The sequence below is a fragment of the Leptotrichia sp. SK-5 genome (assembly GCF_055387215.1).
Genome location: NZ_AP028931.1, coordinates 288,358 through 403,700, shown reverse-complemented (window position 1 = coordinate 403,700; position 115,343 = coordinate 288,358). Strand labels below are relative to the sequence as shown.

The 115,343-nt window shown below is 30.9% G+C and carries 108 protein-coding genes, 9 tRNA genes and 3 rRNA genes (1 of these 120 running past the window's edge); 29 read left to right on the top strand and 91 right to left on the bottom strand.

Features of this window, described 5'->3' with window-relative positions; translation table 11 throughout:
- Positions 1–131 precede the first annotated feature (131 nt).
- Positions 132–926 (top strand): precorrin-6A reductase, encoded by a 795-nt coding sequence (gene cobK, locus ACZ5B9_RS02030; protein WP_021769351.1) that lies wholly within the window; start codon positions 132–134, stop codon positions 924–926.
- Positions 927–1,075: 149 nt separating this feature from the next.
- Here cobK and smpB read toward each other — a convergent pair whose 3' ends face one another.
- From smpB to recG, 17 genes are all read right to left on the bottom strand, one after another.
- Positions 1,076–1,525 carry an SsrA-binding protein SmpB gene (gene smpB, locus ACZ5B9_RS02025; protein ID WP_218975091.1) on the bottom strand — a complete coding sequence of 150 codons (450 nt, stop codon included), beginning with the start codon at positions 1,523–1,525 and terminating at the stop codon, positions 1,076–1,078.
- Positions 1,526–1,560: 35 nt separating this feature from the next.
- The gene (gene rnr, locus ACZ5B9_RS02020; RefSeq protein WP_464423137.1) at positions 1,561–3,846 is read right to left on the bottom strand and encodes a ribonuclease R; all 2,286 of its coding nucleotides are present in this window, start codon (positions 3,844–3,846) and stop codon (positions 1,561–1,563) included.
- Positions 3,847–4,114: 268 nt separating this feature from the next.
- Positions 4,115–4,693 (bottom strand): bis(5'-nucleosyl)-tetraphosphatase (symmetrical) YqeK, encoded by a 579-nt coding sequence (gene yqeK / locus ACZ5B9_RS02015; protein ID WP_464423136.1) that lies wholly within the window; start codon positions 4,691–4,693, stop codon positions 4,115–4,117.
- 432 nt (positions 4,694–5,125) lie between these two features.
- Positions 5,126–5,202 (bottom strand) — tRNA-Asn (locus ACZ5B9_RS02010).
- A gap of 15 nt (positions 5,203–5,217) precedes the next feature.
- A 5S ribosomal RNA gene (rrf, locus tag ACZ5B9_RS02005) occupies positions 5,218–5,330 on the bottom strand.
- 62 nt (positions 5,331–5,392) lie between these two features.
- A 23S ribosomal RNA gene (locus ACZ5B9_RS02000) occupies positions 5,393–8,298 on the bottom strand.
- Between the two features lie 115 nt (positions 8,299–8,413).
- Positions 8,414–9,925: ribosomal RNA gene (locus ACZ5B9_RS01995) — 16S ribosomal RNA — on the bottom strand.
- Together the 16S, 23S and 5S rRNA genes with 1 tRNA gene alongside form the textbook arrangement of a ribosomal RNA operon.
- Positions 9,926–10,607: 682 nt before the next feature.
- Positions 10,608–11,138, bottom strand: a complete 531-nt coding sequence (locus ACZ5B9_RS01990; protein WP_036070020.1) for an adenine phosphoribosyltransferase — start codon at positions 11,136–11,138, stop codon at positions 10,608–10,610.
- Between the two features lie 176 nt (positions 11,139–11,314).
- Positions 11,315–11,767 (bottom strand): NUDIX domain-containing protein, encoded by a 453-nt coding sequence (locus ACZ5B9_RS01985; RefSeq protein WP_021768489.1) that lies wholly within the window; start codon positions 11,765–11,767, stop codon positions 11,315–11,317.
- Positions 11,768–11,776: 9 nt separating this feature from the next.
- Positions 11,777–13,066: a hemolysin family protein gene (locus ACZ5B9_RS01980; RefSeq protein WP_464423135.1), complete on the bottom strand. Its 1,290-nt coding sequence runs from the start codon at positions 13,064–13,066 to the stop codon at positions 11,777–11,779.
- Between the two features lie 54 nt (positions 13,067–13,120).
- Positions 13,121–13,594 (bottom strand): acetyl-CoA carboxylase biotin carboxyl carrier protein, encoded by a 474-nt coding sequence (accB, locus tag ACZ5B9_RS01975; protein WP_021768487.1) that lies wholly within the window; start codon positions 13,592–13,594, stop codon positions 13,121–13,123.
- A gap of 36 nt (positions 13,595–13,630) precedes the next feature.
- Positions 13,631–14,524, bottom strand: a complete 894-nt coding sequence (gene folD / locus ACZ5B9_RS01970) for a bifunctional methylenetetrahydrofolate dehydrogenase/methenyltetrahydrofolate cyclohydrolase FolD (protein ID WP_464423134.1) — start codon at positions 14,522–14,524, stop codon at positions 13,631–13,633.
- Positions 14,525–14,535: 11 nt separating this feature from the next.
- Positions 14,536–15,192 (bottom strand): redox-sensing transcriptional repressor Rex, encoded by a 657-nt coding sequence (locus ACZ5B9_RS01965; protein WP_071123790.1) that lies wholly within the window; start codon positions 15,190–15,192, stop codon positions 14,536–14,538.
- 46 nt (positions 15,193–15,238) lie between these two features.
- A complete protein-coding gene (fmt, locus tag ACZ5B9_RS01960; RefSeq protein ID WP_464423133.1) occupies positions 15,239–16,198 on the bottom strand; it encodes a methionyl-tRNA formyltransferase in 960 nt (319 codons plus the stop codon).
- Between the two features lie 25 nt (positions 16,199–16,223).
- Positions 16,224–16,739 (bottom strand): peptide deformylase, encoded by a 516-nt coding sequence (gene def / locus ACZ5B9_RS01955; protein ID WP_464423132.1) that lies wholly within the window; start codon positions 16,737–16,739, stop codon positions 16,224–16,226.
- A gap of 100 nt (positions 16,740–16,839) precedes the next feature.
- Complete coding sequence (locus ACZ5B9_RS01950) at positions 16,840–17,724, bottom strand: DMT family transporter (RefSeq protein ID WP_464423131.1); 885 nt, start codon at positions 17,722–17,724, stop codon at positions 16,840–16,842.
- Between the two features lie 21 nt (positions 17,725–17,745).
- The gene (gene recG, locus ACZ5B9_RS01945) at positions 17,746–19,812 is read right to left on the bottom strand and encodes an ATP-dependent DNA helicase RecG (RefSeq protein ID WP_464423130.1); all 2,067 of its coding nucleotides are present in this window, start codon (positions 19,810–19,812) and stop codon (positions 17,746–17,748) included.
- A gap of 336 nt (positions 19,813–20,148) precedes the next feature.
- Here recG and ACZ5B9_RS01940 point away from each other — a divergent pair, with 336 nt between their 5' ends.
- From ACZ5B9_RS01940 to ACZ5B9_RS01930, 3 genes are all read left to right on the top strand, one after another.
- Positions 20,149–21,039: an alpha/beta fold hydrolase gene (locus tag ACZ5B9_RS01940; RefSeq protein WP_464423129.1), complete on the top strand. Its 891-nt coding sequence runs from the start codon at positions 20,149–20,151 to the stop codon at positions 21,037–21,039.
- A 95-nt stretch (positions 21,040–21,134) separates the two neighbouring features.
- Positions 21,135–22,166: a rod shape-determining protein gene (gene mreB, locus ACZ5B9_RS01935; protein ID WP_021768479.1), complete on the top strand. Its 1,032-nt coding sequence runs from the start codon at positions 21,135–21,137 to the stop codon at positions 22,164–22,166.
- A 38-nt stretch (positions 22,167–22,204) separates the two neighbouring features.
- Positions 22,205–23,158, top strand: a complete 954-nt coding sequence (locus ACZ5B9_RS01930) for an ATPase (protein WP_464423128.1) — start codon at positions 22,205–22,207, stop codon at positions 23,156–23,158.
- A gap of 70 nt (positions 23,159–23,228) precedes the next feature.
- Here ACZ5B9_RS01930 and ACZ5B9_RS01925 read toward each other — a convergent pair whose 3' ends face one another.
- Both ACZ5B9_RS01925 and ACZ5B9_RS01920 read right to left on the bottom strand, forming a co-directional pair.
- Entirely contained in the window at positions 23,229–24,095 is an 867-nt protein-coding gene (locus tag ACZ5B9_RS01925; protein ID WP_464423127.1) for an AraC family transcriptional regulator, read from the bottom strand.
- A 79-nt stretch (positions 24,096–24,174) separates the two neighbouring features.
- Positions 24,175–24,993 carry a Cof-type HAD-IIB family hydrolase gene (locus ACZ5B9_RS01920; protein ID WP_464423126.1) on the bottom strand — a complete coding sequence of 273 codons (819 nt, stop codon included), beginning with the start codon at positions 24,991–24,993 and terminating at the stop codon, positions 24,175–24,177.
- Positions 24,994–25,670: 677 nt separating this feature from the next.
- On the opposite strand from ACZ5B9_RS01920, the gene ACZ5B9_RS01915 reads away from it, so the two are divergent.
- Positions 25,671–25,859 (top strand): hypothetical protein, encoded by a 189-nt coding sequence (locus ACZ5B9_RS01915; RefSeq protein WP_021769780.1) that lies wholly within the window; start codon positions 25,671–25,673, stop codon positions 25,857–25,859.
- Positions 25,860–26,053: 194 nt separating this feature from the next.
- Here the strand turns inward: ACZ5B9_RS01915 and ACZ5B9_RS01910 are convergent, their stop codons facing one another.
- The 8 genes from ACZ5B9_RS01910 to ACZ5B9_RS01875 form a co-directional block, all read right to left on the bottom strand.
- Positions 26,054–26,767 (bottom strand): ABC transporter ATP-binding protein, encoded by a 714-nt coding sequence (locus ACZ5B9_RS01910; protein WP_021769782.1) that lies wholly within the window; start codon positions 26,765–26,767, stop codon positions 26,054–26,056.
- 43 nt (positions 26,768–26,810) lie between these two features.
- Entirely contained in the window at positions 26,811–27,569 is a 759-nt protein-coding gene (locus tag ACZ5B9_RS01905; RefSeq protein WP_021769783.1) for an ABC transporter ATP-binding protein, read from the bottom strand.
- Between the two features lie 46 nt (positions 27,570–27,615).
- Positions 27,616–28,746 (bottom strand): branched-chain amino acid ABC transporter permease, encoded by a 1,131-nt coding sequence (locus tag ACZ5B9_RS01900; protein WP_464423906.1) that lies wholly within the window; start codon positions 28,744–28,746, stop codon positions 27,616–27,618.
- Between the two features lie 24 nt (positions 28,747–28,770).
- A complete protein-coding gene (locus ACZ5B9_RS01895; protein ID WP_021769785.1) occupies positions 28,771–29,667 on the bottom strand; it encodes a branched-chain amino acid ABC transporter permease in 897 nt (298 codons plus the stop codon).
- A 251-nt stretch (positions 29,668–29,918) separates the two neighbouring features.
- On the bottom strand, positions 29,919–31,034 hold the full coding sequence (locus ACZ5B9_RS01890; protein ID WP_026745742.1) for an ABC transporter substrate-binding protein: 1,116 nt from the start codon (positions 31,032–31,034) through the stop codon (positions 29,919–29,921).
- Positions 31,035–31,090: 56 nt separating this feature from the next.
- Complete coding sequence (locus ACZ5B9_RS01885; RefSeq protein ID WP_464423125.1) at positions 31,091–32,203, bottom strand: ABC transporter substrate-binding protein; 1,113 nt, start codon at positions 32,201–32,203, stop codon at positions 31,091–31,093.
- A gap of 234 nt (positions 32,204–32,437) precedes the next feature.
- The gene (locus ACZ5B9_RS01880; RefSeq protein WP_464423124.1) at positions 32,438–33,034 is read right to left on the bottom strand and encodes an outer membrane beta-barrel protein; all 597 of its coding nucleotides are present in this window, start codon (positions 33,032–33,034) and stop codon (positions 32,438–32,440) included.
- Positions 33,035–33,431: 397 nt separating this feature from the next.
- The gene (locus tag ACZ5B9_RS01875; protein ID WP_464423123.1) at positions 33,432–33,563 is read right to left on the bottom strand and encodes a DUF6290 family protein; all 132 of its coding nucleotides are present in this window, start codon (positions 33,561–33,563) and stop codon (positions 33,432–33,434) included.
- Between the two features lie 220 nt (positions 33,564–33,783).
- On the opposite strand from ACZ5B9_RS01875, the gene ACZ5B9_RS01870 reads away from it, so the two are divergent.
- The 3 genes from ACZ5B9_RS01870 to ACZ5B9_RS01860 all read left to right on the top strand — a co-directional run bounded on the left by ACZ5B9_RS01870 (position 33,784) and on the right by ACZ5B9_RS01860 (position 36,687).
- Positions 33,784–33,990 carry a transposase gene (locus tag ACZ5B9_RS01870; protein WP_464423904.1) on the top strand — a complete coding sequence of 69 codons (207 nt, stop codon included), beginning with the start codon at positions 33,784–33,786 and terminating at the stop codon, positions 33,988–33,990.
- Between the two features lie 182 nt (positions 33,991–34,172).
- Positions 34,173–34,991, top strand: a complete 819-nt coding sequence (locus ACZ5B9_RS01865; RefSeq protein ID WP_464423122.1) for a hypothetical protein — start codon at positions 34,173–34,175, stop codon at positions 34,989–34,991.
- 1 nt (position 34,992) lies between these two features.
- A complete protein-coding gene (locus ACZ5B9_RS01860; protein ID WP_464423121.1) occupies positions 34,993–36,687 on the top strand; it encodes a peptide ABC transporter substrate-binding protein in 1,695 nt (564 codons plus the stop codon).
- Positions 36,688–37,015: 328 nt separating this feature from the next.
- Here the strand turns inward: ACZ5B9_RS01860 and ACZ5B9_RS01855 are convergent, their stop codons facing one another.
- From ACZ5B9_RS01855 to ACZ5B9_RS01775, 17 genes are all read right to left on the bottom strand, one after another.
- Positions 37,016–37,468, bottom strand: coding sequence for a DDE-type integrase/transposase/recombinase (locus ACZ5B9_RS01855; protein WP_464423120.1), 453 nt, complete (start codon positions 37,466–37,468; stop codon positions 37,016–37,018).
- A gap of 152 nt (positions 37,469–37,620) precedes the next feature.
- Positions 37,621–37,938 carry a transposase gene (locus ACZ5B9_RS01850; RefSeq protein WP_464423119.1) on the bottom strand — a complete coding sequence of 106 codons (318 nt, stop codon included), beginning with the start codon at positions 37,936–37,938 and terminating at the stop codon, positions 37,621–37,623.
- Between the two features lie 103 nt (positions 37,939–38,041).
- Positions 38,042–38,935 carry a hypothetical protein gene (locus ACZ5B9_RS01845; protein ID WP_464423118.1) on the bottom strand — a complete coding sequence of 298 codons (894 nt, stop codon included), beginning with the start codon at positions 38,933–38,935 and terminating at the stop codon, positions 38,042–38,044.
- Positions 38,936–39,209: 274 nt separating this feature from the next.
- A tRNA-Phe gene (locus ACZ5B9_RS01840) sits at positions 39,210–39,285 on the bottom strand.
- A gap of 10 nt (positions 39,286–39,295) precedes the next feature.
- Positions 39,296–39,382: transfer RNA gene (locus ACZ5B9_RS01835), tRNA-Ser, on the bottom strand.
- 77 nt (positions 39,383–39,459) lie between these two features.
- Positions 39,460–39,534 (bottom strand) — tRNA-Glu (locus ACZ5B9_RS01830).
- A 13-nt stretch (positions 39,535–39,547) separates the two neighbouring features.
- Positions 39,548–39,624, bottom strand: a tRNA-Ile gene (locus ACZ5B9_RS01825).
- Positions 39,625–39,627: 3 nt separating this feature from the next.
- Positions 39,628–39,704, bottom strand: a tRNA-Arg gene (locus ACZ5B9_RS01820).
- A gap of 16 nt (positions 39,705–39,720) precedes the next feature.
- A tRNA-Lys gene (locus ACZ5B9_RS01815) sits at positions 39,721–39,796 on the bottom strand.
- 6 nt (positions 39,797–39,802) lie between these two features.
- Positions 39,803–39,878: transfer RNA gene (locus ACZ5B9_RS01810), tRNA-Gly, on the bottom strand.
- A gap of 13 nt (positions 39,879–39,891) precedes the next feature.
- A tRNA-Leu gene (locus ACZ5B9_RS01805) sits at positions 39,892–39,979 on the bottom strand.
- Positions 39,980–40,311: 332 nt separating this feature from the next.
- On the bottom strand, positions 40,312–42,792 hold the full coding sequence (locus ACZ5B9_RS01800) for an AMP-binding protein (RefSeq protein ID WP_464423117.1): 2,481 nt from the start codon (positions 42,790–42,792) through the stop codon (positions 40,312–40,314).
- A 269-nt stretch (positions 42,793–43,061) separates the two neighbouring features.
- Entirely contained in the window at positions 43,062–43,358 is a 297-nt protein-coding gene (locus ACZ5B9_RS01795) for a YciI family protein (protein ID WP_464423116.1), read from the bottom strand.
- A 183-nt stretch (positions 43,359–43,541) separates the two neighbouring features.
- A complete protein-coding gene (locus ACZ5B9_RS01790; RefSeq protein ID WP_464423115.1) occupies positions 43,542–44,795 on the bottom strand; it encodes a Glu/Leu/Phe/Val family dehydrogenase in 1,254 nt (417 codons plus the stop codon).
- A gap of 234 nt (positions 44,796–45,029) precedes the next feature.
- Positions 45,030–46,619 carry a prolyl oligopeptidase family serine peptidase gene (locus ACZ5B9_RS01785; RefSeq protein ID WP_464423114.1) on the bottom strand — a complete coding sequence of 530 codons (1,590 nt, stop codon included), beginning with the start codon at positions 46,617–46,619 and terminating at the stop codon, positions 45,030–45,032.
- Positions 46,620–46,947: 328 nt separating this feature from the next.
- Entirely contained in the window at positions 46,948–48,009 is a 1,062-nt protein-coding gene (locus ACZ5B9_RS01780; RefSeq protein ID WP_464423113.1) for an SIMPL domain-containing protein, read from the bottom strand.
- 100 nt (positions 48,010–48,109) lie between these two features.
- The gene (locus tag ACZ5B9_RS01775) at positions 48,110–49,249 is read right to left on the bottom strand and encodes an SIMPL domain-containing protein (RefSeq protein WP_464423112.1); all 1,140 of its coding nucleotides are present in this window, start codon (positions 49,247–49,249) and stop codon (positions 48,110–48,112) included.
- Between the two features lie 735 nt (positions 49,250–49,984).
- Here ACZ5B9_RS01775 and ACZ5B9_RS01770 point away from each other — a divergent pair.
- From ACZ5B9_RS01770 to ACZ5B9_RS01725, 10 genes are all read left to right on the top strand, one after another.
- Complete coding sequence (locus ACZ5B9_RS01770; protein ID WP_464423111.1) at positions 49,985–50,143, top strand: hypothetical protein; 159 nt, start codon at positions 49,985–49,987, stop codon at positions 50,141–50,143.
- An 882-nt stretch (positions 50,144–51,025) separates the two neighbouring features.
- A complete protein-coding gene (locus ACZ5B9_RS01765; RefSeq protein ID WP_464422173.1) occupies positions 51,026–51,946 on the top strand; it encodes a DDE-type integrase/transposase/recombinase in 921 nt (306 codons plus the stop codon).
- Between the two features lie 169 nt (positions 51,947–52,115).
- The gene (locus tag ACZ5B9_RS01760; protein WP_314293857.1) at positions 52,116–53,069 is read left to right on the top strand and encodes a PASTA domain-containing protein; all 954 of its coding nucleotides are present in this window, start codon (positions 52,116–52,118) and stop codon (positions 53,067–53,069) included.
- Between the two features lie 57 nt (positions 53,070–53,126).
- A complete protein-coding gene (gene rsgA / locus ACZ5B9_RS01755; RefSeq protein ID WP_464423902.1) occupies positions 53,127–54,038 on the top strand; it encodes a ribosome small subunit-dependent GTPase A in 912 nt (303 codons plus the stop codon).
- Between the two features lie 32 nt (positions 54,039–54,070).
- The gene (gene rpe / locus ACZ5B9_RS01750; RefSeq protein WP_464423110.1) at positions 54,071–54,709 is read left to right on the top strand and encodes a ribulose-phosphate 3-epimerase; all 639 of its coding nucleotides are present in this window, start codon (positions 54,071–54,073) and stop codon (positions 54,707–54,709) included.
- 64 nt (positions 54,710–54,773) lie between these two features.
- Positions 54,774–55,436 (top strand): MarR family winged helix-turn-helix transcriptional regulator, encoded by a 663-nt coding sequence (locus tag ACZ5B9_RS01745; RefSeq protein WP_464423109.1) that lies wholly within the window; start codon positions 54,774–54,776, stop codon positions 55,434–55,436.
- 217 nt (positions 55,437–55,653) lie between these two features.
- A complete protein-coding gene (locus tag ACZ5B9_RS01740) occupies positions 55,654–55,797 on the top strand; it encodes a hypothetical protein (protein ID WP_464423108.1) in 144 nt (47 codons plus the stop codon).
- Complete coding sequence (locus ACZ5B9_RS01735; RefSeq protein ID WP_464423900.1) at positions 55,752–56,147, top strand: Abi family protein; 396 nt, start codon at positions 55,752–55,754, stop codon at positions 56,145–56,147. The genes ACZ5B9_RS01740 and ACZ5B9_RS01735 overlap by 46 nt, the downstream gene beginning before the upstream one ends.
- Before the next feature lie 61 nt (positions 56,148–56,208).
- Positions 56,209–57,840 carry an Rqc2 family fibronectin-binding protein gene (locus tag ACZ5B9_RS01730; protein ID WP_464423107.1) on the top strand — a complete coding sequence of 544 codons (1,632 nt, stop codon included), beginning with the start codon at positions 56,209–56,211 and terminating at the stop codon, positions 57,838–57,840.
- Between the two features lie 123 nt (positions 57,841–57,963).
- Complete coding sequence (locus ACZ5B9_RS01725; RefSeq protein WP_006805017.1) at positions 57,964–58,224, top strand: HPr family phosphocarrier protein; 261 nt, start codon at positions 57,964–57,966, stop codon at positions 58,222–58,224.
- A gap of 625 nt (positions 58,225–58,849) precedes the next feature.
- Here ACZ5B9_RS01725 and ACZ5B9_RS01720 read toward each other — a convergent pair.
- The 10 genes from ACZ5B9_RS01720 to acpS all read right to left on the bottom strand — a co-directional run bounded on the left by ACZ5B9_RS01720 (position 58,850) and on the right by acpS (position 70,008).
- Positions 58,850–60,463 (bottom strand): CTP synthase, encoded by a 1,614-nt coding sequence (locus ACZ5B9_RS01720; protein ID WP_464423106.1) that lies wholly within the window; start codon positions 60,461–60,463, stop codon positions 58,850–58,852.
- A 489-nt stretch (positions 60,464–60,952) separates the two neighbouring features.
- Positions 60,953–61,936 carry a class II fructose-bisphosphate aldolase gene (locus ACZ5B9_RS01715; RefSeq protein ID WP_006805020.1) on the bottom strand — a complete coding sequence of 328 codons (984 nt, stop codon included), beginning with the start codon at positions 61,934–61,936 and terminating at the stop codon, positions 60,953–60,955.
- 218 nt (positions 61,937–62,154) lie between these two features.
- Positions 62,155–62,874 (bottom strand): glycoside hydrolase family 25 protein, encoded by a 720-nt coding sequence (locus ACZ5B9_RS01710; RefSeq protein ID WP_006805021.1) that lies wholly within the window; start codon positions 62,872–62,874, stop codon positions 62,155–62,157.
- A gap of 154 nt (positions 62,875–63,028) precedes the next feature.
- Complete coding sequence (gene serS, locus ACZ5B9_RS01705; protein ID WP_464423105.1) at positions 63,029–64,300, bottom strand: serine--tRNA ligase; 1,272 nt, start codon at positions 64,298–64,300, stop codon at positions 63,029–63,031.
- A 199-nt stretch (positions 64,301–64,499) separates the two neighbouring features.
- Complete coding sequence (locus ACZ5B9_RS01700; RefSeq protein WP_464423104.1) at positions 64,500–65,279, bottom strand: hypothetical protein; 780 nt, start codon at positions 65,277–65,279, stop codon at positions 64,500–64,502.
- 138 nt (positions 65,280–65,417) lie between these two features.
- Entirely contained in the window at positions 65,418–66,431 is a 1,014-nt protein-coding gene (lpxK, locus tag ACZ5B9_RS01695; protein WP_464423103.1) for a tetraacyldisaccharide 4'-kinase, read from the bottom strand.
- 28 nt (positions 66,432–66,459) lie between these two features.
- Positions 66,460–67,362, bottom strand: coding sequence for a DNA-binding protein WhiA (gene whiA / locus ACZ5B9_RS01690; protein ID WP_464423102.1), 903 nt, complete (start codon positions 67,360–67,362; stop codon positions 66,460–66,462).
- A gap of 31 nt (positions 67,363–67,393) precedes the next feature.
- Positions 67,394–68,209 carry a toxin-antitoxin system YwqK family antitoxin gene (locus ACZ5B9_RS01685; protein ID WP_464423101.1) on the bottom strand — a complete coding sequence of 272 codons (816 nt, stop codon included), beginning with the start codon at positions 68,207–68,209 and terminating at the stop codon, positions 67,394–67,396.
- A 118-nt stretch (positions 68,210–68,327) separates the two neighbouring features.
- Positions 68,328–69,617 (bottom strand): glutaredoxin family protein, encoded by a 1,290-nt coding sequence (locus tag ACZ5B9_RS01680; RefSeq protein ID WP_464423100.1) that lies wholly within the window; start codon positions 69,615–69,617, stop codon positions 68,328–68,330.
- Between the two features lie 22 nt (positions 69,618–69,639).
- Positions 69,640–70,008: a holo-ACP synthase gene (acpS, locus tag ACZ5B9_RS01675; RefSeq protein ID WP_464423099.1), complete on the bottom strand. Its 369-nt coding sequence runs from the start codon at positions 70,006–70,008 to the stop codon at positions 69,640–69,642.
- A gap of 317 nt (positions 70,009–70,325) precedes the next feature.
- Between acpS and ACZ5B9_RS01670 the strand changes: the two genes are divergently transcribed.
- Positions 70,326–70,925, top strand: coding sequence for a hypothetical protein (locus ACZ5B9_RS01670; protein ID WP_464423098.1), 600 nt, complete (start codon positions 70,326–70,328; stop codon positions 70,923–70,925).
- 82 nt (positions 70,926–71,007) lie between these two features.
- Here ACZ5B9_RS01670 and tyrS read toward each other — a convergent pair whose 3' ends face one another.
- The 25 genes from tyrS to tsaE form a co-directional block, all read right to left on the bottom strand.
- The gene (tyrS, locus tag ACZ5B9_RS01665) at positions 71,008–72,246 is read right to left on the bottom strand and encodes a tyrosine--tRNA ligase (protein ID WP_464423097.1); all 1,239 of its coding nucleotides are present in this window, start codon (positions 72,244–72,246) and stop codon (positions 71,008–71,010) included.
- A gap of 220 nt (positions 72,247–72,466) precedes the next feature.
- Complete coding sequence (locus tag ACZ5B9_RS01660; protein ID WP_021768777.1) at positions 72,467–73,393, bottom strand: phosphatidate cytidylyltransferase; 927 nt, start codon at positions 73,391–73,393, stop codon at positions 72,467–72,469.
- On the bottom strand, positions 73,383–74,192 hold the full coding sequence (gene uppS / locus ACZ5B9_RS01655) for a polyprenyl diphosphate synthase (protein WP_464423096.1): 810 nt from the start codon (positions 74,190–74,192) through the stop codon (positions 73,383–73,385). Before uppS ends, ACZ5B9_RS01660 begins: the two co-directional genes overlap by 11 nt.
- Positions 74,193–74,585: 393 nt before the next feature.
- Positions 74,586–75,638: a glycosyltransferase family 4 protein gene (locus ACZ5B9_RS01650; RefSeq protein WP_464423095.1), complete on the bottom strand. Its 1,053-nt coding sequence runs from the start codon at positions 75,636–75,638 to the stop codon at positions 74,586–74,588.
- Positions 75,532–76,788, bottom strand: a complete 1,257-nt coding sequence (locus tag ACZ5B9_RS01645) for a glycosyltransferase family 4 protein (RefSeq protein ID WP_464423094.1) — start codon at positions 76,786–76,788, stop codon at positions 75,532–75,534. Before ACZ5B9_RS01645 ends, ACZ5B9_RS01650 begins: the two co-directional genes overlap by 107 nt.
- A gap of 76 nt (positions 76,789–76,864) precedes the next feature.
- Entirely contained in the window at positions 76,865–77,740 is an 876-nt protein-coding gene (gene ylqF, locus ACZ5B9_RS01640) for a ribosome biogenesis GTPase YlqF (RefSeq protein ID WP_464423093.1), read from the bottom strand.
- Positions 77,741–78,624: 884 nt separating this feature from the next.
- Positions 78,625–79,311 carry a 16S rRNA (cytidine(1402)-2'-O)-methyltransferase gene (gene rsmI / locus ACZ5B9_RS01635; protein ID WP_464423092.1) on the bottom strand — a complete coding sequence of 229 codons (687 nt, stop codon included), beginning with the start codon at positions 79,309–79,311 and terminating at the stop codon, positions 78,625–78,627.
- 44 nt (positions 79,312–79,355) lie between these two features.
- Positions 79,356–80,672, bottom strand: coding sequence for a S41 family peptidase (locus ACZ5B9_RS01630; RefSeq protein ID WP_464423091.1), 1,317 nt, complete (start codon positions 80,670–80,672; stop codon positions 79,356–79,358).
- Between the two features lie 253 nt (positions 80,673–80,925).
- Positions 80,926–81,663 (bottom strand): TlyA family RNA methyltransferase, encoded by a 738-nt coding sequence (locus tag ACZ5B9_RS01625; RefSeq protein ID WP_464423090.1) that lies wholly within the window; start codon positions 81,661–81,663, stop codon positions 80,926–80,928.
- 217 nt (positions 81,664–81,880) lie between these two features.
- Complete coding sequence (locus ACZ5B9_RS01620) at positions 81,881–82,342, bottom strand: divergent PAP2 family protein (protein WP_021768768.1); 462 nt, start codon at positions 82,340–82,342, stop codon at positions 81,881–81,883.
- Positions 82,343–82,374: 32 nt separating this feature from the next.
- Positions 82,375–82,713, bottom strand: a complete 339-nt coding sequence (gene yhbY, locus ACZ5B9_RS01615; RefSeq protein ID WP_026745188.1) for a ribosome assembly RNA-binding protein YhbY — start codon at positions 82,711–82,713, stop codon at positions 82,375–82,377.
- A 1-nt stretch (position 82,714) separates the two neighbouring features.
- Positions 82,715–84,592: a ribonuclease J gene (locus ACZ5B9_RS01610; RefSeq protein ID WP_464423089.1), complete on the bottom strand. Its 1,878-nt coding sequence runs from the start codon at positions 84,590–84,592 to the stop codon at positions 82,715–82,717.
- Positions 84,593–84,636: 44 nt separating this feature from the next.
- Positions 84,637–86,607 (bottom strand): penicillin-binding protein 2, encoded by a 1,971-nt coding sequence (gene mrdA / locus ACZ5B9_RS01605; protein WP_464423088.1) that lies wholly within the window; start codon positions 86,605–86,607, stop codon positions 84,637–84,639.
- Positions 86,608–86,632: 25 nt separating this feature from the next.
- Positions 86,633–86,980: a ribosome silencing factor gene (rsfS, locus tag ACZ5B9_RS01600; protein WP_464423087.1), complete on the bottom strand. Its 348-nt coding sequence runs from the start codon at positions 86,978–86,980 to the stop codon at positions 86,633–86,635.
- A 188-nt stretch (positions 86,981–87,168) separates the two neighbouring features.
- The gene (locus tag ACZ5B9_RS01595) at positions 87,169–87,882 is read right to left on the bottom strand and encodes an RsmE family RNA methyltransferase (protein ID WP_464423086.1); all 714 of its coding nucleotides are present in this window, start codon (positions 87,880–87,882) and stop codon (positions 87,169–87,171) included.
- 141 nt (positions 87,883–88,023) lie between these two features.
- Complete coding sequence (ruvB, locus tag ACZ5B9_RS01590) at positions 88,024–89,034, bottom strand: Holliday junction branch migration DNA helicase RuvB (RefSeq protein ID WP_464423085.1); 1,011 nt, start codon at positions 89,032–89,034, stop codon at positions 88,024–88,026.
- A 30-nt stretch (positions 89,035–89,064) separates the two neighbouring features.
- Entirely contained in the window at positions 89,065–89,565 is a 501-nt protein-coding gene (locus ACZ5B9_RS01585) for a hypothetical protein (protein WP_464423084.1), read from the bottom strand.
- A complete protein-coding gene (locus ACZ5B9_RS01580; RefSeq protein ID WP_464423083.1) occupies positions 89,558–90,490 on the bottom strand; it encodes a hypothetical protein in 933 nt (310 codons plus the stop codon). The genes ACZ5B9_RS01585 and ACZ5B9_RS01580 overlap by 8 nt, the downstream gene beginning before the upstream one ends.
- A 40-nt stretch (positions 90,491–90,530) precedes the next feature.
- The gene (locus tag ACZ5B9_RS01575) at positions 90,531–91,157 is read right to left on the bottom strand and encodes a DUF445 domain-containing protein (protein WP_464423082.1); all 627 of its coding nucleotides are present in this window, start codon (positions 91,155–91,157) and stop codon (positions 90,531–90,533) included.
- 78 nt (positions 91,158–91,235) lie between these two features.
- Entirely contained in the window at positions 91,236–91,658 is a 423-nt protein-coding gene (locus tag ACZ5B9_RS01570; protein ID WP_464423081.1) for a flavodoxin domain-containing protein, read from the bottom strand.
- A gap of 67 nt (positions 91,659–91,725) precedes the next feature.
- Positions 91,726–92,922: an acetate/propionate family kinase gene (locus tag ACZ5B9_RS01565; RefSeq protein WP_464423080.1), complete on the bottom strand. Its 1,197-nt coding sequence runs from the start codon at positions 92,920–92,922 to the stop codon at positions 91,726–91,728.
- A gap of 36 nt (positions 92,923–92,958) precedes the next feature.
- Positions 92,959–93,963, bottom strand: coding sequence for a phosphate acetyltransferase (pta, locus tag ACZ5B9_RS01560; protein ID WP_464423079.1), 1,005 nt, complete (start codon positions 93,961–93,963; stop codon positions 92,959–92,961).
- A gap of 27 nt (positions 93,964–93,990) precedes the next feature.
- The gene (ftsY, locus tag ACZ5B9_RS01555) at positions 93,991–95,181 is read right to left on the bottom strand and encodes a signal recognition particle-docking protein FtsY (RefSeq protein ID WP_464423078.1); all 1,191 of its coding nucleotides are present in this window, start codon (positions 95,179–95,181) and stop codon (positions 93,991–93,993) included.
- Entirely contained in the window at positions 95,181–95,933 is a 753-nt protein-coding gene (gene tsaB / locus ACZ5B9_RS01550) for a tRNA (adenosine(37)-N6)-threonylcarbamoyltransferase complex dimerization subunit type 1 TsaB (protein WP_464423077.1), read from the bottom strand. The genes ftsY and tsaB overlap by 1 nt, the downstream gene beginning before the upstream one ends.
- Positions 95,934–96,063: 130 nt before the next feature.
- A complete protein-coding gene (gene tsaE / locus ACZ5B9_RS01545) occupies positions 96,064–96,516 on the bottom strand; it encodes a tRNA (adenosine(37)-N6)-threonylcarbamoyltransferase complex ATPase subunit type 1 TsaE (protein ID WP_464423076.1) in 453 nt (150 codons plus the stop codon).
- 182 nt (positions 96,517–96,698) lie between these two features.
- Here tsaE and ACZ5B9_RS01540 point away from each other — a divergent pair, with 182 nt between their 5' ends.
- Complete coding sequence (locus tag ACZ5B9_RS01540; protein WP_464423075.1) at positions 96,699–96,824, top strand: hypothetical protein; 126 nt, start codon at positions 96,699–96,701, stop codon at positions 96,822–96,824.
- Positions 96,825–97,012: 188 nt separating this feature from the next.
- Here ACZ5B9_RS01540 and rfaE2 read toward each other — a convergent pair whose 3' ends face one another.
- The 5 genes from rfaE2 to ACZ5B9_RS01515 form a co-directional block, all read right to left on the bottom strand.
- On the bottom strand, positions 97,013–97,465 hold the full coding sequence (gene rfaE2, locus ACZ5B9_RS01535) for a D-glycero-beta-D-manno-heptose 1-phosphate adenylyltransferase (RefSeq protein ID WP_464423898.1): 453 nt from the start codon (positions 97,463–97,465) through the stop codon (positions 97,013–97,015).
- Positions 97,466–97,811: 346 nt separating this feature from the next.
- Positions 97,812–98,282 carry a GNAT family N-acetyltransferase gene (locus ACZ5B9_RS01530; protein ID WP_464423074.1) on the bottom strand — a complete coding sequence of 157 codons (471 nt, stop codon included), beginning with the start codon at positions 98,280–98,282 and terminating at the stop codon, positions 97,812–97,814.
- A gap of 45 nt (positions 98,283–98,327) precedes the next feature.
- Positions 98,328–99,176 carry an FtsZ/tubulin family protein gene (locus ACZ5B9_RS01525; RefSeq protein WP_464423073.1) on the bottom strand — a complete coding sequence of 283 codons (849 nt, stop codon included), beginning with the start codon at positions 99,174–99,176 and terminating at the stop codon, positions 98,328–98,330.
- 273 nt (positions 99,177–99,449) lie between these two features.
- A complete protein-coding gene (locus ACZ5B9_RS01520; RefSeq protein ID WP_464423072.1) occupies positions 99,450–99,902 on the bottom strand; it encodes an FtsZ/tubulin family protein in 453 nt (150 codons plus the stop codon).
- Positions 99,903–99,970: 68 nt separating this feature from the next.
- A complete protein-coding gene (locus ACZ5B9_RS01515) occupies positions 99,971–100,432 on the bottom strand; it encodes a hypothetical protein (protein WP_464423071.1) in 462 nt (153 codons plus the stop codon).
- A 401-nt stretch (positions 100,433–100,833) separates the two neighbouring features.
- Between ACZ5B9_RS01515 and ACZ5B9_RS01510 the strand changes: the two genes are divergently transcribed.
- The 9 genes from ACZ5B9_RS01510 (at position 100,834) to upp (ending at position 112,837) form a co-directional block, all read left to right on the top strand.
- On the top strand, positions 100,834–102,666 hold the full coding sequence (locus ACZ5B9_RS01510) for a DNA methyltransferase (RefSeq protein WP_464423070.1): 1,833 nt from the start codon (positions 100,834–100,836) through the stop codon (positions 102,664–102,666).
- 18 nt (positions 102,667–102,684) lie between these two features.
- Positions 102,685–103,374, top strand: a complete 690-nt coding sequence (locus tag ACZ5B9_RS01505) for a hypothetical protein (RefSeq protein WP_464423069.1) — start codon at positions 102,685–102,687, stop codon at positions 103,372–103,374.
- Entirely contained in the window at positions 103,375–105,393 is a 2,019-nt protein-coding gene (locus tag ACZ5B9_RS01500; RefSeq protein WP_464423068.1) for a DEAD/DEAH box helicase family protein, read from the top strand.
- Positions 105,394–105,555: 162 nt separating this feature from the next.
- Entirely contained in the window at positions 105,556–106,182 is a 627-nt protein-coding gene (locus ACZ5B9_RS01495) for a TetR/AcrR family transcriptional regulator (RefSeq protein WP_464423067.1), read from the top strand.
- Between the two features lie 22 nt (positions 106,183–106,204).
- The gene (locus ACZ5B9_RS01490; protein ID WP_464423066.1) at positions 106,205–107,479 is read left to right on the top strand and encodes a TolC family protein; all 1,275 of its coding nucleotides are present in this window, start codon (positions 106,205–106,207) and stop codon (positions 107,477–107,479) included.
- 36 nt (positions 107,480–107,515) lie between these two features.
- Positions 107,516–108,631 carry an efflux RND transporter periplasmic adaptor subunit gene (locus ACZ5B9_RS01485; RefSeq protein WP_464423065.1) on the top strand — a complete coding sequence of 372 codons (1,116 nt, stop codon included), beginning with the start codon at positions 107,516–107,518 and terminating at the stop codon, positions 108,629–108,631.
- Positions 108,632–108,765: 134 nt separating this feature from the next.
- Positions 108,766–111,831 carry an efflux RND transporter permease subunit gene (locus ACZ5B9_RS01480; protein ID WP_464423064.1) on the top strand — a complete coding sequence of 1,022 codons (3,066 nt, stop codon included), beginning with the start codon at positions 108,766–108,768 and terminating at the stop codon, positions 111,829–111,831.
- A gap of 31 nt (positions 111,832–111,862) precedes the next feature.
- Positions 111,863–112,159 carry a PG0541 family transporter-associated protein gene (locus ACZ5B9_RS01475; RefSeq protein ID WP_039888995.1) on the top strand — a complete coding sequence of 99 codons (297 nt, stop codon included), beginning with the start codon at positions 111,863–111,865 and terminating at the stop codon, positions 112,157–112,159.
- Positions 112,160–112,213: 54 nt separating this feature from the next.
- A complete protein-coding gene (gene upp, locus ACZ5B9_RS01470) occupies positions 112,214–112,837 on the top strand; it encodes a uracil phosphoribosyltransferase (protein WP_464423063.1) in 624 nt (207 codons plus the stop codon).
- Positions 112,838–112,924: 87 nt separating this feature from the next.
- On the opposite strand, the gene ACZ5B9_RS01465 is transcribed toward upp, so the two are convergent.
- The 7 genes from ACZ5B9_RS01465 to ACZ5B9_RS01435 form a co-directional block, all read right to left on the bottom strand.
- A complete protein-coding gene (locus ACZ5B9_RS01465; protein WP_464423062.1) occupies positions 112,925–113,050 on the bottom strand; it encodes a hypothetical protein in 126 nt (41 codons plus the stop codon).
- 201 nt (positions 113,051–113,251) lie between these two features.
- Positions 113,252–113,425 (bottom strand): hypothetical protein, encoded by a 174-nt coding sequence (locus ACZ5B9_RS01460; protein ID WP_464423061.1) that lies wholly within the window; start codon positions 113,423–113,425, stop codon positions 113,252–113,254.
- 33 nt (positions 113,426–113,458) lie between these two features.
- The gene (locus tag ACZ5B9_RS01455) at positions 113,459–113,632 is read right to left on the bottom strand and encodes a hypothetical protein (protein WP_464423060.1); all 174 of its coding nucleotides are present in this window, start codon (positions 113,630–113,632) and stop codon (positions 113,459–113,461) included.
- Between the two features lie 32 nt (positions 113,633–113,664).
- Positions 113,665–113,844, bottom strand: coding sequence for a hypothetical protein (locus ACZ5B9_RS01450; protein WP_464423059.1), 180 nt, complete (start codon positions 113,842–113,844; stop codon positions 113,665–113,667).
- 27 nt (positions 113,845–113,871) lie between these two features.
- Positions 113,872–114,051 (bottom strand): hypothetical protein, encoded by a 180-nt coding sequence (locus ACZ5B9_RS01445; RefSeq protein WP_464423058.1) that lies wholly within the window; start codon positions 114,049–114,051, stop codon positions 113,872–113,874.
- 27 nt (positions 114,052–114,078) lie between these two features.
- Positions 114,079–114,252, bottom strand: coding sequence for a hypothetical protein (locus tag ACZ5B9_RS01440; protein WP_464423057.1), 174 nt, complete (start codon positions 114,250–114,252; stop codon positions 114,079–114,081).
- Positions 114,253–114,729: 477 nt separating this feature from the next.
- Positions 114,730–115,343 carry the 3' portion of a cache domain-containing sensor histidine kinase gene (locus ACZ5B9_RS01435; RefSeq protein WP_464423056.1) on the bottom strand. 1,057 nt of this gene lie beyond the right edge of the window, so only the last 614 of its 1,671 coding nucleotides appear in the window; the start codon falls outside the window, past its right edge; it ends in the stop codon at positions 114,730–114,732.

The following is a 115,343-nucleotide window of genomic DNA, read 5'->3' as shown; positions in this document are numbered from 1 at the left end:
ATAAAAAATATCCTCAAATCCTAATAATATTTGATTTTAATAATCTGATATTAAAGAGTTTGTAAAATAATTTTATAGTATTAAATAAATTCCAAACATACATAAAAAAATTAAGGAGAGAAAATAATACAATGAGAATTTGGATAATTGGTGGAACAAAAGATTCTAGAAATATTTTAGATGAGATTTTAAAAATGAAAGATAAAAAGATTATTATTAGCACTGCAACTGAATATGGAGGAAAACTGCTTGAAGATGTAGCTAAAAATGAGAATGTGGAAGTAATTTCAGAAAGATTGAATGTATTGCAAATTGAAGATATGATTTTGGAAAAAAATATTGATTTAATTGTTGATGCGAGTCATCCATACGCACAAAATATTAGTCGTACAGTCATCTCAATGGTAAGTTACTTAAATGAAAGAGCTAATCAAGAGAAAAAAGTAAAATATATCAGATTTGAACGAAAAATGGTTGATTATGGAAACGAGAATGTATTCAAATTTCAAAATTTACAGGAAGTAATCAAATACTTACAACAATTTGAAAATAAAAATGTACTTAGTACGCTGGGTTCTAATACTTTAGCCGAAATAAACGAAATTAGTGATAAAAATAATTTATTTGTGCGAATTTTACCAACAACTTCTTCGATAAAAAGTGCAGAAGAACTTGGATATTTACCTAAAAATATCATTGCTATGCAAGGACCATTTTCAAAAAATATGAACATTGTAATGTTGCAAGACCTGAAAATAGATTACTTAATTACAAAGGAAAGTGGCGAAACTGGAGGAGAACTGCAAAAAGTAGAAGCTTGTCAGGAATGTGGTGTTACAATTTTGGCAATTAAACGTCCTGTTTTAGATTACGGTACAGTTTTTAACACAATTGAGGAATTAACTGAATACTTGGTTAAGCTTTAAAAATTTTAATAGAATTAAAAATTTAGGGATAATTTGAATAAGTAGTTTTTTTTAATATTTAAAAATAAAAAAGAAAGACAAATCTTATGATAGTCCCTCTTTTTTTATTTTTATAAACTTATTATTTCTTTTACTATTTATCTAAATATTTATCTAGTAAAATTCTTTTGAATTTTCTTCATATCCCTGTCAATATCTTTTCTTTTCAGCGATTCCCTCTTATCGTGCATCTTTTTACCTTTTGCAAGCCCTATTTCCATTTTTACAAGCCTTTGCTTTGTATAAACTGAAATTGGAACAATGGTATAACCCTGCTCTTTAATTTTTTCACTCCATTTTTTTATTTCACGTCTATTCAAAAGTAATTTTCTCACCCGAGATTCTGCTACATTGTTGATATTTCCAAATTCATAAGGTGTAATATGCATATTCATTACAAAAACTTCATCACGTATGATTCTTATAAAGCTTTCTTTTATACTCACTTTTCCAGCTTTTACCGATTTTACTTCTGTTCCCACAAGCTCAATTCCTGCTTCAAGCTTATCCTCTATGAAATAATCATGAAAAGCCTTTTTATTCCTAGCTAATACTGGCATCTTCCCTCCTTTTGCTACTTTGTTTTTTATTCTTCTTAGGTTTCGTCAACTTCTTCGATTTCGTCAATTTTTACTTTTTCTTCCACATAAGGTATAACCTCAATTTCCATTTTTGCATAACTTGCACTTACAATACTCACTTTCATTGTACTTCCCATAGTATAGGACTCATTATTTCTTTTATCTATGATTTTAAAGTTTTCCTCATCATAAATAAAATTATCACGCGTTGTTGTAACATTGTAAACCACTTCTATGTGATTTTCTAGTTCCATAAATATCTTATTTTTATTCATCCCGCTAAGTCTAGCAATATAAACTTGCCCAATTTTATCTTGCATATACTCAATCAACTTGATTTTTACACTATCTTCTTCCAGTTTATCCGCTACTCTTTCAGTTCTTGAAATACTTGAGGCAATTGCTTCAAAATTAGCTCCATATTTAGCCTTTTCTTTTTCGCTCATAAATTTTTCAATCGAACGTCCAAGCATTCTATGAACAATTAAGTCTGAATAACGACGTATCGGTGATGTAAAGTGCAAATAATATTTAGAAGCCAGACCAAAATGTCCCAGATTTTTGTTGGCATATCTTGCACGCTGCATTGCCCGTAAAATTAATTTGTGAATCAAATACCCTTCTGGCAGTCCTGTTGTCCTTTCTATTATGTTTTGGAATTTGCCAGGATGCATTTCTTCCAATCCTTTTAAGGAATATCCAAATTTTATCAGCGTTTCATTCAATGCCTGAACTTTTGCCTTGTCAGGATCTTCGTGGACTCTGTAAATTGCTGGAATTTCTTCCCAGAAAAGTTTTTCGGCCACAGTTTCATTTGCAATAACCATAAAATCTTCAATAATTCTTTCTGCTTCCCCTCTAGAACGCAATACGATGTCCTTTACGGCTTTATTCTCATCTAAGACTACCTTTATCTCAGGTAATTCAAAATCAATGCTCCCACGTCTCTTTTTGTTGTTTCTGATGATTTTAGATAATTCCAGCATATTTTTAAGCATTTCATCAATTTTTCTATATTTGTCATAAAGAACTTTGTATTCTTCAGACTCTTCATTTTTTTCCAAAATTGTATTCACATTTTCATAAGTCATTCTATATTTTGATTTTATAACCGATTTGTAAAAATCATTTCTTACAACTTTACCTTTTTTATCTAAATCCATTTCTACAGTAAAAGTCAGTTTATCCTCATTTGGATTAAGCGAACATAAATTATTTGACAATTTTCTTGGCAACATAGGAATTACCCTGTCTACAAGATAAATTGAGTTTCCCCGCTTCAATGCTTCTGTATCAAGCTCGGTATTTTCCCTTACATAGTAAGAAACATCGGCAATACTTACAAAAAGTTTATACCCATCTTCTGTTTTTTCCACATAAACTGCATCATCCAAATCTTTCGCATCAGAGCCGTCAATTGTAATAATCTCAAGGTGCCGCAAATCTTTTCGATTTTTCAGTTCATCTGAAATATCTTCATCAATTTTGTCCAGTTCCCTCAAGACTTCATTTGGAAATTTCTCCTCAATTCCTTCATTCAAAAGCAATGATGAAATTAGTGCCTCTGTATCCTTAGGACTTCCCAGAACACTTACAATCTCTCCTTCAGGCTTCCTTTCCTCATCTCCCCAAAAATCAACCTTTACAGCCACTAAATCTCCAGTTTTTGCACCTTTTATCAATTTTTTCGGAATATAAATATCCTTTGGAGAATTTCTTGGACGCACAAAGCCAAAACTTAAATTATGCTCAAAAACCCCAACAATAACATCCCGATTTCTTTTCACAACTTTGTAAACTTCGCCTTCACGCTTCTTTCCATCTGAACTTTCCTTCAAAATACGTACTAAAACTGTATCTCCATTCATAGCTGTATTCAAATAAGATCCAGGAATAAAGACGCTAGCCTCTCCATTAATATCAAGAAATCCAAAATTTCCACTGGAAATAGAAATTTCCCCTTTCACAAACCCTTCCTTCTCAGGCAAGGTATATCTTCCATTTCTTTTCAAATAAATATCTCCACTTTCTTCCCATGCATTCAAAAGCTGCTTATACATTTTCCGCTTTTTCTGGCTCCATTCCAGCAGCTGCAATATTTCCTGAAAAGTAAACTCATACTCTGCTAGCACTTGTCGCAAATATTTTAATTCACGCTCTTCTTTAAGTTCCATCTTTTGATTTTTTTCATTTTCTTTTTTTATATTGTAATTTTTTCCACTAAATTTTTTTCCCTTATGAAAATTTTTATCGTTATTTCCAATATTTTTATATTTTTCTTTCTTTTTTTTATTTCCCATATTTTCCCTCTGTCTTATTCAATACATCAAATTGTACTATTCTTCATTTAAATCAGATACTTCATAAATTTTGAACTATATTATTTTAACAAGTCAAGTATTGAAACTTCTTATAATTAATATAATTTGTATTTTTTAATGAAATTTAGTATTAGTCTAAATTATAAAATTCTAATAAAATATACCTATATATTGAGAAAATAATAAATTTTACAGATATATTTTAAATCAATTTTTATTTTTTAGATTAAATCTCATTTTTTTAATTTTAGAGTTGATTTGCTATTATTGAATTTCTAAATTTTATAATATTAGGATGAATAATTGAATCCTTCAAAAGCAAATATTTCAATTTTTCCTCGATTTCAAATTTTATTGCTTTATCTAAATCAGTTTTTGCAAGTTCTCTAGCTGTTTCCACACCTTCCCAGCTTCTCCCTTCCTCAATCGCATCTGAAAGATAAACAATCTTAGCAAGAGTCCTCATATTTTCTTTTCCAATCGTATGATATTTTATTCCATCCAAAATTTCTTCATCATCAATTCCAAACAATTCATAATTTTGCCGTACAAACTCAGCTCCTGCAAATCCATGAAGCACAGCTGTAGACTTCGACATCTTGTCCTCTACTTCAGGATATTTACTCTTAGTCAAGTCAATCATAACTGACAAGTCAAAAAATTTTGCCACATCATGAAGCCAAGCCGAAGCTGCAACTTTTTCCACATCAACATTATAAGTTTCAGCAAGCTCTACAGCACATTTTACAACTCTTTCCACATGATTGTATCTTTTTTCATCCAAATATTTTTTTACATTTTTTCTAATTTTATTTATATCTATCATTCTTCTCGCCTCACTTAAAATAATTTTCACTAAATATTCTCATTATTACTATTATACTACACGACAAAGAAAAAAACAACAAATCTAATATATTAGAATAAAATACGAAGAATTAAAATAACCTTTTAATATTAAATCTTATCAATATAATAAATGTATAACTCTTATACATAGTATTTATATATGCTACTACAATAAAAACTTTTAACTGAAATTATTAAAATATTAGTAAATTTAAGAAAGTTTCAAAATATTTTTACAAAAAAAGACAAAATACTTTTTTCAGAAAGTATCCTGCCCAAGTCATCTATATTTTTCATAATGCTATATTATCTTCATCTTTACAAAACCATTTACTGATATATTGCACATCCTCTATTTCTTTTTATTTTAAAATTTATCTGCTTTTTGAATATTTTTAACAAAAAAAAATGGCGTCCCCGGTTGGACTCGAACCAACGGCCCTCTGATTAACAGTCAGATGCTCTAACCGGCTGAGCTACGGAGACACGCAAAAGAAAAAAGTTTGGCAACTGCCTATTTTCCCGGGACGAATCCAAGTATCGTAGGCGTAAACAGACTTAACTGCCGGGTTCGAAATGTGACCGGGTGTATCCCTGCTGCTAGCATCACCAAACTTCAAAAAACTAAATTGTCAAGTTAAGACAATGAGAAATAAATAGCAGCAGTAAAAGATTAACTAAAAAGCAGATGTAATATTAGTACCAGTCAGCTGAACGCATTGCTGCGCTTACACCCCTGGCCTATCAACCATGTGTTCTCCATGGATACTGCGAATACTCATCTCAAAGTCGGCTTCTCGCTTAGATGCTTTCAGCGATTATCCGTTCCAGACGTGACTACCCAGCCATGCCACTGGCGTGACAACTGGTACATCAGAGGTCTGTCCAACCCGGTCCTCTCGTACTAAGGTCAGATCTTTTCAGTATTCAGGCGCCTGCAGTGGATAGGGACCGAACTGTCTCACGACGTTCTGAACCCAGCTCGCGTGCCTCTTTAATGGGCGAACAGCCCAACCCTTGGGACCTTCTCCAGCCCCAGGATGAGACGAGCCGACATCGAGGTGCCAAACACTTCCGTCGATATGGACTCTTGGGAAGTATCAGCCTGTTATCCCCGGGGTAGCTTTTATCCGTTGAGCGACGGTCCTTCCATACGGAACCGCCGGATCACTAACTCCCACTTTCGTGCCTGCTCGACCCGTCAGTCTTGCAGTCAAGCTCCCTTATGCGTTTGCACTCTTAGGCTGATTTCCATCCAGCCTGAGGGAACCTTTGAACGCCTCCGTTACTCTTTGGGAGGCGACCGCCCCAGTCAAACTGCCCATCTAGCACTGTCTCCGTTACCGGATTAGAATTTCAACGGCATATGGTTGGTATTCCAACGGCGACTCGGCTGAAACTGACGCCTCAGCTTCACAGTCTCCCAACTATCCTATACACACACAGCCAAAACCCAATGCCAAACTACAGTAAAGCTCCACGGGGTCTTTCCGTCCTACTGCAGGTAGCCGGTATCTTCACCGGCATTACAACTTCACCAGGTCTCCAGCCAAGACAGCTCCCAAATCATTTCACCATTCGTGCAGGTCGGAACTTACCCGACAAGGAATTTCGCTACCTTAGGACCGTTATAGTTACGGCCGCCGTTCACCGGGGCTTCAATTCGGAGCTCTCACTCCTCCTCTTAACCTTCCGGCACTGGGCAGGTGTCAGCCCATATACGTCGCCTTTCAGCTTAGCATAGACCTGTGTTTTTGGTAAACAGTTGCTTGGGACTCTTCACTGCGGCCTGTTTCCCCTTGAGGCGTTTCTCCTCTCAGGTATATCAGGCACCCCTTCTCCCGAAGTTACGGGGCTATTTTGCAGAGTTCCTTAGCTAGAGTTATCCTGTCGGCCTTAAGTTTCTCACTCTGTCCACCTGTGTCGGTTTACAGTACGGGCACTACTTCTCATCGATAGAAGTTTTTCCCGGCAGTGTAGGATCTGTGACTTATGCCAATGCACTTCCCCGTCAGGTCTCACATTTAGACACGCGGATTTTCCTGCGTGTCCATGCTACGCCCTTAGAAAGACTATTCCGTCAGTCTTCTCACATACCTTCCTGCGTCACTCCGTCTCTCAAGCGATAATAGTGGTACAGGAATATTAACCTGTTTTCCATTCGCCATCACAATTTTGCTTATGCTTAGGTCCCGACTTCCCCAGGGCGGACAAACCTTCCCCTGGAAACCTTGGACTTCCGGCCGGCGGGATTCTCGCCCGCCTTCTCGCTACTCATTCCTGCATTCTCACTTCTGATACCTCCAGAATGGCCTTGCGGCATTCCTTCAACGGCCTACAGAACGCTCTCCTACCAGGCGTGCAGGCACGCCTCCGCAGCTTCGGTTTATGTCTTAGCCCCGTTACATCTTCGGCGCAGATACTCTCGACCAGTGAGCTATTACGCACTCTTTTAAGGCATGGCTGCTTCTAAGCCAACCTCCTGGTTGTCTGTGAATATCCACCTCCTTTCCCACTTAGACATAATTAGGGACCTTAGCTGGCGGTCTGGGCTGTTCCCCTCTCGTCCGCGGACCTTGTCATCCGCGGACTCACTCCTGACTATTAATATATGGTATTCGAAGTTTGCTTGATTTCGGTAAGCAGTACGCCCCCTAGACCATACAGAGCTCTACCCCCACATATCTTAACGTCAAGGCTGCACCTAAATGCATTTCGGAGAGAACGAGCTATCTCCTAGTTCGATTGGCTTTTCACCCCTAGACCTGCCTCATCTCCCAACTTTTCAACGGCGGTGAGTTCGGCCCTCCACTGAGTCTTACCTCAGCTTCAGCCTGGACAGGCCTAGATCACTAGGTTTCGCGTCTATGACTAGCGACTTGACGCCCTGTTAAGACTCGGTTTCCCTTCGGCTCCGCTTTATTAACCTTGCCACTAATCATAACTCGCAGGATGATTAACCAAAATCCACGCAGTCACACATAAAGTGCTCCTACCGTTTGTAAGCACACGGTTTCAAATTCTATTTCACTCCCTTGCTCAGGGTTCTTTTCACCTTTCCCTCACGGTACTCTTCACTATCGGTCAACAGCAGTATTTAGCCTTGCGTGATATGGTCCACGCTGATTCACGCCAGATTCCTCGTGCCTGACGCTACTCGGGTGCTTCCAGTCACTATATGTATTTTATGTTCTACAGGACTATCACCTTCTTTGGTTCAGCTTCCCAGCTGATTCTACTTACATACATACAGCTTAAACATTATGACAATCCGTTGATGGAAGTCCCACAACCCCGTGCCAGCAATGCTGTCCGCTTGGCACTGGCACGGTTTAGGCTTTTCCCCGTTCGCTCGCCGCTACTTAGGGAATCGTTTTTACTTTCTTTTCCTCCCGTTACTTAGATGTTTCAGTTCACGGGCTTACCGTTTTCACGCATGCCCTCCAGGCATGCAGGTTTTCCCATTCGGAAATCCGGGGATTAACGATTATGTGCATCTTCTCCCGGCTTATCGCAGCTTATCACGTCCTTCATCGGCTGTTGTTGCCTAGGCATCCTCCGTGTGCCCTTGTTAGCTTTTTATCCAGAATAACTTTTACTCCAGTTTCATTGTAATCTTTTACCTACTATTCATTTCCCATTGTCCTAAAGACTATAAAGATATACGAAGAAGCAGTGTAATGAATTAACTCCTTAGAAAGGAGGTGATCCATCCGCACCTTCCGGTACGGATACCTTGTTACGACTTCACCCCAATCACTGTCCACACCTTAGATGCCTTCCTCCTTGCGGTTAGACCGGCAGCTTCAGGTGCAGACAACTCTCGTGGTGTGACGGGCGGTGTGTACAAGACCCGAGAACGTATTCACCGCAGCATTGCTGATCTGCGATTACTAGCGATTCCAGCTTCATGAAGTCGAGTTGCAGACTTCAATCCGAACTTGGACCGGCTTTAAAGATTCGCTTGGCGTTGCCGCCTTGCAGCTCTCTGTACCGGCCATTGTAGCACGTGTGTAGCCCAGATCATAAGGGGCATGATGACTTGACGTCATCCCCACCTTCCTCCTGCTCTTCGCAGGCAGTCTCGCCAGAGTCCCCAACTTAATGATGGCAACTAACGATAGGGGTTGCGCTCGTTGCGGGACTTAACCCAACATCTCACGACACGAGCTGTCGACAGCCATGCACCACCTGTCTCTACGTTCCCGAAGGCACTGCCTGTTCTCACAGGCATCCGTAGGATGTCAAGATCTGGTAAGGTTCCTCGCGTTGCGTCGAATTAAACCACATGCTCCACCGCTTGTGCGGGTCCCCGTCAATTCCTTTGAGTTTCAGCCTTGCGGCCGTACTCCCCAGGCGGATTACTTATCGCATTTGCTTCGGCACGGACACTCTTCATGCCCACACCCAGTAATCATCGTTTACGGCTGGGACTACCAGGGTATCTAATCCTGTTCGCTCCCCCAGCTTTCGCACTTCAGCGTCAGTTGCCGTCCAGTGAACTATCTTCATCATCGGCATTCCTGCACATATCTACGAATTTCACCTCTACTCGTGCAGTTCCGTCCACCTCTCCAGCACTCTAGCCAAACAGTTTCCAGGGCAGGCTTGCGGTTGAGCCGCAAGTTTTCACCCCAGACTTGTCTGGCCGCCTAGATGCCCTTTATGCCCAATAATTCCGGATAACGCTTGCGACATACGTATTACCGCGGCTGCTGGCACGTATTTAGCCGTCGCTTCTTCTGCAGGTACCGTCACTTTCTTCTTCCCTGCTGAAAGCACTTTACAATCCGAAAACCTTCTTCGTGCACACAGAATTGCTGGATCAGGGTTGCCCCCATTGTCCAATATTCCCCACTGCTGCCTCCCGTAGGAGTAAGGGCCGTATCTCAGTCCCCTTGTGGCCGTTCACCCTCTCAGGCCGGCTACCTATCATCGCCTTGGTGAGCCGTCACCTCACCAACAAGCTAATAGGACGCAAAGCTCTCCCGCAGCATCTCTTTTCATTGCCAGGCACATGCGTGCCGGCAACTGTATCAGGTGTTATCAGTCGTTTCCGTCTGTTATCCCTGTCTGCAGGGCAAGTTCTTTACGCGTTACTCACCCGTCCGCCTTGGCTAGCCTGTGCAAGCACAGATTTGCCAAAGACTTGCATGTGTTAAGCATTCTGTCAGCGTTCATCCTGAGCCAGGATCAAACTCTTCATTCAATATATTTTACATATATTTAAGTTTCACCTTTATCTTGACGAGAATCTTGTTTTACAACAAGAGCTCTTGACTATTATTTATCTTTTACACATTATTGCTTCTTCTATTCCTATCTCAATTGTCCTGCGACACGATTTCGTATCGACAGGATATATATTATCATAACTGAATTTATTTGTCAACTACTTTTTTTCAAAAAATTTGTGTTTTTGAATATTTTTATTCGTAGTCTATTTTTTATTTCTTAGAAAGTGCTTTAAAATTCAATTTTAATTTGTATTCTGTGAAATATTTTATTAGAAAAGTCTGAAAACTTAAAATTTCTATTATTATCTATATAGTAAAACTTCTTTAATTTTACACTAAAAAGTTATAATTATTTTGCTCATTCTTTAAATTTATATAATTTTTAGTAGTTTAATTTAAAATAGATTTAAGTATGTTTTTTTTATTACCTAAAAATGTGTAATAGTTTTTATTTTCAATGAATTGTTAAAATTTTATTATTTTGATAGTTGTCAAATAAGCTTTTTAGATATATAGTAAATAGGTTTTAAAATTGGAATTATGAATTGTATCTTTTATTTTAATATTTTTTAATTTTCTTTGTTTCAAAATTAAGTGTACAATAAAAAGGAATTTTTCCAATTAATATAACTTGAAAATAATTCCTTTTATAAATTAATATTTTAATTGCGAGTAAACTTCATAACCTTTAAGAAAATCCCTGCCTCCTAAATCAGACAATTCTATCATAAAAGCTAATTCATATACTTCTGCTTCTAGTTTTTCTACCAGCTGAGCCATAGCTTTGGCTGTTCCTCCTGTAGCTAGCAAATCATCCACTATTAATATTTTTGAACCTTTTCCAAAGGCATCCTTGTGAATTTCAATGCTATTTTTTCCGTATTCTAATGAATATTCTACACTTTCCACTTCTGCTGGTAATTTTCCAGGTTTTCTTGCAGGAACAAAACCTGCTCCAATATTATAAGCTATTGCAGCTCCGAAAATAAAGCCTCTTGCGTCAGCTCCTACCACGTAGTCTATTCCTTTATCTTTATATCTATCTGTGAAATCTTTTATAACAATTTCTAATCCTTCTTTATCTTTTAATGCTGTTGTAATATCTCTAAAAATTACTCCTTTTTCAGGAAAATCCTTTACTGAACGGATTAATTTTTCTATTTTTTCTTTTTCTTCTATTTTCATTTTCTCTTTTTCCTCTTTTCTAAAATTAATAGCGATATATTTATTATTAGACAAATCTAAAAATATTATCACATTTTACCTGTTTAAAATTCAATCGCTCCACGTTATCCTAATTTTTAGGATTTAAATGTTTGATTAAGCTTTTTTTGTAATAAACTAACTAATATTTACAATCTTTAATCATTCCATAAACTTCCTAAATAAGTTTCTATTTTTTGGGCGTTCATTAATTTTAACAAATTTTCTTTGATGTCTGGATAAATTATCATCGTTTGTAACTCCTCTTTTGTTACAAATTTTAAATCTGTGAGAATAGCTTCTTCTCCTAATTTAATAACATCATTATTCTTGTTAATTCGGTGTATTTTAAAAAATAAATTTAAAATGTGGCGTTCTTTATTAGGAAATATTGTTTCTGAAAGAAATAAAAATTCATCGACTTCTATGTCCATATTTGTTTCTTCCTTGTATTCTCGTATTAAAGCTTCTTTTGCAGTTTCACCCCAGTCGTTTCCTCCACCAGGAATAAGCCAATATTTTTTATTATTTTTATAATGCTGAATTAATAGAATTTTATTATCTTCTATGAGAATGCCTGCCACACGTATTCGTGGTCTGATTTCTTCCATTTTCTCTCCTTATTTTTCTTTTTCTTCTTCCTGCTCAATAATAATCGCCCTTACTCTTTCGACACGCTTATTATCCATATCTGTAACTTTTAATATAAAATTTTTATCCTTTACCTGATCAAAAACATCGGCAACTTTCCCTAATTTATCTTGGATATATCCTGAAATAGTATCATATTCCTCAGACAAGGGAATTTCTATTTCCAATTTATTGTTTACTTCTTCAATAGGTGTATCTCCTTTTATATCAAATATTTTTTCACGAATTTGCTGAATATTTTCTTCTTCCTGATCAAATTCATCTCTTATTTCTCCCACAATTTCCTCCAGCAAGTCTTCAATCGTTACAATTCCCTGCGTTCCGCCATATTCGTCAATAACTATTGCCATATGAAGCTGCTTTAACTTAAATTCTTCTAGCAGCTCAATCAACGATTTTGTAATGGGAACAAAGTAGGCTTCTTTCATGAAATCCTTTATTGGAGGGTTTTCTCCAGTTTGCTTATCATAACGTAGTAAATCTTTCATATGAACTGTTCCTACAATTTTATCAATTGTTTCAGTGTAAATAGGAATACGTGTGAAACCTTGATCTAGAATTTCATTCCATACATCGTCAATCTTGCTTTCTGCTTCAAGTGCAAACACATCTCTTCGAGGTGTAAGTATCTCTTTGACTGTTGTTTCAGAAAATTCAAAAATACTGGTAATCATCTCCTCTTCGCCTTCTTCAAACACACCGCTTTCTGTCCCGGCCTTTAAAAATGTCAAAATTTCATCTTCTGTTATTTCAAACATTTGATCTTTTACTTTTATCTTAAATAATCCGACAATAAACCTTGAAATATATATAAATAGCCTTATTAATGGTTTTAGTGCAATTCGCAATGCATTTAATGGAATTATTAAAGTTTTGGAAACACCGTAAATATTATTTCTGGCTATTAATCTTGGAATCATTTCAGAAAATAAAAGAATAGAAATAATTAACACAAAAAACGAAATTCCGATATAAAGATTGTCTTTATATAGTTTTTTTATTAAATAAGTTCCTGAAAAAACCATAGATGAATATGTGATTGTTTTTATAAATAACAATGTCGTAAGTAATTCATTTGGATTTTCAAGCCAAAATTTTAACAATTCACTTTCTTTCGTTTTCTCCTTTTCCTTTGAATCACTTTTCAAATGAATTTGCTTTAACGATGATAATGCTGATTCAGCCGCAGATAGAAACGATGTAAGAAACAGCAAAACCAATAATAGAATAACATCTAACAAAATCCTCTTCTCTTCCAAATTTATCCCTTCTTTATTTTTCAAATTTATAAATTTAAACTTAAATATTTAATTTTATTCAATAATCATCAATGTTTGTCCTTTTTTTATACCGTCTTTATCTTTTACCAATATTTTTTTCACTTTTCCTGAAACTGTTGATTTTACTTCATTCATAAGTTTCATTGCTTCAACAATACAAAGTGTTTGTCCTTCTGTTACAGAATCTCCTTCCTTTACGAATGGACCAGCTGTTGGAGATGGTGAGGCATAAAAAGTTCCAACCATCGGGGAAGTAATTTTTGTTCCTGAAATTTCTTCAGGAGTGGCTACTGTTTCAACTGATACAGCTACTTCCTGCGTTTCTGCTTCTTGTTGAACATTTGCCGCTACAGGTTGAGCCATTGTACTGCTAAAAATAACATTTCTTTCTTTTCTTTTTTTTGTTAATGAAACTTCAAAATTGTTATCCTCGTACTTTACTGACTCAATTTTATTTTCATTCATACTTTCAGCTAATTTTTCAATAAATTTAATTTTATCTCTCATTAGTTTTTCTCTCTTTCCTTTTATTTAATAATTTTATTATTTATCTATTTTTTGTTTATAAGATTTGAATGTGTTTTTTATTAACATTGCTATTGTCATTGGACCAACACCGCCAGGAACTGGAGTTATAAATGAGGCTTTTTTAGAAACTTCCTCAAAGTCCACATCCCCACACAATTTTCCATCCACACGATTTATTCCAACATCGATTACAACAACATCTTCTTTTACATCTATTGCCTTTATCAATTTTGGAGAACCTGCAGCTGCTACAACTACATCAGCTTTTTGTAACTTTTCAGACAGATTTTTTGTTTTTGAATTACATACCTGAACTGTTGCACGTTTTTTTATAAGTAAAAGTGTCATTGGTTTTCCTACGATATTGCTTTGTCCAATTACAAGGACATCTTTTCCTTCCAGATCAATGTTGTATTCCTCAAACATGTGAACTACTCCAGCTGGTGTGCAAGGTAAAAATCCTGTTTCATCTCCAATCATCATTTTTCCAATATTTGTTGTGTGAAACCCGTCCACATCCTTTTCGGCTGAAATTGCATTTATAATTTTCAATCCGTCAATATATTTTGGAATCGGCAATTGCACCAAAATTCCATCTATATTGCTATTATTATTCAATTTTTCAATTTCCAAAAGTAAATTTTCTTCTGTAATGTTTTCATCAAGCCTAATTGTTTCAGAATGAAATCCTACTTTTTCACATGCTCTTATTTTATTTCTTACATAAATTTGCGAAGCGGGATTTTCTCCTACTATAATTACTGCAAGTCCAGCTTTTCTTCCAACTTTTTTTTCCAGCTCACTATGCTCCTTTTCAATTTCTTTCAAAACCTTTTCTGAAAGTGCCTTTCCGTCAATTATAGTCATAGCTTTTACCACTAAGTCAGTTCTAGCAGTATCTCCTTTCATTTTTATATTTTTTAATTTGTATTATTTAGTCTCCAAAAATTTAATTCCTGTAATTTTGCAGAAATATCCATATCTACAACTCTAACTTTCTCATTTAGTTCCAATTTGTAAGTAGTCATATTAAGTATCGCACAAATTCCATTTTTTACAAGCCCTTCCGCAGCGATTTGTGCCTGCTCCTTTACAACTGCCAAAATAGCTGTGTCTATCTTTATATTAAACTCTTTTTTCATATTTTTTATAAATTCATCAACATTTTGTATATCCTGAACGATTAAATTATTAGCAGTCGTTTTTCCAATTTTATTCTTATCCTTATCAAATATTCCAACAATTTTAAATCCTTCACCTAGAACATCAAGATTTGAGGAAATCATTTCTCCCATTTTACCATGTCCTACAATTATAACATGATTAATTTTATCAATTCCTAGAATTTTTGTAATAATTTCTATCAAATTATCAATATCATAGCCTTTTCCTCGGACACCAAACTCGCCAAATGTAGATAAATCCTTACGTACCTGAGCAGAAGTGGTGTTCATAATTTTAGCAAGCTCGATTGAATTTATTTCATTATCCTGTTTTCTAGCTTCTTTTAGAATAGATAAATATTCTGTCAATCTTTGTACAACTCTTTCAGAAATTTCCATTTTTTTTAACTTCATATTTCCTCCTATGAAAATTAGAAAATTATAGCCTAGCCTTCTATTCTTATTTTGAACTAGAATTGCTATACAATAATTTTTCTCCAATTACCATTTTACGTCCATTAATAATATCTACTCCCTTTTGAAGTTTTTTCCCTTCAAATTTTGCCTCCAAAATCAATATTCCCCCATTTGCAACTTTTACAACAGGCCCTTTTTTATTGATAATTTCAACAATTGTACCATTTTCTATTTCATCTTCATATTTTTTTTCAATTTTTTCACTTTTGTAAATTTTTATGTTTTCACCTTTTTCGTTGGAAGTATGTGCCGATGGAAATGGGTTTAATCCTCGAATCTGATTGTAAATAACTTCTTTTGTGTTATTCCAGTCGATTTTTGCCTGCTCCTTTGTAATCGGCTTTACTAAAGTGGCTTTGCTATCATCCTGCTTTTCTGCCTGAACTTCACCATTTTCAATCAGTTTCAACGCTTTTTCAAGTCCAGACGCTCCCAAATCCTTCAATTTATCATGCAGAGTCCCAAGCGTATCATCTTCTGTAATTTCACAATATTCCTTTAAAATCACATCTCCAGAATCAAGCCCTTCCTCAATATACATTATACTCACGCCTGTTTCTGTATCTCCGTTTAAAATAGCAGAATGAATAGGCGAAGCTCCTCTGTATTTCGGTAAAAGTGAAGAATGCACATTTATTATCCCGTATTTTGGAATATCAATTATTTCTTTTGGCAAAATTTTCCCATAAGCCACAACCACGATTAAATCAGGATTTATTTCCTTAATTTTGTTTATAACCTCTTCATCCTTCATTTTTTTTGGCTGAACGATTTCAACATCATTGTCAATTCCAAACTGTTTTACGGGAGAAAATATAATTTTATTTCCTCTGGCATTTACTTTATCCTCTTTTGTAAAAATAAGCTGTAAATCCGTATTTTTAAATACAACTTCCAAACTTGGTGTTGCAAATTCTGGCGTTCCCATAAATATTGTCTTCATTTAATTTCTCACTTTCCTGACTTTATTAGTCCAAGTCCCTGTAAATTCTGCCTTTTGCAAAATCTTTCTTTAGAACATCTAATTTTTTAGCAACTAATCTTTTATTCATAACCGAGAGTTTATCTGTAAACAGGATTCCTTCTATGTGATCAAATTCGTGCTGAAATGCCCTAGCCCACATTTCGTCCATTTCTTCAACGACTTCTTCCCCATTTTCATTCAAATATTTCACTTTAATTTTCGCAGGACGGTTTACTTTTTTGTAAATTCCTGGAATGCTCAAGCATCCTTCCTCCATATCTGCAATTTCCTCAGAAAACTCCAAAATTTCTGGATTAATAACTTTTTTTACAATTCCCTCGTGTTCCAGCACAAAAAATCTTTTGGCAATATCCACCTGATTTGCAGCAAGTCCCACTCCATTGGCTTTTCTCATAAGAGCAACCATTTCATCTAAAATTTCTCTTATATTATCATCAACTACGTCGACTTTTTCTGATTTTTCACGTAAAGTTGGATGTCCATATAAAACTATTTTCATTTTTATTTTTTCTCTCCTTATTAAACTCATTATTACCCATTTTATTTTATCATATTATTTGATAAATTTTAATACAAAACATCAATTAATTTTTTATTTATTATTTCTCAATTTTCTTAAATCCCAATTTTGTTTCCGATACAAGTACCGCAAAAAGTACCAATCCAGCCCCAGCTGCCACTCTAAATGATAACCTCTCACTTAATATAAAAAATGCAAAAAGTGGTGCAAAAAGCGATTCTGTTGACATTAATACTGAAGCTCTTGTGGAAGTTGTATATTTTTGACAGAATGTCTGTAATACTGTTGGTATTGCCGTTGAGAAGATTGTTAAATAAATTATCGCAATCAGCATCATTCCTGTAGGCTTTTGAATTTTGCTCGTATCTGAAAAGATAAAAATATTTGCCACAAACAATATTCCCGCTACAAACATCTGCATAACAACAAGTTTTAAAGGCTCAATTTTTTTGCTGAAATACCCATTCGTAGCAATCTGCCCTGCAAAAAATACTGCACTTATAATTGTCAAAATATCGCCAAAATTAAGATTTGCAATATTCATCTTCCTATCAAAACTTATCACAGCAACTCCCATTACACAAATAAACGAAGCCAGAAATGCAAAAATATCAGGACGCTTTTTGTGCAAAAACCAAAAAATATAAGGCACAATTATAACGTTTATCGAAGTAAAGAAGGCATTTTTACTAGCAGTCGTGAGCATTGCCCCATAAGTTTGAAAAGCGTATCCAAAAAATTGAAAAATTCCAACTATTAATCCAGCAAGAACATCATTTTTTTTGAATTTTCCAACTCTTCTAGAGAAAATCCCATAAAGAATAAGCCCTCCCACAAGAAATCTAACCGCTGATAAATAAAACGGATCAACTCCTGTATTCAGCCCAATCTTCACAAATACAAACCCAAGTCCCCAAAATATCCCTACAAAAAGCAGCCCAAAATCTGCTAAATACTGTTTCACAAAACTTCTCCTTACTATACTTTAATCTGCATTATTAAAAAACTTCTTATAAATATCCATTTTCAAAAATTCATTTTCTATTTTTCCATCATTCTTTTCTAGATATTCCATTACAAAATCACGTACAAATTTGATTTCCTTCACATTTTTTACAATGTCCGTAAAAAGCATGTCAGACACTCCACTTTGTCTTGTTCCCAATATTTCTCCTGAATTACGTAACTTTAAGTCTTCTTCGGCGATTTTGAATCCATCTGTTGTTTCTTCCATAACTTCCAGTCTTTTTGTTGAAATTTCATTTGTTGTTTCGGATTCTAAAAAGCAGTAGGACTGGTATTTTCCACGGCCAACTCTTCCACGTAGCTGATGAAGTGAAGAAAGTCCAAATCTTTGAGCGTCACGGATTACCATAATTGAGGCATTTGGAACATTTACTCCGACTTCGATTACTGTTGTGGAAACTAGAATGTCAAGTTCGTGATTTTTAAACTGTTCCATGACTTTCTGCTTTTCCTTGTAAGTTTGCCGTCCGTGCATAAGTCCGATTTTTCTATTTGGAAAAATTGAAATGTATTCTTCGTATGTTTCCTGTGCCGATTTTACATTCAGGCTCTCACTTTCCTCAATTAATGGTGACACTATGTATACTTGCCGTCCATCTTTCATTTTCTTTTCCATAAAGTTATACATTTTTTGTCTGTCAATTTCATTTTGTATCCATTTTGTCTTAATTGGACTTCTTCCAGCAGGCAACTCGTCAATAATCGAAACATCCAAATCTCCATAAATTGTAAGCGCAAGTGAACGTGGAATCGGAGTGGCACTCATAACAATTAAATTGGCAAGATTTCCCTTATCACGTAAAAGTTTTCGCTGTGTTACCCCAAACCTGTGCTGTTCATCAATTACAATTAGCCCAAGATTTTTGAAAATTACATTGTCCTCGATTAGAGAATGTGTTCCAATTACAATGTCAACAAGTCCTTCTTTTATCTCATTTAGCAGTTTTTCCTTTTTCTTTCCCTTCACGCTTCCAGTCAAAAGCTCCACTCGTATGTCAAGATTCATAAATTCATCTACAATTCCTAGATAATGCTGTGTAGCAAGAATTTCTGTTGGTGCCATAATTACACCTTGATAATTGTTTTCAACCATATAAAGAAGCATTATAAATGAAACAATCGTCTTTCCAGAACCAACGTCCCCCTGAATCAGCCTATTTACAATCTTTCCAGCCTTTAATTCAGAATAAATCTCCTTTATTACACGCTTCTGCGCTTTTGTCAAATCATAATCCAGACCCTTTATAAATTTGCTCACAAGACTTTTGTTGTCCTCAAGTTTGTAAATATTCTTATTTGCCTTGTCTACACTAAAACGATTTTGCAAAATCCCCATTTCCAGAAGCAAAATTTCCTCCAGCATAAATCTTTTTCGTGCTTTGCTTTGTTTTTCCTCATTTTCTGGAAAATGAATATTTAAGACTGCCTCTTTTCTTCCGAGCAGCTTCTCCTTCTGCAAAAATTCCTTTGGCAGATTTTCCTGTAACAAATATCCGTAATCCATCAAGGCATTTTCCATAACTTTTCTGATTGCCTGTTGTCTAAGTGACTCTGTAGATGGATAAATAGGTAATATCTGCTTTTGTTCCTGCATATCAAAACCAGCCTGCTTGATTTTTTTATACTCAGGATTCACAAGCTGAAATTTTACAGTCTTTCTCACTTTCCCGTAAACTGTAATCTCATCACCAATATGAATCCCATTTTTCACAAACCTATTATTAAACCACACAAGCTCAATCATCCCGCTATCATCACTTAAAACCGCCCTAAACATAGTTCTCCCAGCTTTTATATACTGATTAGCCACATTCACAATTGTCCCTTGTAAAATCACAAATTCATCCGCCAGAATTTCCGCAATTTTCTTATGATTACTTCTATTCTCATAAGCCCTCGGGAAAAAATAAAGCAAGTCATAAAGTGTAAAAACTCCCAATTTTCTAAATTTCGGAATATTTGTTTTTGTAACTCCTTTTATTTTCACATTTTCCAAATTTTCATAAAGCAAGTTATATGTTTTCATATCTATTTCCGCCTTATTTTAATATCTCCAAACCAAAAACAATTAATAAATAAAATAATTTTTATGTTTGAATTTTAATAATATTTTTCAATGTTTGTGTTTTTTATTACTGTTTCTTCTATACCATTACTAATAATAATACCACAATTTATGGAAATTTTCCATATTTTGAAAAATAAATAAAAAATTCAAATTAGATATGTTGTTATTTCTTCACTTCTTTCAAAAAAATTTGTAATTGCAAAAAAAATAATATTATATTATAATGGATGTGTATGTTTATTTAACATTAATAAAAAATCGAGATTTTATAATATTTTTTGAGAAAGGAAAATAATGGAAAAACAGTATTTTAAAAGTTTTGATAATAAAAAAATTCCTTATTTATTTTTTGAATCAAAAAGAGAAAAATATAAAAACAATGTTGTGATATTTCACGGAATGATGGAGCCTGTCGATAGATATACTGAATTTGGGGATTTTTTAGCTTCAAATGGATACAATGTGTTTGTTATGGAAATTCGAGGACATGGTGAATTGAAAGAGGATGAAGTTGGAGATTTTGGAAAAAACGGAATAAAAGCTGTCTTTAAAGATATTGACAATTTTTTTGCAAACATTTTGAGTAAAGTTGGAGCAACTCCAAGTAATACAACAATTTTGGGACATAGCATGGGTGCCCTTATTGGAATGCAGTGGGGAATAAAAAATAAATACAAATACTTCATTTTATCAGCTTTCCCTTTAAAAAATCAATTATCAGCCGTTGGTGGAAACCTTGCCACTCTTTTGGAAAGAATTATTTTTAGAAAAATTTCTGCATTTAACAAAATTTTTGAAAAATGGAATTCAGCATTTGAGCCAAATACAACTAAATTTGACTGGTTAACAAGAGATGAGACTGAAAATAAAAAATATGAAGATGACGAACTTTGCGGTTATCCTGTCACACCAAAGTTTTTTTCTGGAATTTTTTCTATGATGGGATTTATCAACAGAAATTACAAAAAATTAGACGAGCATGCAAAAATACTAGCCATTTATGGAACTGAGGACAAAGTAGTTGATATTCCATATATTAGTAAAATTTTTAATACATTAAGAAAGAAAAAAAGAAGAATAAATATTCTTGAAAACAAAAACGGGCGGCATGAATCGCTTAATGAAACAAATAAGCACGAAATTTATGATGAAATTTTAAAATGGCTAAATGCAAAAGATTTTTAATTTATACCAAAAAATTTAAAAAATTTACAAAAAATAATAAATTTTTATCAAAAAGTATGATATAATTAAGAAAGTTAATTTTAATAGGAGGAAAAATGGGAGCATTTGATTTTGTAAAAATATTTAGAGTAAATAAAAGTATCTCAATAGATTTGGGAACTGCAAATATATTGATTTATGATAAACAAAGAAAAAAAATAGTCTTAAACGAGCCATCTGTGGTTGCAAGAGATAGAAAAACTGGAAAATTAATTGCAGTTGGAAGAGAAGCTAGGGAAATGTTAGGAAAAACTCCTGACAGCATTCAAGCTATCAAACCTTTACAAGATGGAGTTATTGCCGACATCGACTCAACAAAGGAAATGATTACATACTTTATCCACAAAATTTATGGAAATTCATTATTCAAACCAGAAGTTATGATCTGTGTACCAATTGAAGTAACAAGTGTGGAAAGAAAAGCATTGTTTGATGCAGTAAAAGGTGCTAAAAAGACATATATTATTGAAGAAGGAAGAGCCGCTATTATCGGTTCAGGCGTAAATATTTCACAACCTGAAGGAAGTATGGTAATTGATATAGGTGGAGGTTCTACTGACATTGCAATTCTTTCTCTTGATGAAATTATTGCAAGTAAATCAATCAGAATTGCTGGAAATAAATTTGATGAAGATATCGTAAAATATGTAAAAAGAAAATACAACTTGTTAATTGGAGACAGAACTGCTGAAAAAATTAAAAAAGAAATGGCAACAGCAATAAAGCTACAGTCGCCTGAAGTTATGGAAATAAAAGGTAGAGACTTGGAATCTGGTATTCCTAACACAGTAGAAATTAATGCAAATGAAATTTACGAAGCAATTGAAGATTCTTTATTCCAAATTGTAAACTCTACAAAAGAAGTTCTTGAAAAATGCCCACCTGAATTGGCAGCCGACATTTTAGATAACGGAATTGTAATGACTGGTGGAGGTTCATTGATCCAAAACTTTGTTGACATGATGGAAAAAGAAGTTGGAATCAAAGTATTCTTATCTCCAAACCCATTGGACTCAGTAGTTTTAGGTGGAGGAGCTGCATTTGATAACAAAAAATTATTAAGAACTCTTCAAATGAAAGAAAATTAATATTTGTTGTTGATTAAAAAAAGAGAAAATGAGAAAAAATGAAATTACAGGAAATAACAGAAAAATTTAAGAACGAAATAAATCAAGATAAAATAAGTGCAAGTTACCTCTTTTACGGTGATAAAAGAGTTGACTTGCTTTCTTATGCACTAATGTTTTCAAAAATGATTATGACAAAGAATGTACAGAATGATGCTGAAAAAGAGAAAATAGAACGGCTTATTGACAATTTTCAGCATCCTGATATTGAAACAATAAATAAAAATAATGAAAACATAAAAATTGACGAAGTGCGGGAAATCATCTATTCATCAATAGAATCTTCGTTTAACTCGCCAAAAAAAATATTTATTCTATGCGGAATCGAAAATTTACGAAAAGAAGCTTCAAACGCACTTTTAAAAATCTTGGAAGAGCCGCCACAAAACGTATATTTTATACTTCTTTCAAGAACATTAAACATCATTTCCACAATAAAATCCCGTACAATCAAATTTCATCTATCTGGAATGAACAACGACGAACTGGGAGTAAGCAAGGAAATCTACTATTTCTTTGATGGAAATGAAAACGATATTTTAGAATTTAAAAGACAAAATCTCTCACTTGATAATATTCAGTTTCAAATTAATACTGTGGAAGATATTTTACAAATTATTTTTGAAATGAAAAATTACACAACTGGAGAACTGGCTACAAAAAATAATCTAGATTTGACGATAAAATATAATAAAAGTATTGAATTGTTATCACATCGAATACGTTTCTGGGATATCGAAAATGTATATTTTTTTATAAACGAAATCGAAAGTGAACTAAAAAAGGAAAAGGAATTTCTGATAAATTTCCTTTCAAAAATTATTATAACTGTAAAACATTCTGTGGAAGCAGAAGATTTGAAAAACTTGATAAATTTGAAAAACAGCATTAGGAGTAATGTAAATGTAAAAAGTGTTATTTTTAACTTTTTTGATATTTTACAAAATTCTTGAAAAAAAATTAATAAAGAGAAAATGGGAAATAAACTGTACAGGTAGAATATCTCCCATTTTTTTATTCAAATTAATTCTTATCTTTTACTATCGGAACCCAAAGTTCCATTTCATAGTCAGGATTATACATATCTCCTTCACTATAAACTTCAAAATCAGGCATTCCAGCGTGTCTATAACCTTGTTCTGGAAAAAATGTCCCTGTCACATATTTCCATCCTTCGTGAATGCAATTTGGAACAATTCCTTTCAATTTTACTACAGCATATTCAGCTTCAGGGACTTCAAGAATGCTTAGCCCTAAATCTTTTGCCTTGTCAATATTTTGAGCATCATATCCAGCCATATAGCTTACTGTATACTTGCTTTCACAATTTCTCTTTTCGTTTTTCTCGATTTCGTAGCATGCTCCATAACTTTGTCCATTTCCTAAGCTTTCCAATTTTTCTTCAGATACTTTTTTAAAAAGTTTGTCCCAGACATTAGGAAAATCGCCACCTTCTTTAATTCTTTCTGTCAAGCCTGCAACTTTAAAAGCCGATTTTTTCATAATTTTGATGTCCATGTTTTTTCCTCCTTCAACGCTTAAAGATAATCTTATAGGAGAAAAAATTTGAAACGCACTTCCTTTTCTGACTTCCTTTGGCGTATGCCCATGAAATTTTTTGAATGCCAAGGAAAATGAATCTTGAGATTCATAACCGTATTTAAAGGCTATTTCTATTATCTTTTCATCGCTTTCACGTAAATCTATCGCAGCACAGCTCAACTTTCTAAAGCGAATATACTCGCTTAACGGATAATCCACCATAATTGAGAACATTCTGCTAAACAGCGGATATGAATATCCAGAAAGCAATGCAAACTTTCTCTCGTCAATTCTGTCAGTCAAGGTCTCTTCGATATATTTCATCGTTTCATTAAATGCCTTAATCATATATTTTTCCTCCTTACATTAAAAGTATATATGATTTTTCGACTTTTTTCCCAATAATTCCTGTACAAATTTTATAGTTTTAAAATTCAAAAAACTCCTCAATTGTAGTTTTCAATCCATGCTCCACATTTGATGTTGAAATAAATTTAGCTATTTCCTTAATTTCAGGAATTGCATTTTCTACAGCTACAGGCATTCCCACGTACTCCAGCAACGGCTTATCGTTGGCACTGTCACCAACTGCAATCATTTCATCAGGTTTTATATTTTCAATTTCTCCCAATTTTTTCAATGTTTTTCCTTTATCCACATTTTTGTTGGCAATTTCTAGGAAGATTGGTTTTGAGATGGCGATAAAATAATCGTTTCCGTGAACTTTATTCATGTGTTCCTGAGCAATCAATACTTCTTCTGGCTTTCCAATAATCATACATTTTGTAGTTTTATCAATTCCTTTTTTCTCCAAGTCTTCAAGTGTATCGAATTTTTGAAATTTCATCTTGCATTGATCGGCTTCATACATTACTCCATCTGTCGCTTCAGTTCCATAAATCGTATCTCCAACGTACAAAATCATCGGAACATTTATTTCCTTTGAAACTTTATAAACGTTTTCAATATCCTTTTTTTCAAGCCCTTCGTGAAAAATTACTTCATTTGTCTTCATATCAATTAATTCTCCACCGTTAAATGCCAAGACATAACCTTCATACTTATCCATTTGAAGCTCTTTTGCATACTCAAGCATCGCATAACTTGGTCTTCCGCTCGCAAGTACAAATTTAACTCCTTTTTCCCTCTGAACTTTAATAATCGCCTCAACATTTTCCTTTGTTATCCCATGCTCCTCATCAAGCAATGTTCCATCCATATCAGTCGCAATCAATTTATAATTCATAAAATCCTCTCACTTTCTTTATTTATAATAATTTTATTCAAATTTTTTTCCGTAGTTGCTCAGTTCGTCGACAATCTTATCATTGTGTTATTTTCATCATATTTTCCCCAAAATGAAAAACTGGCACTTTATATCGATGTTATACTTGATATTATACAGGAAATAATGTGGAATGTCTATATAAGTAGAAATTTCTTAAAAAACTAAATTAAAACGTAACTTCTTAATATTCTTACATAAGGTATTGATTTTTAAATTTTTTTGAAGTAAAATTATTATAGGATAGGTTATCTAAAAATTTAGTAAGAAGGAAGGTCTAAATTATGAGAAAATTTATTTTAGGAAGTGTTGCTTTTTCAGAAATAACGGAACAGGAAGCTGACAGCTTTTTTTCTCCAAAGACACAAGTCTATATTTCAAATCAGAAGGACTGATTTTTTGGACAATATCCAGATGATTTTGATGGAGAAAACACTAAATGGGAAAAACATAATTATTTTATCTATGTTCTTCCAGTTGGAAAAAAATATAAAATTGCCTGTACTCCTTTTGAAGAAGTTACTTCTTATGATAAAGAAGGGTATCCTACATTAACTTATACAACAACAACAGGATATGTTGTAAAAAGTAGAAAAAATGAGAAAATACCTGCAGCATCTTCATATAATTATAATATTATGTTTATAGAGATGCGTACTGGTACGGAAATAAAAAATGGGAAAAAATACGAAAGGGATAGTTATCAAATTCTTTCAGAAAGTGAATTAAATGCTCTATTAAAATCTAAAAATGCAAAAAGACTTGATCCTGCTACAGAAAAAAATACCAAAGCATGGCTAGATTGGCTATTACATAACACTAATTAATACTATTAGTTGAATAAAATATCAAGACTCTTGTTAGTAAATTAATATAATTTTATTTCTTAAAAGAGTTCACTCTACTGCGAGAAATCCCAGTTTTTTTTCTATCAAAACTTATCCAAAATAAAAAACCATCCCAAAAAGCTAAAAAACTTTTCAAGACAGTTTTCAAAAACAAATATTCTAATTTTTTATTTTTATCCTCCAAGATAAGCCTTTTTAATCTCAGGATTTGTAAGCAATTCCTTCCCTGTTCCTTCCAGAATGATTTTTCCAGTTTCCAGAACGTAGCCTCTGTCTGCAATTGATAGTGCCATATTGGCATTTTGCTCTACTAACAGCACTGTTACATTTTCTTCTTTATTAATTCTTACAATTATGTTGAAAATTTCCTGCACTAATAATGGTGCTAGTCCCATTGACGGCTCATCTAGCAATAGTAGTGAAGGATTTGACATTAAGGCTCTTGCCATTGCCAACATTTGTTGTTCTCCTCCACTCATTGTTCCTGCCAGCTGTTTTTTACGTTCGGCAAGTCGTGGAAACAGCGAGAACATATGTTCCATATCTTTTTTTATTTGGTCTGTATCATTTCTCGTAAATGCTCCCATTTCCAAGTTTTCCAATACAGTCAATTCTGTAAAGATTCTACGTCCTTCCGGCACGTGTGCCATTCCACGGCTGACAAGCTTGTAAGCATCTATATTGGTCACATTTTCTCCACTTAAGGAAATTTCTCCTGATTTTATTGGTACAAGCCCTGAAATAGCGTGAAGTGTGGAGGTTTTTCCCGCACCATTTGCACCAATTAGAGAAACAATTTCACCTTTTTTTATCTGAAATGAAATGTTTTTTATAGCGTGAATTCCGCCATAATATACATTTAAATCATTTACATTTAAAATATTCACTTTTCCTCCTTTTTGCTAATTTTATTAATTTTCTTCTTAAATTTTATTCTCCCAAATAAGCTGCAATAACTTCTTTGTTATTTTGAATTTCATCAGGCAGACCTGAAGCAATAATTCTTCCAAAATTCAGCACATAAAGTCTTTCACAAATTCCCATTACCAAGTCCATATCATGCTCGATTAGCAGGATTGCAATTTTAAATTTATTTCTTATAAAGCTGATTGTATTCATCAGTTCTCTTGTTTCATTTGGATTCATTCCAGCTGCAGGCTCATCCAGCAGCAATAATTTTGGATTTGTTGCCAAAGCTCTTGCTATCTCCAGTTTTCTTTGCTGTCCATAAGACAGGTTTCCTGCTGTAATATTTGCCATTTCAGCCATATCAAAAATATCCAGTAAATCAAGCGCCTTATCTGTTATTTCCTTTTCTTCCTTCCAAAATCTAGGAAGTCTAAAAATCGCTTCAAAAGTGTTATATTTCATACTGCTGTTAAGTGCCAGCTTTACATTGTCAAGCACTGTTAATTCCTTAAACAGCCTTATATTCTGAAATGTTCTGGCAACTCCCAAAGCAACTATCTGTGGAGTAGTTTTTTTATTTATACTAATCTGATTTATAGAAATATCTCCATCAGTAGGCTTGTAAACGCCTGTCAGCAAGTTAAATATTGTCGTTTTCCCAGCTCCGTTTGGACCAATCAATCCAACCAGTTCCCCTTCTTTAATCTCAATATTTACCTCATCAACAGCTCTTAGCCCGCCAAAAGATATTCCCAAATCTGTCGTTTTTAATAATGACATATTTTTATCTCCTATTTTACTTCATTTTTATATTTATCAAAAATATTTAACTTTCGCTTTTCTCACTCTTATTATTTCTATAATTTCTAATTCTATTAATTCTTCTCTTTGTTCCTGCAAATGTAAATTCCTTCGTACCAAAAATCCCTTTTGGACGGAAAATCATTAATGAAATTAATATGATTGCATAAACTAAGTATCTAAACTGCGAAACATCTCTCAATCTTTCATTTAGAAGTGTCAAAATTGTTGCAGCGATAATTGCTCCCGTAATACTTCCAAGTCCGCCAAGCACTACCATAACAAGAATTTCTATTGAGAATAAAAATCCAAATTTATCTGGCGTCAAAATTCCAATATTATGAGCAAATAACGATCCTCCAACTCCAGCAAAAAATGCTGAAAAAGCAAACCCATAAAGTTTTACACGATTTAATCCTATTCCAATATTTTCTGCCGCAATTTCATCTTCTCTAATTGACAGAATCTCTTTCCCTTTTCGAGAAGTCATTGCCATTGCAATTACAATAATTGAAATAACTACAATAAAATATGTATTTGAAAAATCTAGAATTGTTGGAATATTATTAAGTCCAGTTGCTCCTCCTAAAAAGTCCAGATTTTGAATAATATATTTTATAATTTCTCCGAAGGCAAGTGTTATAATAGCAAGATAATCTCCTCTTAACCTAAGTGTACTTCCACCAACAAAAAATCCAAATACAGCCGCAACCAATCCGCCAAACAATGATACCAGTATTAACTGTAAAAATGGCGGTAAATTATAATTTACAAGTATTTTTGAAATAAATGCCGCTGAATATCCACCAATTGCGATAAATCCAGCTTGCCCCAAATTAAGCTGTCCCATAAGCCCAACTGTTATGTTTAAGCTTACTGCAAATAAAACAAAAATTAATATGTTTATATATATTCCTTTTGTATAACTGAAAGCATCATTTGGATCAAAAGTAAAACTTAAGACGATATAAAGTGCAACTATCGAAATAAATGTAACTACATAATTTTTTACATTTAATTTGTTAAAATAATTTAAGTTTTTCCATTTATATTCTTGTACTTCTTTATTTTTTTTGATCTTATTATTCTGTTCGTTTTGATTTTTTTCTATATTATCTATATTTTTTGTTTTTACATCTTTATTGTTTTTTTCCATATTTTCCATTTTCCTCCCTTCCAATTACACTTTTTCTTTCATATTCTTACCAAAGAGTCCATTTGGCCTAAAAATTAATATTAATATCAGCACACCAAATACAATAGGATTTGCCCAAGTTGTAAGCGACGAACCTTTTACATATGCTTCAAGAAGCCCTAAAACATATCCACCAACCATAGCTCCTGGAATACTTCCTATTCCTCCAAATACAGCCGCAATAAACGCCTTCAGTCCTGGCAGCATTCCCATATATGGCTCAATTTGCGGATAAACAATCGCATACAATGCTCCACCCAACGCACCAAGTCCAGAACCAATCGCAAATGTTATAGCAATAGTTTTATTTACATTAATTCCCATAAGCTGTGCCGCTCCTGTGTCCTGTGAAACTGCTCTTGTCGCTTTTCCTAGTTTTGTATTTTTAATAAACAAGTTCAAAGCAACCATACAAATTAAAGTAACTACAATTACAAATATTGTAAGCATGCTAATTTGCAAGAATCCTAGACTGATTTTGTTATTATTTGATAAAAACGCTGGTATATATTTCTGATCAATAACTTTTGGATTTGCTCCAAATATTATAAGTGCCAGGCTTTCCAGCAAAAAGCTCATTCCAATCGCTGTTATAAGTGCCGAAATTTTAGGTGCATTTCGAATTGGACGATATGCAAAAAAATCAATTACAACTCCCAAAATAGCACATATAACAATTGATAAAATAATAGCCACAATTAATGGCATTCCATGTGACACGGCAATTAAAGTAGCATACGCTCCCACCATAAGTATATCACCATGTGCAAAATTTATAAGTTTAACGATACCATAAACCATTGTATATCCTAACGCAATCAACGCGTAAATACTTCCAGTCTGCAGTCCGTTAATAGTCTGTTCAATAAAACTCTTTAACATATTTAAAAACTCCTCATACTCTTTACTTAAAATACGCTTTATTTTTCATTCATATACTTAAGCAACTTTAAAATCATACTCTTCCCCTGTAATTAAATATAATCTTAAAGCAGCTTACGTATATTTACCCAAATTAGTTTTCTTCTTTTTAGATAAAAAAAGTTCCAGAGTGTTAGAAGAAAGAAAATTTCTCCTAACAACCGAACTTCATAACAATTATTATTTTCTATATTTTTAGAATTTTTTCTTTCCTAGAATTTTTCCTTCAATGAAAGTTTTCCATCTTTCACTTCAATAAATGTAACTTTTTTCTCAGGATTTCTTTCTGCATCAAATTTTAGCGAACCTGTAACCAAAGTACCATCAAATTTTTTAATTGCTTCTTTTATTGCATCTTTAGAAGACAAGTCAGAAACATTTTTTAATGCTGTTTCTAAAATAGTTCCAGTATCATATCCTAAAGCGGCAAAAATAATTGGATCTATTTTATATTCATTTTTGTATGCTGCAATAAATTTTTGAACATTTTGATCAGGGTCATCTGGTGCAAACTGGCTTGCAAAAACTGCTCCATTTGCAACTTTTCCAAAGTTAGTCTGGATTCCATCCCATCCATCTCCACCCATGAATTGAGCGTTTATTCCAAGTTCTTTTGCCTGTGTCAAGATTAGTCCAATTGTGTTGTAATAATCTGGTACGAAAATTACTTCAGAATTGTATCCTTTTACTTTTGTAAGCAATGCTCTAAAATCCTTGTCATCAGCAGTGTATTGTTCTTCTTTTACTTGAATTCCTTCTTTTTTAGCCTGTTCCTTAAATGCGTTTGCAAGCCCTACAGAATAGTCACTTCCAGTATTAGTTAAAACAGTAATGTTTTTATAACCTTTTGCTTTTGCATATTTTGCAACAACGACACCTTGATAAGGATCTGTAAATGTAGTTCTGTAAACAAAATCTTTTCCTTTTGTGATGTCAAATGCAGTTCCAGTTGCTGTAATCATAGGAATTTTTGCTTGTTGCGCAAGCGGTGCAATTGCAAGAGATGGTCCAGATGTAACTTCTCCTACAAAGATGTCAATTTTATCTTGTGAAACCATTTTTTTAAACGCATTAATCGCTTCCTGAACATCACCTTTACTGTCTGCTTCCACAATTTCAATTTTTTTACCATTAATTCCACCAGCGGCATTTATTTCTTTTACCTTCAATTTAAATCCGTTTATTGTACTTGTTCCATATTGTGCCACATTTCCAGTTAATGCTCCTATAACACCAACTTTTATAACATTGCTGTCCTTAGACGACTTTGCTCCACAGCTCAGTACGAATAATGCCAACAATGAAACTAAGAATAATATTTTTTTCATCGTCGTTCTCCTTCACTATTATATTTTTTATAAGTAATTTATTTTGTTTCTTAAATTTAAAATTTTTCTTTTAATGTAAGTTTTCCACCTTTTACTTCAATAAATGTAACTGCTTTTTCAGGGTTTCTGTCAGCATCAAACTTTAACTTTCCAGTTATAAGATCAATTCCGCTAACTGCGTTCATAGCTTCTTTTATAGATGGTCCTGTCAAATCTTTTGAAGATTTTAATGCAGCTTCTACAATTTCCACTGTGTCGTATCCAAGTGCAGCAAACATTATTGGTTCTTTATTAAATTTAGCTTGGTAATCTTTCATAAATTTCTGAACATTTTCAGCTTTATCTTCTGGAGAAAATTGGCTTGCAAAAATTGCTCCTTCTGCAACTGCTCCAAAGTTAGTCTGAATTCCGTCCCATCCATCTCCACCAAAATATTGCGCAGTTATTCCCAGATCTTTTGCTTGAGAAATAATTAGCCCAATTGTATTGTAATAGTCAGGTATGAAGATAGCTTGTGGATTTTGCCCTTTTACTTTTGTCAAAATTGCTTTAAAATCTTTATCGTCATTTGTATATTTTTCTTCAGTAATAGTTATTCCATCTTTTTTAGCCTGTTCCTTAAACGCATTTGCAATTCCTACAGAATAATCATTTGAAGAATTTGTTAAAATTGCGATTGATTTTACGCCTTTTGCTTTTGCGTATTTTGCAGTTGCTGTTCCTTGATAAGGATCTGTAAATGTCGTTCTAAACACGAAATCTTTTCCTTTTGTAACATCAAGGCTTGTAGCAGTTGCCGAAATTAAAGGCACTTTTGCACTTTGAGCAAGTCCTGAAATAGCCTGTGAAGTAGCCGAAACAACTTCTCCAATCACGATATTCACCTTATCTTGCGAAACCATTTTTTTAAATGCATTCACCGATTCTTGAACATCACCTTTACTATCTGCAATAACAAGTTCGATTTTTTTACCATTAATCCCTCCTGCATTATTAATAGCCTCTACTTTCAGTTCAATACCTTCTTTTACTGCAATCCCATATTGTGCATAATTTCCAGTAAGTGGTGCAATAACTCCAATTTTTATAATATTACTATTAGTAGTTTTCTTTCCACAACTAAGAATAAGAATGGTGACTAATAACATTGTTAGAAATAATTTTTTCATACTTTCAACACCCTTTCATTATTAAATTTTCAAAGTATAGTAAATATAAAAATAATCTTTTTTATTGATTAAATATAAACTATAACTTTATTATATGTTTAATATTATATCATAAAAGATAAAGAAATGAAATTATTTTTGAAAAAATTCCAAAAAAAAACTACCACATTTGTGGTAGTAAAAAATATTTTAATTAAACATATTTTTTATATTCAATTCACAAATTACTTTATATTAGTTTCCTAAATTAAAGTCATAACCTACACCAAGGCTAACTCTTTTGTAGTCGGCATTATATTTAGATTTAACACCTAAAGGTCCTTCATATTCATATTTTCCTTTGTTTTCTTTGAACATAAGTTCTACGTTTACATTGTTGAAGTTAACTCCTCCACCTACACCGTAGTATGCTCCACCTTTAGCTTTATATTTCCCAACATTACCATAGTCATGATCTCCATTATTGAATGAATATCCTAAATCACCTTTAACATAAGGTTTAACTGCTGTTTGTGTATCAAAAGTATATTTTGCAGTTCCATATAGAGGGAATGAATTATAGTTTTTCAAATTTTGTCCAGAAACTTTATCTTTTAAGTCTTTATGAAATTGGAATGCTGTCCCTCCACCTACTTCTAATCCTGGAGTTACTTCGTATCTGTATTCAGCACCAATTTCTCCTGAACTGTTTTTAACTTTTTGATTTTTATAATTCTTTCCATAATGATATTTTCCACCAAGATCTATTCCACCTTTAGCTTCAATTTTTCCAGCATCTGCAAACGAAGCTGCTCCTAAAACTAAAAATAATCCAATTAATGTCTTTTTCATAATCAATCACCTTTCTTTTTCAAAAATCTCCTTCGATTTTTATTTTTTTACATCTGAAAACATATCTGTCTTCTGATGTTACTTAATTATACCTCATAGTTCTTATAAATAAATTTTTATACATCTATATTTATCTTTGAGCAAAAAATTAATAAATATCCGAAAACTTAGCTGAAAAATAAAAAGTGCAACTTATGATAAACACTGAGTTACACTATATATTTCAATTTTAATTGTTTTAATGGTGCCCACGCATAATTATTTCGCTAAAAATGGGTATTTGAAATATAAAAGTTGTCAGTAAGTTGCCAGTAAAATTTCAGTTACTTTTTTAAAATTTCTTTTCATAATTTTACTCCTATGTTAAAAATAAATTTATTTTCCTAATAAAAAAGCTCTATTTTTTACAACAAGGATTATCTAAAATTAAATTACGGACAAAAGATGACATATTAAGATTATTCATACTTGAATATTCTTTTAAGAACTCCAAGTCTCCCTTTTCCATTCTCAATGATAATGTTGGCATTTTTATCCCTCCAATCGTAATATTTATATTACAATTGTACAAAGTATTATTCTATTTGTCAAGATATAAAAAATTCCTTTTTGTTGTTATAAATCATATAATATAAGAACAAAAGTCAGTAAATAATAAAAAAATTATAATTGAATTTTTAAATAATAAACTAAATTTTTCTATAAGTAAATACTTGAAAAGAACAAGACTTATATATCTACCAAAACAGATGGATAATGCCAGATTTTATAGAAAGAATATGTTAGAAAAGATAATTAAGGAAACGGAGCATTGTCTATTATTTCTTCCTCCATATTCGCCGGATTTAAATCCAATAGAAAAATTATGGGCTAATATGAAGAAAAAATTAAAAGACACAGCCCATAATTTTAATACACTAGAAGAGCAGTTACTTCTGTTTTATTTAATAAATTAGTTCAGTTTTAAATAGGTTTTACTATACAAAATAGAAAAGACAGGTTTTCTATTTTAAGAGAAAAGAATCCTTGCTAAATTTAGAGATCAAAAATCTCATTTTATTTTAATCTTTTACTGCTAATATTACATAAGAATATAAAATAAATAAAAAAATATGCATTTCCGGAGGTAAGAGAATATATGAAAATAAATGATTTAAATGAAAAATTTGAAGATTTTGAAAAAAAGAACACTGGCAAGATATTGCAGGGATTGATGAAAATAACGGGTATGATTATTTTAGCAGCTTTTCTTGTATTATTTGAGAAAATGATATATATGCAATGTTATTTTTCTTTTATAATGAATTCCAGAAGTACAGGTATAAAAGAAAAAATAACAATGCTAGCTGCAATATTTACATTATTTTCTCTTATTGTAATAATTGTATCAGCTATTATTTTTATAAAAATGATAAAAGACTATTTTAATGAAACTAGTATGGAATTATCTCATAAAATAAAGTATTATGTAATAATTTTCATAGGAATTTTAATTATTATAAATTCAATTATTGGAACATCTGAAGTTCTTAAACAGATGAAACTCAACTTTACTTTCATTCAGAAAATAATGCTGTTTTTATTTTCCGGAATTCCTTCAGGAGTAATAGCAACATCAGCAACTGCATTTTTTTCAGTAATCTTTTTATTTTCAGTAAAAACATACGAAAAGAAATTGTATGAACACAGAATAATAGGAATAATTTATACTGCTATTGTTTCAATAATAGGATTATTAGGAATCAATTTTATAATGGAACTTTCTAACTTGTATAAAAATTACTCTTTTAAAGTGGGGCATGAGTTTAAGCTTTTTATTCATTTCTTAAAATTTGTGTTGAGGTATAAAAATTTATACATTGAGATATTTAATATGTATTTCTGTGTAAATTTATTTGTAATAATATTTTTGGGAATTTTGCTGATTTTTGCTAAAAAAAATAGAGAGGGTGAATAAAATGAAAAAAATGTATACAATTTTTATATTATTATTAGGAGTATTCAATTTATCATGTTCTGAAAGTAAGACAGGAGCATATTCTGAAAATAAGACAGAAAAAAATATATTTAATACAATTGTGGACACAATTAGTGGGGCTAAATTTGAATATAATGTTGCTGAAAGTACTCCTGATACTTTTAATTTAGTACATCTGTTTCTTCCTGAATCTTACGATGCTCAGCTGCTTAATGATAAACACCCTGAAAATATGAGAAATTATGAAGCTGCCGATATTTTTGATCTTTTATTTGAAGGACTTGTCAGAATTGATGAAAATGGTAAAATAGTACCAGGACTGGCAGAAAAGTGGGAAACAAACAAGGATAAAACCAAGTGGACTTTTCATCTGAGAAAAGGCTTGAAATATTCTGACGGAACCCCTATAAAAGCTGAAGATTTCAAAACTGCATTGTTGAGAATGCTGAATCCTGAAATAATATCTCCAAGTACAGATGTTCTTTTTCTTGTAAAAAACGGCAGAGAATTTTATGAGGGAAAGGTAAAAGCCGAAAATGTAGGGATAAAAATATTGGATAATAATGAAACTATTGAACTGGAACTAACCAAGCCGATAGGATATTTTGATATGTTAATGACAAAAGTAGAATTTTCACCTTTAAATCAGGAATTTTTCGGGAAATTGGGAGAAAAATACGGAAAAATACCTGAAAATATTTTATATTCAGGACCTTATATCATAAAAAGTATAGGAAAAAGAAAATTATTATTGGAAAAAAATAAAAATTACTGGAACGGTAACAGTATAAAAATGAATAAAATCAATATTTATGGTGGTTTATGGGACGGAGACGACCATAAAAGAATTGCTGAAAGTAAAGGAATAGATGCAACTGTTGTATATTCTCAATTCTTTTCAAGAACCAAGCTGAAAAATGACATGAAAGAAACACAGAGACTATCTGCAGGTTCTTCTTATTATTATATTTTCAATACTAAAGTAAAAGCATTAAGTAATCCTAAAGTCAGAAAGGCTATAGATGCTGTAATGGCAGGAGAAACAAGGAGAGAATACGGATTTGTTCCAGGATACATCAGTATTAATGGCAAAAATTTCTCTGCTTTAGCTGCAAAAAATGGAAAAGCTGAAAGTGGGAGTTATCATTACAAAAATATAAAAGAATTATTAGATGAGGGATTAAAAGAATTAGGAATAAGTAAAATGCCTGTTTTAAATATTGCTATTAAAGAAAATTCCATTGACGGGTTCTCAGAAAATTTAAAAAAACATCTTGGAATAGATGTCGAAGTTACAAGAATGTCTTATAAGGACTTAATTTTAAAATCAAGAAAAAAAGATTTTGATATTATTGAAAATGAAATTTTGTTAGGATTTAATGACCCGATACTTTACCTTGAAAGATTTGTATCAGACAGTCCTTATAATTATGGTTCTTATTCTAATTCTGAATATGATAAACTTATAAAAATTGCCTCTGAAACAAAAGATATTAACATCAGAACGGATGCTCTAATCAAAGTTGAAAATATATATGAGAAAGAAAATCCTGCAGCAAAAACGGGCTACGGTGAAATTACTCATATTATTCTTGAAAGACCGGGAATAAAAGAACTGAAATTAGTTCCTTATGGCGGGATTTTATATTTAAGAAATGTTAATAAAGCTAAATAGAAGTTTAAAAAAGGCTCTTTGTCAAGTGTAACAAAAAGTAAAAATATAATTTAATAAAATCGGACTGGTATACTCCAGTCTTTTTTGTTATAATAAATTTAGACATATTTTTTGAAATTTTAATGTTTTGAAAAATAGTAAGACTTGTATTAATAAATAAAATAAAAGGTGGGGGATTTTTGTGAAAAATATAAAAGGGGTATTTTTATTATTACTATTTTTTTATTTTCTAACTGGTTGTGGAAAATTTTTTAATGAGGGTAATTCTTCTGAATTTAATATTATAGTGAAACTTATACTGAAGTGTCCCCCAAAATTTCGACTATTTTTAATCAATTTCTTTGTTTCCTTTCTTTATGCTTTCTTCGTATTCATTCGGACTTGTAAATCCTATTTTACTGTGTATTCTGCTGTTATTATACCATATTTCTATATACTCGTACATTCCACTTCTTAAACTTTCTAGATTTTCAAAGTTTTCATTATGTACATATTCTTTTTCCAATGTTGCATGGAATGATTCTATACAGGTATTATCATAAGGATTTCCTTTTCTGCTGTAAAATATGCTTATGCCTTTTTTTGCATAAAATTTACGATATTCTTTACTCACATACTGGCTTCCTCTATCTGTATGTATTATCAGATCAGTTATATACACTCTTTTATATATCACCATTTTTAAGGTGCCGATAACTAATTTTATATCCATAAATTTTCCAACCTTATGTGATATTATTCTTCTGCTGTCTTGCCATATTGATTTTATTATATCGTACAAAATTTTATTTTCTATATCCCTTTGTGTCTTGACCTCTTTAACCCAATAGTAATAGCTGCTTTTTTTAATGCCTATTAAACTAATTATTCTTGATTTTGAAACATTAAACTCATTAAATAAAGTCTTTACTAATGCATACTTGTCAACGGTCCTTATTTTTTCATCAATATGGCTGATGCCTTTTTTAATATGTCAATATCTAGTTCCTTTTGTTCCAGGTCTTTTTCTAATTTTTTATTTTTATCCATTTCTTGCTGCAACTGCCTTTTTAAGGCCATGATTTCATTTAAAGCTTCGTTAGCATTGTATTTTTTATCTATGATTCCTTTAAATTCTTTTTCCCATTTTCTGATTGTTGCTGTTGCTACCCCATATTCATTTTCTAATGATTTTTTTGTTCTTCCATCTTCCAGCAATTCTAAAATTAACATTTTAAATTCATCTGTGTACCTATTACTTCTCTTGTTCATAATCAAATTCCTCTCCTTAACTATATTTTAACAAATAGGAAACTAGTTTTCAAATTATTTGTCCAAGATTTTGGGTACACTCCAAAATTTTGAGACTTTATTATCATTTTTTTATTACTGAAATTGTATTCAAAATCGCCGCTTTTATATCCAAATTATCCTCCCCTTTTAATTGCTCTTCCAAATCAGGCAACGCTTCAAAAAGCCCTTTTATTCCCAAAAATCTAATTAAATTTGCTTTATCATATATATTATTCGTCAATTTTATATATTTTAAAATAATAGGCACTATTATTCTATCTTTTTCCGTCATATGAATTAATTCATAAACTGTTTTTAAATTATAATTTACATTTTTCAATTCTTCCAACATTTGATCTTCAAATTCCATTTCGGTATCATAATTTCTTTTAGCAGAAATTTTTTTACCATTTATTACTACAAGATCTAATTTTTGTTCCACAATTTCTCTTCTCTCAAACATTATTTCTATAAATTTTAAAACTTCTTCTTCAAAAAGTTTCTTTGAGATATAATAAACACCTTTTCTGTTTTTAAATTCTTTATCACTTTCCCATGTAATTTCAATTTTGTTTCCTGTTACAGAAAAAAAAACTCTTGGATATATTTCTCCACTCGCTTGAGGTAATTGATGATTGTATGCCCACTCGTACAAAAGCCAAAATTCCGTGCTATCTAAATTAAACGCTACATCTTTATAAAGTTCATTAGCTTTCTTTACTAATTCGATTGCAGTATCTTTTCTGTCCTTTTTTATTTTCAATTCTTTATCTGGAAAAGGCTCATTTAAGATTTTATCCAGTTTATCTTTAAGTAAATATGCTGTGAAATATATATCTCCCAATTTATCATATTTATATTTTTCATTTTTTAATTCACATAAATCTTTCCCATCTACATAAAATTTCAAAATATAACTTTCATACGAAATCTCTGGGAAGTATTCAAAATCAAAATAAAATTTTTTATTTTTCACGTTTCTTTCCTTTCATTATTTCATTCTATTTTTATTATATTGCACTTTTGTAATTTTTCCGTCTTTTAACATTTTAAATTCATCTGTGTACCTTTTACTTCTCTTGTTCATAATCAAATTTCTCTCCTTAACTATATTTTAACAAATAGGAAACTAGTTTTCAAATTATTTGTCCAAGATTTTGGGTACACTCCAGTACCATAAATAAAAGAAAAAAGTGCATTTCAGCATAAATACTAATTTGCACTATATATCACATTTTTAGCTATTCTAATGGTGCCCAGACGCGGAATCGAACCACGGACACAGGGATTTTCAGTCCCTTGCTCTACCGACTGAGCTATCTGGGCATATTATATATGGCGGGTGAACTGGGATTCGAACCCAGACATCTTGCGATTTCGCCGGTTTTCAAGACCGGTCCCTTAGCCGTTCGGACATCCACCCACAACTTTACTAAAATATTAAATACTATTTTTTAAAAAAAATACCACAATTTTAAATTATGGTTCCAAAAAAATAAATGGTACGGCCTAGGGGGATCGAACCCCTGTTACCGGGATGAAAACCCGAGGTCCTAACCACTAGACGAAGGCCGCACAAGTTTTTCAATGGTGGATCCAGCTGGACTTGAACCAGCGACCGCTCGGTTATGAGCCGAGTGCTCTAACCAGCTGAGCTATGGATCCATATGGCGTGCCTGAAGAGATTCGAACTCCTGGCCCACGGCTTAGAAGGCCGTTGCTCTATCCAACTGAGCTACAGGCACATATGGTTAAATTAAATGGTGAGCCATACTGGAATCGAACCAGTGACACCTTGATTAAAAGTCAAGTGCTCTACCGACTGAGCTAATGGCTCATATTTTGGAGCGGGAGACGAGGGTCGAACTCGCGACATTCAGCTTGGAAGGCTGACGCTCTACCAACTGAGCTACTCCCGCATAATATGATTCATGGTGCCTCGGGCCGGACTTGAACCGGCACGGGATAAATTCCCACAGGATTTTAAGTCCTGTGCGTCTACCGATTTCGCCACCAAGGCATTTGGTATTTATTTGTTATTTCTAACTCACAAGTACTCGATTAGTATATCATAATTAATTTTAGTTGTCAACACTTTTTTTGAATTTTTTTAACATTCTCTTATTTTTCTTATTTTTTCCCCTTACATACTAGTTTTACACAAAATAAAAAAATAAACTTTTTTTGAATTTTTATTCAAAATTTAGTAATTAATAACTAGTATTGTGTTTTTTTAAGGTTGTCTCATAAGTTAAAATATTTTTTTTATTAAATTGATGTTTTTAAAAATAAAAAATGTTTCTTTATCTTATGAGACATTCCTGCATATATAAAAAAATAATTTAAATAAATTTAATTCTCAACATATTCTTTTATAATTTTTTCTGCTTTTTGTGTAATTTCATCATAGCTTCCTTCTGGCGAGAATTTTTCCAGTACTGCTACTTCAATTTTTTTCGGTTTCGGGAACTTCATATATCTTGAATATGCTTCAAATGCACCTTTTATTCCAAGACATTGGACATCTACATTCAGTTCCTTTGCAATTATGGCAAATACCTTTTTAAATTGGGCAACTTTTCCATCTTTTGTTCTTGCTCCTTCTGGGAAAATTACGATACTTTTTCCACCTTTTAAATAGCCAACTATTTCTTCTACACTTTTTCTAATATTTTTGTTAATATCAATCAGAACAACATTTCCATTTGAAACAAACAGCTTCATTATTCCTTTTTTGAAATACCAGTCGATTGCTAAAAATAATATGTTAAAAACGATTCTTCTAGGAAATAATGATCCTAGAACTAATGCATCCGCAAAACTTTGGTGGTTTGATACGAAAATTTGCGGCTCGTCTGTCAATTTATTTCTGTCAATTTTTTTTACTCTAAAATACAAATCGACAATTGGTTGAAATATTTTTAAAAATTTTGTTACCCAACGGTTTTTATTGTCCTCTATAGGTTTTGTTTCTCTTATAATCTGTTTCCAGTCAATATCGTTATCTTCAAATTTTGTAGCTTTTTGGTTGATGTATTCAGATAATAATTTTAAATTTGGCATTCCAGCAAACTTTTCTTCATCCAGCTGAATTCCAAAACTATTTTCTATAAATGCAAAAAATTCTACAATGTCAAGTGAATCCATTCCGATTTCAAGTTCCAGATTTTCTTCTGGCTGTGGCTCAATTCCTTTATTTTTCTTGACATATTCCTTTAATATTTTGTATGCTTCATCGGTTGGTTCAGGTGTTTTTTCTTTTTTTACAATTTCATTTTTTTCGTATAAGTCCGGCAGCATAAATCTACGTGTCTTTCCAACTCTAGTTTTTGGCAATTCTTCTTCAAACAGCTTATAATCAAGCACTTTTTCATAGTTATGCGCCTTTAGGTTATAATCTTCCACTATATTTTTTATATAAGCCTTTGTATTTGTAATCCCACGTTTTCTAAACTCTAATAGATCTGGAACAATTATTGCAGCTAACTTATTTTTGTAATTAAAAATACCAATTTCCTTGATTAATCCGTTACTTTGTGCAATCACCCTATTTTCAAGCGTTTCTGGATCAATATTCTTACCATTTGAAAGAACAATCATTGTATTTTTTCTTCCACGAATTGTAACATATCCTTCTTCATCAATTGTCGCTAAGTCTCCTGTCTTGAACCATCCATCTTCAGTAATTACTTCCGCAGTCTTATCAGGCTTATTGTAATATCCTTTCATAACAATCGGACCTTTAACCCACAGTTCTTCATCCACAATCTTTATTTCAATGTTATTAAGTTTTTTCCCAACTGTTCCGATTTTTCTTTCTTTTTTTGAATTTACAGCGATAACCGGTGCAGTTTCGGTAAGTCCATAACCCTCAAGGGCGTAAAATCCCAATGTTTCATAAAATCTTGAAATTTCAGGATCCATTTTTGCTCCGCCGACAACAATAAAGTCAAGGTGCCCACCAAATTTTTTATGAACTTTTGCAAAGACTTTTCTTTTTATCTTCAATGATTTGACATTGCTCATCATTTTGTAAATAAATCGTGTAATAAATTTTGCGTCAATTTGCTGCTTTATTCCATCATAGAATAGTTTGAATACTCTTGGCACACCTATTATTGCAGTTACTCTATTTTTTTCAAGAGCGTCAAATATTTCCTTGCTTGCAATTTTTTCTACAAATACAATTGAAGTCTGGTATTTTAACATCAAAAGAACGCTTGCCGTCAAAGGCAGAACATGGTGAAATGGCAATATTGCCAAAATCTGATCCCTGTGATCAAATATTCCTTTTTCGTAAAGTCCTTCCATTTCAGTATTTAAATTATTGAAAGACAGCATTACACCTTTTGGGCTTCCAGTTGTACCTGAAGTATAAAGCATAGCCGCTGTTTCATCTCCAGCTGGATTTTCGAGTTCAAACTGCATATTTTTTATAGTATTCATTTTTTCATGTTCAACTGTAATTTTATCCACATTTATTATTTTTACAGTATTTTTTGAACTATATTTTTCAACTGCTTCAAAAACAGTTTTTTCTGTTTCATTTGAGCAGAAAATTACGTTTGGATGTGAATCTTCCAGCACGTATAAAATTTCGCCTGAATTGCTATTGGCATCAAGGGCGATTCCAGCTGATTTTTTATCCCATACTGCAAAAAAGCTGTAAATCCATTCTGGACGATTTTCCATAACAATCAGTCCAAACTTCTCCTTTTCCAATTCAACTACATACTCAGAAAAATATTTTATATTATTTATCAAATCAATATAATTAATGTGCTTATTGTCAAAATCAACTAATGCCAGTCGCTCTGTTCTCTCTAAAAACATAATTTTGCCTCCTTTTTTTATTGTTATACCCAAAATTTAATTTAGTATATCATAATAAATAAGAAAAGTGAACTATTCATTTTTTTTTAATAAATTCAGTTATGCTAAACAACAATCAACACCTGCTATTCCTTAACTTTATAAGCACTTGTATAATAAAACTGCTTTAAAGCCGAACTAAAATTTTACTCAAACCCTAAATTTATATAATTTTAGCATTTTAATTTTAAATAGGTTTGAGTATATACAAATTTTTCAAGATCGGAAGCCTAATTAGAATATTTTTCAAATTCCTTATCCAGTAACGCAGGTGTAAATTCGGTTATTGCCGTTTCTATCAAATTATTTTTATAATAAGGATCTTCCTTTAATATTTCCTCAAGCTCTCCCCTAGTTACATTGAACGCAAGAATAAGCCCGCCAGTTGAAGGATTTTGCCGTCCACCAGCAATAAATTTTCCAGCATCAATATTTTTTTGAATAAACTCAAAATGCTCCTGTCTAAATTTTCCCACTTCCTCTAGTGATTTTGTATAAGTCGTAGATATAATAAATATTCGCTTCATAAATTTATTTTCCTCCTAAAATTATTTCTTACTCTATTATTTTACAATACATTTTAAAATAATCAACTTTTTTACTGCAAAATTTAAATTATGAAATAAATTTTACAAAAAAAGAACCTATTCTATAATTAAAAATAGAAACAGGTTCTTTATTTAAATATTTAATATCAAAAACTTAAAAAATTAATACCATCCTCTTAATTTCATTGCTTTTGCAATTCTTTCGATACTCTTCATATAAGCGGCATTTCTTAAATCTACCTTGTATTCAGCCGCTAAAGCCCATACGTCTTCAAATGCTCCTGATAATAGCGCATTTTCTTTTTGCTGAACTTCTTCAAAAGACCAGTAGTAACTTTGCAAGTTTTGTACCCATTCAAAGTATGAAACTACAACTCCACCTGCGTTTGCCAGAATGTCAGGCACAACTAAGATTCCTTTTTTAAATAAGATTTCATCAGCTTCTGGAGTAGTTGGTCCATTTGCTCCTTCTACAACTGCTTTTGCTTTAATTCTGTCAGCATTTTCAGAAGTAATTTGATTTTCCAAAGCACATGGTGTTAAAACATCAACTTCTAATTCCAATAACTCAGCATTTGTAATATCTTTTCCGTAATCTTTGTTTTCTGAAATACATCCGTTTTCTTTAAAATCCTTGATTACAGCTTCCATATCAATTCCATTTTCATTGTAAATTGCAACATCAACATTTGAGAAAGCTACAATTTTTGCACCATCTTTATGTGCATAATATGCTGTGTAAAAACCTACATTTCCAAATCCTTGTACAGCGTAAGTTGCTCCCTTGACATCAATGTTTAGTTTTTCTAACGCTTTTTTAGCTGCCAAATTAACTCCATATCCAGTTGCTTCTGTTCTTGCAAGAGATCCGCCAAATTCTAAAGGTTTTCCTGTGAATACACCTTTTGCTGATTTCCCTTCAATTTCTTCATAAGCGTCAACCATCCAGGACATGATTTGTCCGTTTGTATTAACGTCTGGAGCTGGTATATCAACTTTTTCTCCAATAATTGGTGAAATTGCTTTTGCAAATCCTTTAGAAATTCTTTCTAACTCAGCTTTAGAATAATCTTTAGGATCAATTGCCATTCCACCTTTTCCACCACCATAAGGGATTCCTGCTACTGAACATTTGAACGTCATCCAAGTTGATAATGCTTTTACTTCATCTCTTGTTACGTTTGGATGGAATCTAAGTCCACCTTTGAAAGGTCCTACCGCATTGTTATGTTGAGATCTGTATCCTGTAAATGTTTTAACTGTTCCGTCGTCTAATCTTACTGGGAACGATACTTCCAACACTCTCATTGGATTTTTTAGGATTTCGTACACAGCTGGATCTGCGTTTAACTTATCACAAGCTGATTTTACTTGTTTTTGTGCAATCTCAAATGGATTTAATGTTTCTTTTGCCATCTTTTTTACCTCTCTTTTCTCTAGTCTATTTTGATTTTTAAACTTGTTAAAAATCTTCTCTACTTTTACATCATACTACAATTTTATATAAAATTGCAAGTATTTTTTATAGAACTTAAAATTTGCCTTTTACCAAAATATTTTAAATTGCATTGTAATTTAGTTATAACTTTATTTTTTATTAAATTTTCTGATGAAAATCAATTCTATTTTCGACATTAATAATAACATTGACTAATGATTATTGCTTTTTTTCTGAAAATTCATCCACTCAAATATATTTTTAAATGCCTTCCCATTTATATTAGCCTTTTCACTCCCTCCTTTTCCAGCGTTACTTGGCTCAAATCCGAAAGTTTCGGTATCTTTGGAATTTTTTATTTTATCCCTGTTCTGCACACCTTCCACTTGATTATTCAAAAAATATATCCACGAAAAATGTCCGGGAAATCTTGAATTTGGTACATCTGTTCCAACTACATTTTCATAATACGAATACCATGCGTTATCTGCCCCAGCTTTCAACAAATCCCTGTAAGTTGGAAGTGAAAATTTTTGTGGCGTAACAATCCCATCATCTGCCGCCGCAATAAACCACACTGGCGTTTTTTTCATCTTCTGAATTTTTTCTTTTGTTACCCACAGTTTCTTAGTTTCTACAAATCTTGAAATTGCACTGTTTTTACCGCCTGCCGAAACTTCGATATTATTTGTCTTATAAGTTCTATCGCTATTTCTTGCATATTCGTGATAAGCATACGCCTCGCAAATCGGTACTGCCGCCGCAAAGTAATCTGGATAAGTAATTATCATATTTACAGTCATGTATCCGCCATTTGAATCTCCAGCGAGATAAATTCTGCTTGTATCAACATACGGATTATGTTTTACATATTCCTTGATTGTATCCATCAAAATTTGAGTGTATCTCGAATTTCCACTTCCATTTCCATTAGTTCCATCGCCTTCATCCATCCAGTAAGTTGGCGACTGTACAGCCAGAACAAATGCTCCTTTTGTATCAGTTCCTCCTGCAGTAAAATATTTCTGAATTTCTTCTTTCGCAAGTGCCGAAGTTTCTGTGCCCAAAATATCAATATCAGGATCTGTTCCGCCTTCCCCTTGTCCGTGAAGCCAAACGATTAAAGGCTTTTTTGCTCCCAATTTAAAGTTTTCAGGCTCATAAGCTGCCATTTCCAGTTTTAGATTTTCTATTTTTTTAGTAATTGGGTTTTTATAATTTCCACTAAATGAACTTCTGTAATTGAATAATTCTGTATCAGTTGAAACTCTATTATTAATTACATCTTCTTTTTTACTGACCAAATAATCTTTCCCATCAATTGTAACTTTCCCCTCGATTTCCACAACATATTCTTTTACCCATTCATTAAAAAACTTCTGTCTGTTATAAGCAAAAGGCGAACCTTCATACTTCAAGGTATCAGGATTAAACTTATTTTCTAATTCAAGTGTAATAATTCCGGTATCAAAGGCTTTCTCTCCTTTCTTATTCGAAACATACACATCCATTACTTTTCGCTCAAATCCATTTGTTTTTATTTTCCAATCATTTCTATCAAGATTTGTAATTCTATAATCACCCATTTCTAAAATAACTTTGCTCACAGCAGGCCCGCTCTCAAAACCTTGCACAAAAATGCTGACCTTCTTTACTCCATTATAATTTGATAAATCCACAGTTTTTTCACTCACTTTCTCACTATCAATTTTCTTCCTGCTAACTCTTTTCTTATTCGCACTATTTCCAATTACTCCAGAAATTAGCGTAATAAACAAAATTATTACTAGATTTTTTTTCATAATCCGTCACTCTCCTTCACAATATTAGACGTGTTCGATAACTTAAGTTTTTTTATTTCCACAAGGGGTCAAGACCCCTTGCTTCAGAATATTTGTTTTATTAAATTATAAGCACATATAGTTAGTTGTCGAACAGGTCTATTGTTTAAAATTACATTTGTTATACCCCATTTTCTTTTAAAGTCAATACCATTTTGAAAAAAACTATAACTTAATAATAAAATTTAATTAAAATACATTTTAATAGTTACGCAGGTTATGTAACAATCTTGTAAAAAATAAAAACTACCATATTATATAAATATAGCAGTTTTCTTAAATTATATTTTTAGTTCATTTCAAATTCAATGTAGACAGTTTTTGAAATATTTAATTTTTTTGGCGAAATTACGATGTTTCTTCTTGTGGATTCATCAAGAAGCTCCCTGTCACTTTTTTTCACTTGCACTAGGTTAGTCGCATAATTGGCTTCATTGTAATAGTTGTAGTTGTAATCGTAATAAGGCTGGATAACTCCGTATGATTTATCTGTGATTGTAACAGGATTTTTTAGGTTTAAATCTGTTTTTCCTAAGATAACTTGTGCTTTTTTCAAGGCTTCCTTGTAGGCATTTTCGTAAAGTTCATTTTCCAGTTGCTGCTTATTGTCAATGTCGTATTCGATTTGCCCAGTCGTACCGATTCCCAATGTACTTGCTACATTTATGATGTTTCCAAGATTTTTTAAATCTCTTGTTTCAACTTCTATCTGGTGTGAAACGATCTGAATATTTTTTTTGTTGCTTGTTCTTTTTTCAAGGCTTACTTCCTTATTGTCGTATCCTGAAATTTTTACTGTACTTGCGGAAATTCCTGCTTTGCTCAATTTTTGCTGAATATCATTAAATTTTGACATTGCATTCTGGTATGCCTGTTTATTTGTCGCATTTTGGGATTCAATAGTAAAAATATATGTGCCGTTTTTACTTCTGTTCAACGAATAAATTTTTTCAGCTGCAAGAACACTCATAAAATTTTTCAACGTATCAAGAGAAATTCTGTCAACTTCTACTGAAAGTTTTGTTTTATATTCCTTTTTCCCTTTGTTTTCAATTACTGTATCCCAGTTATATGTTTCATAAGTGGAATATCCTGTCGAATTAATCTTGTTGTATTTTGTCCCAGTCTGAGCAAGCAATCTTTTATATCTTTCTAAAATTTGAGAATTTTCAGCACTTGCCTTATCCAAACTTTCGTTTTCAGTTTGAATTGTAAGGGCAATTTTTGCCGAATTTGGCATAATTTCCTTTTGTGAAACTCCTCTAACCTGTATTCTTTTTCCAGCAACTTCGCCATCTGCAAATGACAATACTGAAAAAATCATTATAAGTAACGCTATTATTTTTTTCATTTTAAAATTCCTTTCTAAAATTTAATTTTCATTCTTTAAATATAGTCGAGTATAAACTAATCCGTCGGAGCATTTTTCTGTGAAAGTTATACTATTTTTGTTATTTCATTTCATACATAACTGAAATATTTTGCACAAGTTTTAATGGTTTTGGAGTATAGTCAACTCTAGGTTTACCAGCTCTCATTGGCACAGGTGCAGACGCTGCCACTGACTTAGTTATCATTCTATCATTTGAATACTCAAGTTCTGCCGTTGGCGCCGCATTATAAGCCACACTCCAGTCCTGATCAATCCTGTCAATCATCTTTTGCTGAAATTCCACATCTTCACTCACAATAATTGGTGTTCCCAATTTCATCTTACTGGAACGCAAAATGCTTTCTGCCTTCTGTTTTGTCTGATTATAAGCATCTTTGTACATTTCTGATTCAATTTTGTCTTTGTCTGACAAGTCAAAATTAATTGAACCGTTTATGTTTATCCCATTATCATCAGCAATTGAAATTATAGTATTAAGCTCCTTTATATTTTTTGTCGTAAGCACAAACTCGTTTGTAACATAGTAGACATCTTTTCTTGAATTTTTGTTATCTGTTGTATAATTTTCTTTTATCGTATAATCACTCAAAATAATATCATTTTCAGGGATTCCAGCTGAAATCAGCTTTCTTCTTGAAGTATTAAGTTTGTTAAACACTTTATTTAAGGCTTGATCAACCGTTGTCCCGTTTTCATTTATGTTAAATGCAAATGTATTTTCATCAAAATTTTTCTGAATGCTTTGCAAATTATCCCCGTCTTCCAAGTCAATCAATGCTGAAATCTTGTTAAAATCAGTATTTTTTACCAGCATTGACATATTTACATCATAAGAAGTTGGCTTTTTATCAGTCTTTTTGACAGTTTTATTTGGAACAGTTTTCACATCCAGAATATCTTCATCATCTTGATATTCGCTTCCTTTCCTATTGTAAAACGCCTTTGTTTCCAAATTCTCAAGTGATATTTTCCTAGCTCTCAATTCACTTTTAAACTTCTCAATCTTTTTATTAACCTCATTAGTTGTCTGGCTTAAATTACTCCCCTTTTCCTCAATCTTAAAATTAATTTTTGCCAAATCAGGCATAACTTCCCTTTCTGCATTCCCAGTAACACTTATCTTTCTGACAATATTCTCATTAGCACTAAACGAAATTATGCTCATCAGTGAAAAAAGTGCAATTGCTATCTTTTTCATATTTACCTCCATAATTTTTATTTATTATTTTTTAAAATTCCATATCTTTTATATAAGTATAACACACGTATATTAAAAGTAAATGAGGGTTTTTATTTTTATTTCAAAATAAAATTAATCAAAATAATTAAAAATTTTTGTCCTTAATACCGTTTCTATTTTATAATGAGATTTAGTATTAGATTATTTTATTTAATATTAGTTTTTTTCTTTTTCTTTTCGTAGGATTGCTCATTGCCGCAAATCCTACAACCTATGGCTAGACTACGACTTTTATTTGCCCAACTCCGAAACTCCTCCTTTCAGTCGTCAAACAGTCGTAGTTGAACAAATAAAAGCTCCGTCGGTTTATTAAAACAAAAAAATTATATTTTAATTATTTTGAAATATTAGGTTTTTATCCTTTGTTGGAAAAGTTTGTAATAAATTTGTTATTTAAATGGAGTTTAGTATTAAAGTACAAATCTCAAATAAAATATCTACTATGTTTTAAAAAAATTGCAATTCGTTTTTTATCAAAATATTTTAAATTACATTGTAATATTTAGATATAATTTTATTTTTTATTAAATTTTTTTCAGAAATAGAAAAAGCAATTTGTATTCCAACTTAAAATATTGTATAATAAAAATATAAAAAGAACACAAATAGTTAATACATAAAACAGAATAAATATCTGACATAGATATTTAAAACAGAAGGAGATGATATGAAATGTTTAAGAAAATTTTACTCATGATTATACTGACCGTGGCAATTATGGGATGCAGTGCACGTGATATTGCCCTATGGAAAGAATCAGATCGGAGAGCTTCTGAAAGAGGCGTAAGATGTTTTGAGAGGGCTGATGGAGTTTATTACTGTAAGGATAGATACGGAAACAGAGTCTATTAGATACATGTGACATGGAAAAGACAAGATGGATGACACTGTGAAAAATATACAGAGGGCAGGAGCTTCCCATACAGGGGAATGTACTCCTGTCTTTTTTTGAGTAAATATTCTATTTCTATTCTGTCTGATACTATTTCCCATTTAAATAACAAATTTATTACAAACTTTTCTAATTAATAAAGTATATAAACCTAATTTTTTCAAGTAATTTAAGATATAATTTTCACCTTTTAAATAGATTCTAGTATGAATTAATTTGTCGGAGCATTTTTCTGTGCTGGCAAAACTGTTTGAGCATAGCGAGTTTTTTGGCAGTGCAGAAAAATGTCGTAGACTAGCCATAGGTTATTGCGTAGCAATCTTGCCACAATTTTAATTATTAGGATAAATCTTTACTGCAAGATAAGGATTTGCGGCAATGAGCAATCCTACGGAAATAAAAAGAAAAAACATAATAATATGAAAAAATTTTTATTAATTAAAATATATAAAAAATAATTTAATTTAATAATTACGAATTAGCTATTAAACAACCCTATTATGAAAATCTCGCATGGATACTTAAAAATTAGATTTACAAAGTTACCAAATTAATTGTTGTAGAATTTCATCTCTATTTTACCTGTCGCCTTTTTAACATCATTTAATTCTTTATTATCTTGTATTAGATTAAATTCCATATTTGTATAAACTACGCTTTGTAATATGTCACATAAATTAATTTCTTCTAAGTAAGATTTCTTAAAAAATATAAAAGACGAATTACAATCTAAAAAAATAAATGTTGTGAGATAATACATATGTGACAAGAATATACAAAAAAAGAAAGGTTTCTGATATAATGTAAGCCAACCAAAACCACATTAAGGAGAAACCTTTCATATGAGTAGTATATCAGAAATATACCGTGTTCGTCAACGGGCAATTGAGTATGCAATAAAACATAATAATAATTCAAAGGCAGCAGTGAAATATAAAACATCACGTCAGCAGATAAAACGTTGGAGAGACAGATACGACGGCACAGTCCAGTCTCTTCTGCCAAAAAGCAGAAGACCTGAAAGCCACCCAAACCAGCACACGCAGGAAGAAATAGAACTGGTTATGAAAAAATACAGGAAATTTGGCTATGAAGGGCTGGCAGAAGTTTATGTCAAAGCGAGAAAGGAAGGCTACAGCCGTACATACGATTCAATGTGCAGGATAATAAGGAAAATGAAGGGCAATGCCAAAGAAAACATTAAAAAGCCGCATAAAAGAAAAAAGAAGGCTGAACAGGCGAAGTACCCTGGGGAAAGAGTACAGATAGACATAAAATATGTTCCGGAAGAATGCATACAGTTTGGCACACGTGACCAGAAGTATTATCAAATAACGGCATTAGATGAATATACAAGAAAAAGAGTGTTAAGGATAGCAGATGAAAAAAGCACCTATCAGACCGCAAAGTTTCTAGAGAACTTGGAAAGGGAGCTGGGATTTGACATAAAGAAAGTTCAGACAGACAATGGGAAAGAGTTCACAAATTCTGAAAGTGATAAGAAAACGCTGTTTGAGGTGAAACTGGAGGAGAAGGGGATAGAGTACGTGACAACCCGTCCATATTCGCCATGGGAGAATGGAAAAGTGGAAAGAAGCCACAGGCTTGACAGCAAGTACTATGGGGACAAGAAATTTAAAAGCAAGGAAGAACTGTTAAGGGCAATAAGGAAATACAATACAAGATACAACAACATATCAAGAAAAGTACTGGGCTTTAAGAGTCCAAATGAAGTATTAAAAGAGTACAAGGAAAATCAGTAGGTTAAAGATACATTAGGAAAGAAATATTTTTTTTAATATATTTTTGTAACAAATGTTTGACATCTATACAGACGAATTACAATCTAAAAAAATAAATTTATATCATTTTTTCAATATTTATGATATTATATAGAGTAAAGAATTAACAATAAAAATAACGAGGTGAAAAATGGCCACAAAATATAAATTTAATTATGGAAAATTTTTTAGAACTATTATTGTACTGCTTTGTTTAGTGGCATTAATAAGATTTGGCAAGGATGTTTTTGAACGTCATTTTTTTAACACTAGACTTACAGTTATTCCTGATGTCATAAATCTTGACAAAAAGGATGCAATAAAATATTTGAAAAAAGCTGGACTTAAGGTTAAAGTTATTAACTCAAAGACAGAAAAAGTTCCACTGGATACGGTTTATAATCAGGATCCACGCCCAGGCAAAGAAGTCAAAGTCAACAGAGTTATAAGAATATGGGTAAATAACGGAGAAGATGTAAAAGTCCCTAATATTATTGGACTGGAACTGCTTGAAGCAAGATCTCGGTTAAAAGGGCAAAATATTCAGATTGAAACGATTGATTATTACCCGTCTAATCAGAAATATAATACGATTTTGGGAGTTTATCCAAAACCAGGTACAAAACTTGAGATTAACCAAAAAATTTCAATACTGGTTTCTTCACAGCAAATGGTAGATCCGTCAGTTATGCCAAATATAACAGGACTTGACTTAAACGATGCGAGAGAACTGTTAAAACAGATTGGGCTTGATATTGGAAATATTTCACGTACAAGCGACCCAACATTGCCTGTAAATACAATTATTTCAACAAATCCTGCGGCTGGAACAAAAATTCAGAGAGGACAGAAAGTATCAATTGTATTGAATACTGGAGCTGCTCCTAAAAAACGTGAAAAATCAACAGAAGAAATTATCAATCAATCTCAGGAAGATATAGATAATCAAGAAATAGAGAGAATTATTGACAACACTATTAACCAAATGGATCGGCAAGGTACCGAACAGCAAAACAATGGAAATTCACAATCTTCCCCACGTAATGGTTCAAAAGGCGGCGGAAATAATAATGATTCTGGTGGCGATGAAGATAGCAGCGAATAGTTAAAATGATTAAAAATTTAGAAAGGAGATGGGAGTTATTTTGAATGTTATTTTGAAATTTCTCCCAAATATTTTATTAAAGGAAAAGTTATTAGAAAAATAAAAGGATTTTACTATGTTTTAGATGAAAATTCCAAAAATTTGAATGAAGAAAATATTTACGAATGCAAGTTACGTGGAACATTAAAAGTAAAAAATGATAAAATGAACTGTATTATCGGGGATATTGTAGAATTTGACGAAAAGGAAAAAGTTATTGAAAAAATTGAAAAAAGGGAAAACTTTTTATATCGTCCACTAATTGCAAACATTGATTTTATTGGTATTTTATTTGCAATAAAAAGCCCAAATTTTGATTTTACAAATTTTCAGAAAATGCTGTTAAACGCAAATTCTCAAAATATTCCAGTTGTACTCATATTATCTAAAGTTGACTTAGTTTCAAAAGAAGAACTGGAGGAATTTTTTAATAAATTTAAACAAATTTTTAAAGATACAATTTCTATTTTCCCAATTTCAACTGAAACGAATACTGGAATTACGGAATTACAGCAATATATAAATAAAAAATCAGTTGTAATTTCAGGACCATCGGGTGCCGGAAAATCGACACTTATAAACACTCTAATTGGTAAAGAAGTACTAGTTACAAATGATGTCAGCCAGAAAACAAAAAAAGGGCGACATACAACAATAGAAAGCCGATTTTTTATGTCAGCACCACATTCATACATAATAGATACTCCAGGATTTTCGACATTGGACTTTCCAAAACTGGAAGAAAAAAAGGAACTGGAAAAATTATTTCCAGAATTTCTAGAATTTATCCCTAACTGCAAATTTCGAGATTGTATTCACGTAAACGAGCCAAATTGTGCAATAAAGGAAAATGTCGAAAATAGTAATATTCCACAAGAACGATATGATTTTTATCTATATTCATTACAAAATATAAGATTTAATAAATAATTTAAAATAAAAAATAGAAAGAGTTGATTTTTATGATTAAAGAAAAAAGTACAATAATCGCACCTTCACTGCTTGCTGCAGATTTTAGCAAATTAAAAGAAGAAATTACGGAAGTGGAAAAACTAGGAGCAGAATATCTGCATTTGGATGTTATGGATGGAAATTTTGTACCAAATATAAGCTTTGGAGCTCCTGTTATTTCATCTTTACGAAAACATAGCAATCTTATATTTGATGTACACCTGATGGTAAACGAACCAGATTACTTAATAGAAGATTTTGCACAATTCTCAGACATAATCACAGTCCATGCTGAAGCTACAAAGCACTTAAACAAAACAATCCAGCTAATAAAATCTTTTGGAAAAAAAGTAGGAGTTGCATTAAATCCTTCTACTCCACTGGATGTTATAAAATATGATCTGGATAACATTGATATGGTGTTAATTATGACAGTAAATCCAGGATTTGGAGGACAGAAGTTCATTCCTGAAATGCTTCAAAAAATAAAAGACTTGCGAAAAATTAACCAAAATATTGATATTGAAGTGGATGGAGGAATCAACGCTGAAACTGGAAAACTTGTAAAAGAAGCTGGAGCAAATGTGTTAGTTGCAGGTTCATATATTTTTAGCGGAAATTATAAAGAAAAAATTGAATCTTTAAAATAATAATTTTAAAAAATAAATAAAGTTATGAAAAAGTCAAAAATAAAGTAAGAAAGGAACAATTAAAATGTATGAAAAAATAGAAACTCTATTAGACAAATTCTATAAAACATATTATAAAATTGAAGAAATAAATTTGAATCAGGTAATTAAATGCTTGACTACATCTGAACTTCATATTATTGAAGCGATTGGGGAAAATGAAATTACAATGAATGAACTGTCTGACAAACTGGGCATTACAATGGGAACAGCCTCAGTCGCCGTAAACAAATTAACCGATAAGCAATTTCTGGAGCGTTCCCGGTCGGACGTTGACAGGCGTAAAGTTTTTGTAAAACTGACTTCAAAAGGAAAAGTTGCATTAAACTATCATGGAGATTTTCACTCAAATATTCTTGAAAAAATTACAGACGACATTCCATCAAAGAAACTAGAAACATTTATCGAAGTTTTTGAAACAATTGTAAAAAACCTTGATAAAGTCAAAAAAGATATTCAGCCTGAATCAATACTAAATTTTGAAAAAGACGATTTGGTTCAAGTTTCATCAATAAAAGGAAGTGTTGCAATCAGAAAATATTTAAATGAAAAAGGCGTTATGATAAAATCACTAATAAAAATTATAAATATTGATAAATATTTGATAACTTTGCTCGTAGATGGGGATGAGAAGATACTAAATATTGAAGATGCAGAAAATATTATGGTTAGAAAAAATGCTCTTTAAGAAAGTCCACTATTACAAAATCATTGAATAAGATAATAATAAAACAACATAAGAACAATGACAATTAAATACAGTAACTGTGATAAATTTTTTGATTTTTTATTGACAATTTTATAAAAATAGAGTAGAATTAATTATATCAAACCCCCTGCAGTATTTTAAATAATACAAGGTTAGCATACCTACGCAGGGCTTTTTTTTAGGAGAATTTAAGAAAATGATGGCAAGAGATGAATTTCTGACTTTTAGAGAACAAGTAAAACTCTTTAAAGATAGAGGAATGATTATTACTGATGAAGAAAAAGCTGAAAAAATATTGCAATTTATAAATTACTATATAAAAAATATCAGAATAAAATAGCTAAAGAGCATAATTTATCTGGAATTATATATTTATCTTGGTTGGAAAATATCAATTTAATTAGAAACTTGTCAGCTCATAATTCAAATATTGTAGATATAAAATTTTCCACAAAGCCCAAAATATTAGATGAATTTAAAAACAAATTATATTTTGTTAATGGTAAAATATCCGATAGGATAGCAGTATCAATTTTAATATTAGAATATTTAGCTTTTGTAATTAATTTAAAATACCCAGATGGGGCTATTAGAAAAAGTTTAAAAAAATTATGCCGTAACAAAACAGATGAAGAAGCTCAAAAATTAGGTTTTAAAGATTTTGAAATAATTAAAAATTTAAAGATATAATCACAGTTATTAATCTAATTGTGATTTTTTTGATAAAAATAAAATATATAAAGGAGGGAATATGCTTTATTTAGATGGAATTGGAATTTCATTTTTGATAAAAGAGATAAAAGAAAAAATATTACGATATAAATTGACAAAAATTTTTCAATATGATAGAGTTTCATTTTCACTTTTTTTTGGAAAGAATAACTTGATTTTTCAAGTAAAGGACAATTCAACAATTTTTTACTTAAAAGACGAAAAAGATCCAAATACTGATTTTCAATCAAAATTTTTGTTATCACTAAAAAAATATTTACAAAATTCGATTTTAATAAATATTCGTCAGGAAGGTTTTGATAGAATTGTATATTTTGACTTTGAAAAGTTAAATCAGTTTGGAGATGTGGAAAAATATACATTAATTATTGAAATTATGGGAAAAGCGAGCAATATTTTCTTAACTAGCAAAGATAAAATTCTCTCTGCTCTCTATTTTACTTCAATTGATGTTGGAAACCGTGTTATTATGACAGGTGCAAGATATACTTTGCCATTTGAGGAAAAAAAGATTTCGCCACTTTATCTGGAAGACGAAAATTTTCCATTTGAAACTGAAACTTTTATGGAAAAAATCGAAGGTGTCGGACGTGCCTTTGCACTCGAATGTTCACAAGATTACCACACTTTTAAAAAATATTTATCCAGTTATAAGCCAGTAATGTATGAAATCATAAATCGTGGAAAAATCCAGAAAGTGCTAACTTACAACGAATTTTCTGAATTTAATCAAAAGGAAAATGCAACTTTAGAAAATGAAAGAAAATATTTTGAAACTTTAAATGAAGGTTTAAATGCTTATTTTAAAACAACTATTACTTCCAACGTTATTAGTGAAAAAAAGAAAAATCTACTAAAATACGTTGATTCACAAATAAAAAAATTCAAAAAAATTAAGAAAAATATAAAAGTTGACTTGAAAAAAAATGAAAATTTTGAAAAATATAAAAATATTGGAGATATTTTGGCAGCGAATATGCACCAGATAAAATATGGAATGAAAAAAATCACGGTTTTTGATTTTTATAATAATGAGGAAGTTACAATAAATCTGGATCCGCTTTTGTCTCCAAATGATAATTTAAACTTTTATTACAATAAATATAATAAAGGAAAACGTACAATTTCAGCCTTAGATTCCAGATTTTTAGACATTCAAAATGAAATAAGATATTTTGAGGAAATAAAAATGTTTATCGAAAAAGAAAATGATTTTATTGGAATTGAAGAAATTGAAAACGAACTGAATTTAACAAATAATGGACATAAATCAAAAAATAAAATTAAATTGAATAAACCAAAAAAACGTGATTTATTGTCGTTTGACTACAAAGGCTTTCAAATCTTCGTTGGAAGAAACAACAAGGAAAATGAAGAAATATCCTTTTCAAAAGGACAACCTAACGACATTTGGATGCACGCAAAAGATATTCCTGGCAGCCATGTTCTTATTTTACGAAACAATCAGAAAGTTCCAGATGATGTTCTTCTACATGCAGCAACCCTTGCTTGCGACTATTCCAAGGCTAAAAAAGGTGACAAAATTACAGTTGACTACTGCGAAAGAAAATTTGTAAAAAAAATAAAAAATAGTAAACCTGGAAATGTGATTTATACAAACTTTCACTCTTTATTAATCGAAGTTCAATAACTTTTTTCTAAATAAACTATATTGTTTGACTGACTAACAGAAAAAATGTTTTTCAAACTTATTGACAAATACCAAAAACTGTTGTAAAATTAAGGTAGAGATATAATTAAGGAGGATAAATAAATGGCAAGTAAAACAGTTACTATGACAAATCCTACAGGATTACATACAAGACCAGGTGGAGTATTTGTTGCTAAAGCAAAAGAATTTGAAAGTTCAGTAGAAGTGGAAAACGAAGGAAAAAAAGTAAATGGAAAATCTTTATTGAAATTATTATCAATTGGAATTAAAAACGGTTCAGAAGTTACAGTTCATGCTGAAGGACCTGATGCTGATGAAGCAGTTGAAGTATTAGGAGAATTATTAGCAACTATCAGAGACTAATAAATTTGTAGTAATTAAGTAAAATAAAAATATTGTTTTTTATAGATTTGTTATAGAAAATATGTTTTATTGAACTAGAAAAAAAGACTTTCTTATTTTTAAGATTGTCTTTTTTTTATTTGTTATATATTTTCATACTAAACCTCTCTCTAAGTCTATACTTTATACTATTCCTCATTTAAAAATGAGAATAAATTTTCATAATAAGGTTGTTCAACAGCTAATTCATAATCATTCAACTTTTTTATTTTTTCTTTTCGTAGGATTGCTCATTGCCGCAAATCCTACAACCTATGGCTAGACTACGACTTTTATTTGCCCAACTCCGAAACTCCTCCTTTCAGTCGTCAAACAGTCGTAGTTGAACAAATAAAAGCTCCGTCGGTTTATTAAAACAAAAAAATTATATTTTAATTATTTTGAAATACTAAGTTTTTATCCTTTATTGAAAAAGTTTATATTAAATGGTTAGTTTATTTTGTTTATATTTTAAGTAGGCTGTCTCCTTTCACCTACATTTCTAGAATTTCAATTTTACTAATTCAAAATTTCCAAAATAAAAAAGCAGAAAAACTCCTAATTAATAAAAATTTTCCTGCTTAAATTATTTTTCAATTAATTATTATTATTTTTCACTTCGTTTCTTTAATGCCGCTTTTATCCAGCCTGTGAACAATGGATGTGGACGATTTGGACGGCTTTTGAATTCTGGATGGTATTGTGAGGCTATAAAATATGGGTGATTTTTTATTTCAATTACTTCCACGTAATTTCCGTCTGGAGATAATCCTACAATATCCATTCCAGCTTTTTCAAATTCTTCTCTGAAAGCGTTATTAAATTCGTATCTATGTCTGTGTCTTTCAGCAATCTGAGTTCTTCCATAAACTCTTGCAGCCAAGCTGTCGTCTTTTAATATACATGGATATGCCCCAAGACGCATTGTTCCTCCCATATCTTTCAGACCTTTTTGCTCTTCCATAAGGCTTATAATTGGATATGAAGTGTCCTTTTCAAATTCTGTTGAAGTAGCACCTTTATAGCCAAGCACGTTTCTTGCAAACTCTACACATGCCATTTGCATTCCAAGACAGATTCCAAAAAATGGAATGTTATTTTCCCTTGCAAATTTAATCGCTTCAACTTTTCCATCTACTCCTCTGTCACCAAATCCGCCTGGCACTAAAATTCCATCATATTCAGCCAGTTTTTTCACATCAAATTCTCCAGCCTTAAAATAATCAATCTCAACTTTTGTATCAAGATTAAACCCAGCATGCTCTATTGATTCATGAATACTTATGTAAGCATCCTTTAATTCGATATATTTTCCAACAACTGCTACTTTTACAAGCTTTTTAGGATTTTTGAATTTTTCCACCATTTTAGTCCATTCAGTCAGTAATGGCTTTTCATTTCTTATTTTAAAATGCTTGCAAATTACATCGGCAAGTCCTAATTTTTCCATAGTTAATGGAATTTCATAAAGGCTTTTTGCATCAAGTGATTCAATAACCGCCTCTTCATCAATATCACAGAAAAGAGAGATTTTTTTCTTAATATTTTCATCAACAGGATGTTCACTTCTCACTACAATCACATCTGGCGAAATCCCAAGCCCTTGAAGCATTTTTACGCTGTGCTGTGTAGGTTTTGTCTTTAATTCTCCTGCTGCTTTTAAATAAGGCAATAATGTTACATGAATGTAAGCAATATTTTCTCTTCCAACTTCTCTTTTCAGCTGACGAATTGCCTCAATAAATGGATCACTTTCAATATCCCCAATTGTCCCACCAATCTCAGTAATTACAATATCAGAGTTATTCTCCTCAGCAGCTTTTATAACATTGTACTTAATTTCATCTGTCATGTGAGGCACAGTTTGCACAGTTCCTCCTAAAAATTCGCCACGACGCTCTTTCGCAATAATTTTTGACATAATTTTCCCAGTTGTCAAATTATTATACTTTGTCAGATTCTCATTGATAAATCTTTCATAATGCCCCAAATCCAAGTCAGTTTCTGCTCCATCCTCTGTAACAAAAACTTCCCCATGCTGATAAGGGCTCATAGTTCCTGGATCCACATTTATATATGGATCAAACTTTTGAATTGTAACCTTATAGCCTCTTTCTTTAAGCAATCTCCCTAAAGAAGAAGCCACAATTCCTTTTCCAAGCGATGAAACAACTCCACCTGTAACAAATATATATTTTGTTGAATCATTATATGTATTCATTTTTCCTCCTATTTTCTATTCCTATTTATTCAATTTTAAATATTTTTGGCATTTTTATAAAATATCACTTAATTTAACAGATTATTTTTTTAATAAACTATTATTTATAAATATTTTTCTCTTTGATTTCTATATTTTTCTTTTTATTTTCGTAGGATTGCTCATTGCCGCAAATCCTACAACCTATGGCTAGTCTACGACATTTATACTAGAATATGTTTGAAAAATGAAAATTATATTTTAATTATTTGAAAATATTAAGTTTTATCCTTTAATTAGAAAAATTTGTAATAAATTCGTCATTTAAATGGGGTTTAGTATAAGAATTAAATTTTCAAATACTTTTATTGTTTTTCCCACAAAAAAAGAGGAAAAAAAAAATTTTCACCTCTTTTAAACAAATTTATTTATGTAAAACTTAAAAGGAATATCCCAAGTTTGAGAATAAACTTGAGATAGTCCAAATTAATTTTCATTTTTTATTTGTTATTATCTTGCAGCTCCAGCTTTGTAAGCTCCATTTGATCCAAATACGTTTCTGATTTTATCTTTGTAGTATTCTTTCATGTAGTCTTTTGCAGGTCCTACATATTTTCTAGGATCAAATTCTCCAGGATTTTTAGCGAATACTTCTCTGATTCCTGCTGTGAAAGCTAATCTTCCATCAGTATCTACGTTAATTTTAGCTACTGCTGATTTAGCGGCTTTTCTTAATTCTGAATCAGGGATACCAATTGCGTCTGCAATTTTTCCACCATATTGATTAATCATTTCAACAAATTGGTGTGGTACTGCTGATGAACCATGTAATACGATTGGGAATCCAGGTATTCTTTTTTCGATTTCTTCCAAGATATCCAATCTTAATTTAGGATCGTCTCCTGGTTTGAATTTGTGAGCTCCGTGAGAAGTTCCAATTGCGATTGCTAATGAATCAACTCCTGTTTTTGTTACGAAGTCTTCAACTTCATCAGGTTGAGTATAAACGTGTTCTGCTGCTACTACATCGTCTTCGATTCCAGCTAAAACTCCTAATTCAGCTTCAACTGTAACATCGTGTTGGTGAGCGAAATCAGCAACTTGTTTTGCTTCTGCAACGTTTTCATCGTAAGGGTGGTGAGATCCGTCATACATTACTGAAGAGAATCCGTATTCGATACAGTCTTTTGCTTCAGCGAAGTTTGGACCATGATCCAAGTGCAATGCTACTGGAATGTCTGATCCTGATGCTTCTACATAAGCTGTTGCAGCTTTTGCAAGCCAAGGTAACATTTCTTTACCGATATATTTTCTTGCACCTGTTGATACTTGAAGAATTACTGGCGATCCTTCTTCAACGCACGCTTCGATAATTCCTTGTAATTGTTCCATGTTGTTAAAGTTAAAAGCAGGTACTGCATAACCTTCTTTATTTGCTTTAGCAAACATTTCCTTAGTGTTGCTTAATCCTAAATCTTTAAAATGATATTTCATTTTACGCCTCCTAATATTTATTAATTAGATTAACTTCTTTAATTATATGTTACCAAATTTTCGTATAAAAATCAATAGAAAACAAAAAATAATAGTTAAAAATAAAATATTTTTTTAAATATATGCTTAAATACCACCAAAATAAAATTTTAAATTAAATTTTGGTATTGGTAACTCATACTTCCTATTAATTTTAAAATTTTTTATAACAATGGCTGTCAATTTATTTTATTTTGATTTATCAATTCTTCCACTGTCATTCCTTTTCTAAGTACATTTTTATCTGTAAAGCCTGGAATTCCTTCAATTCTTCCACGTCTTGAAACTTGCCAGATTATCCACCTGCTATCTTCTTCTATTTTTGGAAAATATTTATAATCTGTAATCCAAATTTTATTTTCAGGAAATTCACCTTTTATATATGCATTATAAGTATTGTAGTTTACATAAAAAATTACTCTCTTTTGATAGTGTTTTTCAAGTTTTTCAACCATATCTTTTAAATGCTTGATCACATCTGGTTTTTTATATTTTTTTGTAGATATTTCCAAATCAATCATTGGTGGTAAAGTTTTGTCAGAAGCTGGCACTTTGCTTATGTAAAAATCAGCTTGCGCTTCTCCACTGCTCGTCATTGTGAAAAAATGATATGCTCCAACTATAAAGCCATTCAATCTGGCATTATTCCAGTTATATAAAAAATCTGTATCAAGAAAATTTTGTCCTTCAGTTGCTTTCAAAATAATAAATTTGTATTTCTTATCTACACGAGTCCAGTTCACTTTTTCCTGATGATGTGAAATATCCAGCCCCTGAACTTTATATCCAGCTAATTCCGCTAAAATATCATTATGATACAAATATCCGCTAAATTCCAAAAACCCCGCTATCCCTCCAAAAATTATCATAATTGTCAAAAATTTTATAAATTTCGCCATATTTTCTCCATTCAGTCGTTTTTAATAACAAAATTGTTTTCAAAATTTTAATAATTTATTTCTATTATTGAATTATTGAATTTCATTTTTAAGTGGTTTTTTAACAGTTTATGAAAAAATCAGATTAATTTGATAGCTGGTTATAACGATTTTATTATTTTATAACTGTCATTCCACCCATATAAGGCACTAATACTTCCGGAACTTTTATAGTTCCGTCATCCTGCTGGTAATTTTCCATAATTGCAAGCAATGTTCTTCCCACTGCAAGCCCTGATCCATTCAAAGTATGTACAAAATGGCTCTTTCCTGTTTCTTTTTCCCTGTATTTAATCATTGCACGTCTAGCCTGAAAGTCCTCTGTATTTGAGCAAGAAGAAATTTCCCTGTATTTCCCTTGACTTGGCACCCAAACTTCCAAATCATAAGTTTTTGCTGCACTAAATCCTAAATCTCCACTGCAAAGTGCCAGTACCCTATATGGCAATTCGAGTTTTTGCAATATTTTTTCCGCACAGTTTACCATTTTTTCAAGTTCATCGTAAGAAGTTTCAGGTTTTACAATCTTTACCATTTCTACTTTGTTAAACTGATGCTGTCTTATAAGGCCTTTTAAATCACGCCCTCCAGAACCGGCTTCCTTTCTGAAGCAAGCTGTGTATCCACAGTAATATTTAGGCAATTCCTCTTCATCCAGAATTTCGCTGTTATGTAAATTTGTAAGTGTAACTTCTGCCGTTGGAATCAAGTACATTTCATCGCCTTCAATTTTATAGGCATCATCAGCAAATTTTGGAAGCTGTCCTGTTCCCACCATCATTTCCCGTCTAACTAATTGTGGCGTAAAAATCTCCTCAAACCCATGTTCCCCAGTATGAACATCAATCATAAACGCAATCAAAGCTCTTTCCAGTCTTGCCGCCGCATTTTTATAAACTGTAAATCTTGAACCACCAAGTTTTGCCCCTCTTTCAAAATCCAAAATCCCTAATTCTACTCCTAGTTCATCATGTGATTTTATTTCAAAGTCAAACTCTCTTGGAGTTCCCCATTTTCTAACTTCTACATTATCATCTTCATCTTTTCCAACTGGAGTTGTATCACTTAATTTGTTTGGAATCGTATAAGCAAGTTCCAACTGCTTTTCATCAATTTCTGCTACCTTTTGGTCAAGTTCCTTAATTTTTGAACTGACAGTCTGCATTCTCGCAAGTAGTTCAGCAGGATCTTTTCCTTCCTGTTTATATTTTCCTATCAATGCACTTGACTCATTTCTTTCTTTCTTCAGCATTTCCACTTCCTGAAGCAAATTTCTTCTATCTTCATCAAATTTCAGCAATGAATCTAAATCAAAGTCACTATTTCTATTTTTTAAATATTCTCTGACTTTATCGGCATTTTCCCTTATATATCTCATCTCTAGCATAACTCTATTTAATTCCTTTCTTAATTAATATATCTATTTAATTTGTTTTTTACTATTAGCAATTTAGTAAATCTTTGTCTTAATATTACTTTGATTAACAATTATTTTTTGATTTATATTTCTAAACTTCCTTTTAACGTAAAGACATCATACGCCACGCCCTCTTTCACAATAATTAATCTTATAAAAACTAAAAACTTTAAAGATACTCATACAACACTTTTTTACTTTCACTTAAATTTTCAAAATCATAATTTTTACTAAATTCTATTTTTTTTACATTTTGAATATTATACTTTTCCACAATTTTATCATAATTTTCCACATAAATTTTTTTGTAAAGTTCATCAGCTTGATTTTCCACAAAATAATTTAAGTTTTCCACATTTTCAAAATTTAGAAAAGCTGAATCAGATTTTATGAAATAATTTATGACATTTTTTATTATCTCATCTATTTTATCACGAATTTCGTTAAATTTTGAACCATTTTCAGTTTCAACTTTTTCTATCATTTTTTCTGCAAAAAAAGTTTTTACAAGTTTATTTGTATCTGTTGAAATTAATGAATAGTTGTATAAAATTTCAAAAAATTTATCTTTATTCCGATAAAGCAGTTCATTTCCTAATTTTACAGCATAAATTGATTCTTTATTAAAAATGCTTCTTCTAAATCCATCTATTAATTTGGGAAGTTCAACTTTGCTTAACCGTTCTATTTTTTTGTCTTTTTCTTTAAATGTTTCCAAAAATTGTTCACTTATGATTTGCTTTATATTTTCATTTTTTTTATTTTCACTAAAATAAATATATCCCAATTCTAGTATAAATGATGGTTCTTTAGATGTTATCTTAAAATTTTTGTCAAGCTGAAAATATTTTCGTTTTTCAAAATTATTTTTATATTTTAGAATAAATTGTGAAAAATTTTCTGTATTTGAAAATACATTTTCACTTTCCAGCTTTTTATTTTCAGTCAAAATTTAATTCCTCCCTTCTGCTTCATTTTCTAATCTTTGTAAAAATCCTAATTTTTTTAATAATTACAATATTTTTTATATTTGATTTTATAACTTTTATTTTTAAAATTTTGATTTCACCAAAACCTTAGATTTAATTTATTTTTCAACAATTTTAAATTCCATTTTCAAAATTATTAAGTTTTCTATATTTTCATCAATTTTCACAATATCCTTTTCCGTTGTTAAAACATAATCATAGTTTTTGGCTTTTTCTTTTATTTCCAAAATTTCTTCGTTTGTGTAAACGTGATGATCTGTAAATTTTATTTCATCAATATTACTTGGATTTAGTTTTTTTATTGTCTGATAAAATACAGCTGGATTTGCTATTGAAGAAAAAATCCGAACATTTTTATTTTTAATAATTTCTAATGGAAATTTTTCATTTTTTATATTGTTTTCATTATTTATTTTACCAAACTTTTTACCATTTTCAAAATTTAATTTGTAAAAATAACTTTCTTCAAAAGTAGCAACAGAAATCGGTTTTTGATATTTTGCCAGTCTTTCGTTAATTTTCGCAATTTCTTCTACCGAAACATAGTTACTTTTTGTAATAATAATTTCATCAGCCCGCTTCAAAGCATCTAGTGACTCCCGCAATCGTCCCTTTGGCAAATAATCGTCCATTCCAAAAGGATTTGTTGCATCTATAAGAATTATATTTTTATTTTTTTTCAATTTTCTATGTTGGAAACCATCATCCATAATAATTGTTTCCACACCACATTTTTCTTTTAAAAAAGTTGCACCTTCATAACGATTTTTACAGACTACGACAGGAATTTGAAAATTTAAGGCATGTAAATAGGCTTCATCTCCTGATTCCTTTGAAGTAGCATAAATCTTTTTTTCATCTCGTACAAGCAGTAAATCAGTTTCCCGTTTTCCCTTGTAGCCTCGACTCAGAATTCCAACTTTTTTATTCTTCTCTAAATATTTTTGCACAAAATACTGCACAGCCGGTGTTTTCCCAGTCCCTCCTGCCACAATATTTCCAATACAAATTATTTCCACTCCATCAACCTTTTTTTCTTTAAAAATATTCAAATCATAAAGTTTGTTTCGTAAAAACATAATAAATCCATATATACTCGACAATAATTTCATTAATTTTTCCTCAGCTTAACTTTCTTAATTAGTTTTCTATCAGTCCCTTGTAAATTGTTTCTAGCCGTCTAAATCTGTTTTTTATTCCGGATTTGGAAATTTCCATTAAGTCTGCCAGTTCCTGTAGGGACATTTCCTGATTTTCTAGCCGAACTCTTGCTGTTTCGCTTAATACGTCTGTCAATTCTGAAAGCCCCATTTTTTCATCAATTACTTTTATCATGTGTATCTGCTTTTCAGAAGCGGACAGTTTTTTAGTTTCATTTGCTATTTCCCAGTTCATGTTTCTATTAATTTTATTCCGAATTTCCTTATTTATCGTAACTTCTTCAAATTCAAAAAACGAATTTATTCCCCCAATTAAAAAAATTATATCTAAAATGTCTTCTGAATTTCTTAAATAAACAAGACTCTTATTTTTTTTCTCTGTTTGAAAAACCTTTTTCCCCATCTGTTTAAACAAGTAATATAAATAAGTGGCAGAATCTTCAGTATCCACAAAAAAATCCATCGCATAAGCCTTTTCTGGAGATTTTATATATCCACAGCTAAGAAAAAAACCTCTGATTATACCAGCTAACTGTTTTTCATTCTCCACAACTGAAAAATTTTTGTGAAAATAGATTTTTTTTAAAAATGATTTGTATTCCTGCTGATTGTGCTGAGTGGGGAAAAGTATCACTTCATACAGCTTATGTGTTCCAAGACGCTTACTAATAACGTATTTTAGCTGAATTGGAATATTTGTTACTGCCCGTAAATTTGAATAAATTCTTTTAGCAAGCGATACATTTTCAGTACTGAAATAAATTCCATGTTCTGTTATTACATTCTTTGCAATAAAAATTCCAAAAAGTTCTGCATAAATAGTATCCTTATCTGAATTTTCCAAATTGAAAATCTCTCTTTTTACATTTGCTGAATACGACATTTTCCCCCTCCTTTTTTACTACAATAAACTTCTAATAATTTACTTTTCTAGAATTCCCTGATTTATCATAATAAGTCCAAGTTCCTGTTCTTCTTCTTCCTTTAATACTTCCCTCAAATCCAAGGCTTCCATCTGTATAATATCCTCTTACAGTTCCAGTTTCTCCATTCATATTTGCTTCATACAAAGGTCTTCCACTTTCGTAGTAGACATTCATTTTCCCATTTATTTCATCATTTACATAATTGATTTCAGATTTTTTACCTCCGTTAGTGTTCCACTCACTAAATAATCCATTTTTCTGTCCATTTGAATAATTTCCTTGTGATTTTCTTGAACCGTTTTCGTAATACTCAGTCCAAGTTCCTGTCATTTTTCCATTCTCATAGTTCCCAACTGTTTCCTGAGACCCTGTTTTTCCATAATATGAAGAATAACGTCCATTTAACTGATCATCTTTATATTGATATTTTTTCCAGACTTTTCCATTTTCAGTATAAACTGTCCATTCTCCTTCTTTTTTTCCATTTTTATAATTTCCTATTGTAAATCTATTTCCGTTTGCATAAAATTCATCATATTTCCCATTCAACGTTCCATTGCTTAAATTAACAACAAGTCTTCTTCCGCCTTCTTCCATAATTCTGTACTCTCCACTTCCTGTCAATTCATAAGTATTAGAATCAATTCTTTTTACATCATCCATACTCGAAGAACTAAGCTTCGACAACCTAACCTTCCCAAAATTTGTCCCATAATTTGCAAATACATCTTTTCCGTATGCGACTGCTGATAACATCATCATTCCAGCGATAAAAAATATTTTTTTGCTATTATTTCTTTTCATTTTCTCATCTCCTATTATTTTATAAAGTTTGTTTTTTTATTTTATTAATTCACCTTTTTACATTATAACAAATTTTTCTCATTTTTTAAACTAAATTATTGATTTTTCTGGTTCCAGTTTACATTATAAGCAAACTAGGCTTAATCAACATTATTAATCCTAAAATTATCATTAAAATTCCACCAAACAGATTTACCCATTTTGAATATTTTGTAGTTAATTGCAGTTTATTTATGCTCATTAATGCAAATCCAAAAACTATTATATCGTCCACCATATAGCCAATTATGTAGATAAATGTGTAAAATTGTCTAGTCCAGAAAGGAACTTCGTTTATTTGAAGTATTTTTGTGTATGTTTGAGGAATTCCAACTGAACAGGCAAATTCTATTACATTTACTGAAAGTGCTAAACCAATAATTGCAAGTGCTGTCAGTAATGTAAATGGCTTGTTGGCAATATCCTTTATCTTTTTAGAAATTTTTGCCCTCTGCTCAAAATCTGTCACTTCACATTCCAGCGTATCCCCTTTTTTCAAGTAATTTCTAATAAAGAAGATTCCACCAGCAATTCCAATAATTCCAACAAGCGGAGTTACCCATTTATCCAGTCCCACAAAGTCCCAAGCATAAATCCACGCATTCAAAATAAAAAAGTACATGGCAGCTTCCGCAAAAATAAACAGCCCCGCTACACGAAACATTTTAACTTTATTTCCAACTGCAATCAGAGCCGTCAAAAATAATACCAGAACCCACATTGCACAAGGATTAAACCCGTCAATTGTTCCCAAGATCAACGACATTGTAAACAGCGAATAATTTGTCAAGTCAACAGTCTTATTAATAATTGGAATATTTACAAGAACCTGATTTTCAGCACCTTTCGTAAGTCCCGGCACTTCACATACCATATCACCTGTACAAACTGCACCATTACTGCTCACATTTCCAGCCTGTCCACTTTCCAAATATTCCTTCAAAGTCAAAATTTTATCTTTAGTCTTTCCTGAATTTATCAAGCTTTCAATTTCTTTTCCAGTTGTATCTGCCGTATTAAATCCTTGAATAATATGTCCATCAATGTAAATAATAGGAGTTCCCTTCACAAGTTTTAACTTTGATGTTGTTTCATCAAAAAATGCTTTTTCTTCTTTGCTCTTATCAATTTTATGCTCCACATATTCAAAATCATCCCTTTTAGCCGATAATTCCTTCAAAAATTTCTCCAAATTTGCACAATTTTTACAGTCTTTTCTACCAAAGTACTCAATTTTTACTTTCTTTGCCTGACTATTTCCATCAGAATAACCAATCTGACTTATACAAAATATACCAAAAATCACAATCATCAACGCAAAAAATCTACTTTTCTCTATCCCAGCCTTAAAATCTTTTCTCCAAAACATCTTTTTTCACACCTTTCTTTTTTTATTTTTTATAAATAATTACTGTACTAACCGCATATTCTCTGCTATGTGAAATACTAATCTGTATTGTAAGTCCCTGTGCCTTCTCCTTTATCACATTATAAAGCGTTACATAAGGTTTCCCCATCTCATCATTCAAAATCTCAATATCACTCAGCGAAAACCCATGCACCCCAGTCCCAAACGCCTTGGAAACCGCCTCTTTCGCAGCAAATCTCCCTGCATAGCTGGCATACGGATGCCTTTTTTTTTCGATATGCTCAATTTCTTTTTCCGTATAAACTTTTCTTTTAAAAAGGCTTGTCTGATTAATCGCTTTTTCAATTCGGGATATTTCAATAATATCTGTCCCAATACCGTATATTTCCATATTTATCTCCTTTTTGAAACTTACTATTAGTCATTTGTAAAAGTCCAAAATTTCTAATAATTACAATGCTTTTACAGTTCTAATTTTTACTATTTTCTCCAGTATTTTTTGCTATAAAATTTTAATATTTTAGATAAAAACACTGTCTTTATTGAGTTTTTATATTATTACTTTTACAATCGCCTAAAAACTTGCTATTGTTAAATTATACTACAAATTTTAAAAAATACAAATTTTTTTAATCTGTCCAAAAAAATCAACTTTTTGACAAATTATAATAAATTTGATATGATTAAGAAAAAAATATGGAGGAAAGTATGGAAGAAAAAGTAAAAATTCATTTTGAAAATAGAGAAATTGATGAAAGAATCAATATTATAGTTTTCAATCCAAATACTCAAACCGAAATAAGAATTTTTGGTGCTGATAAAAAACAAGAATCGAGGTTTAATGATGAAAGATATAATTACGATAAAGTTTTTAATGGAAGAGGTGCAGAAAGTGGAATCGAAACTTATTTGACTGGTGTTTTTAGCGGAAATGAAGACCTTTTTGATAAAATTGAATATAATGTTACAAAAATAAAAGAATTAAATCAAGACATTGCTCGTTCTGCTTTGCTCAGATCTAAAGAATTTAGAATTTTTAGTTTTGATGAAAATCCAAGAAAAACTTTTATTTTTAAAAAAGTAATTCAGAACGAAAAATTTGATGAATTTTCAACAGATAGAATTTCAAGTGCAACTGAAGAATTTGAAAATAATAATTTTATTTCAATTGAATTTAATTCAAACGGATCAGGATACAAAATAGATACTAATGTTATGGAACAAGAAAAGAAAAGATATGAAGTTTCAATTTTAACATCAATAGAAGAAATTAAGAATTTATTAAATTTAAGATTTTTAACCTTTTGAAACAAAAAAGAGTATGATTTTTTATAAAAAAACTCTAAATAGAGATAATTTTTATTTAGAGTTTTTTTATTTTAAAAATTTACTATTTCACTTTCACAATTTTCTTTTTACCAGCTCTAATAACCATTCCGCTTTCGACATTTACACTTGCCTTAATATCTTTTATCGCTTCATCATTTATCTTGAATCCGCCTTGTGAAATTAGCCTTCTTGCTTCACTTGTTCCTCCAAGCAATTTTGCTTCTTTTACAAGCAAGTCAATTACATTAATTTCTCCATAAGGAACTTCCACTTCTGGCAAATCTACATCAAGATTTCTTTTACTGAATACGTTTTCAAACCAGTTTCTTGCTTCCTTAGCGGCTTCTTCACCGTAGTAAATTTTTACAACTTCAGCTCCTAATTGCTTTTTGGCTTCCATTGGATGTAAACTTCCATCTGCAATTTGAACCTTGATTTCTTCAATTTTCTCAAAAGGAACATCTGTTATCATTGTATAGTAATTTTCCATTAATTCATCTGAAATTGACATAACTTTACCAAACATATCATTTGGAGTGTCTTTTACACCAATGTAATTTCCTAATGATTTAGACATTTTTTCGACTCCATCAAGACCTACCAGAATTGGCATTATCATACAGACTTGCTGCTCCTGCCCAAAGTTTTTCTGTAAATCTCTTCCTCTTAGCAAATTAAATTTTTGTTCTGTTGCTCCCAATTCCACATCAGCCTTCAGTTCAACTGAATCGTATCCTTGTAAAATTGGATACATAAACTCGATTAACGAAACTGGCTTGTTTTCAGCCAGCCTTTTTGAAAAATCCTCTCTCGAAATCATTTGCGATACAGTAAACTGTGACAATAAATTCAACGCATCTGAAAGTGATAATTTTTCAAGCCAGTCAGCATTATAAACTACTTTTATTTTATCCAAGTCCAATATCAATTTTACTTGATCCAAATATGTTTTTATATTTTCACTTACTTGCTCCTCTGACAGCATCTTCCTAGTTTCAGATTTTCCTGTTGGATCCCCAATTCTCCCTGTAAAAGTTCCAATCAAAAACAGCACTTCATGCCCCAAATCCTGAAACTGCTTCAATTTTCTTAAAGGTACTGCATGTCCCAAATGTAGCTCTGAACCTGTCGGATCAATCCCCAATTTAACCCGTAGCGGAGTATTAGTTGAAATTGATTTTTCCAACTTTTTCTTAAATTCATTCTCATTAATTATTTCATCGCACCCACGGCTCAAAATATTAAATTGTCTTTCTACTTCATTTTTTACTTCTATTTCATTATTTCTATCTATACTCATTTTTATTTTTTCTCCTTCTTATGTTTTATTTTTTTATCCATTCAATAACTTGATTTTATAACTTTATCCTTAAATATTCTAATTTTGATTAATATCTATTTCTTTAATTATTTTTATTACATTAGTTTTTTAACGCAAAGGTATTATAATTAAACTAAAAATTGTCGTGATTTTTTGGAAATAAAAATTTCTGTAACGGTTTTAAAGTTACACTTAACTTTTATAAATATGCTACGTATTTCATAAAATAATATACGATTGGCAATACGAACAACGCACTGTCAAATCTATCTAAAAATCCACCATGTCCCAAAAGCAAATTCCCAGAATCCTTTACTTCAAGTTCTCTTTTTATCTTAGATTCCACTAAATCTCCTAATTCTGCAAAAATTCCTATTGCAAGTGCTAAAATAAAGGCTTTTCCTCCACTAATCGCCACATAATCATAATTTACTGAACAGTTTGAAGACAAAAAGGAGATTCCACATACAAAATTTGCTATAAATAAATATATTTTATCAAAAAATAAAATTACTAAAAATACTCCCAAAATTCCTGCTATCGCACCTTCAATTGATTTTTTCGGACTGATTTTTGGTGCAAGCCTATGCTTAAATATTTTTCCACCAATTGCCATTCCAACAAGGTAAGCAGAAATATCACATGCCCAAATTAGCATAAATGTCATTACAACTAAAATATTCCCGTTTGGAAATTCATATTTTATAAGCAAAATATGTGAAAATAAATATGAAACATAGATTATTCCAAACAACGTGTAGGAAATTTCTGCCATTGCATTTTGAATTTTTACCTTTAAAACCTGCCTTAAAGCCAGTAACATTATTGCAAATACAATAAATCCACCCATATCAAAGTTAATTTGTTTAAAAAAAGCAAATTTAAAATATGAAAATATATTTTTTGAATTTTCCTGAAAATATATTGCTAGAGGTAAAAACAGACCAAGTCCCATTCCAATCCTGCTTGCAACCTCAAAGCCTTTATCCTTTAACATTTTATAAAATTCAAATAGTGACATTCCAGTTATTACAAGTGTAAATACTAGAAACATCACATTTCCCTTTAAAAATATCCATAAAAGGAAAGGTACAAATAACAAAATAATAAATAATCTACTTAACATTCAGTCCTCCGTATCTTCTATCCCTTTTATTAAAGGATAAAATAGCTTTATCTAATTCATTTTCATCAAAATCAGGCCAATAAACGTCTGTTATGTAAAACTCTGAATAGGCAATTTCCCAAAGCAGAAAATTACTTATTCTAAATTCTCCACTTGTTCTAATTACAAGCTCTGGATCTGGAATTTCTGGACGATACATAAATTTAGAAAATTCTTCTTCAGTAATCTTCAAATTTTCTTTTTTATTTGCAAATCCATTCACCACTTTTTCTAGAACATTCAGACTTTTATTTTCATTATTGAGTTGTTCTTTCACTATTACATTTGATTCAGATGAAAGTTTAGTATGTAAAACCTTATTTACAGCATCAATAATTTCACGCCGTCCACCATAATTAAACGCTATATTAAAAACAATCTTTTCACAATCTGCCAAATAATTTTCGGTTTCTTCAATTTTCTTTAATAATTTTTGTGAAATATTTTCCTTTGACCCTGTAACAAGCAATCTTACACCTTGTTTTTTCAAATTTTTCTTTTCTTTATCGAGATATTTTGCAAACAAGTCCATAAGTCCTTTTACTTCCTTTTCAGGTCTTTTCCAATTTTCAGTAGAAAATGCATACACAGTTAAATATTTTACACCAATATCTCCTGCATACGTCAATATTTTTTCAAGACTGTTAGCTCCTGCCCTATGACCTTCCAGCCGAATTTTTCCACGCTCCTTAGCCCAACGCCCATTTCCATCCATAATAATAGCAATATGCTTAGGAATTACTAATTCATCTCTATCCATACATCCCTCTCAAGATATTTCTTACATTTTTTTAAAAACATTATTGCTATAATTATAACAGCCAAATCATTATTTTTCAAGGTATTTATAAAATTATTGTATAAAAAATAAATATAAAAAATTGATTTTTATTATCGCTATGTAGAAGAAGATTAATAGTTGTTTTTTAAATATCTAATAAGTAGAAATGATTAAATAGAAATTGAAATGTATAGTAAAACTGCCTTAAAACTAAACTCAAAAGTTATGACTATTTTACTCAAACCCTAGATTTTTAAATTTTTAACATTTCTATTTTAAATGGGTTCGAGTATATATCAAAGAGAAAACCATTTTTAATTTTATATCGATGGTTTTCTCTTATTAATTTATTGAAATTATTTGCTTTTCTTTTTACGAAAAGTTATTTATTTTTTGATTTAATATGTATTCGTAATATTCCTTATATTTTTCCCCCACATTTAGTAAATCGCGTTCTTTTGCAATATTATAACCAGTTTCTGTAATTTCATCCAAATTTTCCACATTGTTTTCCACAATATATCTTATTTTTTGGCAAAATTCCTTATTATTTCTAGCCTTAAAACAATTTTTTCCATCTTCCAGCCAATCATTATAAACAGGAATATCCCTTACTACTAATGGTAATTTAGCGGAAAGTGATTCCAGCACCACAATTCCTTCATTTTCTTCATAAGTCATAAATAAAAAGGCTTTTGCAGCGCTAAATGCTCCAATTAAAATATCTTTATCCACATATCCTGGAAAAATTAAATTTTTTGGAGGATTTTCAATAATTTTCTGTATTTTGTCAGGAAGCATTGATTTTACGCTTGACGATCCAAACCAAAGAAATTGATAATCGCTGCATTCCTGTGCCACTTTTACAAAATCTTTTATCCCTTTTCTCTCAAAAGGCAGTCCAGCTGTTATAATTAAGGGTTTATTTATGTCATACACTGATTTGTATTCATTTAAAAATTTTTCTTTTAAAACTTCATTTTTATTAAATTTATTTATGTTTACACCGTTTGAAATTACCCTAATTTCTTTGTCCTTTTCCAAATATTTTGATTTTATCAAGTTCTTAGTGTATTCTGATGGAGAAATTAAATAATCTGCTTCATTGTATAATTTCTTTGTCCAGAATTTTATAATTGGCGATAAAACATAACTTCCTTTTATACTTCCACGAAAATCTTCATAAGTTGTATGTGTGTGATAAATTACAGGTTTCCCTTTTTTCTTTGCCTGTTTCAACACTTCATAAGATTTTAACGCAACAGTATTTATATGTACCAAATCATAATCATCTTCAGTATCCTGCGTAACTTCAATATTATTTGCTCCAAGGGCTTCTACCTGATGATTTAAGGCTTGTCCAACGCCGGATTTGCTGAAGGAACTTTTCCCCTCTGAATATAGTAAAACTTTCACGACTATCATACTCCTCTATTGTTTTTTTATAAACTTCTTCCACTCTTTCACCAAATTTTTGTGCTGTATAACCCTGTGAAGCGGCAAAAGCATTTTCAATAATTTTTTCTCTAAATTCTTTATCTTCTTTTAAAAGCATTATAGAATTAATAAATTCTTCCTCAGTTTTGTAAACAAGCCCCGCCTCATTTTTTACAAGCAAGTCTTCCAGATTCAAGTCATATCTTGCCACAACAGGAGTTTTAGCAGCCATTGCTTCTACAAATGTAAGCCCTTGTGTTTCCGATATACTTGCATTTAGAAATACATCTCCCATCTGATAATAAGCTGCAACTTTGTCATGCGGAACTTCCCCAGTAAAAATAACTCTATCTGAAATACCAAGATCTTCAGCTTGTTTCTTCAAGTCATCCAAAATTCTCCCACGCCCAACAATCATAAACTTAAAGTTTTCATCCTTAATTTTAGAAAACATATCAATTAACAAATCAATACTTTTCTCTTCGGCAATCCGACCAATATAAACACAAAGAAAATCACTTTTCTCTATTCCAAAATTTTCTCTCATAAATTCCAAATCTTCATCAGAATAATTTCCACGGTAAAACTTATCAAGTTCCAGTCCAGTTGGAATAATATTCATTGTCTGATCAACGCCATAAGAATACAAAATATCTTCAACTTTTCGTGTAGGTACAATTAGAGCATTACATTTTTCACAATAAAACTTACTAATCGCAGCCGCAATCTTTTTACCAGCCGAAACAAATCTTGAACCAAAAATATAATGTGTGTAATATTCATATAGTGTATGGTATGTATGAACAAGCGGTATTTCCAAATTAACCGCAGCAAATCTTGAAAATGTCCCTACACCCCATTCTGTCTGGGAATGAATAATATCTAACTCCAGTCTTTTTATTTTTTTTATTATTTTTGAAGAATATATCATTCCTAGCCGATACTGAGGCAACGGCTTAAATTCCATACTTGGTATTCGTAAAACATTTGGCTCGACTTGAGGTGCATCAGGATCAGTTGTAGTAATAATATACACCTTATGCCCCAACTTTCTAAGCTCCTTTTCAAGCGTCATAATCGAACTCACAACCCCATTTACCTGAGGTCTGTATGTATCTGTAAATATTCCTATTCTCATTTTACACTTCTCCTTCTATAGCAAAACCCTCTTTCAAATTCTATTTCTTCCCTTTGATAATTTTCATGATCTTATTCTAATTTTTAGGAATTTCTAAAAAGAATTTTCCAATTTTTCTCATTCTATAATCTCTCAATAATCTTCTCGAAATAATCTCATAGTTATGTTCATCATTTTTAGATACTCCTAATCTCTTTTCCAAAATTTCCAGTATCTTATGATTTTCCATTGCAAAAATTTCCTCATCAGTTGTATATTCTTCCAGATTATACACTTTTACTAGATTTTGAATTTTTCCCAAATCCTTTAATTTATCTAAAAATTTCATAGCAACTTGTTCTAACTGCAATACATTATCCTTTATTGAGCCAGTGATTGCTAAATTATACGCTACTTCATCATCTTCAAACTTTGGCCATAAAACTCCTGGCGTATCTAGCAGTTCTAATTTTTCATCAATTTTTATCCATTGCTTTCCACGTGTAAATCCTGGTGTATTTCCAACTCTTGCCTTATTTTTATTCACAAATTTATTAATAAATTTAGACTTCCCAACATTAGGAATCCCAACAATCATGCCTCTTACTTCAGTTTTACGAAGCCCTTTTTTTTTCATTTTTTCCAATTTTTCTGCATAAATCTTATCTGTAATTTTTCGCAGTTCATTAAAATTAGTCCCTTTTTCCACACTCAAAGCTACAAAATAATCAGAAAAATTATTTTCCAGAAAATAATCTTCCCAAACCTTCAATTCCTTATTGTCAATTAAATCAACCTTATTCAGTACAATAATCTTTTTCTTATTGTTTGCCAGCTTTGAAATATCTGGATTTTTACTAGAAATCGGAATTCTTGCATCCAAAATCTCAATCACAATATCAATTATTTTGAGATTTTCGACAATTAAATCCTTTGTTTTTTTCATATGCCCCGGATACCAGTTTATATTCATTCTTTCATTCTCTCCATTTTCTCTCTAAATTTTTATTTTTAATCCTAAAATTAAGGTTAATTTTAAAATTAAAGATAAAAACTCAATATTATTAACCTTTTTTATATTCATTCAACTAATACTAAACTGGATTTAAAAATAGGAATAAATTTTATAATAGGGTTGTTTGAAGGTTAATTTATAATTATTCAATTAAATTATTTTTTATTGTTTTTTGGATATTTTGATTAATAAATATTTTATTATATTACTATGTTTTTTCTTTTTTATTTTCACAGGATTGCTCATTGCCGCAAAACCTCATCTTGCAGTAAAGATTTATCCTAATAATTAAAATTGTGGCAAGATTGCTACGCAATAACCTATGGCTAGTCTACGATATTTTTCTGTACGGACAAAAAACTCGCTATGCTCAGACAATTTTGCCAGCACAGAAAAATGCTCCGACAGATTAATTTATACTAGATTCTGTTTAAAAAGTGAAAATTATGTTTTAATTATTGAAAAATATTAAGTTTTGTCTTTTAATTAAAAAAATTTTTAATAAATTCGTCGTAATATATCATATAACCTATGTTTAATTTGTTTAATATTTTTATTTTAATTAAAACGATTATTATAAACAAATTTGAAACGTCGTGATTTTTTTGGAATAAAATTGATTGTTTGAGCTTTTTCTAAACTTTTAAATTATAATTGGTTTAAGAATTTATAATAACTTTTATTAAAAAGCGAGTTTCAGTTTTATTTCAAAAAAATTCTTAGACAAGCCGGGTTTGCAAAGGGGATGGCGACTGTTCCCCTTTGCTTTATAAAAAAGAAAAAACATATAAATTATAGAAAAAATATTTATTAACAACAAAACATAAAAAAATATATTTTTATTAATTTTTTAAATAAATACCATCATCATTTATTGCCCTTATAAATAAAACAATTTCTCCCTTAATTCGCTTTTCTTCTAACTTTTCTATAATTTCAGAAACATTTCCACGGATTATTTCTTCATAAATTTTGGTAAGTTCTCTTGTAATTACAACGTAACGTTCTCCGAGATATTCTTTTATATCTTTTAAAGTTTTTAAAATTCTGTTGGGAGATTCTAAAATTACAATTGTTCGTTCTTCTTCCTTTAATTTATTGAAAAGTGTCTGTCTACCTTTTTTCTTTGGTAAAAAGCCTTCGTATGCCATTCTTCGCATATCCAGCCCTGAAATACTTGCACCTGTAACAATTGATGAAGCTCCTGGTATTCCAACGACTTTTATTTCAGCTTTTAAAATTTCATTTACTAGTTCAAAGCCAGGATCTGAAATACACGGTGTTCCAGCATCTGTTACAAGCGCAATTTTTTTTTCATCTTTTAAAAGATTAATAATATTCGTAATTTGATGAAGTTTATTATGTTCATGGTATTGATACACCGTTTTTTCGATTTCATAATGAGAAAGAAGTTTTTTAGTGACTCTTGTATCTTCTGCAAAAATATAATCAACTTCCTTCAAAACTTTTATTGCTCTAAAAGTTATGTCTTCTAAATTTCCAATTGGCGTACCAACAACATAAAACATATATTTCTCCTAATTTTAATTTCTTTTATTAATTTTGATAACGGTTATTTTCTTTTTCCTGTTCCACTTATTTTTTTATTCATTTCTTCAATTGCTCTTTTTAGTTGAACATCTCCAGCTGAAATAATTTTAGCGGCTTCTTCTTTACCTTTATCTTTTATAATAATATCTTCTATTTCTTTTTCTCTATTTTTTCTAGCTTGTTCACTATCATTTGCATATCCTTTTAATGCAAGCAGTTCTTCCATTTTTACTTCTATATCAGGCTCAATTCCCTTTTCATGAATGTAGTTCCCTTTTGGTGTAAAGTATTGAGCAATGGTAAGTTTTATGGCATCTTCTGTTCTCAAAGGTATAACTTGCTGAACGATTCCTTTTCCAAATGTTTTTTCTCCAATGATTGTACCACGTTTGTAATCTTTAATTGCACCTGTAACAATTTCAGAAGCACTTGCACTTGCTTTATTTGTCAATACGATTAATGGGAAATTACCTAGATTTTTTGAAGTTCTGTTATAATTTCTCTGTTGTCCATTTTTATACTTTAAGTAAACGATTAAATCTTCTTTTACAAAAAGTGAAGAAATATCTTGTGCTTCCTGTAATGAACCTCCTGGATTAGAACGTAAATCTAATATTAATCCTTTCATTCCTTTAGCTTGTAAATCCTTAATTGCTTTTTCAACTTCTGCTCCAACGTGATTTCCAAATCTTAAAAGACTTACGTAACCAATGTTATTTTCAAGCATTTTGCTTTCAACCATTTCCAGTTTAATTTTCGCTCTTGTCAATGTAAATTTCATTGGCTCCTTTTTGCCTTCCCTAACTACTTCTACATCGACTTTAGTTCCTTCCTTACCTTTCAGAAGTTTTACAGTTTCATTTGCTGTAAGTGGCAAAATATCTTTTCCATCAACTTTTATAATTCTATCTTTTATTTTTATTCCTACTTTTTCAGCTGGACTTCCGATAAATGGTGAAATAACTTCAAGAGATTCTCCTTTTTTCTTACTGATACTCATTCCAACTCCAACATATTCACCTTCCATATCCTCAGAAAAATCTGCTAAATCAGCTTTAGTCAAATATTCTGAATAAGGATCTTTAAGTCTGCTTACAACTCCTGCCACTGCTCCTTCATAAAGTTCCTTTTTACTTGGAGTTTCTTCCTTTCCAACATAATTATTTTCAATAATATTTATTACATCCACAATTCTGTTTAATTCTGTTGCATCTTTGGAATATCCAGCACTTGTATTTTTGTCATTTCTTGATGTTTTTATTATAGTAGTTGCCGCAAATAAAGGCATACCCACTAATACTAATCCCAATACTGCCTGTACAATTTTGTTTCTTTTCATTTTTCCTCCTAAATATACTTAAAATAACTAAATGTAAAAATCTAAAATCTAGATTAACATTACTATTTAATTAATTTGTAATTGCCATTTTTCAAAAACAGACTTTACAATTAGCTATTATATTTAAATTAACTCTTTTAAATATTTTGTTATGATAAAACTGTTTTAAAACTAAATATAAAAATTAAAATTATACTACCAAACTTCAAAATTAATTTAGTTTTATTTTTTTAGAAATTTGAACTATTTGTTTTTATGAAAATGTTAGCAACATTAAAAATTCCTTATTACCTTTTGCTCCTTTTATTGGTGAATCTTCTACACCAATCACTTCATATCCACATTCCTTTGAAAAAGAAATTATTTTTTTTATGGCTTCATCATGATATTCTTCATTTTCTACAACACCATTTTTACCAATCTTTTCTCTTCCAACTTCAAATTGTGGCTTAACTAACATGACAATTTTTGCATTTTTTGCAAGGAATTTTTCAAAATATGGAATAACTTTTGTTAAAGAAATAAAAGAAACATCAATTACAATGTAATTAACTTTTTCATCCCCAATATCCTTTTCCTTCAAATCCTTTATGTGCATTTCCTCAATTGATACAACTCTTTCATCATTTCTAAGTTTCCAATCAAGCTGATTTTTTCCAACATCAACACTGTATACACATTTTGCTCCATTTTGCAATGCACAATCTGTAAATCCGCCAGTAGATGCTCCAATATCAAGTACCAATTTATCTTTAAAATTCAAATCCCAAGTCTTTATTGCTTTTTCCAGCTTTAGACCACCACGGCTAACATATTTTAATTTGTCTTTAATACGAATATTAAGATCATTATTGTCCTTAAACATTGTTCCAGCTTTTGTTACAACTTGCTCATTTACAATAACGTTTCCAACCATTATTTCACGTTTAGCTTTTTCTCTTGTTTCAAAAAACTCTCGTTCTACTAGGATTAAATCCAGTCTTTTTTTCATCTTTTTCTCTTTCCAGTTTTTTATAAATAAAAGATAACTTATAATAAATCATATCCCTTATTTTTCTATTTATTTTTTATTACTAAAATCATATTTATAAAAAATAATTTATAAACTTATTCATTTTACCACATTTTAAGGCATTTTTCAAATTTTTAAGTGAAAAGAAAAAGAAAAAATCACAGCCAATATAACTGCGATTTATTCCAAAATTTTTTTACCCTAATATATATCCTTTGAATAAAAGTCCTATAACAATTCCAAGAATACTTCCCCAAAATACTTCTACTGGTGTATGTCCAAGAAGCTCTTTAAATTTTTCATTAATTATTTCTATGCCTTCATGATGTTCAATAGCTTGTACCAATGTATTTAAAGCTCTTGCATGTTTCCCAGCCTGCTGTCTTACTCCTGTTGCATCGTATAGTACAATTCCTGCAAATACCATAGAAATTGCAAATTCAATTGAACTAAATCCTTTTAGTAAAAATACACCTGTCACAAGGGAAACAACCGTTGAGGCGTGGGAACTTGGCATTCCACCTGTCTGGATAAGTCTTGCCCACTGGGGTTTCTGTCCCTTGAATACAGGAAAAAAAACTTTGTAAAACTGTGCTGAAAAGCATGAAATCGCCGCAACATCAAGAAGTCTATTTCCAAACAGTATTCCTCCACTCATTTACTTTTTCCTCTCTATTTTCCTTAAAAAATTTACTTTTTATTTTTTTTACTTTTTCTAAATTCATTAAATTCAGGCGTAATTTTTGCATCCTTTGTAGTTTTAGGCTTGAAAAATATTAATACACTTCCTATTTTATCTACAAATACTGATTTTGTTTTTTGAGCAATTTCAGTTGCCATTTCCCTATCAAATTCAACTGATGAATTTTGCAAGATTTTTACCTTTATCAATTCTCTTTTTTTCACAACTTCAGAAATTGATTTTAATACATTTTCATCAATTCCATCTTTCCCAATTCTTACAATTGGATCCAGATTATGTGCTAATTTCTTTAAAAAAGCTCTCTCTTTACTTGAAAGCTGTATCATTCTAAACCTCCATTATAATTGGTAAAATAATAGGCTCTCTGTCTGTTTCCTTATTTAGGAACTCTCCTATTTTTGCTCTTATTCTCTGTTTAATCTTACCAATCTCTTTCATTCCTTCATTTTCCATACTGCTAAGTTCCATCTTAACTAGTTCTTTTGTTTCAGACAATAAACTTTCTGCATCTTTATTATACACAAAACCTCGTGTTACAAGCTCAACTTGTTTATTAAATTTCCCATTTTTATATTGAGAAATTGAAATGATTACTATTCCATCATCTGCCAAATTTTGTCTATCTTTCAACACAGCATTTCCAATATCTCCGATTCCAAATCCATCAATAAATGTTGCACCACTAGGTACCTTTCCAACGTTTCTAAATTGACTCTTAGATAATTCTAATTTTGCACCATTTTCTGACAAAATAACATTTTTTTCAGGTACTCCAACAGCCATTGCCAGTTCCTTATGTTTTTTTATCATTGCATATTCACCATGTACAGGCAAAAAGAACTTAGGTTTTACAAGATTTATCATTAATTTTTGCTCTTCTTGGCAACCATGGCCTGATACGTGTATCCCGATTCCTTTTTCAAATACAACGTTTGCTTCACGTTTCATAAGCTGATTTATATTTTTAGTCGCAGCCTTTTCATTTCCTGGAATAGGTGTTGCTGAAATTACAACCGTATCCCCTTCCCTTAATGAGATATATTTGTGTGTGCCATTAGCTATTCTTGAAAGCGCCGCAAGTGGTTCTCCTTGTGTTCCTGTACACAAAATAAGTACTTTATCTGCTGGATAAGTTTCAACTTTATCAATATCAATCATTATATCTTTTGGTATCTTCAAATACCCAAGATTTGAACAGATTTCAAATATTTTTACCATGCTTCTTCCGTCAATTGCAATTTTTCTTCCATTTTTTTCTGCAATATTTACAATTTGCTGCAATCTATGCACATGCGAAGCAAATGCCGCCAAAATAATTCTTCCGTTAGCCTTTACAAACTCATCTTTCAGACTTTCCCCAACTGTTCTTTCTGATGGTGTAAATCCAGGCACTTGTGCATTTGTACTGTCTGAAAGCAGTAAATCAACACCTTCCTCACCTAATTGAGCCAATCTTCCAAAATCAAATCCTTCTCCATCAACTGGCGTTAAATCTACTTTAAAATCTCCAGAATGCAAAATCGTTGCTGCAGGAGTTTTTATACAAATCGCATAACAGTCTGCAATACTGTGTGTTACACTTATAAATTCTACTGTAAAGTATTTTGATACTTTTAAGATTGTTCTACCGCTAATTACTTTTTCTTTTGGAAGTTTTGCATCTTTTTTCTCAAATTTTGCCTTTGCAAGTGCAAGTGTCAATCTTCCACCATACATCGGAATATTTTCTGTCCCTAATTTTTGGTAAAAATAAGGAATTGCCCCTATGTGATCTTCGTGTCCATGAGTCAAAAGTAGACCTTTTATTTTATGTCTATTTGATTCCAGATATGAAAAATCTGGAATGATAACATCTATCCCTAAATGCTCGTCCTCAGGAAAAGTTAAACCTGCATCCACTACAATAATTTCATCCTTATATTGAAAAGCTGTCATATTTTTCCCAACTTCCTCAATTCCTCCAAGTGGGATTACATACATTTTCTCTTCTTTTTCTTTTCCATCAACTTTTCTGTCTATGTGTCTATTCCTGTCATTTACTCTTGGAATATAACGTGTTTCATTTTTTTCATCTAAATGTCTTCTGTTCGTACTTTTTTTTCTAAATCTTTTCATTCCTGATTTTATTTTATTAATATCTTCTTTTTTTGAAAAATTTCTTTTAAAAGTTTGATTACCGAACTCAGCTTTTTCTTTTTCTGACATTTAGTAAACACCTCCTTCTTTTTTATATTTTTTATTTTCATACTTTATCTTTTTGCTAAATTCTTATTATTATTTGCTTCCTGTTGTTTTTTCTTTTCTTCTTCTTGTTTTTTCAATATTTCCTGTTGTGCTTTTTTTATCACATATTTATCTCTATATTTCAAAATAAATTTAAGTGCCATATTTCCAGAAGCCACTCCTCCATATCCTCCACCTTCTACAATGGATACAAATACAATTTGAGGATTGTCTGATGGAAAATATCCCGCAATCCAAGAGTGGTGATCTCTAAATCCAGTATTCTGAGCTGTTCCTGTTTTTGCAGACACTGGATAACCACCAATTCTTAATAGTTTTGCAGTTCCTCCTGCTCCACTTACAGGTAATCTTAAAGCATTTTGTAATAATTTTAGATTTTTTTGACTAACATTTAATTTTCTTACAACTTTTGGAGCATTATTTTCAACTTTTCCAGAATAAGTTACAAATCTATCCACAACTGTAGGCTTTAACTGAACTCCATTATTTGCAATAGCTTGATACGCAGAAGCAATTTGAATAGGAGTTGTTAGCACGTACCCTTGCCCTATTGACATATTTATCAAATCTCCAGGTAACCAACGCTGATCCTGTTTTTTCTTAAATCTTTTTTTCTTCCATTCAGGACTTGGTAAAGTTCCTGCCAATTCTCCAGGAATATCAATTCCAGTTTTTGACCCAATTCCAAATTCTTTTGCATATTTTATTATATTTTGTACTCCAGCTTTTTGTGAAAAAACGTAATAATACGTATTTACAGACTGTTCGACAGATTTTGCAAAGTTAGTTGATCCACTTCCATGTTTGTGAGAATCCCTAAATATTAAATTCCCGTATTTATACTGTCCTGTTGAATACACTGTTGCATAAGGTGAGATTCCAGATTCCAAAATTCCCATTCCAGTTATTGCTTTAAAAGTTGAACCTGGTGGATAAAGTCCAGCAACTCCTTTATTTACAAGTGGCTTTGATTTAGAATTTACCAAGTCATTCCACTGATTATCAGGTATTCTCGAACTTAATAAATTTAAACTTATCTCAGGATTACTTACAAATGTAAGAATTTTACCAGTTTTTGCTTCCATTGCAATAAAAGCTCCACTTTTACCTATAAAAGCATCTGTCATATATTTTTGAAGTTCCATATCAAGTGATAAATAAATATTTTTCCCAGCAATGCTTTCAGTTGTTTCCATCTGTCTTATAACATTTCCCTTGGCATCAACTTCAACGTTTTCTCTACCATCCTGTCCCTTCATTTCCTTGTCATAAGAACGCTCTACACCTTTTTTCCCAATTAAATCACTATTTCTGTATCCTTGCTTTTCAAGTTCCTTAAATTCTTTCTCGCTAATCGGCTTTACATATCCGATAACATGCGAAGCAAGAGCATCTTCAGGATAATTCCGTTTATTATACTCAACTATATCAATTCTATCATTATCAATTTTTTCAATTGCCTTTAATGCGACTTCTTTTTCCAAATCTTCAATAACAAGAATTCTCTTATCTGTTCCCATTCTCTGCTGTTTAAAAAATCTATCTATCAAATAATCAACTTGATAACCTGTAATCTGACTTATTTTATTTATATCCAGTATTGTTTCTTTTATACGTTTTGCAACAGCCTTACGCTCACCCGAAAGTCTTTCGTCAAGTTGCTGCTCTGTCATATTTTTTACTTCTTTTAACAAAGCCACATCTTTTGTATCAAGTGGATGTGTATGCAAATGAATTACTTGATAACCTGTTACATTTTTAGCAAGTAATTTCCCTTCCCTATCGTAAATTTCTCCACGTGTAGCCTTTATTACATTCGTTCTAATTCTATTTTGTAATGCTTGTTCTGCATACTCAGAAGCATTTAATATTTGTAATGTAAATAATCTTGCTACTAACAGTAAAAAAACCACTGCTACAAGAACAAGAAAAACTATAAACCGTATATTTTTTTCTTCTTTATCTAATTCTCTCATAAATTTCCTCTTCATTGATTATCATCTATTCTTCAGTATTTTCTTCATTTACACCATTATAAAAATCATCTAATCTATAATATTCTCTAGCATCTTTGCTAAATACACTAACAATTAAGTCTCCTGCATCAATTAAAACCCAGTTTGCCTCATCAAGTCCTTCCACACTTTTCACATTCTCAAGACTTTTCTTTATATCAGTTGCTATTGCTTCAATATTTCTAGAAGAACTACCAGTACATAAAATTGAATAATCAAAAAATGGCGATTTTCCTCTCATATCATAAACCTTTATATCCTGTGCCTTTTTGTCCTCCATAATATCAATTATCTCTTGAACTTCCTTTTCATAATTATTATTTACTTCACTCATCCTCTATATTTCCTTTCTTTTTTAACATTATTTCTATTCATTAAACCTATTCTTATTTTAAACTTTATATATGTAAGAACTCTTATTGGGATATATTTATAAAAAATTATTATACCACTACTAAGGTATATTATATTATATATTTGACTAATTTTCAATTTATTTCTCAATTTTAGCGAAATAAAAAATTATATATAAAAATTGGAAATAATGCCACACACCACAATTGCCGCAGTTTCTGCCCGTAAAATACGTTTTCCTAGGCTAATTTCTATTGCTTTATTTTCTTTTAAAAAATTAACTTCCTCTTGGGTAATCCCACCTTCTGGACCAATTATGTATAAAATATTTTTATCTTCTTTTTTTATTATTTCTGGCAAAGATTTTGATTCATCGCTATTTTCATAAGCAAAGATTATTTTATCGTATTTAGAATATTCGATTTCTGCAAGTTTTTTCACAGGCGTAATTTCAGTAAATTTTATTCCTCTGCACTGTTTTAGTGTTTCTCTTACAACTATGTCCCATTTTTCTTTTTTTTCATTAATTTTTACAACAACACGCTCGGTCTTTAAAGGAATTATCCTATTTACACCAATTTCCGTCAGTTTCTGTATTGCCAAATTCATTTTATCATTTTTCAAAATTCCCATTGCAACATCAATATTTACATTTAAAGAGTAGCTGTCTTCTTTTTTTTCCAATATTCTTACAGCGACTTCCTTTTTTGAAATTTCAATAATTTTCGTAAAATATTCATATTCACCATCAATTATCCGTAATTCATCGTCTATATTTAGACGATAAACATTTTGGATATGATTGCAGTCTGATTTATCTCTTATCAGAATCTTTCTATTATTTTCATCAATATTTTCTTTTTCCGCTATTACTGTCAACAACAGTTTTTCACCTCATTTTTTTTACTTTCTATCGTATTTTAAAATGTCCAATTCTTATCTACATAAAAATTTCAAAGATTTAGAGCGTACAAAAATAATCATAACTTTATAAGTCTTGTTTCAAAATAATATTACCACATTTTATTCTTTTTTACTAAATATTTTTTCAATTCCTAAATGTTTATATCCAAATTCTGTCACAACTCTACCACGTGGCGTTCTTTTTATAAACCCTATTTTTACCAAATATGGCTCATAAACTTCCTCTATCGTTCGTCTGTCTTCCCCAAGTAAAAGTGACAATGTCTCAATTCCAACAGGTCCTCCGTTGTACACATTTATAATTGAAAGCAAAATATTTCTATCTAATTCATCAAGTCCGTTATCATCTACTCCCAAAAGCCTCAAAATCCCATCAACGCTTTCTTTTTCCAAAATACCCGAACCTTCCACCAATGCAAAGTCCCTTGCTCTTTTTAAAAGCCTGTTTGCTATTCTAGGAGTTCCTCTGCTTCTTTTGGCAATTTCTGTAATTCCGTCTTCATCATACGAAATATTCAGAATATTTGCCCCTCTTCGTATAATTTCCTTCAAGTCTTCCAATTGGTAATATTCCATCCTATGAGTAACTCCAAATCTGTCACGAAGCGGCGTACTTAACTGCCCTGCTCTCGTAGTTGCTCCAATTAATGTAAATTGTGGTAATTCTACACGAATACTTCTTGCAGACGGCCCTTTTCCAATAAGAATATCCAGTTCCCCATCTTCCATTGCAGGATATAAAATTTCCTCTACTGATGTATTCAATCTATGAATCTCGTCAATAAACAAAATATCATTTTCCTCCAAAGACGTCAAAATAGCCGCTAAATCTCCCGCTTTTTCCAGTACAGGCCCTGTCGTTATCTTCAAGTTCACTCCCATTTCTGTGGCAATAACTCCGGCAAGTGTAGTCTTCCCCAATCCTGGAGGCCCATACAATAAAATATGATCAAGCGATTCATTTCTCATTTTAGCAGCTTTTATAAATATATTCATTTTTTCTTTTAAATCCTGCTGGCCAATATATTCCTTAAAAGTTTTTGGCCGTAAACTTCTTTGAATATTGTCCTCCCCTAATTCCTTAGGTTCCAATATTCTTTCTTCATTCATTCCTTCTCCTCAACAATTTTTATAAAATATTTATTCAAAATTACAAATAAATTGCCTTATTTTATCATCAAAACAATCAATAGGATGCAATTCAGTTGCCTTTTTCGTTAATTTATACGATGCATTTGCTTGCTTTTCCATTGATACTAATGTTCCTGCTTTTTTTGTCGATAACTCAGCTTTAGTCCAGATATTAAAATAAAGAAAATTAGGTGCTACTCCAAGACATATTACTCCATCATATTCTCTATGGTATCTAATATGGTTAAACTGAAAATTCTTATTTGTATCTTCAGTTGCAGTTTTAATTTCAAATTTTATTCCTTCAATTTTTATATCCCATGAACCTTTAGTTTTTGAAGGTTCTGCTTTTAATTTTAAATCTTTACATAATTTATATATATAATTTTGACCAATCTCTCCAATATGCGTATTTGACAAAGTTTTTATACCTTCAAATCTACTATTTTCCCATTTTTCATTATTTTTATATTTTTTGATTTCTTTTTCAAATAAAGTATTTTTATCCATTTAATCCTCCATCATTTAATGCATTTTTTATATGATACATACTTATGTGTCTACAATTATGTGCTGCTAAGTTGCTATAATTTTTCCAGTCTATCGACGATAATATTTTTTTTATTTTGTTTTTATTTTTTTTGAAAATCATTCCATATCCACATAGATACTTAACTTCTGAAAAACTTTTAACTAATTTTGGAGATTCATTATAAAATGTTCTTTGTAAAAAGTAATCAGCTTGTTTCATTTTTTCCTGTCCGCATAGTCGTTCCTTCCGTTGATCAACAGTAAAAATATCAATATATTCTTTAAAAATATTAAAATTTGGTATTTCATTTTTCCCTTTACTCCAGTATTGCCACAATGCATTTATTTTAATTTTTCTACCGTCTGGTTTATAAAAACTGTCATTTGGAACATTTTCAGAATATACTAGTTTCATATTTTTTACTCTGTATTTCGGACTTCCTTTTCCCTCACTTTGAAATGACATTGGTAATATAAAAAATATATAATCAGCAAATTTTGAAGCATGATTCATAAAATTTAATGCTAACCAAGCTCTATATCCAAAAGGAGGATTACCTATAAAAACTATTTTTTTATTTGTTTTAGGAAGTTTCCATTCAAAAAAATCCTTCTTCAATATTTTATCATTCATTGGATATAAATCTAATCCAATTCTTTGATTTTTAGGTAACAATTCAAAAAAAGAACCGCTTCCTGCTGAAGGTTCTATAAATAAACAATCTTTTATATTTATTTTTTCTTTTTTTAAGAAATATAACATTTTTTCATAATATTGTTTAGCGATTTCTTTTTTTGTAAAAAATTGATCTAATGAAACATCTTCTAATTTTACCCATTTGGGTATTTCTAAGTTATTTTTCCAAGAGTTATTCCTTTCTTCTATTACATTTTTTATATCCACTTTTACTCCTTTCATTTATTAAGTCCAAATACTGTTAATTTTATATTTGTTTTAACAGCAACATTATGAAAAACTGGAATAATGCAATTATTCCTCCCAATACCCCACCAATAATCTCAATATGTTTCAATTCATTTTTAGACACAGACAAAATAATTTTTTCCATTTCTTCTAATGAAAAATTTTTCATTTTTTCCAGCATAATTTCTTTGAAGTCTATTTTGTCTTCTGCTATTTTTATTATTTCTTCCACTATTTCCTCTTTGTTTTCCAAAATCGACTTTTTAAAATATGATTTTATTTTTTCAATTAATGAATCATTTAAAAACATTTTTAATAGAGGATTTTTTTCTAACACACTGTTTTTAAGCTTTTCTCCTATAATTTTATCCAATAGCTTATTTAAAACTTCATCATTGATAACATCACTGTCTTTTAGCTTTGCTGTAATATGTTCTACTGAAATAAGCTCCTTTTCAATTGTTTCAGCAAGGTTTTCTGATATTCTGTCCCGATTTTTAGGAATTAATCCTTGTATTTTAAAAAACAGAAAGTTTACTTCCTTATACGGTCTAAATAATAGCTTTATTGCCAGATAATTTGTAAACCATCCTATAAGCGTTCCAACAAAAACCATTATAGCAAGCTGTATTAATAAATTTCCCAATTTTTCCTCCAAATTTATAATTCACAAAAAATTATTATAAACTTTTGCTCAAAGGTTATAGTATTTTATGTTTTTATATTATCCAACAATTGCTCTTCCGTATTCTCTACATTTTTCAATTTTTTCATCATCATCAACAGACAAATGAATTATCAATCCGTCATTTACAACTGAAAGATTTTCAGCAATCATTTCTTCACGCCAAGTTTCCATCCAGCCGCCTTGTCCCCAGTCATAAGAACCAAAAAGTCCAACTGTTTTTCCAAAAATTTTGTCTTTTATTCCTTCAATAAATTCTACCATTTCAGGTGCAACTTCTTCAGCTCCTCCAGCTGGTGAGCCAAATGCTACAAAATCAGCATTTACCGCACTTTCATCAGCTTCTTCCACATTTATCAGTTTTACAGCGGCTCCAGCGTTTTCTGCCCCTTCGCCAATGTATTTTGCCATATCTTCAGTATTTCCAGTACCTGTATAATAAATTATATTTAATGTTGCCATTATTTTCCTCTTTTCTTTATAGTTTAAAAAATTATTTAAAGCCAAACTATAAAGTCTGGCTATTTTTTTATTTTGTTAATCTGTAAGTATCCCTTGCAATTACAAGTTCTTCTGCTGTTTCAATCTTATAAATTTTAACTTTTGAATCTTTTGTTGACAATTCAACGTTTCCTGGTAATCTTTGTGCATTTTTTTCTTCATCCAGCTCAATTCCAAAATATGAAAGCGATTCACAGATATGCTGTTTTACTCCAACCGAGTTTTCCCCTATTCCACCTGTAAATGCGATTGCGTCAATTCCGTTCATCGCTGCGACATAAGCTCCGATATAAAGCTGTACTCTGTAACAGAACATTTCGTAAGCCAAGACAGCTCTTTCGTTCCCTTCTCTTCTCGCTGTGTCTAAATCACGAAAATCTGAACTTTCTCCAAATATTCCCAAAATTCCAGACTGCTTATTCATTCTCGTATTCATTTCATCCAAAGAAAGACCTCTTTTTCTCATTATATAAATAACAGAGGCAGGATCTGCATCTCCAGTTCTTGTTCCCATCATAATTCCTGCAAGCGGTGTCATTCCCATTGATGTATCTACAACTTTACCATTCTGAACTGCTGAAATACTCGCTCCATTTCCAAGGTGGCAAACTATAATTTTAGAATCTTCTTTTCCTAACATTTCTCTTGCCACTTCACTTACATATCTGTGAGAAGTCCCGTGAAATCCATATTTTCTAACTTTCAAATCAGTATAGTCTTCATAAGGATATGGATACATATATGCTTTTCCTGGCATTGTTTGATGGAAAGCCGTGTCAAATACAACTACATTCTTTTTACCTGGAAGCAATTTTTGAACAACTTTTATTCCCATTATATGCGCTGGGTTATGTAAAGGTGCAAGTGGTGCTATTTCTTCAAGATTTTTCATAACTTCGTCATCTACAATTACCGATTTTTCATAATATTCTCCGCCATGGACAATTCTATGCCCTATCGAATCAATTTCATCCACGCTTGAAATTACTCCTATTTTTTCATCCTGTAATGTCTGTAAAATTAGTTCCACCGCAATTGTGTGATTTTCCATAGGAACTTCCATTTTGTCAATTTTTTCCCCAGTCAATAAATTTTTGTAACTGAAAATAGGATTTGTAATTCCTATTCTTTCACAATTTCCTTTAGCTAGTGATTGCTCATTTGTCATGTCAATAAGTTCAAATTTTGCTGATGAACTCCCACAATTTATTACCAAAACTTTCATAATTTTCCCTCCAAATTTTTTATTTATATTTTTATTTTACATTTCTGATTCAACGGCAGTAATTGCCACGACTTCCACAATATCTTCCACGCTGCATCCTCTTGAAAGATCGTGAACTGGGCGTGCCAATCCTTGAATTAAAGGCCCCAATGCTTTTGCCTTAGCCAATCTTTGCGTTAATTTATAACCGATATTTCCTGAATCTAAGTCAGGGAAAATCAATACATTTGCCTGCCCTGCCACTTTTGATCCAGGTGCTTTTGCAGCAGCTACTTCAGGAATAATCGCAGCATCCAGCTGTAATTCCCCATCAAATTCAAAATCAACATTTCTAACTTTTAAAATTTCGATAGCTTCCCTAACTTTGCTTACAGACACTCCATCTGCACTTCCCTTTGTAGAATATGATAAAAAGGCTACTTTTGGCTCTTTTATTCCAGCAGTGAATTTAGCTTTTTCCGCTGCAGAAATAGCGATATCCGCAAGCTGCATAGCCGTAGGATCAGGGATTACCCCACCATCTGAGTATACAAATGTCCCATTGTAGCCAAATTCAGGCGTATTTGTTATCATAATAAAAGAACTCGATACTGTCTTTAGTCCTTCCTTTGGTCCAATTATGTGAATTGCCGCTCTTAAAACATGGGCTGTTGGTGAAGCTGAACCTGCTACCATTCCATCAACTCTTCCTTGATGTACAAGCATTGCCGCAAAATATCTTGGATCTGACATAAGTGTTGCTTTTGCAGTTTCTAATGTCATACCTTTTTTCTCTCTTCTTTTTCTCAAAAGTTCAGACATAGCGTCAATTGTTGCACACGAATCAGGATTATAGAAAATCGCTCCTTCCAACGAAACGCCCAGTTCAGCCGCTTTTTCCTTTAACTTTTTCTCATCTCCGACCAGCGCTATTTTTGCAATTCCTTCATTAATGATTTTTTCTGTTGCCCGCAAAATTCTCTCATCTTTTGTTTCAGGTAAAATGATTGTCTTGTTCAGTTTTTTTGCTTTTTCTTTTAATTCATTTGCCAATGTGTTCATAATTTTTCTCCCTTCTTATTTTATTTATTAATCAAACATAGCTTCAACAAATTCCTTTGTATCAAATTCCCGCAAATCATCGATTCCTTCCCCGACACCTATAAATTTAATCGGTTTTTTCAGCTCTTCTGTAATTGGGAAAATAATCCCTCCTTTTGCTGTCCCATCAAATTTTGTCAAAATAATTCCTGTCAAATCTACGATTTCATTAAATATTCTAGCCTGTTCCAATCCATTCTGCCCAGTTGTGCTGTCAATTACAAGCAACGTTTCAAAGTCCGTTTCTCCAGACTGTTCACGTATAATTTTATTTATTTTTTCAAGTTCCTTCATCAAATCACGTTTATTGTGCAGCCTTCCAGCCGTATCCAGTATTGCCACATCAAATCCACGATTTTTAGCAGTTTTTACTGTATCAAAAATTACAGCGGCAGGATCGCTCCCATGTGCCTGCTTTACAACTTCCACTCCAGTCCGTTTTCCCCATTCCTCAACTTGCTCAATCGCAGCGGCTCTAAATGTATCTCCAGCCCCAATAATAACCTTTTTCCCGCTATCCTTCAATTTTTTTGCAATTTTACCAATGGAAGTAGTCTTTCCAACACCATTTACTCCAACAACCAAAAAAATATTTAGTTTTCCATCCTGTAATTTTAATTTTGTGCTGCTTTCATCATTGTAAATAAGTTTTGCTTTAAGCAATTCCTTTAATTCATCGTAAATTTGCTCCGACGTTTTCAGTTTTTTTCGTGAAACTGATTTTTCCAGCTCCTCCACAAGCTGCATTGTCATATTCATTCCAATATCTGACTGAATAAGCAACTCTTCCAATTCTTCATACAAATCGTCATCTATCGCTTTACCCAAAAGCATTTCCTTCAGTTTTCCAAAAAAACCTTTTTTAGGAGTTGCCAGCCTATCCTTTAAAGGTTTTAATTTAGGCTTTCCTTTTGTTTTCTCATTTGATTTTTCTTCTATTTCTACACTTTCAGTTTTTTCTCTTTCAGTTTCAAAGTTTTTTTCATTATTTTCAGTTTTTTTAGCATTTTTTCCTAAGATTTCCTCAGCTGTTTCCTTTATTTCCTTTTCAGTTTCAGCTTTAATTTTATCTATTTCACTTTGGCTTTCTTCAATTTCTTTTTCTATCTGATTTTCCAAAGTGTCCTTCTGGTCTTCATCTTTTTTCTTTTTTCCAAATTTAAAAAAATTTTTCAGCATTATTTTTTATCCCTTTCCGCTTGTGATTTTTCCAGATAATCTGGTTTCAGATTAAAAATATCAGTCTTTCTTACCACACCAGCATTTTCCAAATTTTTATCCAAAAACATCTGTACAAATATCATCGTATTAATTGTCAAATTCTTATCTTCAAATATTTTTACACAATTTCCCAATTTATCCAATATCTTAGCCTTATAATTAAAAACTGCATCCCCAATTAGATAAACTTTTTTATTATTTCCCTTATTTTCTATTATTTCCTCAATTACATTGTCCAGTTTTGCAACTTCATAATTTTTTACCAATTTTAGTTTATTTTCACTTAAAGTTTCATAACCCGCACAATAAATCTTTTCCTTTCGTGAATCAATCATAGAATATATTTTCACATCTTCATCATTTCCCAAACTTGTTTTCAAATTATAATACCCTTGAAATCCAAGTGCATCCAGCTCATTCACTTCATAAAAATTCACATTCCGTCCAAAAAAAAGCCCCTTTACAACTGAAATTGCTATTCTAACCCCTGTAAACGAACCTGGTCCTATCGAAACAATTACATCTTGAATTTCATCTAGCTTTTTCCCTGTCCATTTCAAAAGGCTATCAATCTGCTCCAAAATCGTAGTAGAATGTGTTTTTGCCATTTCCACATGTATTTCTCCCAGCAATTTATCTTTCTCATAAAGCGACAATCCAGCCAGCTTAGTTGTAGTCGTTATCGCAAATATCAACATATTTTTCTCCATTTTTAAATTTTCTTCCCTTTTACAATAAAACTTCTTTAAAATCAAATCCAATAATTAATATTCCGCTCAAAAACTAATTTCACTTAATCCAGTAATCAATTTAGTATAAAATCCAAATATTAAAAATAAATTATTCTATTTCAAAATCTATTTTTTTATCATTTTTAAGCGTATAAACAGAAACTTCACGAGCCACATCCGAATAATGATTTATCTCAACAAACACCGCATCCTCAGGCATTTCATCCAAAATCTTGTCCGCCCACTCAATAATCACAACACTCCCATCTTCCCCAATATAATCCTCAAACCCAATCTCATAAATCTCCTCAGAATCATTAATCCTGTAAACATCAAAATGATACACCGGTACATCTCCAGAACTATACTCAATAACATAAGTAAACGTCGGACTCTTCACATTCTCTGTAACATTGTAACATTCACAAATCTTCTTAGTAAACGTAGTCTTCCCCGCTCCCAAATCTCCAATAAGTCCTAGACAGCCTCCATTTCTTAATTTTTCTGCTAAATTTTTTGCTAATTTATCTATCTTATCAAATGTTAATATTTTATTTTTCATAATTTTTCTCACTTCTAAATTTCAATTAAATTCTATTTTTATACTAAAGTCCATTTAAATAACGAATTTATTACAAACTTTTCTAATTAAAGGATATAAACCTAATATTTTCAAATAATTAAAATATAATTTTCATTTTTTTAATATAGTCTAATTTAGCTAATCCGTCGGAGCATTTTTCTGTGCTGGCAAAACTGTTTGAGCATAGCGAGTTTTTTGTCAGTGCAGGAAAATGTCGTAGACTAGCCATAGGTTGTAGGATTTGCGGCAATGAGCAATCCTACAAAAATAAAAAAGAAAAAACATAGTAATATGAAAAAAATACCTATTAATCAAAATATCTAAAAAATAATAAAAAACAATTTAGTTGAATGATTATAAATTAGTTATTAAACAACCTTATTATAAAAATTTATTTTTATTTTTAAATGAAATTTAGTATTAAATAAAAATATATTTCATTAACAAATATTTCTTCTATAATTTTTAAAATTTTTTATTTTTTATAAACTTCAATAATTTTATTAATAATTTCCGTTGTGGAAATATTATCCACAAAAGATAAAATCTTTACTTCTCCGCCATTTTTTTCAACAACTTTTGTTTCTGGCAAGTCTTCTTTTTTATAATCTCCACCTTTTACGTGAATATCTGGCTTTAAAATATCCAGCAGTTTTTCTGGTGTTTTTTCATTAAAAATTACTGTATAGTCTACAAATTTTGTACCCAAAAGCACAAAAGCTCTATTTGTTTCACTATTTATAGGTCTTTTATCTCCCTTGTTCACTTTAACCGAAACATCGCTATTTACACCGACAACCAAAACATCCCCTAAATTTCTGGCTTCCTCTAGATAAGTCAAATGCCCAACATGTAAAATATCAAAAACTCCATTAGTAAAAACTACCTTTTTCCCAGCCTTCTGCAATCTCACTATTTCATTTCTCATTTCATCAGCAGTCAGCAAATTATCCTTAAAACTTTTTTCCAATTTTCTCTCCAATATATTTATCTATTCTATTTATAATTATAATGTTTTTAATTCATAATTTACTCAATCCCTAAGTTTATTTAATTTTAAAAAGGTTTGAGCATACATCAAATTATACCACATTTTTTCCAAAAAAAGAAAATTTTTCTATTTTTTTTCAACTTTTATTTTTTCTAATTTCAACAATTTAATTTTAAAAAGTTTTAAGTATATTCTCACATTTTTTATCAAAAAAGAAAAAGAAGTATAAGCTTACTGCTTTTACTTCTCCTGACATTTATAAAATTTTATTATTAGTACCTCTTTATCGAAATATTTTTATAAAACGTTTTTGAATTTTATTACAAGTATAACCAATATTTTCATAAAATTTATGTGCTTCTAAACGATGAGAAGCCGAATTTAATCTAATAAAATTAATATTATTGTTTAAAGCATATTCTTCAACAAAAATCATCAGTTTTTTTCCTATACCCTTACCTTGAAAATTGGAATTTACTGCTAATCCTAATATATTTAATCCAATATCACTATATAAACTTTCATACATCTCTGCATGAACAAAACCAACAACCTTACTTGTTTTTTTATCTTCATATACTGCGATGATATGATGTTCATAATCAATAGATAATTTTTCAATTTGCGTCTTGACAGTCTTAATATCAACATTATATCCTAACTCATCTTTACAAATTTCTTGTATATCCTTCGCATCTAGTATATTAATCTCTCTTATCACACTTTTACCTCTATAACTTCTAATTTTCCACATTTACTTTTTTCATAATACATACTTCAATTTTAATATTATATACATTTATTTGGAGAAATCCGTTATCAGCATTTCCACTTCAATTTTATCTTCAAGCTCAGCATCCATAATGTATCCCCATAGCATATTTGTTTGATCTGCTCCAAATTTTTCATTTATAATCATAGCTACTTCCTGTAAATCTGTTAATCCAATGTCTGGTCCTGCTGTAATGCTTAACAGTATCTTTCTCGCTTTTGGAAGATTTTTTATAAAAGGGCTATTTATTATTTGTTCTATAACAAGTTTTACCTTATCCTGTCCTTCCCCTTTACCAAATACTGTTATACCTTCTCCTGAATTTTCTAGCATTATTTTAATATCATCAAGATCAAGATTCACTATCCCTTGTTTTTTTATTAGATTTGTTATAAATTCTACATGTTTTATAAAAATTTCATCTCTTTTTTCAAATAATTTATCAAAAGTTGCACTTAAATCTGCTTCCATTAATTTTTTAAAAGGCAAAACTATAACAGTATCAGAAACTTCTTCTAATTTCTTGATTTCATCATTTTCTCCATTTGAATTAATTGATGTAGCAATTACAACCACTGTCAGTATTCCCATTGTTTTGGCAACTTCTGAAACAATGCAGGCTATCTCGTTATTTTTCTTTTCCGACATTTCTGTCAAAATAAATACTAAATTAGTATTTTTCAATGCACTCTGCACCTTTTCACTTAAATCCTCAGAAGCCAATATTTTTGATTCTACATTCAGTTTATCCAAATTCTCTTGATTTGTATCAATTCCCACAAATCCAACTTCCGCAATCTCTTTTTTCATCATCTTATTCAAGACATCATTTCCCACTGTACCGATTCCAACAACTTTTATTCCAACACCATCCATTTTTCTTCTCCTTTAATTGTAAAATTTTCTATATTTTAACATATTTTCCCAAAATACAGTTAAACTTTTTTACTATTTTTCATACAATTTTGCCTTTTCTTCCAATAATAACAAAAAACTACCATAATTGGTAGCTTTGCATTTAAAGTTGCTTCATTTTAAGGTAGTGCAACACCTGTTTTTAAACTTTTTCTTTCAATGTAATTATATCATATCTAATTAATTAGTCAATGTTTTTTCTTTTTTTATTTATAAATTTTTAAATTATTTTTATTAATCGGAAAAATTTGTTGCAATCAAATATACTTTTACACAGCTCCCTTTATTCTCAAAATCTTCAGAATTTCTACATTTAGTTTCTTCAAAGACTGTTCCCCATGCGAGAAATAAGTCTGGATTTTCGGTGCTTATGGCTACTGCTGTAGCAATTTGGCTGATTTCTTCCAGACGTATGTCGTTTCCTGAGGTTATGTTCATTAGTATTTTTCCTGCACCTTTTATTGAACGTTCTAAAAGTGGGGTATTTAATGCCTGTTCTACCGCTTTTTTTGCTCTGTCCTCTCCATCTGCTTTTCCAAAACCTAATACTGTTTTGCCTGAATTTTGCAATATAGATTTAATGTCTGCAAAGTCCAAATTTACAATTCCCTGTTTTTTTATTAAGTCTAATATTCCTTTTACAATTGTTACAAAGGCTTTTTCTCCTTTTTCATAGATATTTGCCAATGAAAGGTTTGCATATAAATCATTTAATTTTTGATATGGAATAACTATTACAGTATCAGCGAAATGTTTTAATCTTTTCTTTTCTTTCCTTTTTTAGCAAGTTTTATTTTATTAGGAGCTTCAAATTTAAAGGGTTTTGATACAATAGCAACAGTTAATACATCCATTGATTTTGCAATTTCTGCAATAATAGCTGAGGCAGGTGTTCCAGTTTTTTCACCCATTTCAGCTATAATAAATGCCATATCTGTCTTTTCTAGGTCTTTTTTGATTTGTTTTTTTAAACCCTCTACGGCTTCATAAGAAATCATCGAAGATACAAATATTTTTGTATCAGCTTTTGAATTATCTAGATTAATTTTTTCAGCATCCACTGCTATAAAATTAGCTTTTATATCATCTCTTACTGCCATTTTATTTATTACATTGTTCCCTATTTTCCCTATTCCTATAATTTTTATTTTTACCCCATTTAACGTTTTTTGCTCAATATCCCTTCTTTCTTCAACATTTTCGGCAATGTCCCACATTGTCCTATCCTCCCAATAATCTTACTACAAAAGACTTTCTTTTTTTATTATATGCAGCTTTGAAGTATAGCATACAAATCTTTGTTTTTCATTTTAAAAACTGTTATTTTTATTTTTTATTTTAAAACTATGTAAATTTTAACTTATAAATATCTAAAATTCTCACTAAATCAGTTCTTTCAAACACAAAATAATATATAATAAAATTTCTTAAAATCATTTTTCTTGAAATAATTTTTTTGAAATAGTATAATCAAAACAAGAAACAGACATAATTTTATAATAAATTTAACATTATTTAGTAGCAATAATTACTAAGTTATTAAAATTAATAAATACAATAATAAAAATTTAAAATATGAATTTGGAAAACATTATATATTCTAACTGGGAGGCAAAAAATGAATAAAAATATTTTTGAAATAGTAACCGATACACTATTAAAATTAAAAAAGTATGTATCAGAAGACAGAAAGTTACTTAAAGCAAGTGTTTATGAGGATATTATAAACATGGATAAAGACTTGCTTTTTGTACTTATTTCTAACCCCAAAATTAAAGAAAAATTTTTTCAAGAAGTAAACGGGACACTTGTTTTTGATAAGCAAAAATTTGCTTGGTTTATAGAATCAAAAGAATTTTTGGCAAACTCGTACACAAGATATATAAATAAAATTGGTTTAACTAAAAATGAAGAATTTATTTCTAAATCCAATGATGTAGTATTGAATTTTCCATATAAAGATTGTGTTCTTCAAGGAGGGCAAAATAAAGAGGATCAAAAAAGTAACGAAATTTTTCATAATGAAATAATTGCAAGTGATGAAATAACTCGTATGCTTAATCCAAAAATATTAACAAATGCTAAAAGATATACAAAAAATGGAATAGAAAAAAATATAATTTTTAATGATAATGATAATTTAATAATTAAAGGTAATAATTTAATTGTATTGTCTAGTCTGTTAAAAAGATACGGCGAAAAAATTAAATGTATCTATATAGATCCACCTTACAATACAGGTTCTGATAGTTTTAAATATAATGATAAATTTAACCATTCAGCTTGGCTAACATTCATGAAAAATCGATTAGAATTAGCTAAAAAACTGCTAAGCAACGATGGTTTTATTTTTGTTCAAATTGACGATAATGAACAAGCATATTTAAAAGTTTTAATGGACGAAATTTTTGGTAGAGAAAAATTTATTGGAACAATTGTTTACAGAAGAAGAAAGTCGCAGGCTAATTTAAGTAAAAATTTATCAATTATCCATGAATATATACTAATTTATAAAAAAAGCGAACTAGCAACTCTTAATAATATACTAAACAATACAGACTCTAAAGATTATAAAAACCCAGATAATGATATTAGAGGTGCGTATAAGACAATGCCGTGCACTAATAAAGGCGGTTCTTTATATACTATCACAAGCCCTAATGGGAAAAAAATAACAGACGAATGGAGATTTAAAGAAGAAACATTTTATGAACTCTTAAATGATAATAGAATTGTTTTTCCTAAAAAAGGAGAAGGAAAGCCTAGATACAAGCTTTTTTTATCAGAAAAAAATTTAAAAGGGGTTATTGTTAATTCTTGGTGGGATGATGTCGCTACAAATCAAGATGCTAATAAAGATTTGAAAGAATTATTTGGAAAAAATATTTTTGATTATCCAAAATCTGAAGATTTGATAAAAAAAATAATCGAAATTTCTACAAAAGAAAATGATACAATACTAGACTATCACCTTGGTTCGGGCACAACTTGTGCTGTTGCCCACAAAATGGGACGTAGATATGTAGGAATCGAACAAATGAATTATGTGGAAGATATATCTGTGAAAAGATTATCTAAAGTTATCGAAGGTGAGCAGACAGGTATCTCTAAAGCCTTAAATTGGAAGGGTGGAGGTTCATTTGTATATTGTGAACTTCTTGAAAATGCAAATTTAATTATAAATAAAATAAACTTAGCAACTGAAAATAATATTTTAGAAGTAAAAGAAGAAGTATGCAGTGATGAAAGAATTATTCCATACGTTACAAGGGAAGAACTTAAAAAAGCAGATGAAAATTTTAGATGCTTATCATTGGAAGAGAAAAAAATGGCTCTTATTAATATAGTTGATAAAAATAAACTGTATGTAAATTACTCAGATGTAGAAGATGAAACTTTTGAAATAACTGAAAATGATAAAAAATTCTCAGAATCATTTTATAAAATTTAATTAGGGGGAAAATATAATATGTATATTAATTTTGATTTAAAGGAAAATAAGTATAAAAATATAATTTCAAATGCTAAAAAATTTTCAAATTTTAGACAAAGATGTAAGGAATTTTTAAAAAATAATGGAATAAATCATGATAAATTTACAGTTGTAGAACATGATAGTGAATTAGGATATATATCTGAGCAAATTGTATTGAATTATTTAAAAAATAACTTAGATCTTTCTAAATTCAATATTAATCATTGGAAAGAACAATTCAATTTTTCAAAAATAGAAAATATTTTAAAAAAAGTTAAACCTACTACAGAAGAAATAAATGTAATTAGAGAATATTTTTATGATAAATATGATATTGCGATAAATAATAAGAACAAAACTTTTTATTTAGATGTAAAAACTGCTGAAACTATTTATACTCCAAATAAAAATTGGAATTTCTTATATCCAGTTATCCAGGCAAATAAGTCTGATGATTATTTTGTAGTTTTAACATATATAATTAAAAATGATATCGACAAAGTTTACACTAAAGCTTATATTATGGGTGCTATTGATTATCGAGAAATTAAAAATTCAAAAATTCAAAAAAAGGGAACTTGTACAAGATTCGATACAGAAAGCCAAATTAATAATTATATAACAGAATTAAAAAATTACAAAGATTTATTAAGTTATATAAAAAATAAAATAGAGGTTAAGTAAATGAATGAACAATTTTTATACCAAAAAGTAGATATTTTAAAAGAAGAAGCTATTTCCATTGATATACCTGAAATTATTACAAAAGGTTTATCTAAAAAAATTATACTTAGAGAATATCAAATAGAAGCATTTAAAAGCTTTTTAGTGTATTATGAAAATGATAAGCTAAAGAAAAATAAACAAGTACATACTTTATTTCATATGGCGACAGGCAGTGGAAAAACTGTTATTATGGCAGGACTTATATTATACTTATACACAAAAGGATATAGAAAATTTTTGTTTTTTGTAAATCAAACGAATATTCTGGAAAAAACAATAGAAAATTTTACTAACCCTTTATCAAGTAAATATTTATTTAATGACGTTATTGAATATTTGGGTAATAAAATTAATATAAAAAAAGTAGATAATTTTAGTGATAACAAGACTGAAGATATAGAAATTTTATTTACAACTATCCAAAAACTTCATATTGATTTATTTGAAGCTAAGGAAAATTCATTGACATATGACGATTTTGAAAATAACAGAATTGTATTTATTTCAGATGAAAGTCATCATGTAAATTCATTAACCAAAAAAACTACTAAAAATGAAGAAGAATCAAATAGAAAATGGGAATATTCGATAATGAATGCACTAATACAAAATAAAAATAATATTATGCTCGAATTTACAGCAACTTGCGATCTTAAAGATGCTAATGTAAATAATAAATATAAAGACAAAATAGTATTTAATTACTCACTTGTTTCCTTTAGAGAAAGCAAATACACAAAAGATTTTCAAAATTTCGCAACAGATACAGATTTGTGGACTAGAACAGTAATAGCACTTGTACTAAGTGAATATCGTAAATTTTTATTTGCTGATTTGAAATTAAATATTAAACCTGTAATTCTGTTAAAATCACGAAAAATTACAGAATCAAAATCATTTTATAATAATTTTTTTAAGAAAATAAAAAATCTAACTAGTTATGAACTTTCAAATTTAGAATCAATTGGAATTGTTATTTTAAGTAAAGCAATTCATTATTTTAAACAAAAAGATGAAACTTTAGAAATTTTATTACATTCTATTAAAAATGGATTTTCACAAGACACTACTTTAATTATAAATGGTACAAGTGATGATAACAAAGAAAAACAAATTTTGGTAAATTCTTTGGAAGATATTTCTAATCCTATAAGAATCGTGTTTGCTGTAGACATGCTAAACGAAGGCTGGGATGTATTAAATTTATTTGATATTGTACGATTATATGACACAAGGCAATCTAGTGGAAAATCAGGTAAAATTGGTTCTTACACAATTAAAGAAGCACAACTTATAGGACGAGGAGCAAGATACTGTCCATTTGTAATAGAAGATGAAGAGTTAAAATTTAAGCGAAAATATGATAATGATGTATCAAATAAAAATCGTATTTTAGAAACAATGTATTTTCATAGTAAAAATGATTCAAAATATATTTCTGAATTAAAACAAGCACTTATTAAAATAGGACTTCAATCAGAAACTCCTGCTATACCTGAACAAAAGATTAAAAATAAATCAAAAGAAAATGATTTTTATAAAAAAAGTCTTGCTTTTTCAAATAAAAAGTTACTTAAAGATAGAAAAAATATCGATACTATTGAATCAAACATGAGAAATAAAATTTACCACTATAAAGTTCTTACTGGAAACGGAAATTTAATCGATTTATTTCATAACGACAGTGCAAATACTTCAATCAAAACAAATATTAAGACAATTAAATTTAAAGAAATATCATTAAACATATTATTAGGTGCAATTGAATGTTTTGAAGAACTTAGATTTGATAATTTAAAAATAAAATACCCTGTATTAACTTCAACTAAAGAATTTTTAACTTCAGATAAATTTTTAGGAAATTCAAAATTGGAAATTACATATTCAAAAAATGAGTTAACAGGAAAAGACTTGTTTTTAGCAGTAAAATATGTATTAACAAAAGTAGCTACACATGTAATGTCTTTAAATCCATAATATATTAACTCTAAAAAATTTTTTTCTTACTGTATTAACCTAGAAAAATAACAAAATTTTACTCTATAATTTCAAATACAAAATTAATTGACAAAATAGAAAAAACAGTATATTATATAAAAATGACTTACAGGTCAATTTTATTTGTTAGGTGGGAGATGCTTGGAAAAGAAGAAGAGTGCGAGATGTCAGAAAAGAAAAAAAATAATAGATAAAGCGTGGGAACTGTTTGCAAAAAATGGATATGAGGAAACTAAAGTTGAAGATATTACGAAAGACCTAGGAATATCTAAAGAGAGTTTTTATACATATTTTGCAACTAAGGAAGAGCTGCTTTATGAAGTTTTAGAAAAAATAAAAAAAGAAATAATTGAAAATCTTGAAAATATAAATGTTAATCAAATGCCAGAAAAGGTTTTAGAAGATTACGTAAAAGCTAAAATGAATCATGCTGTTAAAATTTTGAATAATATGAAGCTAAAAGCAGTCGAGAAACATTTAATTGATCCAAAATTAAGGATTTTCTTTCAAGAACTGCGTGAAAAATCAACTAATTTTATAAAAATAAATATTGTTGAAAAATTTAACAGTAAAAATGGCAATAAATATAATGCAGATGTTATATCAGAATTTATATTAATTTCAATAGAGGAATTTTTATATGATGAATTTGTCTTGAAAAATTTGCAAAAGATGAAAGATGATGACCTGATTAATATCCAAAATACAAGAAAAGTCGAAAATTCGTTGAAGGAAATAATAAAATTTATAAATAATGCGTTAAAATAAGTTCAGGAAGGAAGAAGGGAAAATGGAAAAAAACAGAAATAAAATAGCAGTGTCAATATTGCTGTTATTAATGGCAATTCCCAATTTTGCACAAAAAATAACAATTCAAGAAGCCGCTGAAATGGCGGTAAAAAACAACAAAGACATAAAAATAGGAATGTTAGAAATGGATAGAGGGCAAATTGATGTAAGCAGAACTTGGAAACAGAAATTTTTTACAGTAAGCTATAATGCTTCGGCAAATGCTTATTTTAAAGATATTATTTCGAAAAAGACAGGGGAAGCGTACCAGCAATATCTGTCACTGTCACAGCCACTTTTCACAGGCGGGAAGCTAAAATTAGGAAACGAAATAAGCAAAGAAAGCTTAGAATTAACTGAGCTGAAATTGGATAAAACAAAGAAAGATACAGTATTAAGTACTGTTCAGGCATATATTGACGTATATGAGGCAGTCAGTACGCTTGGGGTACTGCAAAAATCAAAGGAAGCATTGGATGAAAACTATAAAATTCAGACTGAAAAATATAACTTGAGAATGGTTACACAGCCTGAATACAAAGAAGCAGAAAGAAGTCTAAAGGCTATGGAAGCACAGATTGTAGAACAGCAAGGAAACATTGAAATAGCAAAAGAATCTTTGGGAATATTAATTGGAGTGCCAAATCCAAGTAGCATTGAAATCGTTCCGTTTGGAGTGGAAGATAATTTTACTAAAACCATTGATTTGACAAAAGATATGGAAAAATTAACAACACAAAATACTGAATATAAAATTGCACAAAAACAAATTGATATAAGCAGAAAAAATACAAAACTGGAAAGAGCCAGTTTTTTTCCAACAATTAATGGAACTGTAAATTACGGGGCATTAGGTTCGAGAAATAAATTAAAGGATGTATTTGAAGTGAAGGATTTTTCATCGGCTGCTGGAGTGACATTTACTTGGAATATTTTTGACTGGGGCAAAAGAAAAGAAGATGTAAAATATGCTAAAAAAACTGAAGAAATCGCAGAAGTAAAATCAGAGCAGACATTGGAGCAGGTTAAGGCGAATATGAGAAAAACATATTATAAGCTTCAAGCACTTGAAAAAAGTCTGGAAGCATTGAAAATTGCAGTAGAAAGTGCAGAAGAAACGTACGAACTGGAAAAAGAAAGATACAACTATAACTTGATAACAATGAATAATTTACTTGATGCAGAGGCAAAATTACGCCAGAGCCGTGTAAATTATGCAACTTCAAGACTTAAATACTACTATCTTGTATCGCAATATGGAGCTTTTCTTGATTAATCGGATTTAAAATATGAAAACAGGAGGAAATAAACAATGAAATTATATAATAAAAAAATTGTAGCGGCATTGGCAATACTTGCGATGTTTGCTATATCTTGCGGAAAGAAGAAACAGGCTGCGGTAAATAATGCAAGACCAGTAAAAGTGCAAGTTATTGGACAAAACTCAATTTCTTTGGGCTATACAGCGAGCGGAACTTTGAAAGGTATAGAGGAAGTTCCCTATACAGCAACTTCTTCTGGAGAAATAGTCGTAATAAATGCAAAAAATGGGGATAGTGTAAGAGCAGGGCAGGTAATTGTATCAATTGACAATCAGGCTGCAAGATCAAATGTTGCAAGCGCAGCTTCAAATGTGAATACAGCCTCATCAAACATCAGCTCAGCCGCCGCCGCACTTGAAGAAGCTAGAATAAATTATGAAAAATACAGTATGCTTTATAATAAAAGGCTAGTAACTGAAACAGATTATTTAAAGGCAAAAACTAATTATGATGCTGCAAGAGCCCAGTTAAATGCCTCAAAAAATAGCCTAAGCTCAGCACGGGCAGCACTGGATTCGGCAAATGACACAAATAGAAAATCTGTAATAAAGACAAACACAACGGGAACTATTGCAAATATGAAGCTGGAACTCCATCAGCAAACATCAGCTGGAAGCGCCTTGTTTACTGTGGTAAATGAATCGGAAATGCAGCTGGAAGTGGGAGTTTCACCAGAAGTAATAAATAAAATCCATGTAGGAACACAGGCGAAAGTAAAAATTGATGAGCTGCAAGGGGAAGAACTGGCAGGAACAGTATATGAAGCGTCAGCTGTGGCAAATTCGGCAACAAGACAGTTTATTGTAAAAATCAAAATTCCTAATCCTGAAAGAAGGCTAAAAAGCGGAATGTATGGAACAGCAAGCATAGACACTGGAGCAGAAAATGGATTAATAATTCCTAAAAAAGCCATTGTTGTAAGAGGAGTGGAACAAGTGGTCTATATAGTTCAAAATGGTAAAGCAATCGCAATACCAATAAAAATTACAAATCAAAATCAGGAAATGGCGGCAGTTACTGGAAATGGTCTTACTGCAGGTGCAGAACTTATAATAGATGGACAAAATGTTGTACAGGCTAACGAAACCGTTAGAAAAGTACAGTAAATTATTGATTTTAACTCTAAAAATAGAAAATTAATATTTTAAATATAATCAGTCAGGCAAATTTTGAAAATTTTATACTTTCTGAATTTATTTGGCTGTTTTATAAAGCAAAAAGATTAAGGAGAAATGAAAAAATGACAGTAGCAGATTTCGCAACGAAAAGGGTCGTTTCTACAACTATGATACTGATATTCATGGTTTTTTCAGGTGTTGTAGCCATGCGGTCAATGAAGCAGGAATTGATACCAGACTTTAACTTTCCGCTAGTAGCTGTTAATACGACTTGGACTGGAGCGGCTTCCGAGGATGTTAAGACTCAGATTTCAAAAAAAATAGAAGATGCGGCGCTTAATGTTGACGGTATTAAAAATATTTCTACAAGTTCAACTTATGGAAATTCAAGTGTAATGGTAGAATTTAACTTCGGTACAGATACGGATATAAAGCAAGTACAGATACAGTCTGAAATTGATAAAATAAAACAGGATCTGCCGTCTGATGCCAATGATCCAGTAGTTTCAAAATTGAATACAGCTGGGGGAAATTCAGATATGGCGATGATGATTGCAATAAGAGGAGCAGATGAATCGACAATTACTTCATTTATAGAAGAAACGCTGGAGCCAAGACTGAAAAGAAATAGGGGAGTCGGAAATATATCAGTATTCGGAAATGCCACAAGGCAGGTAAAAGTAAAACTGGATCCATATAAATTACAGGCATATAATTTATCTCCAAGTGAAATATACGCTAAAATTAAAGCGGCTCACACAATTGTGCCAGGCGGAACAGTAAAGGATGGTTCAAAAGAATTTATTCTAAGGGTTGATGGAGAATTAAAACAGCTAGAACAGATACAAAACATCATTATTTCAAACAATGATAATCAGACAGTAAGATTAAGCGATATTGCTATTGTTGAATATGGAACTAAAGATAAAACTTCTTATTCAAAATATGATGGTCAAAACATGGTTTCTGTTGTAATTCAAAAAAGTAAGGATGGAAATCTAGTTGAAATTGCAAATATTGCAAAAAAAGAATTGGAAAATATGAAACCGTTATTTCCATCAGGTTCAAAGTATGAAATAATAGTTGATAACAGTATAAAAGTAAAAGACGCGATTTCCAATGTAACAAATAATGGTTTACAGGCATTAGTAATAGCAGTACTTGTCTTATTGGTATTCCTAAAGGATTTAAGGGCCTCGCTTGTGGTTGGAATGTCAATTCCAATATCAGCTGCATTTACTTTCTTTCTTTTAAATACACAAGGAATTTCACTAAACTTAATTTCACTTATGGGGCTTGCACTTGCGATAGGATCACTGGTTGATAATGCAGTCGTCACACTAGATAACATATTTGATCACATTCAGATTAATAAAGAACCAGCACTTGTTGCGGCGATACGTGGAACAAATGAAGTAATAGTTCCAATGATAGCTTCAACGGCAACATCAGTTTGCGTATTTTTACCAATCGTATTATTTCCAGGGTTTGCAAGGGAAGTATTTGCGGGAATTTCGCTCTCAATGATGTTCGCGCTGTCAACTTCGATTGTTGTAGCAATGCTGTTTATTCCAATGGCATCAAGCCTGTTCCTAAATATTGAAAAAATATCAGGAGCGGCAGGGAAAGCGCATAGATTTAATGCATTTAGGGATAAATACAAAGATCTTGTAAAACAGGCTTTGGATCATAGAAAAGCAGTTATAATCGGAGTAATTGTACTATTTTTTGTAGTTGTTTTTGGACTTGGAAGAACTGTAAAAACCTCATTTTTCCCAACGATTGACAATGATGAGTATTCGGTAGTAGCACAGCTTTCGACAGGACTTGATGTAGAAGTGGCACACGAAATTTCTAAGCAGATGGAACAGATTGTAAAAGAAGATCCTGTTACAAAAAATTATACTACTATAGTAAATGCTCAGGCGGCAATAGTCAATGTCGATGTAAAAAAAGACACGATGAAAGCAATGGAAAGAATGCGTCAAAAAATGAGCGACATTCCAAATGTTACAATCGCTGTTTCCCCATCAAAAGCTGGAGGACGTTCAGTTTCAAAAGATTATTCATTCCAAGTGGAAGGGGATAATGCTGAAGAAATCAACAGAATTGCCAATGCGATTATGGCAGATATGAAGCAGCAGACTTGGTTTAAGGATGTAAAATCTTCATCAGAAGGTGGATATCCACAGGCACAGCTTGAAGTAAACAGAGTAAAGGCTGAAAGTTATGGGCTAAGTGTTACAGACATAACTAGAATGTTAAATCAAACTGTATTGGGAGTAGATCCAATAGAAATTACTGAAAACACAGAAACATTAAAAGTTTATATGGAATTTGAAGAGCAGTATAAAAATTCACTTGACAAAATACTGAATATAATGATAAAAACAAGTGGAGGACAATTTGTAAGATTAGGAGACATCGCCACAATGAAACAAGTGGAAGGTGCAGCCTCTATAGAAACTTACAATGGTTCTCAAATTGTAACAGTAGGAGCAAATTTGGATAAATCAAAAGGTTTGAATGATGCATCAAAATTTGTAAATGAATCATTCAAAAAAACAAATCCAGCTATAGGATATAAAATAGCTCCAGCAGGAAATGCTCAAAGACAGAAGGAAATGGGTGGAGAAATTATGAATGCCCTTATGATTTCAGTAGCACTTATTTACGTCGTACTGGCAGTACAGCTAGAATCATTTATTTTACCGATAATAATGATGTTGGCGTTGCCATTATCAATGATTGGAGTAATGTTTGGACTGGCTGTAACAAGAATACAGCTGAGTATGTTTGTTATGATTGGTATTCTAATGCTGTTTGGTATGGCGGTTAATAATGCAATTGTATTACTGGATTTCGTAGCGAGTTTACGGCAAAAGGGGATGGAAATTAGAGAGGCCCTTGTGGAAGCGGCAGGTTCACGGCTTCGTCCGATACTTATGACAACACTTACAACGGTGCTTGGATGGATTCCAATGGTACTTTCAAGTAAGGGAAGTTCGGGTTATTATCAAGGAATGGCGGTAGCAGTTATGTTTGGACTTTTATTCTGTACGTTGCTGACATTATTCTTTATACCTGTGGCTTATTCCATAGTTGAGGAAAGAAAAGAAAAAAAACAAAAAGCAAAAGAAGAAGCAAGAAAAGCAGAAAAAATGGCTGAAAGATCGCAAAATAAATAATAATAAACTTTAAAGAAAAGGAGGTGTTTTCTTGAAGAGGGTAGAAATATATTTTGATTCTTACTTTATGGATAAAATAAAGGAGGAAATGCGTGAATATGGAATTGAGCAATATACAATAATTCCACAAGTTTACAGCCGTTGGAGCAAAACATTAAAACATTTTAACAGCCACGTCTGGCCAGGGACTGACAGCGTTCTTGTAACGTATCTGGAAGATGAGCAGGCAAATGAAATTATGCGGCTTATTAAAATTATGAAAATCGATTTAGGAAAGTCAATCTCAATGGGAGCGGCACTTTTACCAGTAGACGATATTATTTTGTAAAAAATATGAATAAAAAAATAGTTTGAGTATAAAAAAAGAACGGAGTGATTATTAATGGCAGTTTTTGAATTGAAACATCCACTAATTGAACATAAACTTTCAAATTTGAGAAATAAAGATACAGACACTAAACTTTTTAGGGAAAGCTTAAACGAAATAGCAGGACTTATGGTTTATGAAGCAACAAAACATTTTCCGCTCAAGGAGATTGAAACAGAAACTCCTATTCAGAAAACCACTACAAAAGTTCTGGATAAACCAATAACATTAGTTCCCATCCTAAGAGCAGGACTTGGAATGATAGACGGAATATTGCAGCTTCTTCCAAATGCAAAAGTAGGTCATCTGGGAGTTTACAGAAACGAAGAAACTCTAGAGCCAGTCTACTATTACGCAAAAATGCCAACAAACGTTGTCGAAAGTCAAGTTTTCGTAGTAGATCCAATGCTTGCAACAGGAGGTTCAATGATTTACACACTTGACTATTTGAAAGAAAAAGGCGTAAAAAACATAACTGTGCTTTGTATCATTGGTGCTCCTGAAGGAATAAAGAAATTTTGTGCAAAACATCCTGATGTTGACTTGTACATTGCGGCAATTGATGATGGACTTAATGAACATGCGTATATCTATCCAGGATTGGGAGATGCGGGAGATAGAATATTTGGAACAAAATAATAAAATGGATTTTTTAGGAAGATACTCTAATTAAAATAATTAGGGTATTTTTTGTATATTTTGATTAATAAATATTTTTTCATACTACTATGTTTTTTCTTTTTTATTTATGTAGGATTGCTCATTGCCGCAAATCCTACGACCTATGGCTAGTCTACGACATTTTTCTGCACTGACAAAAAACTCGCTATGCTCAAACAGTTTTGTCAGCACAGAAAAATGCTCCGACGGATTTTAAAGAGTAAAAATTATATTTTAATTATTTAAAAATATTGAGTTGTTATTCTTTATTAGAAAAATTTGTAATAAATTTCTTATTTAACCGAGGTTTAGTATAATAATTTTTTTTTCTTTTCTTCTAAAACAAAAAAGAAGCAGAATCTCAAAAATTCCACTTCTTCACATAATGATTTATTAATAACGATTTCCATTTCCGTCTTCACAATAAATATATCCACTTCGTTTTTCATAACATCTTCTTCCGCTTCCTGCTCTATCTTTTTCATATTCTTCCCATCTTGAAGGACTAAAGAGACTGCAACTAACCACAGCCATTCCCAAAACGGTAATCAAAAACAATTTTTTCAAATTTGTCAACTCCAATCAGTTAAAAATAATTTGTTAATAAACTCTATTTCCGTCCCTATCTTTACAATAAACATTTCCATATTGCTTATAACATCTTTCGCCACTTTCTCTTCTGCTTTCACTTACTTTGTTCCAATAACTTGGACTAAAAAGTTCGCAACTTACTGTAGTCAGAGCAAGAATTGCAATCAAAAACAATTTTTTCATATTCATCAACTCCATTCATCTAAAGTAATCTATTAATCATAATTTCCATACTTATCCTTACAATATACATATCCGCTACGTGTTTCATAACATGTTCTTCCTCTTTCTCTTCTTCTTTCATTTACACTGTTCCAATAACTTGGACTAAAAAGTTCGCAACTTACTGTAGTCAGAGCAAAAATTACAATCAAAAACAATTTTTTCAAATCCATCAACTCCAATCAGTTAAAAATAATTTGTTAATAAACTCTATTTCCGTCCCTATCTTTACAATAAACATTTCCATATTGCTTATAACATCTTTCGCCTCTTTCTTCTCTTCTTTCACGAGCCTCATCCCATAATTTTGGATCTAATAAACCACAACTTACTGTAGTTATTGCAAGAATTACAATCAAAATCAACTTTTTCAAACTCATCAACTCCAATCAACAAAAAATAATTTATTAATAGTTATTTCCATCTGTATCTTTACAAAATATATTTCCATAACTATTTCTATAACATCTTCTTCCGCTTCCTGCTCTATCTTTTTCATATTCTGCCCATCTTGAAGGACTGAACAGTTCACAACTTACTGTAGTCAGAGCAAGAATTACAAGTAAAAACAACTTTTTCATATTTATCATCTCCGTTATATTATTTTTTTGTATTATAACACATTTTTATGATAATTGTCTTTTTTTTTTTTTTTGAAATTAGAATAACATTATAAAAAACTATTTTTAAACAAGAGTTTAATTTTTTTGATTTTAAAAGGAGTTCTTAAATTTTGAAAATATTAAATAAGCAAAATTTCGTTAAAGGAAAAATAACTGTCTGAGCGTAGTTTTACGAAGCGAGTTTTATTTTTTCTTTATAAGAAAGTTTTGCGTTAAGCGGGGTTGTAAGGGCATGGCGTTTGATGCCCTTACGTTACAAAAAAATGAATAAAAAAATAGAAAAAACGATTATTAATCATAATATTTATAAATAAAATTATAAAAGTCTTTAAGATGAATACTTTAAAATTAGATTTGAATTTTTTAACAAGAATCAAATTAATTATTATAGGATTTTATTGTTATTTTTTAAATGAAGTTTAGTAGGAAAATACATTACAAACTTGATTTAAAAGGAATTTTTATAATTACTTCTGCTCCTTCGGGTTTGCTGTTTTTATTTATAAATACGCCATAATTTTTACCGTAATAGAATTTTATTCTTTTATCGACATTTTGGGTTCCTACACCGCCTGTCTTGCTTTTTTTGAACTGTTTGGCTTTTTCGAAGCCTATTCCGTTGTCTTTGACTGAGATATTGACAGTGCTGTTTTGTTTGTAAACGTCTATTGTGATGATTCCGTTTCCAGAAAGGTTTTTTATTCCGTGATAGATGGAATTTTCTACAATTGGCTGGATTATGATTTTTGGAACTTCGATGGAAAGAAGGCTTTCATCTTCTATGTTGAAAAAATAGGAAAGTTTGTCTTCGTATCTCTGCTTTTGTATGAATAAATATTCTTTAGTATGCATAATTTCATCTTTTAACGATATTTTTTCGTGACCGTTGCTAAGGGAGAGCCTAAAATAGTTTGCAAGTGATTTTGTAATGCTGATTACTTTTTCATTGTCTTCAAATTCTGCCATCCAAATGATTGTATCTAGCGTATTATACAGAAAATGTGGATTAATTTGGCTGTGAAGAGCCTTTATTTCATATTCCCGCAAAT

Bases quoted from the DNA above. Each gene is read 5' to 3' on its own strand.
- cobK (WP_021769351.1), top strand. From the start codon at position 132: ATGAGAATTTGGATAATTGGTGGAACAAAAGATTCTAGAAATATTTTA.
- smpB (WP_218975091.1), bottom strand. From the start codon at position 1,525: ATGCCAGTATTAGCTAGGAATAAAAAGGCTTTTCATGATTATTTCATA.
- rnr (WP_464423137.1), bottom strand. From the start codon at position 3,846: ATGGGAAATAAAAAAAAGAAAGAAAAATATAAAAATATTGGAAATAAC.
- yqeK (WP_464423136.1), bottom strand. From the start codon at position 4,693: ATGATAGATATAAATAAAATTAGAAAAAATGTAAAAAAATATTTGGAT.
- ACZ5B9_RS01990 (WP_036070020.1), bottom strand. From the start codon at position 11,138: ATGAAAATAGAAGAAAAAGAAAAAATAGAAAAATTAATCCGTTCAGTA.
- ACZ5B9_RS01985 (WP_021768489.1), bottom strand. From the start codon at position 11,767: ATGGAAGAAATCAGACCACGAATACGTGTGGCAGGCATTCTCATAGAA.
- accB (WP_021768487.1), bottom strand. From the start codon at position 13,594: ATGAGAGATAAAATTAAATTTATTGAAAAATTAGCTGAAAGTATGAAT.
- folD (WP_464423134.1), bottom strand. From the start codon at position 14,524: ATGAAAGGAGATACTGCTAGAACTGACTTAGTGGTAAAAGCTATGACT.
- ACZ5B9_RS01965 (WP_071123790.1), bottom strand. From the start codon at position 15,192: ATGAAGTTAAAAAAAATGGAAATTTCTGAAAGAGTTGTACAAAGATTG.
- fmt (WP_464423133.1), bottom strand. From the start codon at position 16,198: ATGAAGACAATATTTATGGGAACGCCAGAATTTGCAACACCAAGTTTG.
- def (WP_464423132.1), bottom strand. From the start codon at position 16,739: ATGAAAATAGTTTTATATGGACATCCAACTTTACGTGAAAAATCAGAA.
- recG (WP_464423130.1), bottom strand. From the start codon at position 19,812: ATGAAAACATATAACTTGCTTTATGAAAATTTGGAAAATGTGAAAATA.
- ACZ5B9_RS01940 (WP_464423129.1), top strand. From the start codon at position 20,149: ATGGAAAAACAGTATTTTAAAAGTTTTGATAATAAAAAAATTCCTTAT.
- mreB (WP_021768479.1), top strand. From the start codon at position 21,135: ATGGGAGCATTTGATTTTGTAAAAATATTTAGAGTAAATAAAAGTATC.
- ACZ5B9_RS01930 (WP_464423128.1), top strand. From the start codon at position 22,205: ATGAAATTACAGGAAATAACAGAAAAATTTAAGAACGAAATAAATCAA.
- ACZ5B9_RS01925 (WP_464423127.1), bottom strand. From the start codon at position 24,095: ATGATTAAGGCATTTAATGAAACGATGAAATATATCGAAGAGACCTTG.
- ACZ5B9_RS01920 (WP_464423126.1), bottom strand. From the start codon at position 24,993: ATGAATTATAAATTGATTGCGACTGATATGGATGGAACATTGCTTGAT.
- ACZ5B9_RS01915 (WP_021769780.1), top strand. From the start codon at position 25,671: ATGTTTATAGAGATGCGTACTGGTACGGAAATAAAAAATGGGAAAAAA.
- ACZ5B9_RS01905 (WP_021769783.1), bottom strand. From the start codon at position 27,569: ATGTCATTATTAAAAACGACAGATTTGGGAATATCTTTTGGCGGGCTA.
- ACZ5B9_RS01900 (WP_464423906.1), bottom strand. From the start codon at position 28,746: ATGGAAAAAAACAATAAAGATGTAAAAACAAAAAATATAGATAATATA.
- ACZ5B9_RS01895 (WP_021769785.1), bottom strand. From the start codon at position 29,667: ATGTTAAAGAGTTTTATTGAACAGACTATTAACGGACTGCAGACTGGA.
- ACZ5B9_RS01890 (WP_026745742.1), bottom strand. From the start codon at position 31,034: ATGAAAAAAATATTATTCTTAGTTTCATTGTTGGCATTATTCGTACTG.
- ACZ5B9_RS01885 (WP_464423125.1), bottom strand. From the start codon at position 32,203: ATGAAAAAATTATTTCTAACAATGTTATTAGTCACCATTCTTATTCTT.
- ACZ5B9_RS01880 (WP_464423124.1), bottom strand. From the start codon at position 33,034: ATGAAAAAGACATTAATTGGATTATTTTTAGTTTTAGGAGCAGCTTCG.
- ACZ5B9_RS01875 (WP_464423123.1), bottom strand. From the start codon at position 33,563: ATGCCAACATTATCATTGAGAATGGAAAAGGGAGACTTGGAGTTCTTA.
- ACZ5B9_RS01870 (WP_464423904.1), top strand. From the start codon at position 33,784: ATGGATAATGCCAGATTTTATAGAAAGAATATGTTAGAAAAGATAATT.
- ACZ5B9_RS01865 (WP_464423122.1), top strand. From the start codon at position 34,173: ATGAAAATAAATGATTTAAATGAAAAATTTGAAGATTTTGAAAAAAAG.
- ACZ5B9_RS01860 (WP_464423121.1), top strand. From the start codon at position 34,993: ATGAAAAAAATGTATACAATTTTTATATTATTATTAGGAGTATTCAAT.
- ACZ5B9_RS01850 (WP_464423119.1), bottom strand. From the start codon at position 37,938: ATGAACAAGAGAAGTAATAGGTACACAGATGAATTTAAAATGTTAATT.
- ACZ5B9_RS01800 (WP_464423117.1), bottom strand. From the start codon at position 42,792: ATGTTTTTAGAGAGAACAGAGCGACTGGCATTAGTTGATTTTGACAAT.
- ACZ5B9_RS01795 (WP_464423116.1), bottom strand. From the start codon at position 43,358: ATGAAGCGAATATTTATTATATCTACGACTTATACAAAATCACTAGAG.
- ACZ5B9_RS01790 (WP_464423115.1), bottom strand. From the start codon at position 44,795: ATGGCAAAAGAAACATTAAATCCATTTGAGATTGCACAAAAACAAGTA.
- ACZ5B9_RS01785 (WP_464423114.1), bottom strand. From the start codon at position 46,619: ATGAAAAAAAATCTAGTAATAATTTTGTTTATTACGCTAATTTCTGGA.
- ACZ5B9_RS01780 (WP_464423113.1), bottom strand. From the start codon at position 48,009: ATGAAAAAAATAATAGCGTTACTTATAATGATTTTTTCAGTATTGTCA.
- ACZ5B9_RS01775 (WP_464423112.1), bottom strand. From the start codon at position 49,249: ATGAAAAAGATAGCAATTGCACTTTTTTCACTGATGAGCATAATTTCG.
- ACZ5B9_RS01770 (WP_464423111.1), top strand. From the start codon at position 49,985: ATGATTATACTGACCGTGGCAATTATGGGATGCAGTGCACGTGATATT.
- ACZ5B9_RS01765 (WP_464422173.1), top strand. From the start codon at position 51,026: ATGAGTAGTATATCAGAAATATACCGTGTTCGTCAACGGGCAATTGAG.
- ACZ5B9_RS01760 (WP_314293857.1), top strand. From the start codon at position 52,116: ATGGCCACAAAATATAAATTTAATTATGGAAAATTTTTTAGAACTATT.
- rpe (WP_464423110.1), top strand. From the start codon at position 54,071: ATGATTAAAGAAAAAAGTACAATAATCGCACCTTCACTGCTTGCTGCA.
- ACZ5B9_RS01745 (WP_464423109.1), top strand. From the start codon at position 54,774: ATGTATGAAAAAATAGAAACTCTATTAGACAAATTCTATAAAACATAT.
- ACZ5B9_RS01740 (WP_464423108.1), top strand. From the start codon at position 55,654: ATGATGGCAAGAGATGAATTTCTGACTTTTAGAGAACAAGTAAAACTC.
- ACZ5B9_RS01730 (WP_464423107.1), top strand. From the start codon at position 56,209: ATGCTTTATTTAGATGGAATTGGAATTTCATTTTTGATAAAAGAGATA.
- ACZ5B9_RS01725 (WP_006805017.1), top strand. From the start codon at position 57,964: ATGGCAAGTAAAACAGTTACTATGACAAATCCTACAGGATTACATACA.
- ACZ5B9_RS01720 (WP_464423106.1), bottom strand. From the start codon at position 60,463: ATGAATACATATAATGATTCAACAAAATATATATTTGTTACAGGTGGA.
- ACZ5B9_RS01715 (WP_006805020.1), bottom strand. From the start codon at position 61,936: ATGAAATATCATTTTAAAGATTTAGGATTAAGCAACACTAAGGAAATG.
- ACZ5B9_RS01710 (WP_006805021.1), bottom strand. From the start codon at position 62,874: ATGGCGAAATTTATAAAATTTTTGACAATTATGATAATTTTTGGAGGG.
- serS (WP_464423105.1), bottom strand. From the start codon at position 64,300: ATGCTAGAGATGAGATATATAAGGGAAAATGCCGATAAAGTCAGAGAA.
- lpxK (WP_464423103.1), bottom strand. From the start codon at position 66,431: ATGAAATTATTGTCGAGTATATATGGATTTATTATGTTTTTACGAAAC.
- whiA (WP_464423102.1), bottom strand. From the start codon at position 67,362: ATGTCGTATTCAGCAAATGTAAAAAGAGAGATTTTCAATTTGGAAAAT.
- ACZ5B9_RS01685 (WP_464423101.1), bottom strand. From the start codon at position 68,209: ATGAAAAGAAATAATAGCAAAAAAATATTTTTTATCGCTGGAATGATG.
- ACZ5B9_RS01680 (WP_464423100.1), bottom strand. From the start codon at position 69,617: ATGTTTTGGAGAAAAGATTTTAAGGCTGGGATAGAGAAAAGTAGATTT.
- acpS (WP_464423099.1), bottom strand. From the start codon at position 70,008: ATGGAAATATACGGTATTGGGACAGATATTATTGAAATATCCCGAATT.
- ACZ5B9_RS01670 (WP_464423098.1), top strand. From the start codon at position 70,326: ATGGAAGAAAAAGTAAAAATTCATTTTGAAAATAGAGAAATTGATGAA.
- tyrS (WP_464423097.1), bottom strand. From the start codon at position 72,246: ATGAGTATAGATAGAAATAATGAAATAGAAGTAAAAAATGAAGTAGAA.
- ACZ5B9_RS01660 (WP_021768777.1), bottom strand. From the start codon at position 73,393: ATGTTAAGTAGATTATTTATTATTTTGTTATTTGTACCTTTCCTTTTA.
- uppS (WP_464423096.1), bottom strand. From the start codon at position 74,192: ATGGATAGAGATGAATTAGTAATTCCTAAGCATATTGCTATTATTATG.
- ACZ5B9_RS01650 (WP_464423095.1), bottom strand. From the start codon at position 75,638: ATGATAGTCGTGAAAGTTTTACTATATTCAGAGGGGAAAAGTTCCTTC.
- ACZ5B9_RS01645 (WP_464423094.1), bottom strand. From the start codon at position 76,788: ATGAGAATAGGAATATTTACAGATACATACAGACCTCAGGTAAATGGG.
- ylqF (WP_464423093.1), bottom strand. From the start codon at position 77,740: ATGAATATAAACTGGTATCCGGGGCATATGAAAAAAACAAAGGATTTA.
- rsmI (WP_464423092.1), bottom strand. From the start codon at position 79,311: ATGTTTTATGTTGTTGGTACGCCAATTGGAAATTTAGAAGACATAACT.
- ACZ5B9_RS01630 (WP_464423091.1), bottom strand. From the start codon at position 80,672: ATGAAAAGAAACAAAATTGTACAGGCAGTATTGGGATTAGTATTAGTG.
- ACZ5B9_RS01625 (WP_464423090.1), bottom strand. From the start codon at position 81,663: ATGAAAAAAAGACTGGATTTAATCCTAGTAGAACGAGAGTTTTTTGAA.
- ACZ5B9_RS01620 (WP_021768768.1), bottom strand. From the start codon at position 82,342: ATGAGTGGAGGAATACTGTTTGGAAATAGACTTCTTGATGTTGCGGCG.
- yhbY (WP_026745188.1), bottom strand. From the start codon at position 82,713: ATGATACAGCTTTCAAGTAAAGAGAGAGCTTTTTTAAAGAAATTAGCA.
- ACZ5B9_RS01610 (WP_464423089.1), bottom strand. From the start codon at position 84,592: ATGTCAGAAAAAGAAAAAGCTGAGTTCGGTAATCAAACTTTTAAAAGA.
- mrdA (WP_464423088.1), bottom strand. From the start codon at position 86,607: ATGAGAGAATTAGATAAAGAAGAAAAAAATATACGGTTTATAGTTTTT.
- rsfS (WP_464423087.1), bottom strand. From the start codon at position 86,980: ATGAGTGAAGTAAATAATAATTATGAAAAGGAAGTTCAAGAGATAATT.
- ruvB (WP_464423085.1), bottom strand. From the start codon at position 89,034: ATGAATGAAGAAAGAATATTGGAACCTAAGGAATTAGGGGAGGACAAT.
- ACZ5B9_RS01585 (WP_464423084.1), bottom strand. From the start codon at position 89,565: ATGGATAAAAATACTTTATTTGAAAAAGAAATCAAAAAATATAAAAAT.
- ACZ5B9_RS01570 (WP_464423081.1), bottom strand. From the start codon at position 91,658: ATGGCAACATTAAATATAATTTATTATACAGGTACTGGAAATACTGAA.
- ACZ5B9_RS01565 (WP_464423080.1), bottom strand. From the start codon at position 92,922: ATGAAAGTTTTGGTAATAAATTGTGGGAGTTCATCAGCAAAATTTGAA.
- pta (WP_464423079.1), bottom strand. From the start codon at position 93,963: ATGAACACATTGGCAAATGAATTAAAAGAAAAAGCAAAAAAACTGAAC.
- ftsY (WP_464423078.1), bottom strand. From the start codon at position 95,181: ATGCTGAAAAATTTTTTTAAATTTGGAAAAAAGAAAAAAGATGAAGAC.
- tsaB (WP_464423077.1), bottom strand. From the start codon at position 95,933: ATGGAGAAAAATATGTTGATATTTGCGATAACGACTACAACTAAGCTG.
- tsaE (WP_464423076.1), bottom strand. From the start codon at position 96,516: ATGAAAAATAAAATATTAACATTTGATAAGATAGATAAATTAGCAAAA.
- rfaE2 (WP_464423898.1), bottom strand. From the start codon at position 97,465: ATGAGAAATGAAATAGTGAGATTGCAGAAGGCTGGGAAAAAGGTAGTT.
- ACZ5B9_RS01530 (WP_464423074.1), bottom strand. From the start codon at position 98,282: ATGTGGAAAATTAGAAGTTATAGAGGTAAAAGTGTGATAAGAGAGATT.
- ACZ5B9_RS01525 (WP_464423073.1), bottom strand. From the start codon at position 99,176: ATGGATGGTGTTGGAATAAAAGTTGTTGGAATCGGTACAGTGGGAAAT.
- ACZ5B9_RS01515 (WP_464423071.1), bottom strand. From the start codon at position 100,432: ATGTGGGACATTGCCGAAAATGTTGAAGAAAGAAGGGATATTGAGCAA.
- ACZ5B9_RS01510 (WP_464423070.1), top strand. From the start codon at position 100,834: ATGAATAAAAATATTTTTGAAATAGTAACCGATACACTATTAAAATTA.
- ACZ5B9_RS01505 (WP_464423069.1), top strand. From the start codon at position 102,685: ATGTATATTAATTTTGATTTAAAGGAAAATAAGTATAAAAATATAATT.
- ACZ5B9_RS01500 (WP_464423068.1), top strand. From the start codon at position 103,375: ATGAATGAACAATTTTTATACCAAAAAGTAGATATTTTAAAAGAAGAA.
- ACZ5B9_RS01490 (WP_464423066.1), top strand. From the start codon at position 106,205: ATGGAAAAAAACAGAAATAAAATAGCAGTGTCAATATTGCTGTTATTA.
- ACZ5B9_RS01485 (WP_464423065.1), top strand. From the start codon at position 107,516: ATGAAATTATATAATAAAAAAATTGTAGCGGCATTGGCAATACTTGCG.
- ACZ5B9_RS01480 (WP_464423064.1), top strand. From the start codon at position 108,766: ATGACAGTAGCAGATTTCGCAACGAAAAGGGTCGTTTCTACAACTATG.
- upp (WP_464423063.1), top strand. From the start codon at position 112,214: ATGGCAGTTTTTGAATTGAAACATCCACTAATTGAACATAAACTTTCA.
- ACZ5B9_RS01455 (WP_464423060.1), bottom strand. From the start codon at position 113,632: ATGAAAAAATTGTTTTTGATTGCAATTCTTGCTCTGACTACAGTAAGT.
- ACZ5B9_RS01450 (WP_464423059.1), bottom strand. From the start codon at position 113,844: ATGGATTTGAAAAAATTGTTTTTGATTGTAATTTTTGCTCTGACTACA.
- ACZ5B9_RS01445 (WP_464423058.1), bottom strand. From the start codon at position 114,051: ATGAGTTTGAAAAAGTTGATTTTGATTGTAATTCTTGCAATAACTACA.
- ACZ5B9_RS01440 (WP_464423057.1), bottom strand. From the start codon at position 114,252: ATGAAAAAGTTGTTTTTACTTGTAATTCTTGCTCTGACTACAGTAAGT.